Origin of the sequence: Pseudomonas fluorescens NCIMB 11764, from assembly GCF_000293885.2 — a bacterium.
In the GTDB taxonomy this organism is placed as follows: Bacteria; Pseudomonadota; Gammaproteobacteria; order Pseudomonadales; family Pseudomonadaceae; genus Aquipseudomonas; species Aquipseudomonas fluorescens_B.
Window position 1 is genome coordinate 1260001 of record NZ_CP010945.1, and the last position, 115343, is coordinate 1375343.

Consider the following 115343-nt stretch of genomic DNA (forward strand, 5'->3'; position numbering starts at 1 on the left):
TCGCTCAACGGATAAAAGGTACTCCGGGGATAACAGGCTGATACCGCCCAAGAGTTCATATCGACGGCGGTGTTTGGCACCTCGATGTCGGCTCATCACATCCTGGGGCTGAAGCCGGTCCCAAGGGTATGGCTGTTCGCCATTTAAAGTGGTACGCGAGCTGGGTTTAGAACGTCGTGAGACAGTTCGGTCCCTATCTGCCGTGGACGTTTGAGATTTGAGAGGGGCTGCTCCTAGTACGAGAGGACCGGAGTGGACGAACCTCTGGTGTTCCGGTTGTCACGCCAGTGGCATTGCCGGGTAGCTATGTTCGGAATAGATAACCGCTGAAAGCATCTAAGCGGGAAACTAGCCTCAAGATGAGATCTCACTGGGACCTTGAGTCCCCTGAAGGGCCGTCGAAGACTACGACGTTGATAGGTTGGGTGTGTAAGCGCTGTGAGGCGTTGAGCTAACCAATACTAATTGCCCGTGAGGCTTGACCATATAACACCCAAGCAATTTGCTGACCTGAAAAGGCACCAGATTGCGGTGTGTGAAGACGAAACGAACCGAAAGTTCGAGAACAAACACACAAACTATCGCATACCCATTCGCTGGAGCGTGAACCTGTAAAGGCCCACGACCTGGCTACCGAATTTCTTGACGACCATAGAGCATTGGAACCACCTGATCCCATCCCGAACTCAGCAGTGAAACGATGCATCGCCGATGGTAGTGTGGGGTTTCCCCATGTGAGAGTAGGTCATCGTCAAGATTAAATTCCGAAACCCCTATCTGCGTATGCAGGTAGGGGTTTTGTTTTAGTAGAAGTCACCAATTTTGCTGGCACGTTACCGCGTAACGGGCTGGTCACAGAATTTCTTGACGACCATAGAGCATTGGAACCACCTGATCCCATCCCGAACTCAGCAGTGAAACGATGCATCGCCGATGGTAGTGTGGGGTTTCCCCATGTGAGAGTAGGTCATCGTCAAGATTGAATTCCGAAACCCCTGTCTGTTAACGCAGACAGGGGTTTTGTCGTTTCAGGCTTGCTGAAAGCCCGATAGGCCGTCTCAACGAAACCAAAAAGCCAGCCCTTGTTCTCGATCACGTCTATTGGCGTGCTCAAGGTGCTGATCATCGACTTCGAGTACTCGATGTATGAACGCGACAGCCCGGACGCCACAAATGATAATTAGTCGCATTTTTATCAAGGGCTGGGAAGTTTGCAACTGCCGCTCGAACAACCGTCATCACGAAAATGCTACTGAGGCGCTCTAGCACGCCGTTCGGCGGGTATATGACGGAAATGCCGGTCATTTCGTACATACCCCTAAGATTTAACCCGTTTGTGCCGACAGACTGATGAGACATGCGTGCACCAAAGTAGAGCGGCCATAGAAGCCACTTGAGCTGCACATGGAATGTTGCAACCCGGACCGCATCCCCACTTTCTGCATAAGAAGTCCCATGAAATGAATCTCAAGTTCAGCCATAAAATCCTGCTGGCCGCCTCCGGCGTCGTGGTACTGGCCTTTGCGTTGTTCACTTTGTACAACGACTATCTGCAGCGAAATACCATTCGGCAAAACCTCGAGTCCTCTGTTCAACAGGCCGGCGACCTGACCGCCAGCAGCGTGCAGAACTGGATGAGCGGCCGCGTGCTGGTGCTGGAAAATCTCGCACAGAACGTCGCTCATCAAGGCGCCAATGCCGATCTGCCGGGTCTGGTTGATCAGCCGGCCTTCACCTCGAACTTTCAGTTCACATACGTCGGCCAGACCAATGGCGTGTTCACCCAGCGCCCGGACGCGAAGATGCCGGACGGCTACGATCCGCGTCAGCGGCCGTGGTACAAGCAAGCCGTTGTCGCTGACAAAACCATGCTGACTCCGCCTTACATGGCCGCCGTCGGTGGCCTGGTCGTGACCATCGCCATGCCGGTAAAAAAGAACGGCGAACTGCTCGGCGTGGTCGGCGGTGACCTGAGCCTGGAAACCCTGGTGAAGATCATCAACTCGGTGGACTTCGGCGGCGTTGGCCATGCGTTTCTGGTCAGTGCCGACGGGCAGGTGATCGTCAGCCCGGACAAAGACCAGGTCATGAAAAACCTGAAGGACATCTACCCTAATACAAGCCTGCGCATCGAGAAGGGTAATCAGCAAGTCACCCTGAACAACCAGGAACGCATCCTCTCGTTCACCCCGGTCAACGGTTTACCGAATGCGGCGTGGTACATCGGTCTGTCGATCGATAAGGACAAGGCCTACGCACCATTGAGCCAATTCCGAACCTCGGCATTGATCGCGATGTTCATCGCCGTGGCTGTGATCGCAGTGCTGCTGAGCCTGCTGATCAACGTGCTGATGCGTCCGCTGACTACCATGGGCCGCGCGATGCAGGACATCGCCCAAGGCGAAGGCGACCTGACCCGTCGTCTGTCCGTGGAAAGCAAAGATGAATTCGGCGAACTGGGGAGTTCTTTCAACCAGTTCGTGGAGCGGATTCACGCGTCGATTTCCGAAGTGTCGTCGGCCACTCGCCAGGTCCATGATCTGTCGCAACGGGTCATGGCCTCGTCCAACGCCTCGATCGTTGGCTCTGACGAGCAAAGTGCTCGCACCAACAGCGTGGCGGCGGCGATCAACCAATTGGGTGCCGCCACCCAGGAAATCGCTCGCAACGCTGCTGATGCCTCGCAGCACGCCAGCGGCGCGAGCGAGCAGGCGGATGACGGTCGTCTTGTGGTGGAAAAAACCATTCTGGCCATGACCGAGCTGTCGCAGAAAATCAGCCTGTCCTGCACGCAGATCGAAACCCTCAACGCGAGCACCGACAACATCGGGCACATTCTCGATGTGATCAAAGGCATCTCCCAGCAGACCAACTTGCTCGCCCTCAACGCGGCCATTGAAGCGGCTCGCGCTGGTGAAGCCGGGCGTGGTTTTGCGGTGGTGGCGGACGAGGTGCGCAACCTGGCCCATCGCACGCAAGAGTCGGCCGAGGAGATTCACAAGATGATCACGTCGCTGCAGATCGGCTCGCGCGAAGCGGTGACCACCATGAACGCCAGCCAGGTCTCCAGCGAAGAGAGCGTCGAAGTGGCGAACCAGGCGGGCTTGCGCCTGGTCAGCGTGACGAAGCGTATTGGCGAAATTGACGGTATGAACCAATCGGTGGCCGCCGCGACGGAAGAGCAGACGGCGGTGGTGGAGACCCTCAACGTTGACGTCAACCAGATCAATTTGCTGAACCAGCAGAGCGTGGCCAACCTCAATGAAACGTTGAAGGATTGCGATGCGTTGTCGTTGCAGGCGAACCGATTGAAGCAGTTGGTTGATAGCTTCAGGATCTGACCGCGTTATCGTTCAATCGCGGGCAAGCCCGCTCCCACAGGATTTTTGGCGCACACAAAATGTGTGTCCAGCCGCGATACTGTGAGAGCGGGCTTGCCCGCGATTGCGATGGCTCAATTACCACCAAGCTGAAGCTTTAAACAAACAGTTTCAACACATTACTCATCGCATTATCAGCAAATCCCTGCACAAAATCCTTGAACCCCGGCAGTGCCTCATCGCCACCCTCAGCCGGTTCAGCAATGATGGTCCAGGTCGCCCGGGACTTGCCTTCACCGAGCGCTTCAACCGTCATCGCCGCCCACAAATTAGCCACGCCCAGCGTGTTGTAAATCGTGGTCCAGGTCATGCTCTGAGCCTGGTCATCCCGCGAGTTGAGTTGCTCGACCACCAGGTTGCCATCCTTAAAGAATTTCTTGCGCAGGGACGATACGCCTTCGCCGGTCATCTCGATGTGCGACAACGCCGGGATGAAGCGATCGAAGCCGGCAAAATTGCCGACCACTGCCCAGACTTTCAGGGCCTCTGCCGGCACATCCACCGACGACACGACGTGGCAGCCTTGAGGGTTTTTGATCAGGGTATCGGGTTGCAGGGTCTTCATGGTTTTGCTCCGGTTGGGTGAATCAGATGAAGTTGATTTCCTTGAGGTAGTCGCAGCCGCGGCGCAGCAGTGCCGGGGACTTTTCCGGGTAGTGCGCACCCATCTGCCGCACACCGGCCTGGGCGTTGTCGTGGCCGATCATCGAGATGTCGCCGATGTCTTCCTCGAAGCCGTTGAGGTAGAAACCGAGTACACCGAACAGCGCGTTGTCGCTGTCGACCCGGCCCAGTTGCTGCTGCCAGTCGGCCACGCTGACCATGGAAAATTCCCGCCCGGCTTCACGGAAGGAAGCGACGTAATCGTCCCAACTCAAGGGTTCGGGGTTGTGCAGGTTGAACACCGCTTTTTCCGCTGAATAACGACTGGCGTGGAACGCGATGAAACGGGCGAGAAAATCCACCGGCATCAGGTCGAAATTCAACGCGAACTCCGGCACCTGACCAAGCTGGATCGAGCCTTTGAGCATCAGCATCAATCGATTTTTGTGTGGCTGGCAGACACCCGTGAGGCTGTTGAAACTGATGTTGCCGGGGCGATACACATTGACCCGGACCCCACGCTCCCGCGCTCGTTCGAGGATGCGCTCACCGACCCACTTCGACAGGTTGTAGCCGTTCTTGATGTAGATCGGCGGGGTCTGCGCGGCGGGCAGTTCAAGCACCCGACCGTCATCGGAAATCGTGCTCGACGCAGACAATGTCGACACGAAATTGAAGATCTTTTTGCTGCGCCCTTCGCACAAGCGCAGGCACTCGAAAATCGGTTCGACGTTGTCCCGCGCCAGCGACTCGTAATCGAGCACGTGATTGACGTTGGCGGCGTTGTGCACAAGTGCGCCGAACTCGCGATCCAGGTGCTCGTAAACCTCCACGGCGAGCCCGAGTGAGGGCCGTGTGATGTCCGCCGCGTAGACCCGCACCCGGTTCAGATCCAGATGCTCCAGACGGTTCTCGCGCAGTGCATGAGCAAAGCGCTCGGCCGCCGATTGCCCGTCACCATCGCGTACCAGACAAGCCACTTCGCTGGCCCCCCAGGCCAGCAACGCCTCGACGATGTGCACGCCGACAAAACTGTTGGCGCCGGTGACGATCACCTTGTGCACATCGCCCATGCGGCTGACCGGTAACGGCTGTACATCCAGCTCGCGGAACGCATCCGCTATGGCCTGCTCGCTCAGCACTTCTTCGGTGCCGGAGCCGCGCACCAACGTCGCGAGTTTCGTCACGGTGGGCAGTTCGATGAAGCGGTTGATCGAAATGCTGCGCCCGAACTCTTCACGCAGTCGCAATAGCATGCGCGACAACAGGATCGAGTGACCGCCCAGATTGAAGAAGCTTTCGTCAGTGGAAATATCGCTGGCCGGCAGCTCCAGCAGCTCGGCCCAGATCTCCAGCAGCAACGCTTCATCGGCGTTGGCGGGCAAACGGCGCGACGGGTTTTCCGTCATGCTGACGGGCAGTTCCAACAGCGCTTTGCGGTCAACCTTGCCGTTGCTGGCGAACGGCATGCTCGTCAATTCGGTCCAGGCGGTGGGCTGCATGTAGTCCGGCAGAAACCGGGTAGCGTGTGCCTTCAGCGCTTCTCGCGCGGCACCGGTTTGATTTTCCTGAGGCTGGGCGAGGAAGGCGAGGATCCGCCGCTGGCTGTCGATCACCACCGCCACCTGGCGGTACAGCTGACTGTCACGCAGGCAGCGTTCGATCTCTTCCGGCTCGACCCTAAAGCCGCGAATCTTGACCTGATTGTCCCGGCGTCCGCACAGCTCGATGCCTGCACCGGTCCACTTCGCCATGTCGCCGGTGCGATAGGCGCGCAGGCTCTCACCGTTCGGCAAGCTCAGGTTCAGGTAACGTTCGGCGGTCTGTTGCGGGTTGTTCAGGTATCCCAGGCAAACGCCCGGTCCGATGATGTACAACTCGCCGACGGTCTGTTCGGGCACCGGTTGAAAATCCTCGTCGAGAATCAGCACCTGACTGTTGGCGATCGGCGCGCCGAGTGTGCGATTGCTGTCATCGACGCGCAGTTGCCGCGCGGTGATCAGCACCGTGGCTTCGGTTGGGCCATAGAGGTTGTAGAGATTGCCCTGGCGGGTGAGTTGCTCGATGACACAGGGTTCGCAGACATCGCCACCAGTCATCACGTGGTTCAGCACCTGCAATTGATCCAGCGGCAGAATGCTCAGCAAGGCCGGTGGCAAAAACGCATGGCTCAACTGTTGGTGGCGGATCAGTTCGACCAGTTGCAGCGGGTCACGGCGTTGATCGTCGTTGGGTACGATCAGCTCGGCGCCTTGGAGCAACGTCGGGAAAATATCGATCAGCGACGAGTCGAAGCTCAGTGACGAAAACTGCAATACGCGGCTCTGTTCAGTCAGTTGCACATAGTCGGCATACCACGCGGTGAAGTGGGCCAGGTTGGCCTGGCTGAGCAACACGCCCTTGGGATGACCGGTAGTGCCCGAGGTGTAGAGCGCCATGCACGGCGCGTCGAGGTCCGGGCGCTGGCGCATCAACGGTTGATCGACATCCACGTGCTCGATGTCGATTGCGCTGATGTCCAGGCTGGGCATCTCGGAGGCGAGCGGGTGCTGTCCGTCGTGCAGCAACAGCACGGCGCCAGCATTCGACAAAATGTACTGCTGGCGCTGCATCGGGTGGCTCGGTTCCAGCGGCAGGTACACCGCGCCGCTGCCGAGAATCGCCAGAATCCCCGCATACAACGCGCTGCATTTCGGCAGGCAGATGCCCACCACCAACGGCTTGTCGTGCTGTTCGAGCAATGGTTGCAATCGCTGCGCGATGGCACGGCTGTGAGCATGCAGTTGGCGATAGCTGAGGGACGTGCCGGCAATGCTCAGCGCTGGCCGTTCGGCGGAATCGATGAAGCGCTGCTCAAGGCGCTCGATCATCGGCACCTGAGCGCGTTGCAGCACACCGGGGTTAGCGGTTGCGTTGAGGCGGTGGACGAAGGCCAGGTGTTCTAAAAAAAGCAGACTTTCCACCTGCTCGAACTGAACGGGCGTCACCGGTTCGACGAGCAGAAAATAGTCGGCATCCCGGGAGAAACGGCTGACCAGCAATGCGACATGGTCCACCAGTTGCGCCACCGCTCGCAGACGCAACGCCTGGCCATTGCCCGAAGGTTCGTCGGCAATCGGCACGCGGGTGAGCAGCGTCGAACCGTACAGGCACAGCAGGTCCAGCGGCGGTAAACCTGAATCCCCACGAACTCCGACACCCAGGCGCAACGTCAGTCGAGGTACATCGCCCAACGGCTGGAACGACAGGCTGGCATCGTCGATCAGTAAGTCAGCGTTGTCCGACGGCGGCGGGTCGAGGGCCGTCAGCCGCGTCAGTGAATGACCGTGTTGTTCAAGCTCCAGCGCCAGGTCGGTCAGGGCCTGGCTGTGGCCAATGAGCAGAATGTCGAGACGTCTCATGATGTGCTCCTCGTTAAACCAGGTAGTCGCTCAGGGCTTCTTGAACACACGGCGAATCGAGCAGCGAACTGCTGTGGAAAAACCGCACGATGTTGGCGACCAGCGGGTGATGGCGGTTGATCGGGAAGGCCAGCCCCGACACTTCGCTCTTGAGTGCGCGGCGCGTGGCATCGCTGATTTGCAAGGACTCGATCAGGCGCAAGTCGAATGATTTCTGGATGTCGTTGGTCAGGTAATGGCCGATGAACACCGGCAGAAGCTGAGCGATGCACTGACGGTCGTCTTCGCTTGCGGTGTGCCAGTAAATGCGCACCAACCGCGCCCAGAATCCGGAATGACGGCCCTCGTCGAGCAAATGATCGGCCATCAATCCCTTGATCGATTGCTTGACCGTGTTGTCCTTGGCGAATGCCGCCACGTCGCCGGTCACGGTGTTCTCCGCGATGGCTACGCAGATCAATTCCACGGCGCTGCGCAAATGCTCCGGTGCCAGCGCAACAGCCGCCGGAATCGCTCGGCTCAGCTCGATTTCATCCGGCAGCCCGATCGGTGTGATCCCGGTCATGGCGACGGTTTGCTGCATGAAATCCATCGCCACCAGCGCGTGGTAATCCTCGTCCACCACGACGGTCATGGCGTCGTAACGACAGGCGAACGGGAAGGTCACGGCGAAGCGGTTCTTGGCGATGCTGCGCGCGGTTTTGTCGACGATCTCGGTTTCGAAAATCACCACGTCGTTGATGAATTTGTAGAGCGTCTGCACCAGGGCGAAATCCCGTTGTTCGGGGCATTCGCGCAGAAAGGTTTCGCTCAACACCAGCGGTTGACGACTCAGCGGGTAGATCAGCTTTTCGTCGTTCTCCAGCACGCGGCGCGGGCGGGTGCGGATGGTCGCGCGGCTTTCCCAGGCGTCGGCGAAGGATTGGTAGTCGGCGGCGTTCATGCGTTCACCTCCGCCACCGGTTCGCTCATGCTCAGGCGCAGGCCGTCCCACAGGGCGATGCGACTTTCAACGGCCGCCAGAGCGCTGGCGTAGACGTCTTCTTCCCGTTGCGGATCGCCGTTGACCAGCCGCGCGAGGAGTTTTTCCGCCGCCGGGCCGTGGTCCTCGGAATCGACTTCAATGTGCCGCTCCAGGTAGTAACGGAAGGTCGGCGCCTGTTCAAAACCGATACCCCAATCGTCGAGAATGCGCTGGAACATTTGCGGAATAACGCTCTCGCGCCCGTGCAGAAACGCCGCCGCCACGCTGTGGCCGGGCGCATGCAGCGCGGTGTGCAAGGTGTGGCGCACGAATTGTGCAGCGGCCGGGTCGATGTCCACGCTTTGCAGCGCCACGTCGTAACTCACGCCCTCTTGTTGCAGCGCCACGAAGCGTTCGATGGCGACGGTGCTGGCGCCCACTTCACGCATCGCATCCAGGTACAACTCGAAGTGGCTGTAATGACCGTGGGCCGGACGATCATCGGACTCTTCGCCCAGCACAATTTCGTTGATCAGTCGGGCAGCCTGCGGATCTCTTGGCGGCAGCCAGGGCAACTGGATGCAGGTCAGTTCCTGTTGCAGGCGCTTGGTCAGCGACATGAAATCCCACACCGCAAAAACATGGGATTCCATGAAGCGTTGGAGTACCGAAAGCGAATGTATTTCAGAAAAAATCGGATGCGCACTCAGTTCTGCTTTCTTCTGATTAAGACGGTCTTTAGTCGATTTCATGGCGAGCCTATAAGTGATCCGGAATGAAGTGTGAACAGTAATTGACGGCGTTTTTAATGTTCTGATGGCGAGCATGTACCTCAAATGAATTGATCGTTATTAGTTGCAGACAAGTAGTGTGGCTTTGGTGCTGCGGCCAGTGTCCAGTGGTCGCGAAGAAACGCTAATACACGAACAAAGTTCCGGGCAAGTTATTTTTATACTATTTGCAAGTTTAACTTTTTCTGGCGCGACAAGTTCCAATAAGACTTTTGATTAAAGTTTTATTTGGGCGTAGTTGCTCCTTCCGGCTTATGTAAGTCGAAATTGAAGTAAAGAGTGAATGCCTCACTCGAAGCAACTTTCCAAGGGTGATCGTTAGTGTGATTTGAGGGGTGGAAGTTGGCCGGGATGCCGATGCTTCCTTTCCCGTTGCAAGACTCCTTCCGTAGGTTCTTGATGCGGGGACTGCACCGCTGATGCGATGCGTCACCCGTTTATTACTGGTTGGCACGCCAAGAGTGAGCGTAAATCAAGGCAGCCGCTATCGCCGACGCGTCATACGGTCGATGCAATTGTCTGGCTTGGGGTAACGGACACGCAGGTGCGGCCAGCGCAGGCGAGCAGGTTGATCTGCTCGCTCCGATAGCCGGTATGATTTATTTCGAGGTTTTTCTGCTTTGTGCTTCGGGGCTGTTGAGGTAGTTCGTGATGACCTCGACGCCCCGGTTGAGGTGTTGTTCGAGCAGCTTCACCGCGCGTTCGACGTCGCGGTCTTCCACTGCGCGCAACAGCGCACGGTGATCTTCCTGGGACAGTTTGCCCAGGCCCATGGCTTCCAGGTTGAAGCGCAGGAAGCGTTCCTCTTCGTTCAACCCGTCTTCGACCAGTTTCAAGAGCCGGCGATTAGGCGCCTTGCTGTACATCGCCATGTGAAACAGACGGTTGAGCCGGCCAATTTCGGTGTAGTCGTGCTCCGTTTCCAGTTCATCGATGTAGCGGGCCGCCTGTTCAAAGTCTTCATGGGTGAGCAACGGGATCGACAGGCGCAGGGCTTCGGACTCCAGCAGGATCCGCAGCGCATAGGTTTCGACGGCGTCGCCCTGAACCAATGGCGCAACCACCGCACCTTTATGGGCGATCACATTAAGCAGCGCTTGCGCTTCGAGCTGGCGCAAGGCTTCACGGACCGGCATGCGACTGACCCCGAACAGGTCGGCCAGGTCTTGCTGACGAAGGGCTGTGCCGCAAGGAATACGGCCGTCGAGGATGGCGGCGCGCAGGGTTTCTTCGATGACCGAGCGTGCCAGATGAGCGGGAATCGGACCGTTGACCTTGATGCTGCTGAGAGGGTTGGGCTTCTGTGGCACTACTACACACCCTGAATGACTGAAAGAATTTGGATCCAAGAGGACACTAGTGACTGCCTGACAGGTTGTCAAACACACAGACTAAACAGCTCACACCCCAAGTTTAGCCCGCTCCGGTGATCTCACCGTGCCATTGTCTTTTAACCGGCTAACCTTCACCATCAATCGATTCCACCTGCCTACCTGGATGCCTCCCATTGGCGGTACGTTTCGCGATCCCCTGGACGTTGCGCTGGCTATGCTGCGCGTTGCTGCTGGCCGGCGTCATGCCGGGCGGTCTGCATGCCGACTGGGATTTTTCCCTGGTCAGCCGCCGGGCGCAGGCATTGTACGGGCCATTGGGCGCAGGGCAGCAACGCATTGATGCCTGGCAGCATTTGCTGGCCACGCAGAAGCAGATCAGCGAGCTGGAGCAGCTCAACGTGGTCAACCTGTTCTTCAATAAACAGATGCGCTACGAAGAGGACATCGACCTGTGGCACGAGGTCGACTATTGGGAAACCCCGATCGAAGCCTTGTGGAAGGGTGCCGGTGACTGCGAAGACTACGCCATCGCCAAGTATTTCAGCCTGCGCCGCCTTGGCGTGTCCAGCGACAAGCTCCGCATTACCTACGTCAAGGCCGTGAGCCTGAATCGCGCGCACATGGTGCTGACTTACTACGCCAGCCCCGACGCCATGCCGCTGGTGCTCGACAGCCTGATCGATGCGATCAAGCCGGCCAGCCAACGAACCGATCTGCTGCCGGTCTACGCTTTCAATGCCGAAGGGCTGTGGTTGCCCGGTGCCAAGGGCAATAAAAAAGTAGGTGACACCAAACGCTTGTCCCGTTGGCAGGATGTGTTGAAGAAAATGCAGGCGGAAGGTTTTCCGGTCGAGACGATTAACTAGGAGCACGCGCTCAGATGTCTTTGTTCAAACAGCTGTTGATCGCAATCTGTCTGTTCCTGGTAGTCGCCTTCACTGGCAGCTTCATGGTCAGCCTGGAGAGCTCGCGCACCCAGTACGTCAACCAGTTGCGTTCCCACGCACAGGACGCCGCGACGGCGCTGGCGCTGGCGCTGTCGTTGACGCCGAACATCGACGACCCGGCGATGGTCGAGCTGCTGGTCAGCTCGATTTTCGACAGCGGTTATTACGCGAGCATCCGTGTTGTCGATTTGTCCAACGACAAAACCCTGGTCGAGCGCAGCGGGATTCCGGCGGTGACCAACGTGCCGGACTGGTTCGTCAAGCTGATCGGTCTGGAGCCCGCGGGCGGCGATGCGATTGTCAGCCGTGGCTGGGAGCAGGCGGCGCGGGTCGAAGTGGTCAGCCACCCGATGTTCGCGTTGGCCAAACTCTGGCAGAGCGCCTTGGGCAGCCTCGGCTGGCTGCTGCTGTGCGGCGCGGTGAGTGCGGTGCTGGGTGCGTTGCTGTTGCGCCGGCAACTGAAGCCGCTGGATTACATGGTCCAGCAATCCCACGCCATCGCCCGCCGGGAATTCCTCAGCCTGCCCAATCTGCCGCGTACGCCTGAATTGCGTCGCGTGGTGCAGGCCATGAACCAGATGGTCGAGAAGCTCAAGGCGTTGTTTCAGGAACAGGCCGAGCGCAGTGAAAAATTGCGCGAGGAGTCCTATCAGGACACGTTGACCGGGTTGGCTAACCGGCGCTATTTCGAAATGCAATTGAATGCCCAGGTGAGCAATCCGGAAAAGGCCAGTTCAGGCTATTTGTTGTTGCTGCGGGTCAGGGACCTCGCTGGGTTGAATCAGCGTCTCGGTGGCCAACACACGGATGATTTACTGATCGCGGTCAGCGAGCAGCTGTCCCGTGAGTGCGCCAGGTATCCGGAGACACTGAACCTCGTCACGCGGATTCGCGGTGGCGAATTCGCCGTGCTGGCGCCGGGGCTGTTGCACGCCGAAGCGTTGCAACTGGCGCAAAACCTCGACAATGCCCTGGCGAGCCTGCACGCGACCGGCGCCACCGATGTGGCCGCTGTGGCGTACATCGGGCTGGCGCCGTTTATGTATGGCGACTCACCGCAAGCAGTGCTCGGACTGGCGGATCAGGCGTTGGCACAGGCTGAAGGCCAGGGTGATTCGAGGTGGGTCTGCCTGGATCACACGGCTGCGGCGAGCCTTGGCGATGCTCATCATGCCTGGCACCGCTTGCTCGATGAGGCGCTGAATCAGCGGCGGTTCGAACTGTATTTCCAGCCGGTGGTGGCGAGCCAGGACACGACACTGGTGCTGCATTACAAAGTGCTTTCGCGCCTGATTGACGAGCAGGGCCAGGCGATTCCTGCCGGTCGGTTCCTGCCGTGGCTCGAGCGTTTCGGCTGGGCTGCGCGGCTGGATCGCCTGATGCTGGAGCGAGTGCTCGAACAAATGGTTGACCACGAAGCGTCGCTGGCGCTGAACCTGTCTTCGGCGACGCTGAACAATCCGCAGGCGCTGGGCAAAGTCCTGGATATGTTGCGCGCGCACTCCAGTCTGGGTCCGCGGCTGACCCTGGAGATCGGCGAGGAGCAACTGCCGGAGCAAGCGAAGCTGGAAGACCTGACGCGACGCCTGCGAGAAATCGGCTTCTCGTTGAGCCTGCAACATTTTGGTGGCCGTTTCAGCATGATCGGCAACCTGGCCCGGCTAGGGTTGGCGTATCTGAAGATCGACGGTGTTTACATCCGCGCGATTGATCAGGAGAGCGACAAGCGTCTGTTTATCGAGGCGATTCAGCGGGCGGCGCACAGCATTGATCTGCCGTTGATTGCCGAACGGGTGGAGACCGAAGGGGAGTTGTCGGTGATTCGCGAGATGGGGGTTTATGGCGTGCAGGGGCGGTTGTTTGGGGAGCCCAAGCCTTGGGATTAAGGTCCTGAAGTTGCTTTGCCTGAACTGACGCTAACGCGGGCAAGCCTGTGCGATAGCGTCAGTTCAGGCAATGAAGACAGCGAGGGCTAGATCAACCCCGAATCATCCTCATCCACTAGATTACTCAACCCACCCAACTCCTCCCGGGCCTGGGAACGGCCCATGAGCTTGGCCTGTGCAGCGGCCGGCAGGTCGGTGATGCGCATTACGCCCTTATCAGTCAGCACCTGGATCAGGTCGTCCAGTACCCGGATCATGTCCAGGTCGCTCTGCCTCAACTGCTTGAGTTGTTTGATTTGCTGCAGTTGCTTGTGATTGATCGCCACGACTTCGCGGGCGAACCAGGCCTGAAGATCCGGGTGATCGGCGGGCAGGCTTTCGGTGGACTCGGCATAGGCCTCGGCTTCCACGCGCATCAGTTGGCCATCTGCATTGCGTTGCACGTAGAGCATTGAGCGTCCCTCAAGCGTTGAGCGGCTTCATCCTGTCAGCAGCATAGGCGAAATCAGCCATATGGTTATTCGCTAATGGTATTTAAATTCGCGTTCTTATACCTATAAAGTCAGTCCCCTGCGTACCTGCCGACCAATCGGCGCGCCGCACGACACAAACCAACACGGGATCTCCGTGAGTTTCTGATCGAGGCGCGCGCCCTTGAGCGCGCCGTGCGTGGGAGTGATTTATGTCTGTCGTCTCTGCAACTCAAAGCATCGCGCCGCAAATTTTCGACATTCGTCCGTTCAGTGGCGCCGTCGGTGCCGAAATCATCGGCCTCGACTTGTCTCGCCCGGTCAATGATCAGGACTTCGCCCGCATCCACCGCGCGCACCTTGATCATCATGTCGTGGTGTTCCGCGATCAACGCATTACCCCCGAACAGCAAATCGACTTCAGCCGCCGCTTCGGCGTGTTGCAGATCCATGTGCTCAAGCAGTTCCTGCTGGCCGGGCACCCGGAAATCCTCATCGTTTCCAACATCATCGAGAACGGCCAATCCATCGGTCTCGGCGACGCCGGCAAGTTCTGGCACTCCGACCTGTCCTATAAAGAACTGCCCAGCCTGGGCTCGATGCTGCACGCCCAGGAGTTGCCGTCCGAAGGCGGCGACACCTTGTTTTCGGACATGCATAAAGCCTGGGAAAACCTGCCCGACGCACTGCGCAAAGCGGTCGAAGGTCGCTCGGCGGCTCACTCGTACACCGCGCGCTACAGCGAAACCAAATTCGAAGGCAATTGGCGCCCGACGCTGACGCCGGAGCAGCTGGCTCAGGTCGCCGAAGTCGTCCACCCGATCGTACGCACGCATCCGGAAAACGGTCGCAAGGCGTTGTTCGTCAGCGAGGGTTTCACCACCCGCATCGTTGGTTTGCCGGACGACGAGAGCAAGCAACTGCTCGACGAGCTCTACGCCCACAGCGTACTGCCGCACAACATCTACCGCCATCAATGGCAGCCCCACGACCTGGTGTTCTGGGACAACCGCTCGCTGATTCACCTCGCGGCCGGATGCCCGAGTCATCTGCGCCGCAAGTTGTATCGCACCACCATTCAGGGCGACGCGCCTTTCTGATTTGTCGGAGATTGAATCATGTCCAAACGTCTTCCCTTTGCACCGCTGGCTGCGGCCATCGGCCTGGGTTTCAGCCTCATCGCCGGCAGCCTGGTGGCGCCGACCGTGGCCCACGCTGAAGGTGAAATCCGCATTGCCGAGCAGTTCGGCATCGTTTATCTATTGCTCAACGTGGTGCGCGATCAGAACCTGATCGAAAAATACGGCAAGCAGGAAGGCATCGACATCAAGGTCGACTGGACTCAGCTGTCTGGCGGCGCGGCGGTTAACGATGCGTTGCTTTCCGGCTCCATCGACATTGCCGGCGCGGGCGTCGGTCCGCTGCTGACCATCTGGGATCGCACCCACGGCAAGCAGAACGTCAAGGCCGTGGCTTCCCTCGGCAACTTCCCGTACTACCTGGTAAGCAACAATCCCAAGGTCAAAACCATCGCCGACTTCACTGAGCAGGATCGCATCGCGGTGCCGGCGGTGGGCGTGTCGGTGCAGTCGCGCTTCCTGCAATACGCGGCCGCCAAGCAGTGGGGCGACAAGGAATTCAATCGCCTCGACAAGTACACCATCGCTGTTCCGCACCCCGATGCCACGGCGGCGCTGATTGCCGGCGGCACCGAGCTGACCGGGCACTTTTCCAACCCGCCGTTCCAGGATCAGGCGCTGGCCAACCCGAACGTGCATGTGGTGCTGAACACTTATGACCTGCTCGGCCCGAACTCGCCGACAGTGCTGTTCGCCACCGAGAAATTCCGCAACGAGAACCCGAAAACCTACAAGGCGTTCGTTGAGGCGCTGACCGAAGCCGCGCAGTTTGCCCAGAACGATAAAGGCGCCGCCGCCGATACGTACATCCGTGTGACCAAGGCGAAAATCGATCGGGCTGCGCTGCTGAAAATCATCGACAACCCGCAGTTCGAATTCAGCGTCACGCCGAAAAATACGTATCCACTGGCCGAGTTCCTGTACCGCGTCGGCGCGATTAAAAACAAACCGGATTCGTGGAAGGATTACTTCTTCCAGGACGCCAAACCGCTGCAAGGGAGCTGATCGTCATGAATGCCCCTTTGCAAGACCACACGGTCAGCAAACCGAACGCCACAGCCCAGGCGTTGCTGTCGGTCGACAACGTCAGCCTTGAATACCGCACGCCACAGCGTGTGGTTCGAGCGACCCATCAAGTCAATTTTGACATTGATCCGGCGGACCGCTTTGTGCTGCTCGGGCCGTCCGGTTGCGGCAAGTCGACCTTGCTCAAGGCGGTTGCCGGGTTCATCCAGCCCGTTGAAGGCGAGATTCGTCTGCAAGGGCAAACGGTCAACGCGCCGGGGCCGGACCGGATCGTGGTGTTCCAGGAGTTCGATCAACTGCCGCCGTGGAAAACCGTCAAACAGAACGTGATGTTTCCACTGTTGGCGTCAAAAACCCTCAAGCGCAAAGAGGCCGAAGAACGGGCGCTGCATTATCTCGACAAGGTTGGGCTGGCCGCGTTCGCCGATGCGTATCCGCACACCTTGTCCGGCGGCATGAAGGCGCGCGTGGCGATTGCCCGGGCGTTGGCGATGCAGCCGAAAATCCTCCTGATGGACGAACCCTTCGCCGCGCTCGATGCGCTGACCCGCCGCAAGATGCAGGAAGAATTGCTGCTGCTCTGGGAAGAGGTGCGCTTCACCCTGCTGTTCGTCACGCACTCCATCGAAGAAGCACTGGTGGTGGGCAATCGCATCCTGTTGCTGTCGCCGCATCCCGGACGGGTCCGGGCGCAAGTCCACAGCCATCAATACGATTTGCACAGCCTCGGTGGCGTGGATTTTCAGGCGTCGGCGCGACGGATTCATCGGTTGTTGTTCGATGAAGGCCAGTCGCTGGAAACCGCGCGCGAGCTGGATTTTTCCGATATTCGCATCGCTTACTGAGCCATTGAGAGGAGTGCCCGATGAGCCAGTTATCATCTGTGCGTGAAGAATTTGAAACCGTTTTGCAGCCGCTGACCAGTGTACCGCTGGAGCGTGAGTTGCCCCTTGGCCAACGCCTGTGGCAACAAGGCTGGATTCGCAAAAGCCTGATCCTGGTTCTGCTGGCGGTGCTGTGGGAAGTGGTTGCGCGCATCCAGAACAATGACCTGCTGCTGCCGAGTTTTTTGCAAACCGCCAGTGCGTTGTATGACGGCCTGCTGAGCGGCGAATTGCTGGGCAAGGTGTGGATTTCGCTGGTGGTGTTGCTCAAGGGTTACCTGATCGGCATCGTCCTGGCGTTTGCCCTGACCACGCTGGCGGTGTCGACGCAGTTCGGGCGCGATTTGCTGAGCACGCTGACGTCGATGTTCAACCCGCTGCCGGCCATTGCGCTGTTGCCGCTGGCGCTGTTGTGGTTCGGGCTGGGGCAGAACAGCCTGATTTTCGTGCTGGTGCATTCGGTGCTGTGGGCGTTGGCGTTGAACACCTACGCCGGGTTTCTCGGCGTCTCGGAAACCCTGCGCATGGCCGGGCGCAATTACGGTTTGAAGGGCATGCGCTTCGTGCTGTTCATCCTGATACCGGCAGCGTTGCCGTCGATTCTCGCCGGGCTGAAAATCGGCTGGGCGTTCGCCTGGCGCACGCTGATCGCTGCTGAGCTGGTGTTTGGTGCGACCAGTGGCAAGGGTGGTTTGGGTTGGTACATCTTTCAGAATCGTAATGAGCTTTATACCGACAAGGTGTTTGCCGGGTTGGCGGTGGTGATCTTGATTGGGTTGCTGGTAGAGAATCTGGTGTTTGATTCGCTGGAGCGGGTGACGGTGAAGCGGTGGGGGATGCAGCGTTAGGTGCGTCGATCTCACCCATATTTTATTCACGGCTCATCAAGCATTGAACAGCATGACCAGGAAGAACTTCGTATCGAAGAAACCTCGGAGTGAAGTGACTCATTCAAGGAGTCAATGGCGCCACCGGTGATAGAGCCGCACCAGGGAGCCGATCTCCTGGCGGGTCTCTATCGTCGGCCAGCGCTCGAATCATAGTGTTGAACCGGCTCTCTGGATTTCAACACCTTGACGATTTCAGCAACGAAATTAACCACCAACACTCGCTCACCGACCGGCAGGCTCTGAATCAGCTCATTGATGTTCTGGGACTGGCTGTGGGAGTCATGGGCGTTGGTGCGCACCAGATCGCTAAGCGAGCAATCGAGCACTTCCGACATTTGCTGCAGGCGTGTCAGGGTCAGGGAAATCACGCCATTTTCCATGCGGCTGACCGTCTCTTTTTCCACGCCGATAGCTTCGGCAATATGAGCCTGAGTCAGGCCCTTTGCTTTACGGCGGGCTGCGATTGCGGCACCCACGTGATCTGTCACTGTGCGCTCCTTCATGATTTTGACCTCCAGCGTCAATTTTCCGTAGTTATGTGACATTTTGCGCACTTACTACGTTCAAGCGAATGATGTTATACGACGAAGGTATTGATGTATTACGTCATTGTTTGTTTGATTCATATCAAATTGCCCCTATAGGATGTGGTGTAATTTGATGCTGGCTTTTTGGCTGGTGACCGCCCGTACAACTGAGAACTGTCCAAAATGCTGACTCATCTGAAAATCCGAACGGGTATGTTCTGGGTGCTTGCATTGTTCGTCTGTGCATTACTGGTTTCATCGTTGACCAGTTGGCGCAGCGCGCTGAGCAGCGATGAGCAGATCCAAGACCTGCATCAGGTCGGGGTGACCCAGAACAGTCGGGTGCACCTGGCCTACTTGCGTCTATTGCGTTCCCGCGTGGGCATGGCGGGGGCATTCCTTGAAACGCGCACGGGCGATACCGTCAAGGCCCAGGCCAGTCTGCAGCGGGCGACGACCCTGTTTCAGGAAGCCATCGATTACTTCGACACGTTTGCTGCGCAAGAGAAGAGCAGCGGTTCGACCCTTCAGAGCGATGAGTTGCAGCAGGCTTTTGCGGTGTATCGCGATACCCTGGAGGAGCAGATGAAGGCGCTGAGCCAAGGATCGGAAGCGCGTTACATTGAGGTCAATCTCAAGGCGCGGACGGCTAACGACCGGTTTGACATGGCTTTGGTCGGCTTCGAAAAGCAGCTCGATGTGCAAACCGCCGCAATCATGGATCAAGCCCATTCCCGCTACAGCATGGCCCAGGCCCAGGCGGTGATTCTGTTTGTGATCGCCGGGTTGCTGGTGGCCGGTTGCTGGTGGTTTATCGCCAGCCGCGTGCTGCGCCCACTGCGCGAGGCAAGGCAGCATTTCGAGGAAATCGCCTCGGGGGATTTGCGACATCCGATCGATGTGCAGTCGAGCAATGAGATCGGCCAGCTATTTTTGGGGTTGCAGCAGATGCAGATCAGCCAGCGTCAGACCATCGAGCAGATCAGCCATTACGCCCATCAATTGGCCAGTTCTGCCGAGCAATTGAGCCGGGTCACGGTGGAAAGCAATCACGGCCTGAATCAGCAGCACAACGAGCTCGAACAAGCGGTCACCGCCGTCACCGAGATGACGGCGGCAGTCGAAGAAGTCGCGAGAAACGCAGTGTCCACATCAGAGGCCTCCAACGCGACCAATCAATTGGCGGGCCAAAGTCGTCGGCAGGTGCAAACCACGCTCGAGGAGGTGGATGCCATGAGCCGGGAGATCAGCACCAGCTCCGCCTTGGTACAGGATCTGGCCACCCAGACTCGCGACATCGGCAAGGTACTGGAGGTGATTCGCAGTATTTCTGACCAGACCAATTTGCTGGCGCTCAATGCCGCTATTGAAGCTGCGCGAGCCGGTGAAGCGGGGCGCGGGTTTGCAGTAGTCGCAGACGAGGTGCGGACCCTGGCTTATCGCACTCAGGAGTCGACCCGGGAAATCGAACAGATGATTGCCGGAATCCAGAGTGGCACTCACCAGGCCGTCAACGCCATGGACGCCAGTACCTTGAGGGCCAGTAGTTCGTTGCAGGCGACGGAAGCTGCCGGTCAGGCGCTTGAGGCGATCTTTGCCGCAGTGCACGAGATCACCGAACGCAACCTGGTGATCGCCAGCGCCACCGAGGAGCAGGCCAAGGTTGCCCATGAAGTGGATCGCAATCTGTTGAATATTCGTGAATTGTCGACCCATGCAGCTGACGGCGCGCATCAGACGAGTTTGGCCAGCAGCGAATTGTCTCGCCTGGCCTCCGAACTGAGCTCGATGGTGCGGCACTTCAAGACCTGACGCCGGGGAATTCTGGAAGACCGGTTGGCTCGGCAAATCTGACGCAGCATGGAGCCTTGTACGTTAAAGCGTTATCAGTGAGTCATCGGCATGTCGGATGTTCAGGATTTTTCACCCATCTTTACCCAGGCACTCGCGCAATCCATTGATAGCGTTGTGGTCATCGACAGCCAGAATCGTGTCATTTTGTTCAATGATGCCGCAGAGAGCCTATGGGGCAATGACCGCGATCAGGTGCTCGGACAGAACGTCCGCTTGCTGGTGCCGGACATGATCCGGGCTGATCACGACAGTTACATTGACGCCAACAGACGGAGCGGCATCAACAGGATTGTCGGTAGCAGTCGAGACGTATTGATTGAACGGCCGGACGGTGATCACCGCTGGGGAGCCATGTCCATCTCCAGAGTCAACGCTTCAGGGCAGCTGTTCTATGTTGCAGTCGTCAAGGACATAACCCGTCAACACAAGGAGCACGAACGCCTGCAACTGCTGTCGCTGGTGGTCGACACCACGGAAAACGCCATCATCATCACCGACGGTCAATGGAGCATGGTGTACGCCAACGGTGGATTCACCCGGATGTTCGGGTACGACCTCGATCAGGTCCGCGGACGCACGCTCGATAGCGTGATCGCGCCGGATTTTGATCCGCAGACCATTGCCGCCATCAACGGGCAGGTAATGCGTGGCGAGGTCTACCACTCGCAGGCTGTCGGCTACCTGCGCGAGGGGCGCCGGGTTTGGTGCGATGTCACGATTTACCCGGTCTGTGACGAGCACGGTAACCTGGTCAATACCGTCAGCGTGATGATCGACGTCACTCACTCTCGAATGCCGGAGATCCTGCGTCACAAGATGCTTGAGGCGATGGTGCAGGAGGAGTCGATTGAGTCGTTGATGGGCCTGGTATGCAATGAGGTCCAGAGGGTAGCGCCGGAAGTGGTCGCCTCGATTTTGAGCGTCGACGATAGCGGGCGGTTGCGTACCCTGGCGGCTCCCGACCTGCCGGCCAGCTACTGTGCGGCGTTGGATGATGTGGCAATCGGACCGGGCGTCGGCTCTTGTGGCGCAGCTGCGTTCAGCGGCACGGCGGTGATGGTCCGTGACATTGCCAGTCATCCGTTCTGGGTCCGTTTTCGTGAACTGGCGTTGCCCTTGGGCCTCAGGGCCTGTTGGTCGACGCCGATCAAATCCAGCTCGGGCCGGGTGTTGGGTACTTTTGCGTTTTACTATCACGAGCCCCGTGAGCCTTCGTTGCTGCATCAGCAATTGATCAGCGCCAGTATTTACTTGTGTGCATTGGCCCTTGAGCGCGAGGAGTCACGTGCGCATATCCGTCAACTGGCTTTTTATGACGACTTGACCGGTCTGCCCAACCGCAACCTGCTCAACGCCCGCGCGGACCAGGCCATCGCCGAAGCCTCACGCGACGACACGCCGCTCACCGTCCTGTTTATTGACCTGGACCGTTTCAAGCAGGTCAATGACTCGCTGGGGCATCCGGCCGGTGATGAGTTTCTGCGAATGATCGCCCGGCGCCTGGCCAAGTGTCGGCGCAACGTCGACATCGTGAGCAGGTTATCGGGGGATGAGTTTGTCGTGGTGTTGCCCCAGTGCGCACTGGCGCAGGCGCAGGTAGTGATCGAGCATTTGAGATATGAACTGTGCGCGCCCTGCGAGATTGCGGGTGTGACGCTCAAACCTTCGGCAAGCATCGGTGTCAGCCTGTTTCCTGACGATGGCCGTTCCATGGAGACCTTGCTGCATCGCGCCGACATGGCCATGTATCAAGCCAAGACCAGCGGGCGGGGGTGTGTCAGCTTCTTCAGCCAAGGTCTTGATCAGTTGGCGCGCGCACGCTTGAACCTTGAGGCAGCATTGCGTGAAGCCATTGATCAACATCTGTTGCACCTGGTCTATCAGCCGCAAATCAATCTGCAGGGTAATGATCTTTACGGCGTGGAGGCCTTGGCTCGCTGGAGGCATCCACAATTGGGCGATATCTCGCCCGGCTGCTTTATTCCACTCGCCGAGGAGTGCGGCTTGATTGTCGAGCTTGGCCAATGGGCCCTGCGTGAAGCCTGCCGCCAACTGGCCACCTGGCGTCGCGAAGGGCTTGAGGTGCCCGCCATATCCGTCAATCTGTCGCCCACCAATTTCCATAATCGGGGATTGCCCGGGATTCTGACCGGGATCCTCGCCGAGCAGCAACTGACCACTTCCGACCTGACTCTGGAAATTACCGAAAACGTCCTGATGGATAGCAATCCCGACACCCTGACCACGATCAACGAGGTGCACGCCCTGGGGATCCGCCTGGCCATGGATGACTTCGGTACGGGTTATTCGAGCCTCAGCTATCTGCGTCGAATTCCTATCCAGGAACTCAAGCTCGATCGTAGCTTTGTTCATGACCTGGAAGATGACATCACTAGTCAGGCCCTGAGCGAAGCGGTAATCCGTATTGGTGAGAGCCTGAAATTACGCGTGGTGGCCGAAGGTATTGAAACGCTGGGCCAGCAACGCATCCTGCAGGCGCAGGGCTATCACGTCGGCCAGGGCTATCTTATTTCAAGGCCGCTCTCGGCATCGGGGTTGAGGTTTTGGCTTGAGGATCGCTCGTATCGCGAATAAGGGTGGCCTTCGGCGCGCTCATTCAAGCTGCTAGCATTGCGTCTGAATCAATCCAGATCAGCCACGAGTGTTCAGCATGCAACTCCCGGACATGAATCTTCTGGTCGCCCTCGATGCTTTGCTCGACGAAGGCAGCGTGGTGGGTGCCGCGCGGCGGATGAACCTCAGCCCGGCGGCCATGAGCCGCACGCTCACACGCATTCGCGAAGCCATCGGCGATCCGATTCTGGTGCGCGCCGGTCGTGGCCTGGTGCCGACGCCCAAGGCGCTGGCGTTGCGTGAGCAGGTGCGGGATCTGGTTGAGCAGGCCGCGCTGCTGTTCCGATCTGCCGACGACGTGGAGCTGGGCAGCTTGCGTCGACGCTTCAGCATTCGCGCCAACGATTTCTTTGTAGGCGTGTATGGCGGCAAGCTCTTCGACACGATGGAGCGCCAGGCGCCGCATTGCGAACTGCGCTTTGTCCCGGAGGGCGATGGGGATGACGAAGCGTTGCGTGAGGGACGCATCGATTTGAGCGTCAGCAACAACCGGCCGCTAATGCCGGAAGTGAAGGTGCAGACCCTGTTCTCCACGCACTTTGTCGGCCTGGTGCGCGACGATCACCCGTTGTTTGATGAAGAGATCACCGCCGAACGTTATGCCGGGTTTTCTCACATCAGCATGTCTCGTCGCGGCATCGCTCGCGGGCCGATTGATACGGCGCTTAACGCATTGGGCCTGGAGCGACGGGTGGCGGTGATTGCGCCGAGTTTCCATGCCGCGATGTTTGCGTTGCCTGATTCGGATCTGATTCTGCCGGTGCCCAAGGAAGCGCTGCTGAGCGTGCGACGCCTGGGGCTGAAATTGCGTTCGTTTACCCTGCCGATCCCGTTGCCGACCCTCATGCTGACCCAGGCCTGGCACCCGCGCTTCGACAAAGACCCGGCGCATCGCTGGATGCGTGAAACGCTCAAGTCCTGTTGCGACGAGACGTGGCTGGCCGCGCAACCTTGAAGATCGAAAGATCGCAGCCTTCGATCTGACAGTTGCGTGGAGCGCACTTATAACCTGCCAATAAGTTGATTTTCGTCAGCTTCCACGCTTCCTAAAATGCTTCGGTATTCAAATCCCGGAGCTTGCAGTCCATGACTTCCCTGACGGCCCCGGCACCTCTCGCCGCGGCCAGCCACTCCGCCATGACGCCACCGGTCTTCGGCCCGCGGATCATCATCGGTCTGGTGGGCGTGTTGCTGGCGGTGCTGGTGTCGGGCCTCAACGAAATGGTGACCAAGGTCGCCCTCGCCGACATCCGCGGCGCATTGGCCATCGGTTATGACGAAGGTACCTGGCTGGTGGCCAGTTACACCGCGACCTCGGTGGCGGCGATGGCATTTGCACCGTGGTGTGCGGTGACGTTCTCGTTGCGGCGCTTCACCCTCTGTGCGATCAGCGTGTTCACCTTGTTGGGCGTGCTGTGCCCCTTCGCTCCTAACTACGAAAGCCTGCTGGTGATGCGCACTGTGCAAGGCCTGGCAGGCGGTGCATTGCCGCCGATGCTGATGACCGTCGCCCTGCGCTTCTTGCCGGCCAACGTGAAGCTCTACGGCCTGGCCGGTTATGCCCTGACGGCGACGTTCGGCCCCGGGCTCGGCACACCGCTGGCCGGGTTGTGGACCGAGTATGTCGGCTGGCAATGGACCTTCTGGCAAATCATCGCGCCGTGCCTGATCGCCATGGCCGCAGTGGCCTACGGCTTGCCTCAGGATCCGTTGCGCCTGGAACGTTTCAAGCAATTCAACTGGCGCGGGTTGTTATTGGGTTTTCCGGCGATCGGCATGCTGGTCATCGGCATCCTGCAGGGCAACCGGCTGGACTGGTTCGAGTCGAGCCTGATCTGCGGCTTGCTCGGGGGCGGGCTGCTATTGCTGGTGCTGTTCCTGATCAACGAATGGTCGCAGCCGATCCCGTTTTTCAAGATGCAGATGCTCGGCATCCGCAACCTGTCGTTCGCCTTGCTGACCCTGGCCGGCGTGCTGGTGATCTTGCTGGCGGTGATCATCATTCCGTCCAGTTACCTCGCGCAGGTTCAGGGTTATCGCCCGGTGCAGACTGCGCCGATCATGTTGCTGGCGGCCCTGCCACAGTTGCTTGCGCTGCCGTTGGTGGCGGCGCTGTGCAACCTGCGCTGGGTCGATTGCCGCTGGGTACTGGGAATCGGCCTGAGCATGCTGGCGCTGTCGTGCATGGGGGGGGCGCAGCTGACGTCGGTGTGGATTCGCGACGATTTCTACGTCCTGCAACTGCTGCAGATCTTCGGGCAGCCCATGGCGGTGTTGCCATTGTTGATGCTCTCGACCGGCAGCATCAGCCCGATGGAAGGGCCGTTCGCGTCGGCCTGGTTCAACACCGTGAAAGGCCTGTCGGCGGTGATCGCCACGGGAATGATCGACGCGCTGACCACGTCGCGGCTGCACTTTCATTCGACCATGTTGGTGGACCGCCTGGGCAACTCGCCGCTGGCCGACAGCGACAGCGTGGGCCTTGCCCATCGGTTGCATGAACAGGCGGTGGTGCTGACGGCATCGGATCTTTATCTGTGCATGAGCGGCGTCGCCCTGGCGCTGATCCTGCTGATTTTCTGGCTGCCGACGCGGATCTATCCGCCGCGTGCGCCGACTTGAATGCTCCACTGAAACAGAAGGTTTTTATGACGACTCAAGCAACGAAAAAAGTGGCCGTGGGCGTCGCCACCCTGATGGCGGTCGGCGTGCTGGTTTATTTGCTGGCGCCGGGAGTGTTTGGCAAGCGCACGCAACAGAACACCAATGACGCGTTTGTCTCCGCGGACTTCACCCTGGTGGTGCCCCGCGTCGCCGGGTTCATCAAGGAAGTGCTGGTGGAAGACAATCAGCAGGTCAAGGCCGGGCAATTGCTGGCGCTGATCGATGACCGGGATTTACGCGCTGCCGCTCAGGCTGCCGACGCCGAAACGCTGGTGGCGCGGGCGCAACTGCAAAACGCTCGCGCAACCCTTGAGCGCCAGACATCGGTGATCGCCCAGGCGCAAGCCACGGTGGTGTCGGCCAAGGCGGAAATGGCGTTCGCTGAACATGAATTGAACCGCTACAACCACCTCGCCGGCGTTGGCGCGGGTACGGTGCAGAACGCTCAGCAAGCCCGCACGCGTATCGATCAGGCCCGCGCCCGGTTGGCCAATGCGACGGCGGTGTTGGCGGCGGAACGCAAGCAGGTGGACATCCTCACCGCCCAGCGCGATGCGGCCGACGGTGGGTTGAAACGTGCGCAAGCGGCGCTGGAAATGGCCAGCTACGAGCTGTCCTATACGCGTATCGTCGCGCCGCAGGACGGTATGGTCGGCGAGCGCGCCGTGCGGGTCGGGGCTTACGTGACACCGGGGAGCAAGTTGCTGGCGGTGGTGCCGCTGACGCAGGCGTATGTGGTCGCCAATTTTCAGGAGACCCAACTGACCGACGTGCAACCGGGGCAAGCCGTGCAGGTGCGCGTCGACAGCCTTGGCGGTGAAGCGTTGCGCGGTCGCGTCGAGAGCATTGCCCCGGCGACTGGCGTGACTTTCGCTTCGATCAAGCCGGACAACGCGACCGGTAACTTCACTAAGGTTGTGCAGCGGATTCCGGTGAAAATCGTTCTGGATCCGGGGCAAGTGCTGGCCGAACGGCTGCGTGTGGGGATGTCAGTGGAGGCGAGTATTGATACCGCTGACACCGGTGAGCATGAGGTTGCACAGCGATGAACTTCGTCAATCGCACCCCTTTGTGGCGAGGGAGCTTGCTCCCGCTCGAGTGCGCAGCACTCGCCAATTTTGAGTCCGCTTCGCGGCCCAGCGGGAGCAAGCTCCCTCGCCACAAGGTCGGTGTTTGTTCAGTAGCGTTGGTGCTGAGCCTCCTGACCCTGAGTGCCTGCACTGTCGGCCCGGACTTTCAGAAACCGCAGGCACCCCAAATCAGCGAATGGTCCAAACCACAAAAAGCCGCCGCCAGCCAAGCCGTCGCCGACACCATGGACGAACGCTGGTGGGAAGTCTTCCACGACCCGAAACTCTCGGCCCTGACCCAGCGTGCCCTGACGGATAACCTTGACCTGAAACTCGCCAGCAGCCGCCTGCAGCAAAGTCGCGCCGCGCGCCAGGTGGTCACCGCGGATCGCTACCCCAACACCGCCGCCACGGGCAGCTACGGGCGTAAGCGCAACAGCGGCGAAGGTCTGAGCGATCCGTCGGGGAACAATGGCCATTCGGCGTTCAATCTGTGGGATGCCGGCTTTTCGGCGTCCTGGGAACTGGATTTCTGGGGCCGGGTGCGCCGCGAAACCGAAGCGGCGGATGCCACGCTGGACGTCGCGGAAAACGACCGGCGCGGCGTGTTGCTGTCGGTCCTTGCCGAGACTGCCCAGGACTACATTCAGCTACGCGGCGTGCAAAGTACGCGTGCCGTCACGGAAGAGAACCTCGACGTCGCCCGCCACAGCCTGAAGCTGTCGCAGCTGCGCCTGGCCGACGGTGTCGCCACCGACCTCGATGTCGCCGAAGCCGCCGCACAAGTCGCGGCCATCGAATCGCGCCTGCCGGCGCTGGAGCAGCGTCAGTCGCAATTGATCAATGCCCTGAGCCTGTTGATGGGCGAACCGCCCCAGGCGCTGCATGCCGAGTTATCCACAGACGCGCCCGTGCCACAGACCCCGCGCCAGGTCGCCATCGGCCTGCCGTCGCAACTGGCCGAACGTCGCCCGGACATTCGCCAGGCCGAAGCTCGCCTGCATGCCGCCACGGCGAACATTGGGGTGGCCAAGGGGGATTTCTATCCGCGTATCACCCTGTCGGGCAACGTCGGCTCCCAAGCGATGCAATTGAGTGATTTCGGCTCCTGGGGCTCGCGCGCGTTTGGCATAGGCCCGCAATTCAGTCTGCCGCTGTTCGATGGCGGTCGCCTGCGCGGCGTGCTGAACTTGCGCGAAGCCCAGCAACAGGAAGCCGCCATCGCCTACCAGCAAACCGTGCTGCGGGCCTGGCATGAAATCGACGACCAACTGACTGCCTACAACGCCAGCCAACTGCGCCGCGACAGCCTCGCCGAAGCCGTACGCCAAAACCGGATCGCCCTGCGCACCGCGCAACAACAGTACGTGGAAGGGGTGGTGGATTTCGTCAACGTCCTCACCGTGCAAGGCGAATTGCTGGCGACCCAGCAGCAATGGGTCGAGAGTTCGACCGGCGTGTCGCTGGCGATGGTCGGGTTGTACAAGGCGTTGGGTGGAGGGTGGGAGTCGGTGTATCCGGTGGGGGAGATGGCGCAACGCAGGTAAAAACTCCCCTCGCCTTGACGCTCACCCACGCTGTCATAGACTCCGCTCATCCGTCAGGGAGTTACGGTTATGCGACGAGTTCGTGTGTGGGTTATGGGATTGACCTTTTTTACGTGTACCGCTCAGGCGCAAACGCCCGTGCCAGACGATCTGTTATTGGACAACGGCGCAGTTGGCAGTAGCAGTTCGGCTGCCAGCACTGAGGCCCGTGGTGTATTGCGGGCACGGGATCAGGCGATGCTCGCCAGTGAGTTGTCCGGGCGGATTGTCGAGTTGCCGTTCAGTGAGGGTGAGTCCTTCAAGAAGGGCGATACGCTGGCGCGTTTTGATTGTTCGGCCTATCAGGCGCAGCTCAATGCGGCGCAGGCGGCCAGCCGGGGAGCCAGTGAGGAGCTGGCTCACAACAAACAGCTGGCGGCGTTGAATTCGGTCGGGCGTTTCGAAGTGGCGCGGGCCGAGGCCCGGCTCAGCGAGACGCAGGCGCAATCCCAGGTGTATCAGGTTCAGGTCAAACGCTGCAGCGTGGTGGCGCCCTTTGACGGGCAGGTCGTCGAGCGAAAGGTCCAGCGTTATGAAAGCGTCGCCGCCGGTGCGCCGTTGCTGGATGTGGTCGACAACCGCACGCTGGAAATCCATTTGCTGGTGCCGTCGCGCTGGATGGGCAAGCTCAAGCCCGGCCAGACGTTCAGTTTTGTCCCCGACGAAACCGGTAAGCCGCTGGATGCTACGGTCAAACGGCTGGGCGCGCGAATTGACGAAGGCAGCCAGACCTTGCTGTTGGTCGCGACGCTACCCACGGCCTCAGGTCTGTTGGCCGGCATGAGCGGTACGGCGCGTTTCGCGGAGCTCAAGTGAACGCTCCGGTCACTGGCGGTGCAGAGCAGGTATTTGCTCGCTTTCTTGACCTTGAACGCCAGACCCGCGCCGCGCGCAATCCGTCGCAACTGGCCTACAGCCTGGTCAATGACGCTCAGGCGCTGTTCGGTTTTCGCCATGCCGCGTTATTGATTGCCGGCAAGGTGCAGGCGGTGACGGGCGTCAGCGCCGTGGACCCGAATGCGCCGTTCGTGGCGTTCGTCGAGCAGGCGGTGGCGCAGTTGTTCAAGGGCGATGTGCTGAAAAAGGCGCGGGTGATTTCGCCCGATCTGCTCAACGAGTCTATCCAGGCGGACTGGCAAAGCCTGTCTCCCGCTCAGGTGTTCTGGCTGCCGTTGATCGATCATCAAGGTGACGTGTTCGGCGGCCTGTGGCTGGCCCGGGATTTGCCGTGGAACCCACCGGAGCAAGTGCTGCTGTCGCAACTCGGCGACACGTACAGCCATGCCTGGCTGGCGCTGCAGCCACGCAAACCCTGGCGATTGCGCTGGACCCGAAAGCGTCAGGTGGCTCTGCTTGCATTGCTGTTGCTCGGGCTGGCGATCCCGGTGCGCCAATCGGTGCTGGCGCCGGCGGAAGTGGTGCCATTGGGTGGCCGGGTCGTCGCGGCGCCGCTGGACGGGGTGATCGCCGAGTTCCTGGTCAAGCCCAACCAGACGGTGAAAACCGGCGACCTGCTGCTGCGCTTTGAGAGCACCACGCTCAAGGCTCAGGCCGATGTGGCCGAACGCGCCCTGGGCGTTACCGAAGCTGAATTGAAGGCCAATTCCCAGCGCTCGTTTGCCGATGCCGAGTCCAGTTCGAAGATTGACCTGCTGGCCGCGCGCGTCGAGCAAAAACGCGCCGAACGGGACTATGCCCGTGAGCTGCTCAAACGCAGCGAAGTGCGTGCCGAGCGCGACGGCATCGCCGTGTTCGCCGACGCCGAGCGCTGGACCGGTAAACCGGTGCAGACCGGCGAGCGGCTGATGGAAATCGCTGACCCGACCCAGGCCGAACTGCGCATCGAACTGGCCGTTGGCGATGCGATCTCTCTGGAGCCCGGCGCGCAAGTCGCGCTGTTCCTCGACAGCGATCCGTTGCAGCGACATCTGGCGCGGCTCGAGCGCGCGGCGTACGAAGCGCAACCCACGGCCGGCGGGCAGTTGGCATATCGACTCGATGCCAGTTTCGATCAGGCGCCACCGCGTATAGGCCTGCGCGGCACGGCGAAAGTCTTCGGTGATCGTGCGCCGCTGGCGCTCTATCTGCTGCGCAAACCCCTGGCCGGTTTGCGCCAGAGTGTGGGGCTGTAGATGAGCCTGCCAAGCCTGCGTGCGGACTTGCAGCTGACCCCCGCTTCACCGGCGCTGGACGGCTCGCCGCGCTGGACCCTGGCCGACCCGGTACGCGGTCGCTATTTCAAACTGGGCGTGGCGGCGATGCGCTTGCTGCGACATTGGTCCCTGGGCGATCCCGAGCAGGTTCTGCACGCCGCCAATCGCGAGCCGGGCTTGCCTTTGGGCGGCAGCGATCTGGAGCAACTGCTGGGTTTTCTGCGCAGCCATGATCTGATCAGTGCCCTCGACCCGCAGCAGCGTGACAGCTACAGCCTGAAGGCCGCCGCCCAGCGTCAGACGCTGTGGCAGATTCTGTTGCATCAGTACCTGTTTTTCCGGATACCCCTTTGGCGCCCGGATGCGTTTCTCAATCGTGCCTGGCCCTGGCTGGCGCGCTTCGGCCCGCGAGTGCTGCGCTTCGGACTGCCGGCAACGCTGGGCCTCGGGGTGTTTCTGGTGTCTCGGGACTGGCAGCGATTTATCGCGACCTTCCCGCATTTGTTCAGCCTTGGTGGTGCGCTGGCCTTTGGCGTGGCGTTGTTTTTTGCCAAGCTGTGCCACGAATTCGGCCACGCATTCATGGCCAAGCGTGCGGGGTGTCGGGTGCAGAGCATGGGCGTGGCCTTCATGGTGATGCTGCCGATGTTCTACACCGACGTCAGCGATGCGTGGCGGGTCAATGATCGGCGTGCCCGATTGCTGATCGGCGCCGGTGGCGTGCTGGCCGAGCTGCTGCTGGCGAGCATCGCCCTGCTGGCCTGGTCGCTGTTGCCCGACGGGCCGGCGCGCACGGCGGCGTTCATGCTCGCCAGCGCGACCTGGATGACCACGCTGGTGATCAACCTCAACCCGTTCATGCGTTTTGACGGTTACTTTTTGCTCAGTGATTTCTGGGAGGTGGACAACCTGCAGGGGCGTGCCTTTGCCCTGTGTCGCTGGCACCTGCGTGAAACCCTGTTCGGCTATGGCGAACCGGCTCCGGAGCCGTTGTCGCCGAGCCTGCAACGACGTCTGTTGGTGTGGGGCTACGGCTCGTGGCTGTGGCGCGCCGTGCTGTTTTTCGGGATTGCGCTGGCGGTGTATCACTTGTTCTTCAAGCTGCTGGGCATTTTCCTGATGCTGGTCGAGCTGGTGTGGTTCATCTTTCTGCCGATCGTGCGCGAGTGGCGGGAGTGGTGGAGCCGGCGCGATCAAGCCTATGCGCCGCGGGTGTTGTTGAGTGCGTTGGGGCTGCTCGCCTTCGTGCTGTTTCTGGCATTGCCCTGGCGCAGTGCGGTGGAGTTGCCTTCGATGCTCGAGGCAGGGCGGGTCAGTGCGTTGCATGCGCCGGTGGCGGCGCGGGTCAAAGTGGTGAATGTGCACGATGGGCAAAAGGTCGCTCAGGGTGATGTGCTCATCGAACTGGAATCGCCGGACCTGGACTCGCGCCAGGCCATCGTGCGCCGTGAAATCCAGATCCAGCAATTGCAGATGCGCCGGCAGGCGAGTCGTAGCGAGACCGCGGCGGACGCGGGTATTGTCGAGCAGCGCCTGGCTGAAGCGGTGGCCGAATACCGTGGGTTGGCGGCCCAGCGCGAACGTTTGCTGTTGCGCGCGCCCCATGCCGGTAGCGTGCGTGATCTGTTGCCGCAATTGGCCGTCGGCCGCTGGCTGGCGACCAAGGAACCGCTGGCGCGGGTGGTGGAGGAAGGCGTGCGGTTGCGTGGCTATCTGGCCGAGGCCGAGTTGTGGCGTGTTGCGCCGGGTGCTCGCGGGCGGTTCATCGCCGATGACCCGATGCACTCGGCGATCGCTGTGCAACTCATTGAAGTCGACACCAACGGTGCGGCCTATGTCGATCAGGAAGCGCTGACGTCCGACCACCACGGGCCGATTGCCGTGCGCCGGGATCCGCAGCAACGGGCCGAGCCGGTGCAAGGGCAATATGGTGCGCGTATGAGCAGTCTCGATGAGGCGCCAACACCTGTGCAACCGTTGCGCGGCGTGGTGGTGTTGCAAGGGCGCGGCGAATCGGTGCTGGGTGTTGCATGGCGGCGCATGGCCGCGCTGGGTGTCAGGGAAAGCGGTTTCTAGGGAGAGCAGCGATGGCGAATACGGACTCCGTGGCGGTCGAGGGTTTGGTGGTGCGACCGTCGCGCACCAACGATGGGCCTTTTCTACACAGCCTCTATCAGTCGGCACGAGCGGATCTGCAATGGATCGACGGCGAGCGAGAGGTCGTCGAACACGTGGTGTCCCAACAATTCCAGGTACAGGAACAAGGGCTGGAGGAGCACTTTCCCAATGCCATGCACTACGTGATCGAAAAGCTCGGCACGGCCATCGGCGCGTTGACCACCGACTTTGGCCCCAATGAAATTCGCGTGCTGTACCTGGCGTTTCTCCCGCTGGCTCGCGGGCAGGGTTACGGTCGTGCAGTGCTGCAAGGCGTGCAAAAAGCCGCGCAGCAGATTCGCTGCCCGGTGGCCACGGTGGTCTGGGCCAACAATGCCCATGCGCGCCAGCATTACCTGGCGCTGGGGTTTCAGGTTGTTGAGCGTAATCCGGCGGCGGAGCGGTTGGTGTGGTATCCCGTCTAGGCCTGTCGGCCTTTTCAGTTGAATGCGATGCAGAAGTAACCCAAGCCCGGATCGCGGCCCATGGCGGGGACCCGGGAGACAAAAATATCCTCCACTTGGCCCAGTGCCGGTAACTCCAGCGCGCACAATCCATCGACGAACTCCGTGGCTTGCAGGCTGTTGAGCTCGACTCGGAACGGCATGCGCTCGCTGTTTGGCATCCGCGATCGAGGCGTTTCCACCAGGCTTTCGATATGGATCGGCAGCTCACTGCCATCTGGCAGCCGCAGCGTGCGAGTCTTGCCCAGCAGCGTCTGGAAATGTTGGTGTTGAACCTGTTGCAGCATGGCGTCACTCCCAAAAATGAAAGTGACCGGGGGGTGAATCCCCCCGGCCGAACCTCAACCGCGCGAAGGGAAAAGCCCCTCGAGGGCAATGCTGAAGTTGAGCACCAGGAACGGGTTCATCGTGTCCATGGGCAGGCCGTTGCCTGCCGACGAGATTTCCCCGGTGACCGTCGTGGCTACACCCTTGAGGGGTACGGCTGCAGCACCTTGCTGATCGGAGTAGATGCTCGCCGAGCCCGGTCCGCCACCCGAAGCGCCGATGTACGAGTTGGTCGCGGTGGGAGTGGTGACCGGGTTGCTCGCCGGGCTGGCCAGTTGCAGGGTGGTGGTGGCCGTCAGCCCGGAGAGGGCGTGGGTGTGATTGGGCAGGTTGGTGATGGTCGCGGTGACGTTCTCGGTCCCGGAGAATTCGCCGATGACCCGTGGGGTCAGGTTCAGCCCGTTACCCATGCAAACAGGCATTCGGCCTTGCAGGTTGGGCAGCATGAAATTGGTCGAGCCATTGCCGCCGAAGTTGACCCCCAGCAGCGCGAACAGTGCGTTGTATTGCTGGACGGAAAGCGTCTGGCCATTACACAAGGCCCAGCCGCTGGGCGCGTAGTTAAAGGCGAAAGGCTGAATTGTGCCGATGAATACTTCCATAGTTCCTCATCCCTCAGGTTAGTTGTCTGGCGCGCTGCAAGGGTGGCCCGGACATCCAGGCCCATCGTTGCAATCAGCCGACTCCATTCATTTCCCTGGCTGAGTCACGCCAAGCCAGAGCGTAGTTGATGCGCATCACGGCCGAATGTCGTTGGTCGCAAAGCCAGCATCGACGACGTCCGTGCGCCGTCCTACAGTGTTCATCAGGTGTTGTGGTCGGGGGCTCGTTTCAGGGGGAAGCAATGGAGGCGCGCAGAGAAACACCGCTTGGCGGCACCCAGGAGCCGCACGCAGCGCCCGGCGTCTGGGCAATGGTTCAGCGCTGGTTGCGATGGGCGCAGGAGCATTGGCTGTTGCCGATCCTGGCATTGGCGACGCTGGTGCGTTTCTACGACCTGACGGCGGCGGCCATCTGGGGCGACGAAGGGTCCAGCCTGCTGCTGAGCCGGTTTTCACTGACCGATATCTGGGTACACGCGGCGCACGACGTGCATCCACCGCTGTATTTCCTGCTGCTGCATGGCTGGGTCGAGTTGTTCGGCGAAGGCATTTTTTCGATCCGCAGCCTCAGCGCCTTACCTGGCATCGCCACGGTGTGGCTCGGCGTGTGGCTGATGGACTTGCTCGCCACGCGCCGTGCGGCGTTGCTGGCCGGTTTCCTGTTGGCACTGTTGCCCACGGCGGTGCGTTACAGCCAGGAAGTGCGCATGTATTCGTGGCTGGGATTGTGGCTGGTCGGCGCCACGATTGCCTTGGTCTACTGGATAAGAAACCCGCATCGCACGCGATATCTGGTGGCGTATGCGCTGTTGATGACTGCCGCGTTCTACACCCATTACTTCGCGGCCCTGTGCGTGTTGTGCCACTGGTTGTATCTGGGGGTGATCCGCGTACAGCCGGGTTATCGATTGCGGCATATTCAACGCCCCGCTTGGTGGCTGGCTAACGCGGCGATCGTGTTGTTGTACCTGCCGTGGATGCCGAGCCTGATCGATCTGCTCCAGCACATGGATCAGCTCAAGGCCAATGGCGACGTGGGTTGGGAAACACCGGTCACGTTCGGCTCGTTGCCTTCGATGGTCTGGTCGTTCCTGATCCAGGACGATGGAGAAAACCTGCCGACGCTGCTTTTCATCGCACTGCCGCTGGCGTTGCCGGTCATTGCGGGCGTGGGGGTGGCGCGGGACCGCAGTGTCTTTCGTGGCAGTGTCCTACTGGCGATCTACACGGCGTTGCCGTTGTTGCTGGTGTTCGGGGTGTCGTTTATCACACCGGTGTTTATCGAGCGCTACCTGACGGCCTATGCGTTGGGACTGCCGATGATTATCGCGTTGGCGGTTGATCGACTGTATTCAGGTTTTCGGGTTCTGGCCGTGACGGTGTTGGTGCTGTTCGTCGGCGTTGAGCTGATGGGCCTGAAGAACAACGCCACGGTGGACACCCGTGATCAGATCAACGTCATGGTCGATTACGTCAACCAGCACTTCATGACCGGTGACCGGATCGTCACCAGCGATATGCTCTGGTACCTCAGTTACGTCTATTACAATCGCACCGACACCCAGCCGTTGCTGTACACGCCGCCATTGCCCAATGGCGTTTCGAGCCGGCCGAATGCCTATGGTTTCGGCACGTTGGTGACCCGGGACACATACCTCGACAGCCTCGACAGCTTGCCCAAGGGCAGCGGTCGGGTCTGGCTGATCGGCACCGTCGATGCGCCGGACGAGTTCGCGCCGTTGCCCGCTGGCTGGCAGCGTGTTGGCGAAACCCAGGCGGGCGGCGCCAATGCGCGCCTGTTCGTGCGGCAATGAGGCTGTAACGAAAGTTGCAGTTTCCCATCGGCTTAGCTTCGATTTGATATCAAAGCATCGCCGCTCATAAAGCCATTCATGGTCTACGCTCCGTCATACATAAAGGACTTATGATCAGGGGTGAAGGGATTGCACACATTCCATTTTATTTCCGGCTTGCCGCGCTCGGGCTCGACCCTGCTTTCTGCAATCCTTTTGCAAAACCCGCGTTTCCATGCCGGCATGACCAGCCCCGTTGGCGCGCTCTTTTCCGGTGTCCTTGAACAGTGCAGCGCCGGCAGCGAGTTCGGCGCGGTGATCGACACCGATATGCGCCGCCGTCTGCTTCGCGGCCTGTTCGATTCCTATTACGCCGACAAGGCTGACAAACCGGTGGTGTTCGACACCAACCGCTTGTGGAGTTCGCGCCTGCCGGCGATCAGTGATTTGTTCCCTCAAGCGAGGGTGATTGCCTGTGTGCGCAATGTCGCCTGGGTCATGGACAGCATCGAACGTCTGTATCGCGCCAACCCATTCGAAAACACCAAGCTGTTTGGCGATGCGGTCGAACGCAATACGGTCTACAGCCGCTGCGAAACCCTGGCCCAGCGCAATCGCCTGGTCGGTTTTGCCTGGGCTGCGCTCAAGGAAGCCTATTACGGCGAGCACGCCGACTCGCTGCTGATCGTCGATTACGACCTGCTGACCCAGGCGCCTGACCGGGTGATGCGGCTGGTCTACGACTTCATTGGCGAACCCTGGTTCGAGCACGATTTCGACAACCTGGCGTATGACGCGCCGGAGTTCGATCAAGCCTTGGGTGTGTCGGGCCTGCACAAGGTCAAACCCAAAGTCGAGTTGCAGTCACGGCGCACGATCCTGCCGCCGGATTTGTTCAAGCAGTACGCCGAACTGTCCTTCTGGCTCGACGGCTCAGCCAGCGCCGCCAATGTCATTCGTATGAAAGCCGATGCCGCGATCAGTTGATCGCGGCGTTTTCGTTTACGCAGCAAAAACGTTCGAGTCCGGGTGAGCAACATGTGGTGGAGCAACGGCAAGTCGCGGGTAACCCAAGGCGCACGAGCGCTGGCCTCGCCAATGATCATGTCCCTGGAGCCGCGCATGCTGTTCGACGGCGCGGTCGCAGCCACCGTGGCCGATACCGCCCAGGCTGACAGCCACACAACGGCTGACGCGGCGAAACCACCGGTCGCCGAGAAACCGGTCGCCAGTCAGGACACCCACGACCAGGCCGACGCCACCTCCGCGGTGGCGCCCGTTGCCGTGCCGGGACAGAGCGTGGTGTTCGTCGATTCCCGGGTCAAGGATGCTGACAGCCTGCTCAAAGGCGTCGCCCCCGGCACCCAGGTGGTTCAACTCGACGCCACCAGGGACGGCTTGCAGCAGATTGCCGACTATCTGGACACCCATCAGGGCATCAGCTCGGTGCAGATCATCGCCCACGGCAATGCGGGCGATTTGTGGCTGGGCAACAGTTACCTGTCGGCCGACAACGTCGCGGCCCGCAGTGCGGTGCTGGCGGAAATCGGCAAGGACATGAACGTCGGTGGCGACATCATGATCTACGGCTGCTACACCGCCGAAGGCGAACGGGGTTTGAGTTTCGTCGACTCCCTGGCGCAACTGACCGGTCGTGATGTGGCGGCGTCCAGCAACCGCACCGGCGTGGGCGGCGACTGGGATCTGGAGATCGCCACCGGCACTATCGAAAGCGCCAACGTGCTGTCGACAATGGCCATGACCGACTATCAGTGGGGCCTGGCCACCTGGACGGCCACTAACAATGGCAACACGGGCGTCGGCTCGTTGCGTGCCGCGATCGCTTCGGCGCAGAACGGCGATACCGTCACCTTCAATGGCAGCATGACGGTGCAACTGACCTCCGAACTGCTGATCAACAAAAACATCACCGTTGATGGCGACTTGAACAATGACGGTGCGGCGGATGTGATTCTCGATGGCCAGTACCGGACCCGGGTCATCGAAGTGACGTCTGGCAGTACCGTGACGCTCGATGGTCTGGTGATCACTCGTGGTCTGGTAACGGGCAACGGTGGCAATGGTGGCTATGGTGCCACGGGCGCGATGGCCGGGGGGATTTTCAACGCCGGGATCCTGACCCTGAAAAACGTGACCGTGACCTCCAACGCCGCTTCCGGTGGCGGCGGTGGCGGCGGGGTGACGGGGGCGTTTTACGGCGGTGGCGGTGGCGGTGGTGGCGGTCTGGGTGGCCAGGGCGGCGGGCATGGCGGTTCGGCCGGGCCAGGCACCGGCACATTGGGCGGCCAGGCGGGCAGCGGTGGCGCTGGCGGTTACGGCGGCGGTTATGACGCGACCCACATGGGCGGCCGCGGCGGTACCAGCACGGGCGGGGCTGGCGGGGTGGGCGTTTCCTATTACAGCAACGGCGGTAACGGTGCGACGGCCACCAATGGCACGATTTCCATTGGCGGCGGTGGCGGCGGCGCCGGTTGGGACAAGGTCGGTGGTGCGGGCGGTAACGCGGTGGGTGGGATCTATAACGCCAGCAGCGGCGCCATCACCATCGTCGGCACGTCGACCATCAGCAACAACATCGGCGCCGGTGGGGGCGGTGGCGGTGGCGGTGGTCAAGGCAGCAATGCCAGTAATGGCGGCATCGGTGGCCGAGGCGTCGGCGCGATCTGGAACAAGGGCACTTTGCTGATCACCGCCGCCAACTTCGCGGCCCTGGCCGGTAATGCCGCCGGCAGTGGTGCCGGTGGCACTGCGCAGGGCGGTGGGACAACAGGCACCTCGCCGACCTCCGTGGCGACCATCTACAACGATGGCGGCATACTCAACACTGCGTATGCGCCGCCGCCGACCGCAACCATTGTGGTCGCCGATACCACGTTGAGCATCGGTGAAACGAGCCTGGTGACGATCACCTTCTCCGAAGCAGTGACCGGTTTCACCAATGCCGACCTGACCCTCACCAACGGCACCTTGAGTGCGGTCAGCAGCAGCGACGGCGGTATCACCTGGACGGCAACGTTCACGCCGACCGCCAGTATTTCGGACACGACCAACGTCATCACCCTCGACAACACCGGGGTAATCAACGGTCTGGGCACTGCAGGCGTCGGGACCACCAGCTCCAATAACTACGTCGTCGACACGGCGCGGCCAACCGCCAGCATCGTATTCACCGACACGGCCCTCAAGGTTGGCGAAACGTCGTTGGTGACCATCACCTTCAACGAAGCGGTCACCGGTCTCACCAACGCCGACCTGACGATTGCCAACGGCACGCTGAGTGCGGTGAGCAGCAGCGATGGCGGCATCACCTGGACGGGGACCTTCACCCCGGCGGCCAGCATGACTGACGCGACTAACCTGATCACCCTGGACAACACCGGGGTCAGCGACCTGGCAGGCAACGCCGGTAGCGGCACGACCGATTCCAGCAACTACGCCATCGATACGGTGCGGCCAACCGCGACCGTCGTGGTGACGGACACGGCACTGAAAATTGGCGAAACCTCGCTGGTGACGATCACCTTCAGCGAAGCGGTCAGCGGTTTCACCAACGCCGACCTGACCCTCTCCAACGGTACGCTGACCTCGGTCAGCAGCAGTGACGGCGGCATCACCTGGACTGCCACATTCACCCCGAACGCGAGCATCAACGACACGACCAACCTGATCACCCTGAACAACACCGGGGTCAGCGACCTGGCGGGCAACGCCGGGAGCGGCACGACCGATTCCAATAACTATGTCATCGATACACTCCGGCCGACCGCGACCATCGTGGTGGCGGACAACGCGCTGAAAATCGGTGAGACCTCGCTGGTGACCATCACCTTCGCCGAGGCGGTGAGCGGTTTCACCAACGCGGACCTGACCATTGCCAACGGTACGCTGACCGCAGTGAGCAGCAGCGACGGCGGCATCACCTGGACGGCGACTTTCACGCCAACTGCCAGCATCACTGACACGACCAATCTGATCACCCTGAACAATACGGGTGTCAGCGACCTGTCGGGTAACGCCGGCAGCGGCACGACCGACTCCAACAACTACGCCATCGATACTGTGCGGCCAACAGCAACCATCGTGGTCGCGGACACGGCGCTGAGAATCGGCGAAACGTCGCTGGTGACCATCACCTTCAGTGAAGCGGTGAGCGGTTTCACCAACGCCGACCTGACCCTCGCCAACGGTACGCTGACGGCGGTGAGCAGCAGCGACGGCGGCCTCACCTGGACCGCAACGTTTACCCCGAGCGCCAGTATCAACGACACCACCAATCTGATTACCCTGAATAACACGGGAGTCAGTGATCTGTCGGGTAACGCCGGCAGCGGCACCACCGATTCCAACAACTACGCCATTGATACCGTACGCCCGACCGCCACGATTGTGCTGGCGGATACGGCGCTGACCGCAGGCGAAACGTCGCTGGTGACCATCACCTTTTCCGAAGCAGTGACCGGTTTCACCAACGCCGACCTGAGCATCGCCAACGGCACGTTGACGGCGGTCAGCAGCAGCGATGGCGGGATTACCTGGACCGCCACGTTTACCCCGACAGCAGGCATCATCAGCGCGACCAATGTCATCAGCCTGGCGAACACCGGCGTGGCCGACCTTTCGGGTAACACCGGCAGCGGGATCAGCTCCTCGGGCAACTATGCCATCGACACCGCTCCACCGACCGCGACGATCGTGCTGGCCGACAATGCCCTGAGAATCGGTGAAACGTCACTGGTGACGATTACCTTCAACCAGGCCGTGACCGGTTTCACCAACGCCGACCTGAGCATTGCCAACGGCACGTTGACGGCGGTGAGCAGCAGCGACGGCGGTATCACCTGGACCGCCACGTTCACCCCGACCGCCAGCATTACCGACACGACCAATCTGATTGTCCTGGACAACAGCGGCGTGCAGTCCGCCGCCACCGGCAACGTGGGGAGCGGCACTACCGATTCCAACAACTACGCGATTGACACCGTGCGCCCGACGGCAACCGTCGTGGTCGCGGACACGGCGCTGAGAATCGGCGAAACCTCGCTGGTCACCATCACTTTCAGCGAGGCGGTCAGCGGTTTCACCAACGCGGACCTGACGATTGCCAACGGCACGTTGACGGCGGTGAGCAGCAGCGACGGCGGCCTCACCTGGACGGCGACGTTTACGCCGAGCGCCAGCATCAACGACACCACCAACCTGATCACCCTGGCCAACACCGGCATCAGCGACCTCTCGGGTAACGCCGGCAGCGGCACCACCGATTCCAACAACTACGCCATCGACACGCTTCGACCCACCGCGACCATCGTCCTGGCAGACCCGACCCTGAGTGCTGGCGAAACCTCACTGGTCACCATCACCTTCAGCGAAGCGGTCAGCGGTTTCACCAATGCCGACCTGAGCATCGCCAACGGCACGTTGACCTCGGTCAGCAGCAGTGACGGCGGCATTACCTGGACGGCGACGTTCACGCCAACGGCGGGTGTGAACGATGGAACCAACGTCATCACCCTGGCCAATACCGGCGTGGCCGACCTTTCCGGCAACACGGGCAGCGGCACCACCAACTCCGGCAACTACACGATCGATACCGTGGCGCCGACGGCTACCATTGTCGTTGCCGACAACGCACTGAAAATTGGCGAAACGTCCCTGGTCACCATCACGTTCTCCGAGGCGGTCACCGGTTTCAGCAACGCCGACCTGAGCATCGCCAATGGCACGTTGAGTTCCGTCAGCAGCAGTGATGGCGGCATCACCTGGACGGCAACGTTTACCCCGACCAGCGCCATCACCGACACCAGCAACGTCATTACGCTGGACAACAGCGGTGTGCAAAACGGCTCGGGCAACGCGGGTAGCGGCACCACCGATTCCAACAACTACGCCATCGACACCGTGCGGCCAACGGCAACCATCGTCGTCGCGGATTCGGCGCTGGCGGTGGGTCAAACATCGGTGGTGACCATCACCTTCAGCGAGGCGGTGACAGGATTTACCATTGCCGACCTGACGGTGAGCAACGGCACCCTGAGCAATCTCAGTACCAGCGATAACATCACCTATACCGCCACGCTGACGCCAACGGCGAGCATCACCGATACCACCAACCTGATCACCCTGGACAACACCGGAGTGATCGATGGGGCCGGCAATACGGGCAGCGGTACCACCGATTCCAACAACTACGCCATCGACAGCCAGCGCCCGACCGCTACGATCGTCGTCGCCGACAGCACCCTCAGTGCGGGCGAAACCTCGTTGGTGACCATCACCTTCAGTGAGGCGGTGAGCGGTTTCGACAACAGTGACCTGAGCATCCCCAACGGCACGTTGAGTGCGGTGAGCAGCAGCGATGGCGGTATCACCTGGACCGCTACCTTCACACCGACGGTCGGCATCAAGGACACCAGCAACCTCATCACTCTGAACAATACCGGGGTGGCCGACATTGCCGGCAATACGGGCAGCGGGAGCACCAACTCGGCGAACTTTACGATCGATACGGTGCTGCCGACCGCCACTCTCGTGGTCGCCGACACGGCGCTGAAAGCGGGTGAAACGTCACTGGTGACGATCACCTTCAGCGAAGCGGTGAGCGGCTTCTCCAACGCCGACCTGACGATTGCGAATGGCACGCTCAGCAACGTGTCGTCGACCGATGGCGGTATCACCTGGACGGCGACGTTCACCCCGACGGCGAGCATCACCGACACCAGTAACCTGATCACACTGGACAACAGCGGCGTGCAAAACGCTTCGGGCAACGCCGGCAGTGGTACCACCGACTCCAACAATTTCGCCATCGACACCGCGCTGCCCAGCGCCACGATCGTGGTTGCCGACAATCGCCTGGGCATCGGCGACACCACCACGGTGACCATCACCTTCAGCGAAGCGGTGAGCGGTTTCGACCTGTCGGACATCAGCGTGGCCAACGGCGTGCTGTCGAACCTGATCAGCAGCGACGGCGGCATCACCTGGACGGCGACCCTGACACCGACCGCCGGCATGAACGACGCGACCAACCTGATCGTGCTCGACACCGGTACCGTGCAGGACGCCGCCGGCAACGTCGGTGCGAGCATCGCCATTTCCAACAACTATGCGCTGGACGCGTCCCGGCCGACGGTGAGCATTGCGGTCGCCAACCCGAACATGGGGGCTGGCCAGAGCACGGTGGTGACCTTCACCTTCAGCGAAGCGGTGAGTAATTTCGACCTGTCGGACTTGAGCGTGACCAATGGCGATTTGACCAACCTGAGCAGCAGCGACGGTGGCAAGACATGGACCGCCACCTTCACGCCCGCTGCCAATGTCAGCGACCCGAGCAACTTCATCGCCCTCGACACCAGCAACGTCACCGATCTGGCCGGTAACGCAGGTGACAGCGTGTCGGTCTCCAACAATTACGCGATAGGCATCGTGTCGGTGACCGCGGATCCGCAACTCATCAGCAGCGACCCGGTGACCGTGGCCGATCAACCCAACGTGCCGCTGCAACCCATCGTGTTCACCCCACCCACCGGGGATCTCGGTTCACCGCTGACCTTTGCACCGCTGTTCGAAGACCGGGTTATCGGCAACGGCATCCGGCCGCTGGGCGACATTTTCATGAACAACGGCGCGCTGGCGCAGAGCTTTATCGCCCAAGTGTTCAGCAGCAGCGAAAGCGGCGGCGACGGTGCAGGCCACGGCTTCCTCGGTTTCGGCGGCGGCGATGGCGGGGTGTTCAGCACCAGCACGTTGTCGAGCCTGTTCAATCAGGACGTTGGCAATGAGCGGGATTCGCTGAACTCATTCGGCAGTCATTCGATCAAGGCCAGTGATGTTTCCCAGGGCCTGCGCGGCGTGTTTGGCGCGCCCAGTCTCGTCCAGCAGTTGCAACAGCTCAAAGACACCGAGCAGCGGCAGGTCAACGACCTGGCCACTGCTTTGAAACAGGCCGGTATCAGCGAAATGCAGGCCTGACACAACAATTAAAACGGGCGACACCCAGGGGCAGTCAAGGATGAAGAGAAGTCAGAAGTTGTTCGTCGCGAGCCTGCTCGCGCTGGCAGTCAGTGGATGTGCAGTCAAAAGTGAACCGATCGAACGCAGCGTCAGCGAGCAACGCGCCAAGAGCGATCTGCAAAGCATGTACAAGGGCCAGGAACCCCTCAGCGGTCCGCTGACCCTGCATCAGGCCATGGCCCGCGCGGTGAAATACAACCTTGAAGGCCGGCTGAAGATCATGGAAGAGGCCCTGGCCAAGCGCCAACTCGACCTGGCCAGCTTCGACATGTTGCCGCGCATGGCGCTGGACGCCGGGTACGTCGGCCGCAACAACGTCAACGCTTCCAGCAGCCAGAGCGTACGGACCGGCACTCAGTCGCTGGAGCCATCGACTTCACAGGACCGCGACCGTGAAGTCGCCGACCTGACCATGGTCTGGAACGTGCTGGATTTTGGCGTCAGCTACATCAGCGCCAAGCAACAGGGCGACCAGCGACTGATCGTTCAGGAGCGTCGGCGCAAAGTCATCAACACCATCGTTCAGGACGTGCGCTCGGCGTATTGGCGGGCCATGGCTGCCGAACGGTTGCTCAAGCAGATCGACAGCCTCATGGCTCGGGTCGAGACCGCTCGCGGCAACAGCCAGAGCATGAGTGAGCAGCGCATCGGCGATCCGATCCAGGCGTTGGGTTATCAACGCTCGTTGATCGAAGCCACCCGCCAGTTAGAAGAACAGCGCCGCGCGCTGTCGCTGGCGAAAACCGAACTGGCGACCCTGATCAACCTGCCGCTGGGCACCGATCTGACGCTGGCGACTCAGGACGACTACGTCATCCCCGAATTGAAAGTGGACCTCGCCAGTCTGGAACAGGAAGCCCTGACCAGCCGTCCGGAACTGCGTGAGCAGGATTACCAAAGCCGCATCAGCGCTGCCGAAACCCGTAAAGCCATGTTGCGCCTGCTGCCGGGCCTGGAGTTCTCCGCTGGCGGGCATTACGACAGCAACTCGTTCCTGGTGGAGCAGGGTTGGGCTGACTATGGCGTGAAGGTCACGTGGAACCTGTTCAGCGTGATTTCGGCGCCGGCGGCAATCAACGTCGCCAAGGCCGGTGAAGAAGTGGCCACGGCGCGTCGTCAGGCGATGTCGATTGCGGTGCTGGCGCAGCTCTACGTGGCCAACGCCAACTACCGCGAGGCACTGCGGCAGTTCAAGACCAATCAGCAACTGTCGGACATTGACGGGCAGATTGTCGGCCAGTTGCGCAATCGCTATAAGGCGGCAGGGCTGGGCGAACTGGACTTGATTCAGGGCGAATTGAACACCTTGCAGGCCGATCTGCGCCGCGACTTGTCGTACGCCGATCTGCGCAACGCCTACGGGCAGATTTTTGCCAGCGCGGGGCTCGATCCGCTGCCCGATCAAGTGCAGTCCACTGAAGTCCAATCCATCGCCACCGCATTGGCCAATCGCGAAGCGGCGTGGGCGGCGGGCAACATCACAGTGCCGGTGGCTCATGCCCAGGCTCAATAACCTTCAGGCGCCGACAGCGAGCATCAGCCGTGCACAACGGGAGGCCCGAAACGGCCATCGCGGCACGGCGATTCTGTTGACCGGTTTGCCGGCGGCAGGCAAGTCGACGCTGGCCCAGGCGCTGCACGCACAGTTGTTCGAGCGCGGCGTGCAGAGTGTTGTGCTTGACGGCGATGGGCTGCGGGTCGGGCTCAACCGCGATCTGGGTTTTGCTGACAGCGACCGCCTGGAGAACATCCGCCGGGCCAGTGAACTGGCGGCGTTGTTGGTGGAAAACGGGCAGGTGGTGATTCTGGCGATGATTGCGCCGTTACTGGAGTTGCGTGAACTGTTTGCCACGCGTTTAGGCGAGGATTATCGCGAAGTCTGGTGCAGCGCTTCCCTGGCGGTATGCGAGCAGCGCGATCCCAAAGGTCATTACGCCCGGGCCCGTCGCGGTGACCTGCCAGGATTTACCGGGGTTTCTGCACCTTATGAACCTCCGCCGGCTGCCGGGCTGGTTCTCGACACCGGAGCGCAGTCGGTCGAGGCCTGTCTCGACCGTTTGCTGACCTGGCTCGGAGAATGTGCGGTCTTACCCAGAGCGTGAGCCGGGTGTTTTCGTGGCGAGAGAGCTTGCTCCCGCTGGGCTGCGAAGCGGCCTGCTACGCAGTCCAACGGGAGCAAGCTCCCTCGCCACAGTCTTCACTGCCTCAAGGCTTTTGCGATAGATCTGCCATGCCCTTGAGCAATTCGATCGGCAGTGGAAAGACGATGGTCGAGCTCTTGTCCCCGGCAATCGAACTCAGGGTCTGCATGTAGCGCAGTTGCATGGCGCCCGGCTGGCGGCCGAGCATTTCGGCGGCCTGCATGAGCTTTTCCGAAGCCTGCAGTTCACCTTCGGCGTGGATGACCTTGGCCCGGCGCTCCCGCTCGGCTTCAGCCTGTTTGGCGATGGCGCGGACCATCGATTCGTTGAGGTCCACGTGCTTGATCTCGACGTTGGCGACCTTGATGCCCCAGGCGTCGGTCTGGGCATCGAGCACTTGCTGGATATCGATGTTCAGCCGTTCGCGCTCGGCCAGCAGCTCATCGAGTTCGTGTTTGCCGAGCACCGCGCGCAAGGTGGTCTGGGCCAGCTGACTGGTGGCCATGAGGAAATCTTCGACCTGGATAATTGCCTTCTGCGGATCGAGCACGCGGAAGTACAGCACCGCGTTGACCTTGACCGAGACGTTGTCGCGGGTGATCACGTCTTGCGACGGCACATCGAGCACCACGGTACGCAAATCGACGCGAACCATTTGCTGCACCACGGGAATCAGCAGGATCAGGCCGGGACCTTTGACTTGCCAGAAACGGCCGAGCTGGAACACCACCCCGCGCTCGTATTCGCGCAGGATGCGAAAGGTCGATCCCGCCAGCGCAATGACCAACAGCAGCAGCGCGGCAAAACCCAGTTGCAGGCCCATGGCTATTCTCCACCCGGCGCCGCGTCAGCCGCGGCCACTTGCAGCAGTAATCCCTTGCGCGCCACCACCCGGACCCGCTGCCCGGTTTCCAGTGGCGTGGCGCTGAGGACTTGCCACTGTTCTCCTTGCAGGTGCACCCAGCCGTTGCAGGCATTGCCGGGTTGTAACGACATGATCGGCGCCACGCTGCCCACGAGCCCGGCATCGCCACTGACGGTTTGGCGCGGTCGGGTTTTGAGGGCGCGGATCACCAGGAATATCAGCAACAACGCGCTGATCAGGCCCAGGCCGATCATCAACGGGACAGGCACCTCGGTGTTGCTCAGGATCACCGCGCCGATGACGAACATCACAATCCCGCCCAACCCGATCACGCCATAATTGGGCAAGGCCGCTTCGGCGATCAGAAAGGCGATGCCCAACACAATCAGCCAAATCCCGATGGGGTTGGGGATCAGCACGAGGGTGTCCGCCGCGAACGCCGATCCGCTCAAGGCCAACAGCAACGCCACTGCACAGCTACGCGTGTTCACTTGACCCTCCTTGTAGGAGCGAGCCTGCTCGCGATGAACCTGAGAGCGCCTCGCCCATCCATTGAGTCCGCGTTCCCGTTAACGCCCATCGCTAAATACAGTTTAGTCGAGCCGTTGGTTGTACGAATTTTGATCAGTTGTCGACGATGTTCCAGTGGGCAGATTTCCCGCCGGAATGCGTCGGCAGGCCTAGACTTTCAGTACAGAGCAACGTGTTAACCCATCGTCCGTCACAGACTGTTCGCGGACACCGAGGTGCATCATGCGTATGGCAAGAACCGTGCAGAGAAGCCTGGAAAAGGCTCAATGCGAATATGACATTGTCACCCACCCACACTCGGCCAGCAGCCTGGAGACCGCGCGGGTCTCGGGCATTCCAGCCGAAAGGATGGCCAAGTCGGTGATCCTCGACGATCACCACGGTCATTACCTGATGGCCGTACTCCCCGCCAGCCGTCACCTGGACCTGAGCAAAGTACGCAGTAGTGGCGAATGGCAGGTCTCCCGGGAAAGCAACCTGCCGCACCTGTTCGATGATTGCGAACGTGGCGCGGTGCCAGCCCTCGGCGAGGCCTACGGGCTGGATGTGGTCATTGACCCACTGCTGACCCGGCAGAAAGACATTTATCTGGAAGCCGGCAACCACATCAACCTGCTGCACATGAACATGCCGGAGTTTCTGAAAATGGTGCCGCATGCCGAAGTGCGGGAGTTGAGTTATTGAGTCATGTGTCGTCAGTGACGCCGCCATCGCGAGCAGGCTCGCTCCCACAGTTGACCGCGTGTCCCTGTGGGAGCGAGCCTGCTCGCGATTGACCGCTTGGCGGTCACCCAATCATCAGCCATTCCCAGGAGCCCGACATGGAATCCCCAACCCACAGCCTCCCCTCACTGTTCAAACAGCTCGGCCTCCCGGATGACGCCGAAAGCATCGATAAATTCATCGCTACCCACTCACCACTCAAGCCGGAATTGCACCTGGCGGACGCCTTTTTCTGGACCAAGAGCCAAGCGCAGTTTTTGCGCGACGAGATTCTCGATGACGCGGATTGGGCGGAGGTGGTGGATCAGTTGAATGTGCTGCTGAGGAAGGGGCGAGGGGGGTAAAGAACATCGGAAAACTGGCTTTTCCAGGATGCGATGAGGGGTGGGCAGGCAGGAGGTTTAGCGATCCCTGCTGATTTTTACGGTGTCTTGACCGCCAAATTGTTTCAAAACTTGACCAACTTTCCCCCCAAATGCCATATTGATAGTTAGCAAACTAACAGTGTGTCTATTCGCCCGTGTCAAAAAATCTCGACGTTCTTCAGATGAGCATCAGCAGTTCCATGGTGGTGGCCGCCCGGCACTGGCGGAAGATCTGCCAGACCACCTTGGTCAACTATGGAATCTCCGAAGCCTGCGCCGTTCCGTTGTTGATGATCGGGCGTCTGGGCGAGGGTGTGCGGCAGGTGACGGTGGCACAGGCGGCCGGGATGGAGAGCCCGTCCCTGGTACGTCTGCTCGATCAGCTGTGTCATGCCGGCTACGTTCGTCGAACCGAAGATGAGCATGATCGTCGCGCCAAATGCCTGAGCCTGACCGACACCGGCCGCGAGCTGGTCCAGGCGGTTGAAATCGAGCTGGTGCGCTTGCGCAATGAAGTGCTGGAAGGGATCGCCCCGAGTGATCTGGAAGCGGCGTTGCGGGTATTGAAAGCGTTCGAAGCCGCCAACGCTCCATCGGTGGTGAACCCTTGAGCGGATTTTTTACCGGCGTTCCCCCGGCCCGGGACTGGTTCTACGGCGTGCGCACCTTCGCGGCGTCGATGATCGCGTTGTACATCGCCATGCTCATGCAAATGCCGCGTCCGTACTGGGCGATGGCCACGGTGTATATCGTTTCCAGCCCCTTCGTCGGCCCGACCAGCTCCAAGGCGCTGTATCGCGCGGTCGGTACGTTTCTGGGCGCGGCGGCGGCGGTTTTTTTTGTGCCGATGTTTGTTCAGAGCCCCTATGTGCTGGTGCTGGTCATCGCGCTGTGGACCGGGATTCTGCTGTTCCTGTCGCTGCACCTGCGCACAGCCAACAGCTACGCGTTGATGCTCGCCGGTTACACGCTGCCGTTGATCGCCTTGCCCGTGGTCGATAACCCGCTGGCGGTGTGGGACGTGGCCGAGGCGCGGACTGAGGAGATTTTCCTCGGCATCGCCGTCGCGGCGGTGGTCGGTGCGATGTTCTGGCCACGGCGGCTGGCGCCGGTGTTCAACGATTCGGTGAGCAAATGGTTCGCCGATGCCTCGACCTACAGCCTGCGCTTCCTTAGCCGCAACGTGCAGCCCGAAGAAGTCAGCGCGTTGCGCGCATCAATGGTCGCAACCTTCAACACCCTGGAATTGATGATCGGCCAGTTGCCCCACGAGGGCGCGCGCCCGCAAACCGTGCGCAACACCAAGGAACTGCGCGGGCGAATGATTCATTTGTTGCCGGTGATCGACGCCCTCGACGATGCGCTCTACGCCCTCGAGCGGCGCACGCCGGAGCTGGTGGACAAATTCTCGCCGTTGCTGGCCGCCACCACGGCATGGCTTGGCCACAAAGACGCCGACCTCAACCGCTGGCAAGCGCTGAAAGATCAACTCGAAGCGCTGCAACCGTCCGCCGAAGCGCTGGATGATCGCAAGCAACTGCTGTTCTCCAACGCCTTGTATCGTCTGGGCGAATGGATCGATTTGTGGCAAGACTGCCGCAGCCTGCAATACGCGATTCAGTGCGAAAGCCAGGACAGCTGGCGCGCGGTGTATCGGCACTGGCGCCTCGGTCGGCTGTCGCCATTTCTCGACCGTGGGCTGATGCTCTACTCGGCGGCGTCCACGGTCACCGCGATCATCGTCGCCTCGGTGCTGTGGATTCTGCTCGGCTGGACCGACGGCGGCAGCGCGGTGATTCTGGCGGCGGTAGCGTGCAGTTTCTTCGCCTCGATGGACGACCCGGCGCCGCAGATTTACCGGTTCTTCTTCTGGACCGCGATGTCGGTGCTGTTCGCCAGTCTTTACCTGTTTCTGGTGCTGCCCAACCTGCATGATTTTCCGATGCTGGTGCTGGCGTTCGCCGTGCCGTTCATCTGCATCGGCACCCTGACGGTCAAGCCCCAGTTTTACCTGGGCATGCTGCTGACGCTGGTCAACACCTCGTCCTTCATCAGTATCCAGGGTGCTTACGACGCGGATTTCCTCAGCTTCGCCAACTCCAACCTGGCGGGCCCGGTCGGCTTGCTGTTCGCCTTTGTCTGGACCCTGATTGCGCGGCCGTTCGGCGCGGAACTGGCGGCCAAGCGCCTGACCCGTTTCAGCTGGCGCGACATTGTCAGCCTCACCGAACCCGCCTCGCTGGCCGAACATCGGCAGTTGGGTGTGCAGATCCTCGATCGCCTGATGCAGCATTTGCCGCGACTGGCCATGACCGGCCAGGACACTGGCATCGCGCTGCGGGAAGTGCGCGTGGCGCTGAACCTGCTCGACCTGCTCGCCTACACACCGCGTGTGCTCGGCGTGCCGCAGGTGCTGCTGCATCAAGTGGTGGCCGAAGTCGGCGAGTATTTCAAAGCCTGCCTCAAGGCTGGCGAGCGTTTGCCGGCGCCCGGTGCGTTGTTGATGACCATGGACCGCACGCGCCGAGCCCTCAACCGCGAGTGCGATGAAGGCGCCCGTCTGCACCTGCTGCACGCATTGAGCGGCTTGCGTCTGGCACTGCTTCCCGGCGTTGAATTCGTCGGCGCCGGCGACCTCGAAGAACCGCTTCCCCATGGCATCGATGGAGCGCCTTTATGATCGGTGACCTGGATATCAGCGGGGTGTTCCTGCCCACGCTGCTGGTGCTGATGGGCATTACGTATGTGATTTACCTGCTGGTGCACGGGTTGCTGACGCGCCTGCACTTTTACCGTCTGGTCTGGCACCGGGCATTGTTCAACGTGGCTCTCTACGCTTTGCTACTCGGCGCCGTGGACTCACTCAGTCGATACCTGATGACATGAAAAAACCTTTTTTGACCCTCGGCCGTGTGGTCCTGACCCTGTTGATCGTGACCTTCGCCGTCGTCGTGGTCTGGCGCATGGTGATGTATTACATGTTCGCCCCGTGGACCCGCGACGGGCATATCCGCGCCGACATCGTGCAGATCGCCCCGGACGTGTCCGGCCTGATCCAGCACGTCGAGGTGCGCGACAACCAATTGGTGAAACGCGGCCAGGTGCTGTTCAGCATCGATCAGGACCGTTTCAAGCTCGCACTGCGCCAAGCCAGGGCGGCGGTCGCCGACCGTCAGGAAACCCTGGCGCAAGCGCAGCGAGAAGCCAAGCGTAACCGCGGCCTCGGCAACCTGGTGCCGGGCGAGCAGCTGGAAGAGAGCCAATCGCGGGTGGCCCGCGCCGAAGTGGCATTGATGGAAGCGCAGGTGACGGTAGACAGTGCCCAGCTCAACCTCGACCGCTCGACCATCCGCAGCCCGGTCGATGGCTACGTCAACGACCGGGCGCCGCGTGCGCAGGAATTCGTCACTGCCGGGCGCCCGGTGTTGTCGGTGGTGGACAGCAATTCGTTCCATATCGACGGCTATTTCGAAGAAACCAAACTGGATGGCATCCATGTCGGTCAGTCGGTCGATATCCGGGTGATCGGCGACCGCGCTCGCCTGCGCGGCCACGTGGAAAGCATCGTCGCCGGCATCGAAGACCGCGACCGCAGCAGCGGCAGCAACCTGTTGCCTAACGTCAATCCTGCGTTCAGCTGGGTGCGACTCGCGCAGCGGATTCCGGTGCGGATCGCTTTCGACGAGGTGCCGGCAGATTTCCGCATGATTGCCGGGCGCACCGCGACGGTGTCGATCATTGATGACCAGCAGCGGGAGCCGGGCAAATGAGCAGGGCCTCGGGTTTGGCGGTTGCCGGATTAGGTTTGTTGCTGTCGGCGTGTCAGGTGGTCGGGCCGGATTATCACCTGCCTGACGAAGCCGCGGTACACCGTGAAGACCTGCAGGGCAACCTGGCGGTGAACGGCAAAAATGTCGTCTCGGCGCCGGTGCCCGGCGATTGGTGGCGCCTTTATCAGGACCCGCGTCTGGACCAGTTGGTGCAGCAGGCCATGGCGTCCAACACCGATTTGCGCGTGGCCGCCGCGAACCTTTCCCGCGCCCGCGCTCAGGTCGACGAAGCCCAGGCCGCAGGTGGCTGGAGTGGCGGCGTGAAGCTCGGCGCCCAGCGCTTGCAGGAGTCCGGCGAAGCCTTCCTGCTGCCGGAAAAAGTGCCGGTGGCCAATGTCGGCGACATCGGCCTTACCACCTCGTACCAATTCGACCTGTTCGGCACCTTGCAGCGCGGGATCGAGGCGGCCAAGGCCAATGCCGATGCGACGCAAGCGGCGGCGGATACGGCGCGAATCACCTTGGTGGCCGACGTTGTCCGGGCGTACACCCAAGTGTGCGCGGCCAACGAAGAACGGGAAATCGCCCAGCATTCCCTCGACCTGCAAGCCCAGGGCACCACGCTGATCCAGCGTTTGCGCGATGCCGGGCGTGGCGATGAAACCCAGGTCACCCGCTCGCAAACCCAATTCAAATCCCTGCGTGCCGACATGCCGCGTTATGAAGCGGCGCGTCAGGCGGGCTTGTTCCGTTTGTCGATGTTGCTGGCCAAACCGGTCGACCAATTGCCCGCCGGCACCGCAACGTGCGCCGAATTGCCGAAAATCGCGCAATTGTTGCCGGTCGGTGACGGCGCCACGTTGCTCAAACGCCGCCCCGATGTGCGTCAGGCCGAGCGCCGACTGGCCGCGGCGACCGCAGGTATCGGCGTTGCCACCGGCGAGTTGTACCCGGACATCAGCATCGGCGCTACCGTCGGCACGGTCGGTATTCTGGAGAATCTCGGCAAACCGGCGACCAACCGCTGGGGTTTCGGCCCGTTGCTGACCTGGACCGTGCCGTCCAATGGCTCCCGGGCGCGAGTCCGCGAGGCCGAAGCGGCGACCCAAGGCGCGCTGGCGCACTTCGATGGCGTGGTGCTCAACGCCATTCGTGAGACCCAGACCGGTCTGGCCCAATACTCCGCGCTGCTGCAACGCCGCGATGCCCTGGCGGATGCCGAGCAGTCCGCGCAACTGGCGGCGGATCAGACGCACCGCTTCTTCCAGGCGGGTCGTGAATCGTTCCTGGCAGACCTGCAAGCGACCCGAACCTACACCGATGTGCGGGCGCAACTGGCTTCCGCCAACACGCAAGTTGCCATGAGCCAGATCGATTTGTTCCTGGCGCTGGGCGGTGGCTGGGAAAGCGGACGAACGCAAGCGACGAACACCAGCAAACCCTGAGGCCGTTGCTATGCTTTGACTTGATGAGATCGTGCGTCGAACTCATCAATCAAGGCTCGCGTTGGTCATGGGGACTCTAATAATGAAAAACCCTTATGCTCCCGGCTTCTGGTGCGCTATTGCGGCATTGGTGTTGCTGTCGGCCACCTATTTCTATGGCGTCATGCTGGCTCACCAGATCGACAAGGCGCTGGTGTTCCTCGACAGCGCAGCTGCGCTGATCGCCGTGATGGCCATCGTGGTGGTGGCCTGGGCTTCGCTCCAGGGCCAGCGCATCAAAAAAAGACAACTGGAACAAGGCAAGACGCTGGTGCTGATCTGGGACACCAAGGTCGCTTTGCGTCGGGTCGAAACGGTATTCGACCGGTATTTCTGGGGCAGTTACTGGCAACCGGGGCGCACGTTCCAGGAAGTCATGGGCGAACTCACCGGCACGCCGCTGGAAAAAAGCCTCGAAACGCTGAAGAAGCAATGTCTTGAGCTGGACAAGCAAATCGCCGAAGACGACTGGCACTGGCTGAACAACGCCCGAGAGCTCTCCGACGTTGCCGCCGCCATGGCCCGCGAGCGCTATCAGCTGGATTTCTGCGACCCACGCGCGGACGTGACGGGCGGGACGGTGATCAATCGGGATTTCGAGGTGCTGGTTTATACGTGGACCGCACGGCTGAAAAGTTTTGATCATCAGCTGGATGAGATGGAAGTGCAGTATTCCTGAATTGATGTCGCCTTATCGGACGCCATCGCGAGCAGGCCCGCTCCCACAGGGTTCACTGCAATTCCTGTGGGAGCGGGCCTGCCCGCGATAGCGATGTCATGTGCACCGAAACTCTCAACCCCTTCGCACAGTCCATAGACACTCTTTAACCTTTAAACATTGGGCCACGCGGTGTGCCTGATGCTAATCTCCATCGCGCTTTAAACGCAGTCGTGACCATAGCCCGTCAAGGGCTCAGGGAAGACGACCACACCTCAGACAACGGACATTGAACGGGTCATTCATGAATAAATCAGCAGGCGTGCTTCTTGGAATTGTCGTGGCCATCGGTGCAATCAGCGCCGGCGGTGCCTGGTTCACCGGCACCAAACTCGAAGGGGTACTGAACACCTCGATCGCCGACGCCAACAAGGAACTGCAAGCCGCGCTGGTCGGTTCCAATGGCACCGCGTCGCTGGAACTGGTGTCGCTTGAGCGCCACGTGTTCAGCAGCACCGCGCACTACCGCCTCAAAGGCCAAGGCGAAATGTTCGGCGAGGCACCGGTCGAATTGCTCTTTGTCGATCACATCGAACACGGTCCGCTGCCGCTTTCGCGCCTGATGTCACTGAAGTTGTTGCCGGTCCTGGCCACCAGTCACTACGAACTGGAAAAGACGCCAATCACCGAGAAGTGGTTCGCCGCCGCCAAGGACAAATCGCCGCTCACCGGCGTGGTCAACATCGGCTATGACAACTCCACCAACGGCACCCTCCAATTGCTGCCGCTGGATGTCGCGCTGGACGACAAGTCCCACCTGAAATTCTCCGGCCTGAACCTCGATGTCTCGGCCAACGCCCAGGCGCAGAAAGTCAAAGCCAACGGCTACATGGACAACTTCACACTGACCACCGTGGCTGAAGACCAGACACCGGTAAAAGTCGAATTGAGCGGCCTGACCCTGGCCAGCAACCTGGTGAAAAGTACCTATGGCTACTACACCGGCGAGAACACCCTCGAGCTGACCGACAGCAAAACCACGTTCGGCGCGCAGCAGTCGGTGTTGGGCATCAAGAAATTCGAAATGAAGAACCAGACCGAGGAGTCGGGCACCAGCGCTTCCGGGCGTGCCGATTACAAGATCGGCGAAGTGTCCCTGAACGGCAAATCGGTGGGTTCGGCGCAGATGGCCATGAGCCTGAAGAACCTCGACATCCCGGCGACAATGTCGTTGATGCAGATTTACCAGACCAAACTGCAGCCCTATGAAAAAGCCGCCGCCGAAGCGGCCGCGGCTGGCGAACCGGCACCCGAGCTGGTCTTGACCCCGGCCGAAGAAGCCCAGGTCAAAACCGGTCTGGAGAAACTGCTGGCGGCCGGTCCTCAAGTCGCCCTGGAGAACCTGTCGTTCACCACCGCCAACGGTGAAAGTCGCGCCAACCTGCTGCTCGACCTGACCAAACCACAATCCATGGACCTGCCGCCGGATCAACTGACCCAACAGCTGATCGCCCTGCTGGACGTCAATATTCAAGTGTCCAAACCGATGCTGGTTGATTTGCTCAGCGTCCAAGGGCAAATCGACGGTCAGACCGACGCCAAGGTCATCGCTGATCAGGCCACGGCCACGGCCGACATGTTCGGCGCCATGGCGGTCGGCACGCAGTTCGCCAAACTGGACGGCACCAACATCGTCACCAAGCTGCACTACGCCAACAAACAAGTGGAATTCAACGGCCAGAAAATGACCGTCGAAGAGTTTGTCGGCTTTGTCATGAGCAAGCTCGGTGGTGCTGGCGTCGTCCAGTAAAACCACAAACCCTGTAGGAGCTGCCGAAGGCTGCGATCTTTTGATCTTCAAAGGCAACAGATCGCGGCCTGCGGCAGCGCCTGCACATGTTCAGATCAATCGCGAATCAGCCGCCACGCCTCGTCAACAGGCAGCGGCTGTTTCATCCGCTCGGCCAGCATCGCCATCGCCCGCTCTTCATCGCAGGCGATGGCGGCGGTCACCACACCGTTCTTGCCGAACAGGCCGATAAACGGTGGGTGGTACGGATCGCCCTTGAACTCGACCTCGTCCCACGTTTCGGCGTGACCGAGGTAGTCGTAGTTCTTGCCGAAGTGCCAGGTCCAGAAGTACGGCACATCCAGGTAATGTTCGTCACCGCCCAGCATATTTGCCGCCGCGATCCGTGCGTGCTGTTGTGCCAGGCGCCAATGCTCGATTCGTTGCGGCTGGCCGTTGAGCGGGAAGGTCGCGATATCACCGGCCGCCCACACCCCTTCGACCACGCGCATACCGCCATCGACCTTAAGGGAATGATCTTTTTCCTTGGGCAGATCCTTGAACGGTCCCGTTGCCGGGCTGACGCCAATACCGACCAATACCAAATCCGCCGGCAAACGCTGACCGTTTTTCAGTTTCACCGCTTCAACCTTGTCTGTGCCCTCAATCTGCGCGGCTTCGCTGTCGGTGTGAAACACCACGCCATGGGCCACATGGCGGGCAAGAATGGCTTTGCCGACCGTTGCGCCGAACTGTTTGGCGAAGGGCACCTCGTGACGGGCCAGCACGGTGACGTCCAGGCCGTATTCGCGTAGCGCCGACGCGGACTCCATCGCGATAAAGCTGTCACCGATAATCACGGCCCGTTGGCCTGGCTGGGCCGCGGCCAGAATTTTTTGTGCCTGGTCTTTCGAGCGCAGCAAAAACACCTGCGGCAGGGCGGCGCCCGGTAAATCCAGAGATTTGGGTGTGCCGCCCGTGGCGATCAGCGCAGCGTCATAGGTCAATGTCTGGCCATCCTTGAGCTGCACGGTTCGGGCCTTGGCATCCAGGCTCGCCACTTCACCGTTTATGCGATCAATGCGCTGCTCGCGATAAAAGTGTTCATCACGCAGCGGCGGGACTTCCTCTGGCGGCATCTCCCCGGCGATCACGAATTTACTCAACACGGTACGGTCGTAACCGGCCTCGGGTTCGCGGTCGATCAGCAGCACGCGGCCACCGAAACCCTTTTCGCGCAACGCCGCTGCACCCGCCGTGCCTGCGGCGCCGGCGCCGATAATCACAAACGTACGTTCATCATCGGCGGGCGGGGTGTGAGCATCCGGAAGCGGGTTTTCGTCGACCCAGACTTCGTCATCATGCAACTCCAGGGGATAGCGCTTGAGGCTGTCCAGCGACGGTGGTTCACACAACGCGCCGTCCTCGATCCGGTACGCTGCCTTGTGCCATGGGCAAATCAGGCGCCCGTGACACAGCGCCCCTTCGGCCAGCGGCGCCCCGGCGTGGGGGCATTCGCCCTGATAGGCGCGCAATTCATCGCCACTGCGCAGCAAGACGATTTTGGTGTCCCCAATCCGGACTTCCAGGCCTCGGTTATCGGGAACATCGGCAAAACGGGCAACGCGGTGCAGTGCCATGATCGTTCTCCAGGCAGGCGTGTCACTTAAGAGTCTGGCGCCTATCCCGTGGTTCAGCCAATTCCCACTGCCACCGCACGAACGGTTTGGCTATAGTTTGCACGCCGACCACGGCCCCACCCCGCACAAGGTGCTCCGGTATGACCCGATTGACCTCTCTGAACCCTTGGCTGGCGGCCGTTGCCGTCGCCCTTTGCGTGCAGTTTCCGGCGCAGGCCCAGGAACGCTTCACCGTCAGCATTCCCGGCGTTTCGGACAATCGCCTGTTCACCTCGGCGGCGGCCAGCGATGCGGCCGGGTGCGGCGGCAAGAACCAGTCCCCGGCCCTGAGCTGGACTGCGCCCCCGACGGGCACGCTGAGCTACGCCATCGTCATGCACGACCCGGACGGTCAGAAAGGCCTGGGTGTCGATCACTGGATTCACTACGGCATCAAACCCTCGACCCGTCAGATTGCACCCGGTGTCGGCGCCAAATCCGCCCTCGAAGGCGTGAGTGGCAGCAACAGCAAAGGCACCACCGGCTACATCGGCCCTTGCCCGCCGGTCGGCGACAGCTCCCACCACTACATCATCCAGCTCTACGCGCTCGACCTTGCGCCGGACGCCTTGCCCGCTGGCCTGACCCGCGCGCAGTTGCTGGAAAAAATCAAAGGCCATGTGCTGAAAAACAGCAGCGTGGTGCGGCGTTATCACCGCTGAAGATTTTTTCAGCGGGTTTAACCCGAACCGACCGGGCTGTCCGTCTCAGAGGATGAATGGATCAATTTCCTCCTGAGGTCAGCCCCCATGTCCCTCCCTCTGCATGTCCTCCGCCCGGCCGCCCAGGGTTTCACCGCCGGGTTGCTGCTGGCCGTTGCCGGTTGCGGTGTTTCGTCCAAGCCTGAATCCGCTGCGGTTCCGGTTTCGCCTCCGGAGCAAAGTACGTTGGTGCGCAATGAGGCGGTCATGGCCGATGCGACCATGACCAAACGCAGCCTGCGTCCGGCCCCCATGGCGGGGTTTGCGCCTGAATCTTCGCCGCCGGGTTATCAGGATGAGCAGCGTGAGCACTATCAAGCGCTGGCGGATAACCCGATTCACAGCGTCGCCGAAGCGCCGGTCTCCACCTTCAGCGCCGACGTCGACACGGGCGCCTACGCCAACGTTCGCCGCCTGCTCAATCAAGGTCGCCTGCCACCCGAAGGCGCGGTGCGGCTGGAGGAGCTGGTCAACTACTTCCCCTACGATTACGCCTTGCCCACCGACGGATCGCCGTTCGGCGTGACCACTGAGCTGGCGCCGTCTCCGTGGAACCCGCACACCCGCTTGCTGCGCATCGGCATCAAGGCGTCGGACCGTGCGGTGGCGGAACTGGCCCCGGCGAACCTGGTGTTTCTGGTGGACGTGTCCGGTTCGATGGATCGGCGCGAGGGCTTGCCGCTGGTCAAGAGCACCCTGAAATTGCTGGTCGATCAGTTGCGCGAGCAGGATCGGGTGTCGCTGGTGGTTTACGCCGGCGATTCGCGTGTAGTGCTCGAGCCTACTTCTGGACGGGAAAAAGCGAAAATTCGTACAGCCATTGATCAATTGACTGCGGGCGGTTCCACCGCCGGGGCGTCGGGCATCGAGCTCGCCTATCAAATGGCGCAGCAAGCGTTCATCCCCAAAGGCATCAACCGCATCCTGCTGGCCACCGACGGCGATTTCAATGTCGGCATCAGCGACTTCGACAGCCTCAAGCAAATGGCTGTGGACAAACGCAAGACTGGCGTTTCCCTGACCACCCTGGGTTTTGGTGTGGATAACTACAATGAACACCTGATGGAACAACTGGCCGACGCCGGCGACGGCAACTACGCCTACATCGACAACCTGCGCGAGGCACGCAAAGTGCTGGTGGATCAGCTCGGCTCGACCCTCGCGGTGGTGGCGAAAAACGTGAAGCTGCAAGTGGAGTTCAACCCGGCGCAGGTCAGCGAGTACCGGTTGTTGGGCTATGAGAATCGCGCGCTGAAGCGTGAGGATTTCAGCAACGACAAGGTTGATGCCGGTGAAATCGGCGCAGGGCACACGGTCACGGCGTTGTACGAAATTGTGCCGAAGGGCGAGAAGGGCTGGTTGGAGCCGTTGCGGTATGGCAAGTCCGAGTCGGTTGTTTCGGGGAGTGCCGGGGAACTGGCGATGCTGCGTGTGCGTTATCAGTTGCCCGAAGGTGGGAATAGTCGCTTGATCGAGCGGCCGATTGCGGGGGGGACGGAAGGCAAGGCCAGTGACGACCTGCGATTTGCGGCGGCCGTGGCAGCGTTTTCCCAGCAGCTCAAGGACGGCCGTTACACCGGTGATTTCAGCCTGAAGGACACCGAAGCCTTGGCTCGCGGGGCGCGAGGCGAAGACCGATTCGGTCTGCGCGCAGAGTTCGTTCAACTGGTGGAACTGGCGCAGAGCCTGCGAACCACCACAGCTTCCAACAGTGAGCCGCTTAAAGGAGGCTACAACTGACATGTCTGCTCCCGAATCGAGCGACGAATCACTGCTGGCCCGCTATCGCTCGGGCGACGGGCTTGCGTTCGAGATTCTGTACGCCCGTCACCGGCAAGGCCTTTATCGATTCCTCCTCGGCCTCAGCGGCAAGCCCGAACTGGCCGAAGAGGTTTACCAGGAAACTTGGCTAAGCCTGATCCGCAGCACCAGTCAGCCACAAGGTCGGGCGAATTTTCGTACATGGCTTTACCAGATCGCCCGCAATCGCCTGATCGATCACTGGCGCAAACACGGAATCCACAACCCCTTGCACGACAGCTATGACGAACAGACCCACGCCCTGGCCGATGACACCGCCGATCCCGAACAACTGCTGAGCCTGAGCCGCGATACCCAGCGCCTCGAGGTCGCCCTGCACACCTTGCCCACCGACCAGCGCGAAGTGTTCCTGCTGCGCGCCCATGGCGATCTCGACCTGCCGCAGATCGCCACCCTCACCGAAACACCGCTGGAGACCGTCAAAAGCCGCTTGCGCTACGCCCAGCAAAAACTGCGTCGGCTGCTGGCCGAGGAGGTACTGACATGACTGACGCCCGCAAACCACCGGAAGACGAAGTGCTTCAACATTTCCGCGAGCATTCGACCGGCGCACCACCGGCCCATCTTGATGCCTTTATCCTGTCCGCCGCACAGCGTGAAGTCCCTGCGCCGAAACCGAACCGGTGGCAACGCTGGGTTCAGGCGTGCCAGAAACCCCGTTGGCAGGTCGCATTTGCCAGCCTTGTCGGTGTCGCGCTGATGCTGGCGCTGGTGCAGCGAACTCCAGAACAGCCCGCGAGTTATGACTTCGCACCTAAAGCGTCCGCACCGGTCGCCAAAAAAGAGGCCGCACAGGCACCGTCGTCGGTTGCGCGCTCGCTGGCGACCCCAGCGCCAGCCGCACCGATGGCCGGTTTCGCCGCCCCTGCGCAGAGCGAATCGATCAACGCCGAAGTGGCCGATGAAGCAAAAGTCAGCAAACGCGCCGCCGCCCCGGTGAAAAGCCTGGATGAGCAATTGCTTGAAGTCCTGCGCCTACAAAGTGCCGGTCAGACACTCGCGGCGGATGAATTGTTGGCGACATTGCACAAGCGCTTTCCCCAGGAAAATCTCGCGGCACGACTCAAGGAATTGAAGAAAAACTGAGGGGAGCGATGCTCCGCGATTTGGCATCAACACCCGAAAGCGCGCACTATCGGCCTATAGCCGATGCGTTGGAGGATGCCGTGGCAAAAAAAATCGACCGCATCGCCCAAATGCTCAGCTGCCCTGAAAAGGGCGAGGAACTGCGGCGAGCAGTGACGGAGAGTCGTAAGGAGTTTCTTCTGGCGAAGCAGGCAGAGGCAGCGCCTGAGGAAGACGTTCTTGATGAGGAAGAGATTGAGGACGACGAGGATGATGAGTACGACGAGTTTGATTGGACGACTGAGTAAAAGCGGCACTTAGGAAAGCACTGCTCTTTCAAATTGCAGATCCGTACAAATCAGGATCCGCAATTTGAATGGTGGGTTGCCGCTATCCTTTGGTTTTACCCTTCCGCGAAGGTTCGTCTCGCGTCAGCACTTTCACAGCATCATCTACCAATGCCTTACTCAGCGCCGTTAGATAATGTGCCGCCCAGGCATGGCGATCGCTTTCTTTGTCATAGGCCGCATCTCTGGTCAGTGCCTTGGCAAGGAAAAGAAAGTCAGAAGCCATGCCTAGCGCGTCGCCGAGAGGCACATCGCGAGTGACGTGGAAGACTGCCTTATCCAGGCAATAGATGGCAGGCGTTAAGCCGATGGTTTTCAGTTCTGATGGGTCGGTCGTTTGCCACCTCCATTGATGGAGGTGCGGGGGAATTGCGATTCGAAATCGCGTTGGGTGGTAAGTCGAATTTCATACGGATTGATTCTGCGCATTTTTTACTTCCTTGATTTTAGAAGTTGCCGCGCATTCGATACCAAGCGAATGGGTGGCAACTGTGCGCAGGTTGGTAAACCGGGGAATCAAGGAAACCGGCACGTCCGAAGACGTCCCACGCACAGCCGCCATAGCACAAGATCACAGACGAAAAAAAACGCCTGCAAACGTGTTTGGGGCGCTGTTGCGCCTTTATTCCATCGGGTTACCAAGCCCGGCCGCCGAATTGGCAGCGACGGCGGAAGGGTGTCGTGCGGACTTATCTCCTGCAACCTTGAAATTCGTAACGAAGTGCTGGGAAAAACGTCAGCAACAATTTTAGCGAGCCACCCAAGAAACTGCCCAGAAACTGGACGAATTCGGCTCAATCCACCGAACCGAACTGTCAAGTTTTCCTTGATAGTTGCTTCCGCGTTCATGTGGTTGCGCCTGCTTATCGGTAGTTGACGAGAAGTCCTCAATCCTTATAATCGCCCACAACACGGCCCCTGTCGGTTGATGCGCTCCGGCGCTGAGACTGCTCAGGGGTTTTTTATTGCCTGGCTTTTGCCGCCTACCAGTCGCGTTTCTGCCAGTCTTGGTCAATTCCCATGCCGTCAAGGTTGAGATCCAGATGGGTCAGATTGGGGAAGTCATTTAGCAGCAGTGCCTTCAAGCGTTTTCCCCAGCTCGATGATGGATTGATGACCTTCATCAGGTGTTGAGTGATGCAAAAAAGCATAAACGGACGAGCTCGACGGTGTGCGTCATCATGGAACGCGGACAATGTCGGCGCTTGGTCTATCGGTGGCAGCTTCGGTTGATCGACGATGTTTCGGTTCCACAGACGACTGTGATGGGCGCACACATTGCGTAGATAGTTCAGGCTTCGAAGCCAACTGGCGAAGACCCTGCCATTGCTGATGCCGTACTCTTGCGAGATATCATCTTGATCCGCCTCAGTCATACCGGCAAAAAGCATCGAAAGCGTGCCGAAATCCCAAACCTCGCACGCCACCCAGACCGCTAACGGAAGGCCATATTTTTCCTTATTGTGGCGAATAAAGTCTTCGTTCGAGCGATTGATCAACGCAGCGTGCTTGCCAAGCCAGACATGATGTTTAGTCAGACCAGTTTTGCCGTCCAGCTGTTTAGAAAAGCTTTCGTGGAACAGCTCGGACCTTAGGTAAGCAAACTTTTCGTGTTTGCCAAGCCCGTGGGAAATGTCCACCCGTAACGCAATTTCTATGCGCTCCAAAGCATCCAGAATCAATAGCCGCAGTTTCTTATCGAAAACGTAAAGGTCGACCGAATTCTGGAATGTAGTCCCAGGCTTGAAATCATCGAGTGGAAAGCGAGTCGGTTTTGTTTTGGATGGTTGTTTGCTGCCTTGCTGATTGATTGGGCAGCAGAGCTCGGTGCGCTCGCGAAAGGCAAACCAATAACCACTGAGGCGGTAGTATCCGATGCGCTCCAGATACTCCATTGCTTTGGGTTTATCAGTCACTACCATCCCGCGAGCCATCAGCAATTCAAGCTGCTCTTGATAGCTCTGCCACGGTTTTGGATAGCCTTGCGTCATCGGCACACCACCTTGGCTACTGATGGCAGCCTCGTTTTGTTGGTTAAAATTTGGGGTTGAAACCTGAATCAAAAGACGAATTTATAGCGGCAAGTACGTCAGCTTCAGCGGTACCAGTCGTTTGGTTTCCGAATCCGTCTGGGCATAGTGCTCAATCAATGTTCGTACGAGGTTGTCCAACGTCCATAGCGTCAGCGGCACACTGGCTCGCTCGGCTTCGTAGTAAGCATCTTTGCTGAAACCGCCGGTACTGACATACAGCCCGCGATCATCTTTGTGCCGTCCGCCCAGAAAACTGCAGATTTCCTGGCGGCCCATTTTCTCTTTGCGATGCTTGACCTCAACGATGATTCGCGGGTTCTCAAAGCCAAACCCGTCGGGTGACGCGATGATGTCTTTTCCACGATCAGGGCCAGCCGGGGAGACCTGGGTTTTGTAGCCCATGGCCCGCAAGATTCCTGCGACCAAGTGCTGCATATCATCCCAGGGCAAAGCGTTGATCAGGTCCTTAATGCGTTCGAGAGCCAAACTTTCCATGCCTGCCAGAGGATCGCTGTCGGGATACTCTTCTTCAACTGGTGGTAACGCGGGCGGCTTGTCCCCGGCCGCCATCGCTTTCAGCTCCTGAAGGGCAAAATCAGGTACAACAAATACAGTAAGCGTTGAGCCGAGACTGTTCTTGCTGGCAGTACTCAGGCTATCGCGGTCGACTTCCTGAGCCTGCCATTGCACCGGACGGGTCAACGACATTCCCAGATCGGCCAGATCAGGATTGTGTTTGAAGTCGCCAGTGATTTTGCCCACTAAATAGGTGCGGTTGGCGGGCGAGTAGGTCACCACCCAGTCACCAGGCTGCATTTCATTGATGAAGCGCCATACTTGCGAGGCGCCTGAAATAGCGGTGCCGGGTTTGATGTTGGGCTCAATGTCTTGGTAGAGGCGAGTGACTTCTTTGCGCGTCATACCAGGTTTGGCTAATGGCGCGAGTTGTGACCATCCAATTGCGGCGACGCCACGCTCACGAAAATCATCGTATAGCCGGCCAGATTCGCCACGGATCATCCACATTTTCGCCATATCACTTCCTTAGACATCGATCGCGCCGGTATGTACGCGGTTTGGGGTTGATCGCCATATTGAACGCATTGAGACAAACGCAGGATAAGGTAGGTGTTTCATGCCCCAACAGCAATTGACGAATTCTGGACACAAAAAAGCCCCAGACCCTAAGGCCTGAGGCTTTCTCGTTTCTATCTATGGTGCACCAGGCGGGATTCGAACCCACGACCCCTGCCTTCGGAGGGCAGTACTCTATCCAGCTGAGCTACTGGTGCAAGCGGGCGCCATGATACTCATATGCACTGCAGGCGTCCATGCCGCTGAATCGACAGCGCTTTTGCGAAGCGTAACCTGCGTTTGCTACGTTGATCAGAAAAAATGGGCAAATGCGGCGTTTTCGTTCTTTTTTTCGAACAGGCTATTGTCCTTTAACCCCTTTGATCCTAGGATTCGTTTGAGATTTCAAACGCTCTTGTCTGGGTGCTGAACCGCACGAGTTCATTCCGTGCGCTATTTATGTGCTTCAGCCCGGTGAATGATTTCCCTGACGGCAGCCTTTTGAGGCGCCTTTCTACAATCATAATTTGCTCCGCGCCTGTCGCGGTGCTGTTAAGGAAAGCCGACATGCAGCTTAAAGACACCCAGTTGTTCCGCCAGCAAGCCTTTATCGATGGCGCTTGGGTCGATGCGGACAATGGTCAGACGATCAAGGTCAACAACCCGGCAACGGGCGAAATTCTGGGCACCGTGCCGAAAATGGGCGCTGCCGAAACCCGCCGAGCGATCGAAGCCGCTGACAAGGCGCTGCCGGCCTGGCGTGCACTGACCGCCAAGGACCGTGCGAACAAGCTGCGTCGCTGGTTCGAACTGATCATCGAGAACCAGGATGACCTGGCTCGCCTGATGACCATGGAACAGGGCAAGCCATTGGCCGAAGCCAAGGGCGAAATCGTTTACGCCGCTTCCTTTATCGAGTGGTTCGCTGAAGAAGCCAAACGCATCTACGGTGACGTGATTCCGGGCCACCAGCCAGACAAGCGCCTGATCGTGATCAAGCAGCCAATCGGCGTGACCGCTGCAATCACCCCGTGGAACTTCCCGGCCGCGATGATCACCCGTAAAGCCGGTCCGGCCCTGGCCGCCGGTTGCACCATGGTGCTCAAGCCTGCTTCGCAAACCCCGTTTTCCGCATTCGCCCTGGCTGAACTGGCCCAGCGTGCCGGCATTCCTGCTGGCGTGTTCAGCGTTGTTTCCGGTAGCGCCGGTGACATCGGCAGCGAGCTGACCAGCAACCCGATCGTGCGTAAATTGTCGTTCACTGGCTCGACCGAAATCGGTCGTCAGCTGATGGCCGAATGCGCCAAGGACATCAAGAAAGTGTCCCTGGAACTGGGCGGCAACGCGCCGTTCATCGTGTTCGACGATGCGGATCTGGATAAGGCCGTCGAAGGCGCGATCATTTCCAAATACCGCAACAACGGTCAGACCTGCGTCTGCGCCAACCGTCTGTACATCCAGGATTCGGTCTACGACGCGTTCGCCGAGAAGCTGAAAGTGGCCGTGTCCAAGCTCAAGATCGGCAACGGTCTGGAAGAAGGCACCACCACCGGTCCGCTGATCGACGAAAAAGCCGTGGCCAAGGTTCAAGAGCACATTGCTGACGCCGTTTCCAAAGGCGCAACCGTGTTGTCCGGCGGCAAGAGCATGGAAGGCAACTTCTTCGAGCCGACCATCCTGACCAACGTGCCGAAGAACGCAGCCGTGGCCAAGGAAGAAACCTTCGGTCCATTGGCGCCGCTGTTCCGCTTCAAAGACGAAGCCGAAGTGATCGCGATGTCGAACGATACCGAGTTCGGTCTGGCCTCGTACTTCTACGCTCGCGACCTGGGCCGTGTGTTCCGTGTGGCGGAAGCCCTGGAATACGGTATGGTCGGCGTCAACACCGGGTTGATCTCCAACGAAGTCGCGCCGTTCGGCGGCATCAAGGCGTCGGGCCTAGGCCGTGAAGGCTCCAAGTACGGCATCGAAGATTACCTGGAAATCAAATACCTCTGCCTGGGCATCTAAGCTCGTAACAGACAGGCCACGGCAAGGCATTGCTTCAAACGCAAAGGGCACGAGAGCGCTGTTCCTTTGCGTGTTTCAAACGGGATTTTCTCTGTGGCCGGGAACGTTGTGGCAGTCGATCATCGCATGCTGTCGCCGTTGCACCCCGCCGCATTTTCCTTGAACCACACCGCCCGATGAGCGGTGAATGAGGACTTTATGAGCAAGACTAACGCTTCTTTGATGAAACGCCGCGAAGCCGCTGTACCGCGCGGTGTTGGCCAGATTCACCCGATCTTCGCCGACCACGCGAAGAACGCCACCGTGACCGACGTTGAAGGTCGCGAGTTCATCGACTTCGCCGGCGGTATCGCCGTGCTGAACACCGGTCACCTGCACCCGAAAGTCATCGCGGCCGTGACTGCACAGCTGAACAAGCTCACTCACACTTGCTTCCAGGTCCTGGCCTACGAGCCGTACGTGGAACTGTGCGAAAAAATCAACGCCAAGGTGCCAGGTGATTTCGCCAAGAAAACCCTGCTGGTCACCACCGGTTCCGAAGCCGTGGAAAACGCCGTGAAAATCGCCCGTGCCGCTACTGGCCGTGCCGGCGTGATCGCGTTCACCGGCGCTTACCACGGTCGCACCATGATGACCCTGGGCCTGACCGGTAAAGTCGTGCCTTACTCGGCCGGCATGGGCCTGATGCCAGGCGGCATCTTCCGCGCGCTGTACCCGAACGAACTGCACGGTGTGAGCATCGACGATTCGATCGCCAGCATCGAACGCATCTTCAAGAACGACGCCGAGCCGCGTGACATCGCTGCCATCATCATCGAGCCGGTTCAGGGCGAAGGCGGTTTCTACGTCGCGCCTAAAGAGTTCATGAAGCGCCTGCGCGCTCTGTGCGACCAGCACGGTATTCTGTTGATCGCTGACGAAGTGCAGACCGGCGCTGGCCGTACCGGCACTTTCTTCGCCATGGAACAGATGGGCGTCGCTGCCGACCTGACCACCTTCGCCAAATCCATCGCAGGCGGCTTCCCGCTGGCCGGTGTGTGCGGCAAGGCCGAATACATGGACGCCATCGCTCCAGGCGGCCTGGGCGGCACCTACGCCGGTAGCCCGATCGCTTGCGCCGCGGCCCTGGCCGTGATGGAAGTGTTCGAGGAAGAACACCTGCTGGACCGCTGCAAGGCTGTCGGCGAGCGTCTGGTCACTGGCCTCAAGGCCATCCAGGCCAAGTACCCGGTGATCGGCGAAGTCCGTGCCCTGGGTGCGATGATCGCGGTCGAGCTGTTCGTTGATGGCGACAGCCACAAGCCGAACGCTCCAGCGGTAGCCGCCGTTGTGGCCAAGGCTCGCGAAAAGGGCCTGATCCTGCTGTCTTGCGGCACCTACGGCAACGTTCTGCGCGTCCTGGTACCGCTGACTGCGCCGGACGAGCAACTGGACAAAGGTCTGGCAATCATCGAAGAGTGCTTCTCGGAGCTCTGATCGATTGGTGAGCTGATCGACAAAAAACCCGCTTCGGCGGGTTTTTTTGTCTGTATTACACACTGCGCTGTTTGGAATGCCCCGCATTGACTAAGGTACAAGCATTGAGAGGGAGCTTGTTGCATGACGGCCGTTGATTTGCCCGCTATACCCCGAGTGTTGATTGCCGAGGCCGATCCCTGGTCGCGGGATCTGCTCAAGCAAGTGCTGCTGAATGTGCGCTGTGATGCGCGCCTGGATCTGTGCGCCGATGGCCACGACGCGCTGACGCGACTGGCGGAAAACGTTTACGACCTGGTGATTGTCGACTGGGAACTGCCCGGCGTGGATGGCTTGAATGTCTTGCGCAGCGTTCGTCAACGCAAACGCAATCCGCCGCTGCCTTTCATCCTGATGAGCAACCGTAATGATGGTGCCAGCGTGCGCGAAGCCTTGCCGTATGCGCCCACCGCGTACCTGGCCAAACCGTTGAACATGGAGAGCCTGACCCAGCGTCTGCAAGGTTTGCTGCTCAATGCTGGAGAAGAAGTGTTCTGCGATGTACCGGCTTTGGCGCCGGGCATGACGTTATCGGTGTTTCTCGAGCGTCGACGTGAGCAGGCCGACGGCGCGCCGCTGATGACGGATGTACAGCTGGCGGTCGAACGCAGCCTCAACCCCAGTGGCCTCGATCTGATGCGGCTGGAAGATGAAATCCGTACCGATCCGCAGATTACCGCCGTCCTGATCGCCGCCGCCAACAGCGCCGCCCAGCATCATGGCGTCGCCGTACAAACCCTGTCCCAGGCGTTGCAGCGACTGGGCACCGGGCAGAGCATGAACCTGATTCTGGGGTTGGCGCTCAAGCGCAGTGCACGGCTTAGCGATCCGTTGTTGGCGGACTATGCCGAGCGTTATTGGGAACTGTCGCTGCACACCGCCGAATACGCCCGAACACTGGCGCGTTTGCTGGACCTGGATCAGGACCGGTGCTATTGCGCCGGGATGTTGCATCGCCTGGGTGATCTGGCGCTGCTTCGCTGTCTGCAGGAATGGAAGCAGGCCGGCGGTGAGCTGGATGAATGGGAGGAGGTGGGTGATGCCATCGCCGAATTCGGCGCGGCTTACGGTTCCGCGCTGCGGACCCGCTGGCGCTTGCCTCTGGAACTGCGAGAGCTGATTGCGGCGGTGTACCAGCTCGGTGGCGGGGTTTATTCCCGCGAGGCGCTGGTGATGAACATGGCGGCGCAGATGGCACGTCTGGGCGAGCATGAGGGCATTGAGGTGCTGGCCAAGAGCCGGACGGCGCGGTTGCTGAAGATCGGGTTGCCGGAATTGATGCGGCTGCGCAAAAAATAAGCCGATCGCTTGTAGAAGCGGGCTTGTGTGGCGAGGGAGCAAGCTCCCTCGCCACACAAGCCCGCTCCACAGGGGGATTGGTGTTAGGGCTGTCAGCCAGAGATGATCCGGTTCTTGCCCTGGCGCTTCGCTTCATACATCGCCGCGTCCGCCCGGGCAAACAGGCTCTCGATGCTTTCATCCTCGGCGGTCAGGCTGGTCAAGCCCTGGCTGACGGTGATGCCGAACGTCTGCTGATCATGGCTGAAGGTCAATCGCTGAATCTCCCGTTGCAGACGCTCGGCCACTTGCATGGCCATGTCTGGCGCGCAGCCGGGAAACACCGCGGCAAATTCCTCACCGCCGATTCGTCCGAACACATCACCGCGACGCAACGCCTCGCGACCGGTCTCGGCAATGTGTTGCAGTACGTTGTCGCCTTCCGGGTGGCCGTAGGTGTCGTTGATCACCTTGAAGTCATCGATGTCCAGCAGCAGAAACGCCAGCGGTGCGCCCTGTTGGCGAGCCAGTTCGAATTCGCGGTGGGCACAGTCGAAGAAATGCCGGCGATTGCTGCTCTTGGTCAAAACGTCGGTAGTGGCCAGGCGATGCAGCTCGCTTTCCATCTGTTTCTTGTCGGTGATGTCTTCGGCAATGCCGACGATGATCACTGGCTGGCCCGGTTCGGCCTGACGGTTGATGAAGCACTTGTCACTGAGCCAGCGCACTTGGCCATCGGCGGCGATGATGCGGTACTCGCGGTCTTCGACAGCGCCTTTTTCCAGCACTTCGGCGAGGCTGCGCTCGGCGTACTCCAGATCGTCGGGGTAGATGCTGTCGCGCCACTGGTTGGAGTCGGACAGTAACAGACCTGCGGAACGACCGAAGATCCGCTCATAGGCAGGGCTGACGTAGAGCACCTGGCGGGTTTCCCAGTTGAATGCCCAAAGCACCGCGTTCACGCTTACCAGCAGGGAACTGAATAGCTGTTCGCGTTCGCTCAGGCGTGCGACTTCGCCTTGGGCGTGCATCAGCGCCATCAGGGTTTGTGCGGCCTCGGGCCACTGGGGTAGGGATGAGTCTTGGAGGTTCTTGGTGACCATCGACACAAATCTCAAAGGGCGTGCCGCGTATTGGACAGCGGTCGCAACAAAGCCCGCAGTAGTGGCGAAGTGTCTTTGAGATAGGGGATTTGGAGCTTAGTTCCCGCCCTGGGTGGCGAGGGGGCCTGCTCCCGCCGGGCGGTATTGGCGACGCGTTTTTTTGGTTAAAACGCGTCGTCAGGTTTTGCGTCTGCTGCGCAGCCGAGCGGGAGCAAGCTCCCTCGCCACAGAAAGCCCCTCAGCAGGGTCAGACAGCGGCAGGGCGCAGGGAGTAGGTTTTCAACTGATCGGCAAAGTCGCGCAGGGATTGAATCCCGCTGGCTTCGGCTTCGTGTACCCAATCCTTGATGGCGGCCAGCATGTCGTGACCATTTGAGCTGGTCTTGACCCAGATCTGCTGCAAGGCCAGTCGTTTCTCGTAAATTACCTTCAGCGCCTGGCTGTGCTCGAGCATGGTCTGGATGCGTACGTGGTGCTTGTCATCGAGCAGGCTGGTTTCCCGGGAGAGCAGGCGTTTGGCCCGATGGAACTGGTGACGGACCGAGTGATCGACCTTTTCCAGTTCCTGTTTGACCAGCGGTGCGATCACCAGTTTGCGGTACTGGGCCATGATCTGGAAGCGGTTGTTGAGGATGGCCATGGCGGTGTCCATGTCCAGGCTGCCTTTGCCTTCGACCCGGTGGGCAATCGGTGCAACCCGCTGAACCTTGGCCAGACGCAGGAAGCTGAAGACCTGGATCCACGCCCAGCCGAGGTCGAACTCCCACTTCTTCACCGACAGTTTTGCCGAGTTAGGGTAGGTGTGATGGTTGTTATGCAGTTCTTCGCCACCGATCAGGATGCCCCAGGGCACCAGGTTGGTCGCCGCATCGCGGCATTCGAAGTTGCGGTAGCCGATGGCATGGCCCAGGCCATTGACCACGCCAGCGGCCCAGATTGGGATCCACATCATCTGGATGGCCCAGATGGTGATACCGATGGTGCCGAACAGCAGCAGGTCGATGACGCCCATGATTGCAACGCCCAGCAGCGGGAAACGGCTGTAGAGGTTGCGTTCGATCCAGTCTTCGGGGCAGTTCTTGCCGTAGATGCGCAGGGTCTCGGGGTTTTCCGCTTCGGCGCGGTACAGCTCGGCACCTTTGCGCAGAACGGTGGACAAGCCCTTGATGACCGGGCTGTGCGGGTCATCGACGGTTTCGCATTTGGCGTGATGCTTGCGGTGGATGGCGGTCCACTCGCGGGTGTTCTGCGCCGTGGTCAGCCACAGCCAGAAGCGGAAGAAATGTTTCAGGCCAGCATTGAGCTCAAGGGAGCGATGGGCTGAATAACGATGCAGATAGACCGTGACGCCGATAATCGTGACGTGGGTCATCAGCAGGGTGACTGCCACCAGTGACCAGGGCGACAAGCCGAGAAAACCTTCGTACCACATAGGCTATAGGGCCCTCGAAAAAGAAAAAAACAGCCGTTGCATTATCACTAAGCCCACAGATAAAACCAGTCGCCCTTTCAGATAAGAGTGGCCGGATGTTTCTTTAACCTATAATTCGAATCCTTTTTGTAGGGACATGGACGGCCGAATGTCTGCCACCTATCGCGACGCTTTGCGTGCAGCGCTGCTTTACCTGTTGCTATCCGTAGTCTGGCTGCAGTTCAGTGGTTATTTATTGAACAGCTTCTTCGATAGCTCCAACGAGCTACTGCGGTGGCAACTGATCAACGGTTACGCTTGGGTCTTACTCAGCACCGGGTTGATTTTTATCGCTCGAGCGCGATTGCTCCGTTGCCTGGGCTTCGGCGCCACCTTGCGTGAGCGCCATGAAGATCGTGAGCGTTTGCGTCAGGCCGCCGCCGTATTCGATTGCACCCGCGAAGGCGTGCTGGTCACCAATAGCAAGGGGGTGATCGTCCACGTAAACCGGGCGTTCATGGAAATCACCGGTTATTCGGATGAAGAAGTCCTGGGCCACCAACCCAGCCTGTTCAAGTCAGGCCGTCACCCGGCGGCTTTCTACCAGGCGATGTTCGCGACACTGAACAGTTGCGGTGAATGGAGCGGTGAAATCTGGAACCGCCGCAAGAGCGGCGAAATCTACCCGCAATGGCAGACGATCCGCCTGATTCACGACGACCAGGGCCAGCTCAGTCATTACGTCGCCGTGTTTTCCGATATCAGCGCGATCAAGAACTCCGAACATGAACTCAAGCATCTGGCTCATCACGACCCGTTGACGGACTTGCCTAACCGGATGCTGTTCACTGACCGTACCGAGCAGGCACTGACGTCGGCGCAACTGCACAAGCGTGGCTGTGCGTTGCTGATGATTGATCTGGATCATTTCAAGATGATCAACGACAGCCTTGGACACACGGTCGGCGACCAGTTGCTCAAGGCCGTGGCCGAGCGATTGCAGGCCTTGCTTGGCCCGGAGATCACGTTGGCGCGACTGGGGGGGGATGAGTTCGCAGTGCTCGCCGAAAGCTGTCCGCAGTTGATGCAGGCCGCTGCGCTGGCGCAGCGGATCATCGATGGTCTCAAAGAGCCGTTCCTGATTGGCGAGCATCAACTGTTCATCAATACCAGCATCGGTATCAGCCTGTTCCCCGGCGATGCCTTGAGCGCTGAACAGCTATTGCGTAACGCCGACTCGGCGCTGTTCAAGGCCAAAAGCGCCGGTCGCGATGGCTACGCCCTTTATACCGAGGAGCTGACAGCCCATGCCCAGAATAGGGTCGAGACTGCTGTAGAGCTGCGCCAGGCGCTGGAACGGCAGGAGTTGCGCGTTTATTACCAGCCGGTTCACGACTTCAGGACCCGCCGCCTGGTTGGCGTCGAGGCGCTGGTGCGCTGGGAGCATCCGAAGCGCGGACTGGTGTCGCCGGCTGAATTCATTCCCATCGCCGAACGCACCGGGTTGATCGCAGAAATCGATACCTGGGTGATGCGCCAGGCTTGTCAGCAAATGTGCTTGTGGCAGCAGGCAGGTGTGGCGTTGTCGTTTGTCGCAGTGAACGTCTCGTCTCGATTGTTCGCTCGTCGTGAGCTCTTCCAGCAAGTGGCGAAGGTGCTGCACGAAACCGGGCTGGATCCGGCGTATCTGGAACTGGAAGTCACTGAGAGCGCGGTGATGGAAGACCCGGAAGTGGCGCTGGAGCAGATGCATCGACTGCGCGAGCTGGGTGTGCGGCTGGCCATCGATGATTTCGGTACAGGCTATTCGTCGCTGCTGCGGCTCAAGCGTCTGCCGGTGCAGAAGCTCAAGATCGATCAGGGTTTTGTCGCCGGTTTGCCGTGGGATGAGGATGACGTGGCGATCGTGCGAGTGATCATCGCGCTGGCGCAAAGCATGGGGATGCAGGTGCATGCCGAAGGCATCGAGCAGGTCGAGCAGGCGAGTTTCCTTCTTGAACAGAGTTGCGATCTGGGGCAAGGCTACTGGTTTGGACGGCCGGTGCCGGCCGAGCAGTTGGACTGGATGCACTCACCAATTATCAGCTAAGTACGCGGCCTGCTTTTTGTGGCGAGGGGACTCGTCCCCGTTGGGTCGCGCAGCGGCCCATTTTTTTGCGTCTGCTGCGCAGCCGAACGGGGACAAGTCCCCTCGCCACAAGGATTTTGCCGGGTTCGAAAAATCGTAGTTCTGCACAAACCCTCGCACTGACGGTTTGTTTTTCTGGTTATATAAACATTCTTAAATAGTCTTTTTAAGAATATCTGCACCTATCTACTATTGGTCTCACGCCGCAAGCAGTGCCGGACATTGCCAGGCGACCTCTCAGTCGAAGGAGCAGCACCATGAGCGCATCCCTGCGTAGCGTTGACGGTCAAGACGAAGCCACCATCTTGCGCGAGATCCAGAGCGCCCTGCGCGATCTGCGGTTCGGCGCCGTGGAAATCACCGTACACAACGCTCAGGTGGTCCAGATCGAACGCAAGGAAAAATTTCGTTTGCAGAACCCGAGCAACAAACCGAGCTGAACAACCGGCAACCCGATTCCCGCAACCATAAAAAAGCCAACACACCCCGAATTCCAGGAGCTTTCACCATGTCGTCGATTCGTCATTTCGCTTTGGCCGCCCTGGCCAGTGCCCTTTTTGCGGGTTCCGCGGTTGCCAAGGATTACGAGCTGCTCAATGTGTCTTACGACCCGACGCGTGAGCTGTATCAGGATTACAACGCAGAGTTCGTGAAGTTCTGGCAGAAGGATCACGCCGGTGACACTGTGAAAATCCAGCAGTCCCACGGTGGTTCGGGCAAGCAGGGCCGTGCGGTGATCGACGGCCTGCGCGCCGACGTGGTAACCCTGGCCCTGGCCGGTGACATCGATGAAATCGCCAAGCTCGGCAAGACCCTGCCGGCGGACTGGCAGAAGCGTTTGCCGGAAGCGAGCACGCCGTACACCTCGACCATCGTGTTCCTGGTGCGCAAGGGCAACCCTAAAGGCATCAAGGACTGGGGCGACCTGGTCAAGAACGACGTGTCGGTCATCACCCCGAACCCGAAAACCTCCGGCGGCGCTCGCTGGAATTTCCTCGCGGCCTGGGCCTATGGTCTGAAAGCCAGCGGCGGCGACGAGGCCAAAGCCAAGGAATACGTACAAACCCTGTTCAAGCACGTGCCAGTGCTGGACACCGGTGCTCGCGGTTCGACCATCACCTTCGTCAACAACGGTCAGGGTGACGTGTTGCTGGCCTGGGAAAACGAAGCCTTCCTGGCCCTGAAAGAAGACGGTGGCGCCGACAAGTTCGACATCGTCGTGCCTTCGCTGTCGATCCTTGCCGAGCCGCCAGTCGCCGTCGTCGACAAGAATGCCGAGAAGAAAGGCAACGAACAGATCGCCGAAGCGTACCTCAAGCACCTGTACAGCCCGGCCGGTCAGGAAATCGCGGCGAAAAACTTCTATCGTCCACGTGACAAGGATGTCGCCGCGAAGTACGCCCAGCAGTTCCCGAAACTGGAGCTGGTGACCATCGACAAGGACTTCGGCGGCTGGAAAACCGCGCAGCCGAAATTCTTCAATGACGGTGGCGTGTTCGACCAGATCTACCAGGCGCAGTAATCTGCTGTAGGTCATAAACGAGCCCCGATTTGACCGTCGGGGTTTTGCGCGTTCTCAACCAAGGACTTTTATGTCGCGTCGTATCTCCCCCGTCATACCCGGCTTCGGGCTGACGCTGGGCTACACCTTGGTGTACCTCAGCCTGATTGTGCTCATTCCACTGGCGGCGATGTTCGTGCATGCCGCCCAACTCACCTGGGATCAGTTCTGGGCAATCATCTCGGCGCCCCGCGTGTGGGCGGCGTTGAAGCTGAGCTTCGGCACCGCGCTCTTTGCCGCGATCATCAACGGCATCATCGGCACGCTGCTGGCCTGGGTGCTGGTGCGCTACACCTTCCCCGGTCGCAAGATCATCGATGCGATGATCGATCTGCCCTTCGCATTGCCCACGGCCGTGGCCGGTATCGCGCTGACCGCGTTGTACGCCCCGACCGGGCTGGTGGGTCAGTTCGCGGCGGACCTTGGCTTCAAGATCGCGTATACCCCCCTCGGCATCACGCTGGCGCTGACTTTTGTAACCCTTCCATTCGTAGTACGTACGGTACAGCCAGTACTGGCCGATATCCCCCGTGAAGTGGAAGAGGCGGCGGCGTGCCTTGGTGCAAAACCGTTGCAGGTTTTCCGTCATATCCTGGTGCCCGCGCTGCTGCCCGCCTGGTTGACCGGTTTCGCATTGGCCTTTGCCCGCGGGGTCGGCGAGTACGGCTCGGTGATATTCATCGCCGGCAACATGCCGATGAAAACCGAGATCCTGCCGCTGCTGATCATGGTCAAGCTCGACCAGTACGATTACACCGGCGCTACCTCCATTGGTGTACTGATGCTGGTGGTTTCCTTCGTCCTGTTGCTGCTGATCAACTTGCTGCAACGCCGCATCGAAACCCCATAAGGAGGCGCGAACCATGTCCCAATCGTCTATTGCGGCCGCCTCTTCGGCCAACGCTGCCCGCCGTGGCAGTGCCACGTCGCGGCGAATCCTGATCGGCCTGTGCTGGCTGGTCTTCATCCTGTTTTTGGTGTTGCCGCTGTTTATCGTCGTGTCCCAAGGGCTGAAGAACGGCCTGGGCGCGTTCTTCACCGCGATCTTCGAACCGGATGCCTTGTCCGCATTGAAGCTCACGGTGATCGCCGTGCTGATTTCGGTGCCGCTGAACCTGGTGTTCGGTGTCAGCGCCGCGTGGTGCGTGAGCAAGTACTCGTTCCGTGGCAAGAGCATGCTGGTGACCCTGATCGACTTGCCGTTCTCGGTGTCGCCGGTCATCGCCGGTCTGGTCTACGTGCTGATGTTCGGCGCGCAGGGTTTTTTCGGCCCGTGGCTGCAGGATCACGACATTCAGATCGTCTTCGCCTTGCCGGGCATCGTGCTGGCGACGATTTTCGTCACCGTGCCCTTCGTGGCCCGCGAGCTGATCCCGCTGATGCAGGAACAAGGCACTCAGGAAGAAGAGGCCGCGCGCCTTCTCGGCGCCAATGGCTGGCAGATGTTCTGGCACGTCACCGTTCCCAATATCAAATGGGGCCTGATCTACGGCGTGGTGCTGTGCACGGCGCGGGCGATGGGTGAATTCGGGGCGGTGTCGGTGGTTTCCGGGCACATTCGCGGGGTGACCAACACCTTGCCGCTGCACGTCGAGATCCTCTACAACGAATACAACCACGTGGCCGCGTTCGCCGTGGCGAGCCTGTTGCTGATCCTGGCGCTCTTCATCCTGCTGGCCAAGCAGTGGAGCGAAAACCGTATTAACCGTCTGCGCGCCAGCGCCGCGGAGGAATAATTCATGTCGATCGAAGTGCGTAACGTCAGCAAGAATTTCAATGCGTTCAAGGCGCTCAATGACATCAGCCTGGACATTCAAAGCGGCGAACTCGTGGCGCTGCTTGGCCCGTCGGGTTGCGGCAAGACCACGCTGCTGCGGATCATCGCCGGTCTGGAAACCCCGGATCAGGGCAGCATCGTGTTCCACGGTGAGGACGTTTCCGGCCACGATGTGCGTGATCGCAACGTCGGTTTCGTGTTCCAGCACTACGCGTTGTTCCGCCACATGACGGTGTTCGACAACGTCGCGTTCGGCCTGCGCATGAAACCGAAAAACCAGCGTCCGACGGAAAGCCAGATCGCGGTGAAAGTCCATGAGTTGCTGAACATGGTGCAACTGGATTGGCTGTCGGATCGCTACCCGGAACAACTCTCCGGTGGTCAACGTCAGCGTATCGCGCTGGCTCGTGCCTTGGCGGTAGAGCCGAAAGTCCTGCTGCTCGACGAACCCTTCGGCGCACTCGACGCCAAGGTGCGTAAAGAACTGCGCCGCTGGCTCGCGCGCTTGCACGAGGACATCAACCTGACCTCGGTGTTCGTGACCCACGACCAGGAAGAAGCGATGGAAGTCGCCGACCGCATCGTGGTGATGAACAAAGGCGTGATCGAGCAGATCGGCTCACCGGGCGACGTCTACGAGAACCCGGCCAGCGATTTCGTTTATCACTTCCTCGGTGATTCCAACCGTCTGCATCTGGGCGAAGACAACCACGTGCTGTTCCGTCCGCACGAAGTTTCGCTGTCGCGGCATGAGCTGGATGATCACCACGCTGCCGAGGTGCGCGATATCCGTCCGCTGGGCGCGACGACCCGGGTGACGTTGAAGGTTGAAGGCCAGAGCGAACTGATCGAAGCGGAAGTGGTGAAGGATCACGACAGCCTGATCGGCTTGGCGAAGGGCGAAACCTTGTTCTTCAAACCGAAGGTCTGGCAGAAAGTCGCCAACATCTAAAGCAAAAGCTTCGCGAGCAAGCCCGCTCCACATTTAGTTGATGTCGTACACATAATTTGTGCTCGACGCAGACTTAATGTGGGCTTGCTCGCGAAAGCGATCTACGCAGCAGCGCGATTCGGATTTATCCGCACACCCCCAACCCGCGCCTCGATCTGCTCTTTCAGATCCCGTCGCATCCCCAACAAAAACGCCAGCTCAACCACCACAAACAACGGCCCGACAATCAGCCCCGTCACATCATCGACAAACGCCGGTTTGCGTCCTTCGTAATGATGCCCGACAAACTGAATCGCCCAACCGATCACGAACATCCCGACACCGCTCGCCAGCCACACCAGCGTGCTTTGCTGTGCCAGCACCTGACCTGCCCAAATGCATAGACTGAGCAACACCGTCATCAACGCGCCAAGACGCACTTCCAGGCGCAGGTAGAACCAGGCCGACGCCAGCGCCACCAACACCGCCGGTGAAAGCCAGCCTCCGGCCCATTGTGGACGGGAGAGCAACACCGCCACGGCCACGACAATCAGCGGAATACCGATAAAGTGGCTGGCGATATTGCGCGGGTCACGGTGGTAAGCGGCGTATTGACTGAGATGGTCAACGAGGCTTTTCATTGTTATTCCTCCTGTAGGGTGATTGATCATGCCCCGGGTTCACCTCTCGCTCTGTCAGCCAGGCGACAATCTCCAGGAGTTTTGATGGACATGCAGGTTTGGCGTTCGCGCCTGATGACGGGGCAATGGTTCAGCCATTTACCTGCTCCCTTACAGGATAGTCTGCTGGCTGCGGCCAAGGTGCGGCGCCTGTCATCGGGGCAGCGGCTGTTCCAGCGCGGTGATCCGCCGTGTGGCCTGTACGCCGTGCTCGAAGGTGCGGTGCGCATCGGCGCGGTGAGCGAGCAAGGTAAGGAGGCACTGCTGAGCCTGGTGGAGTCGCCGCACTGGTTCGGTGAAATCTGTCTGTTCGACGGTCAGCCGCGCACCCACGATGCGTTTGGTCTGGGTCAGTGCATCCTGTTGCACATCCCGCAAACGGCGCTGCTGGCCATGCTGGATGAGCAACCGGTGTACTGGCGGCAACTGGCATTGCTGATGAGCCAGAAACTGCGCCTGACCTTCATCAACCTCGAACAGCTGAGCCTGATGCCGGCGCCTGCACGGTTGGCGCATCGTTTGCTGATGATCGCCAAGGGCTACGGCGAAATCGACCCGCCACGACGGGTGTTGCAACTGCCGCAGGAACAACTGGCTTCAATGTTGTCGCTGTCACGCCAGACCACCAATCAGCTCCTCAAGGAGTTACAAGGCCAGGGGATTCTGAATTTGAAGTACGGCGAGATCGAAATTCTGGATGCCGAGCGGTTGCGGGCGTTGGCGATTTTTTGAAACACGGCGTTATTGGTGGGCTTTGTCCGCGAACGCGCCTAGCCTGTGACGACGACAATCGAGGTGTGCCATGCGTGTGCTGTTAGTGGAAGACGAACCGGAGACCGCCAAACTCCTGGCCAACGGCCTGAGCGAGGCGAGTTACTCGGTGGATGTGGCGCTCAACGGCATGGAAGGCCGCCGCTTCATCGAGTCCGGCGAATACACGTTGATCATCCTCGACGTCATGTTGCCGGGGCTCAACGGCTGGCAGTTGCTGCAACAGATCCGCAAGCTCGGTGAGACGCCGGTGCTGTTCCTCACCACCAAGGATGGCATCGAGGATCGCTTGCGCGGGTTGGAGCTGCATGAGGACGATTATTTGCTCAAGCCGTTTACGGTGAGCGAACTGGTGGCGCGGGTGCGCAAGTTGTTAAGGCGGGATCGGGGGCGTTAGGGATTACTGCGGTGTCTGGACCTGTCACCGCAACCCATCCCGAAACTGCCCCGGCGTCATCCCCGTCCAGCGCTTGAACGCGCGGCTGAAGCTGCTGGTATCGGCAAACCCCAATAAATAACTGATCTCGCTCAACGAGCATTGCGGGTCGCGCAGGTGCAGCAGCGCGAGGTTTTCGCGGCTCTCATTGAGCAGCGTATCGAACCGGCAACCCTCATCCGCGAGATGCCGTTGCAGGCTGCGCAAACTCAGGTGCAGGGCCTGGGCGATGTGCTCGGCACTGGGCTCGCCTTCCGGCAATTGCTCTTCAATGGCGTCGCGAACCTTGCGTTCCCAGGTCAGGGGTTTGAGTTGCGCCAGCGTGCGTTTGAGCACGGTTTCATTGTGTTCCGCCAGTTCCGGATTGGCGTCGTCCAGGTGACTGTCGAAATCCACCAGGGAAAACTCCAGCCGGTCTTCGCTGGCCGAAAAGTACACTGGAGCGCGAAAGACCTTGTGCCATTGATGCGCGTCGGCCGGTTCCGGGCGGCGCAGGTACACCGCCAGCGGCGCGTAGTCGCGACCGAGTCGGTTGCGGCAGGTACGCACGTAAATGGCGGCGAAGGCGTCGATGGCTTCGAACGCCGGCGCCGGGTTGCCTGGCGGGATTTTCAGGCGAAAGCGATAGCGATCTTCGGTGCGGCTCAATTCAAGCTCTAACGCATCGCTGACCACTTGGTGATAACGCACGATGCGCTCGAACACTTCCCGCAAACTGCCGCTGGCCACCAAGGCATAACCGAGCGCGTGAAACGTGGTCGGGCTGACGAACCGCGAGACGCGCAAGCCGATCGCCGGGTCGCCACTGACCTGCACGGCGATTTCCCACAGGCGCGTGGTGCCGGACAACGGGTAACGGGCGTTCGGGTCGTCCATCAATTGCGGGTCGAGCCCCGCCTGGTGACACAGGGCGGTGCTGTCGAGGCCCAGCGCATCGAGTTGCTTGCGCAGGGCGCGGGTCCAGCTGGCGAGGGAGGTCGGTTCAGTCATGCTGATTGGCGCTTCCGGTCAACAGGTTGGCGTCCACGGCTACCGCGTTGTGAGGGTTCACAAGGCAGGATGCGAACATCAATAACCAGAGGATGGAAGCATGGAAGGTACTTCTGCAAGTCCCCAGCGACTGAATGCCGCCCAGCGATCTGCGCATATTCGCGAAGTGGTGCTGGCCAGAGGGGTTGAACTGCGTAGGCGCTACCCGGTTCTCAACCATCAGGACGCCTTGGGCGCGGGCATCCTGGCCTTCGCCATGGCCGGAATGATCGGCTCTGCGACGCTCTATCTCACCGGGCATATGGCCTGGTGGGTGTGCCTGTTGCTTAATGCGTTCTTTGCCTCATTGACCCATGAGCTGGAACACGACCTGATTCATAGCATGTACTTTCGCAAACAGCGCGTGCCGCACAACCTGATGATGGGCCTGGTCTGGCTGGCGCGGCCAAGCACGATCAACCCGTGGATTCGTCGGCACCTGCACCTCAACCATCACAAGGTCTCCGGCACGGAAACCGACATGGAAGAACGGGCGATCACCAACGGCGAGCCCTGGGGTTTTGCGCGGCTGTTGATGGTCGGCGATAACGTGATGTCGGCGTTCATCCGCATGCTGCGGGCCAAGACGTGGGAACACAAGTTCAGCATCATCAAGCGCGCCTTGAAGGTCTATGCGCCACTCGCGCTGGTGCATTGGGGCGCGTGGTACGTGTTTCTTGGTTTTCACGCCGCCAACGGCATCGCACACCTGTTAGGGGTACCGATCGAATGGTCAGCGACCACGCTCTCGGTGATGCAGGTGATCGACATCGCGGCGGTGGTGATCATCGGCCCGAACGTGTTGCGCACGTTTTGCCTGCACTTCGTCAGCTCGAACATGCATTACTACGGCGATGTGGAGCCGGGCAATGTGCTTCAGCAAACCCAGGTACTCAACCCGTGGTGGATGTGGCCGTTGCAGGCGTTCTGCTTCAACTTTGGCAGCAGCCATGGAATCCATCATTTTGTGGTGAAGGAGCCGTTTTACATCCGCCAGATGACCGTGCCCGTGGCGCATCAAGTGATGCGCGAGATGGGGGTGCGCTTCAATGATTTCGGGACGTTTGGGCGGGCAAACCGTTTTATTCGCAAGGAAGCCGTCGAACCGCAGGAAGTGCGTGCGGCTCGGGCTTGATCGATGCATCCGGAAACTCAAACGCTGGTCATCAAATTGACCCAAAGAGGCGCTAAGTTGTGGTCTGGAGAATGGTTGGCATATGCGATTAAGGTCTAATAAAGTAATTAAATATTCCTTTATTAGATAAACTTTTCTGCCAATCATCTCGCTACAGATTTTGAGTTTCCGGGGCCGTCTCCTTGGCAGGGTGCGGCCCCTTTTTTATGCCTGAGGAAAACCACAAACCCCTTGTGGGAGCTAACCTGGCTAGCGAATACGGCGGATGACTGACAGTCCGCTTTCGCTAGCAGGCTAGCTGCCACAGGAAAGCGCGACATATTCGATAAAGATCTTAATAAATAGCTTCTTATTCCTTAACGAATATAACTCTCCTCCCTATACTCGACCGGGAACAGACACGCAGCAGGAGAGTTCCCCATGCGCAACGAATCAATTCGCTACCTGATTGTGCCGGGCTGGCAAGGATCGCCAGAAGATCATTGGCAAAGCCACTGGCAGAACAGCCTGCCGAACAGCGCGCGGGTGGAGCAGGCCGATTGGCTGACCCCGCGTCGTGAAGACTGGGTCGCGGCGCTGGCCGAGGCGATTGCCGCCGACAGCACGCCGGTGATCCTGATTGCCCATAGCCTGGGATGCATAACGGTCGCGCATTGGGCGGCTACTGCACCGCTGCATTTTCTGCGTCAGGTGCGCGGCGCCTTGCTGGTCGCGCCGGCGGACGTCGAGCGTCCGGCCTGCGCACCGGCGCTGCGTAATTTTGCCCCGATTCCGACCGACCTTTTGCCGTTTCCGAGCCAGGTTGTCAGCTCCGACAACGACAGTGCTGTCAGTGCACCGCGTGCTCTGGAGCTGGCCCGTAACTGGGGCGCCGAGGCGGGGATTCTGTCGGGTGCCGGGCACATCAACGTGAAGTCCGGTCACCAGCGTTGGGAGCAGGGTTTTGCGTATCTGTATCGCCTGCAAAACCGCATGGAACACCACGCCCTGCGCCGCGCTTAGCCTTTCCTTTTTTTAAAACGGCCCCGCCTCCCAGCGGTTCTGGCCGGGAGCCTGCCATGAGTTTTGAAGCCTTCGGTCAGCCGCTGCTGACCTTTCCCGACGCAGAAAAAAGTCCACTGAGCATCCGCGCCAAGGCGCTGGTGTTCGTTGATCCACGCTCGCGTCAATTGCGCGAGGAGCTGGAGCAACTGGCGCCGCGTTCGATTTCGGTATTGATCCGTGGTGAAACCGGTAGCGGTAAAGAGCTGTTGGCGCGGCACATCCATCGCGCCAGTGAGCGCGGTGGGCTATTCGTCTCGGTCAATTGCGGCGCGATCAGCCCGACCTACGCCGACGCCGAATTGTTCGGCTATGCGGCCGGCAGCTACAGCGGGTCGGCGAGCAGTCGCGCCGGCTGGTTCGGTTCGGCCAATGGCGGCACGTTGTATCTGGACGAGATCGGCGACCTGCCGTTGCCGATCCAGATCAAGTTGCTTGCCGCATTGGAAAACCACGAAGTCACCCGCGTTGGTGCACCTCAACCGAGCCCGGTGGACGTACGTCTCGTAGCTGCGACCAGCATCGATCTGGCGCAAGCCGTGGCTGCCGGTAAATTCCATGAGCGGCTTTATCACTACCTCAGTGAAGGTCAACTCGAACTGCCGGCCTTGCGCGAACGGGTGGGCGATATCCTGTCGCTGTCAGAATATTTCCTCGGCATTTATAGCCAGCGACTCGATTTGCCGGTGCCGCTGATCAGCGAAGCGGCTCAACAGTTGTTAGAGGCGCATAGCTGGCCGGGCAATACACGGGAGTTGGAAAACGTCATTCACTTTGCGTTGCTGGTGAGTACCGGTGACGAGATTTTGCCGGAGCATTTGAATCTGCCTGGGGTGCCTGCGCCGTTGACGCAGATCGAGCAGCAACTCGAACTCATCCTCAGCAAAGGCAATGCCAGCGAGAAAACCGCTTTGAAACAACTCCTGAAAGACGCCGCGCTTCTGTAGGCGCTGGCGTAGCGTGCGATCTTTTGACCCTGGCAATGCCGAATCAAGATCAAAAGATCGCAGCCTTCGGCAGCTCCTGCACTGTATGAGCAAAATGGAATATGAAAGTGAATAAAAGATATTGTTCGGGAATAAAAAATCCCGGTATTGTCCGCCTCACGCCAGCGATAGCACTTCACTGGCACTCGTACTAAACAAGCCGTCGTCGATGACGACCGTGATTTTCGATAAGGACACTGCATGAAAAAGGTTCTGTTGTTCACCGCACTGGCGGCTGCCCTGACCGCGGGCCTGGCCCAGGCTGGTGAGAAACTGGTGGTCGCGGCGACCCCGGTCCCACACGCCGAGATTCTGGAACTGATCAAGCCAACCCTCGCCAAAGAAGGCGTGGACCTGGAAATCAAAGTGTTCACCGACTACGTTCAACCGAACGTGCAAGTTGACCAGAAGCGTCTGGACGCCAACTACTTCCAGACCCTGCCATACCTGAAAAACTTCAACGAAGGCAAAGGCACCAACCTGGTGACTGTGATCGGCGTTCACGTTGAACCGTTCGGTGGCTACTCGAAGAAGTACAAAAAACTGGCTGATCTGCCAAACGGCGCGACCATCGCGCTGCCGAACGAAGGCAGCAACAGCGGCCGTGCCCTGCTCCTGCTGCAGAAGGCTGGCCTGATCGAGTTGAAAGACCCGAAAAACGCCTTGGCTACCCCGAAAGACATCGCCAAGAACCCGCACAACTTCAAGTTCAAGGAACTGGAGTCGGCCATGCTGCCGCGCGTTCTGGACCAGGTTGACCTGGACCTGATCAACACCAACTATGCGCTGGAAGCCGGTCTGAACCCGGCCAAAGACGCGCTGGTGATCGAAGGTGCCGATTCGCCTTACGTGAACTTCCTGGTGGCTCGTCCGGACAACAAGGACAGCGTTGCCATCCAGAAACTGGCCAAGGCATTGACCAGCCCTGAAGTGAAGGCGTTCATCGAGAAGAAGTACAGCGGCGCGGTACTGCCGGCGTTCTGATTCGACGCAGCATCGAACCCCTTCAGGGTTTCAAACGCCGACGGCTGATACTAGCGTCGGCGTTTTTTATTGGGTGTGAGATATACCCGTGGCGAGGGAGCTTGCTCCCGCGGGGTTGCGAAGCGACCCCAATAGCTGGCGGCAGGTACACCGCGTTGGTTGGTTTTGCGACTGCTGCGCAGTCGAGCGGGAGCAAGCTCCCTCGCCACAAAATCAGGAGCTATCAGAGCTATCAGAGCTATCAGAGCTATCAGAGCTATCAGAGCTATCAGAGCTATCAGAGCTATCAGAGCATCAGAGCTATCAGAGCATCAGAGCTATCAGAGCATCAGAGCATCAGAGCATCAGAGCATCAGAGCAATCAGAGCAATCAGAGCAATCAGAGCTGCCAGGGCGCTCAGGCCACCCTGGCCTTCAACGCCCTGCGCAACGCCATCAGCAACTTCACGATGTCCTGCGGATCCAGTCGCTGCGGTACTTTTACGTCAGCCATGTTCTCTTCCTTGTGATGGTTCGGCCGGGAGTCTGGCCAAAAGCTGTGCGTCCTTGGAAGGCTATTTCGAAAAAAAGATCCTTCCTACAGCGAAAAGGAAAATAGTCGTCTTCCTGCGCCGCAGCAAATCCGCAGGATCGTTTTTTGCGTGATATCAATATGCTTTAACGGTATTCAAAATCTTCTTTTTATACCTTTAAAGTGGTCAATTGCCGCGCCGCCTAATCCGGCCAATACCACGCCGGTTCATCCAGCATCCGTTGCCCGACAATCCCGGTCTGCCCGAGGTTTTTCTCCAGCACGATGCAGTTGCATTCCGGGTCTTCCTGCAACGCCGAGATGAGCCGCCGCGCATGGGACACCACCCACACCTGACACTGCTCCGATGCCCGGATAATCAAGCGCGCCAACGCCGGCAACAGGTCCGGATGCAGGCTGGTTTCCGGCTCGTTCAACACCATCAACGTCGGCGGGCGCGGCGTCAGCAGCGCCGCCACCAACAGCAAATACCGCAAGGTCCCATCGGACAACTCTGCCGCCGATAAGGGGCGCAACAACCCTTCCTGATAAAACTCGATGGCGAACCGGCCGCCGGCCAGCGGCTCGATATGCAGCCGTGCACCGGGAAACGCATCGCTGATCGCGTTGCTCAACGCGTCGGGGTCGCCAATTTCGATAATGGTCTGCAACGCCGCCGCCAGATCCCTGCCGTCGTGGTGCAGCACCGGGGTTCGGGTGCCCAGTTGCGGTTGACGCACCGGTGCGTCGGCGTCGCTGCGAAAGTGATCGTAGAAGCGCCAGCGGCGGATGAACTCACGCATCTCCAGAACCTCGGGCGAGGTACGCAGGCTGCCGACCTGATCGAACAGGCTGTCGAAAGCCGGCGTGTGCTGTGCCAGCACGTCCCAGGTGCGGTTGGCTCGCGTACGGATCATCGGCCCGTCGCGATCCACCAGCAGGCTCGCTGGGCGATAGAACGCCCCGGCCCACAGGCATTCGCGCTTGATCTGCGGATCGAGGCTGAACCGCGACGGAATGGGTGAACTGTGCCCGGGTAACATGAAATGACCGTTGGATTCGGGTAGCCCGAGGCTGATCGAGTAACCGAAATCCTCGCCGGCAAACCCCAGGCGCAGGCGTTTGACGCCGTGACGCACGGTCGCCTCGATCGGCACTTCACCGTTACGCATGCGCCGGGTGATGTTTTCCGGTCCGGCCCAGAACGTCGAATCCAGCCCACCCTCGCGGGCCAACGCATTGACCACGCCGCCCTGGGCGGTTTCCGCCAGTAGGCGCAACGCGCGGTAGAGGTTGGACTTACCGCTGCCGTTCGGCCCGGTGATCAGGTTCAAACGACCCAGCGGGATCACCAGTTTATTGATCGAGCGGTAATTGGCCACCGCGAGGGTTTTGAGCATGGGAAGCTTCCTGATTGCTAAGCGTGCAGCAAACCTGTGCACCTGTTGAACCCTGTTCTAAGCTCACAGTCGTATCGCCATTGGCACGTTCGTACAACGCAAAGGAGTCTGCATGGCTGGTCCCGGATTGAAAAGAGTGGTTGGCCTGAGCCTCCTTGTCCTGTTGAGTGCCTGCGGCGAAAAACCCCAGGTTGAAAAGGACCGTCCGCGGGTTTTTGTGCAGGCCGTCAAACCGGCTGATTACGCCGTATCCGTGACCCTGACCGGCGATGTTCAAGCGCGCGTCCAGACCGAACTGTCATTCCGCGTCGGCGGCAAGATCATTCAGCGTATGGTCGATGTCGGTGACCGGGTGTCGGCCAAACAAGTGCTCGCCAGACTCGACCCGAAAGACCTGCAAACCAACGTCGACTCGGCCCAGGCGCAGGTCGTCGCCGAACAGGCACGAGTCAAACAGACCGCCGCCGCCTTCGTTCGCCAGCAAAAACTCCTGCCCAAGGGCTACACCAGTCAAAGCGAGTACGACTCGGCACAGGCCGCATTGCGCAGCAGTCAAAGCGCGCTGACGGCCGCCCAGGCGCAATTGGCCAATGCCCGTGAACAACTGGGCTATACCGCGCTGATCGCCGACGCGCCGGGGATAGTTACCGCCCGCCAGGCCGAAGTCGGCCAGGTGGTGCAGGCCACGATGCCGATTTTCAGCCTCGCCCGGGACGGTGAGCGTGATGCGGTGTTCAACGTCTACGAATCGCTGCTGGCAGAGGCTCCCGAAGATAAAACGATCGTGGTCAGCCTGCTCGACAACCCGGCCATCAAGACCACGGGCACGGTTCGGGAAATCACTCCGGCCGTTTCCGCGCAGACCGGCACGGTGCAGGTCAAAGTCACCCTTGATGGTTTGCCGGAAGGCATGCAGCTCGGCTCTGTCGTCAGCGCCACGGCGAAGACGCCGGGCAAGTCGGCGGTTGAGCTGCCGTGGTCGGCCCTGACCAAAAACCTCAGCGACCCGGCCGTGTGGCTGGTGGATGACGAAGGCCGGGCGCAGTTGCATACGGTCACGGTCGGTCGTTACCTGACCGGCAAAGTCATCATCAACGATGGCTTGAAGGGCGGCGAAAAAGTCGTCATCGCTGGCGGCCAGTTGTTGCACCCCGGCGTGAAAGTGGAAATTGCTGAAAACACCTATAAAGACCTGGCCGGAGGGGCTCAGCCGTGAAGCGCCTGTTGCTGGTGTTCGCCGGTGTGATGCTGGTGGCCTGTTCGGAACAAGAGCCGCCGCCGGAGCCGGTGCGACCGGTGCTGTCGATCAAAGTGCTGGCGCTGGACGAGGAAAATCTCGGCCGCTTCGCCGGCAGCATCCAGGCCCGTTACGAAACCAATGTCGGATTCCGCGTGCCGGGGCGGATCGCCAGCCGTAACGTCGATGTTGGCGCCGAGGTCGAGAAGGGCGCCTTGCTCGCCACGCTCGATCCCACGGATCAGCAAAACCAGCTGCGCTCGGCCGAGGGCGATCTGGCCAAGGTTCAAGCGCAGCTGATCAACGCCCAGGCCAACGCCCGTCGCCAGCAGGAGCTGTTCGATCGCGGGGTCGGTGCGCAGGCGCAACTGGACATCGCCCAGACGGATCTGAAAACCACTCAGGCCTCCCTCGATCAAGCGAAGGCGGCAGTCAATCAGGCCAGGGATCAACTCGGTTACGTCGAACTGCGCACTGACCACAAAGCCATCGTCACCGCGTGGAACGCCGAAGCCGGCCAAGTGGTGACCGCCGGCCAGCAAGTGGTGACCCTGGCGCAGCCGGACATCAAGGAAGCGGTGATCGACTTGCCCGACACGCTGGTCGATCAGTTGCCGGCGGACGTGGTGTTTCAAGTTGCCGTGCAACTGGACCCGAGCATCACCACCACCGCCACCGTTCGCGAAATCGAACCCCAGGCCCAAAGCGCCACCCGCACCCGTCGCGCCCGCCTGACCCTGACCGATACGCCACCGGGTTTTCGCCTGGGCACGGCGATCAGCGTGACCCTCAGCTCGGCCATCAAACCGCGTATCGAACTGCCCCTGACCGCGCTGCAAGAAGTCGATGGCAAATCGCGAATCTGGGTCATCGACCCACAGACCCAAACCGTTTCCCCGCGTGACATCAACCTGATCAGCCGTACCGATTCCATGATGGTCCTGGCCAACGGCGTGAAATCCGGCGAGCGCGTTGTCAGTGCCGGTGTGAACAGCCTGAAACCGGGGCAGGAAGTGAAAATCGACGAGGACGGCCCACAATGAAAGGGAGCTTCAACTTATCCGAATGGGCCCTCAAGCATCAGTCGTTTGTCTGGTATCTGATGTTCATCGCGCTGCTGATGGGCGTGTTCTCGTACTTGAACCTCGGCCGCGAAGAAGACCCCTCGTTCACCATCAAGACCATGGTGATCCAGACCCGCTGGCCGGGTGCGACCCAGGAAGAAACCCTCAAGCAAGTCACTGACCGCATCGAGAAAAAACTCGAAGAGCTCGATTCCCTCGACTACGTGAAAAGTTACACCCGCCCCGGTGAATCGACGGTCTTCGTCAACCTGCGTGACACCACCAGCGCCAAGGACATCCCGGAAATCTGGTACCAGGTGCGCAAGAAAATCAACGACATTCGCGGCGACTTCCCCAAAGGCCTGCAAGGGCCGGGGTTCAATGACGAATTCGGGGATGTGTTCGGTTCGGTGTACGCCTTCACCGCCGACGGTTTGTCGATGCGCCAGTTACGCGACTACGTCGAGCAGGTCCGCGCCGAGATCCGTGAGGTGCCGGGCCTGGGCAAGGTCGAGATGGTGGGTGAGCAGGACGAAGTGCTGTACCTGAACTTCTCCACCCGCAAACTGGCGGCGTTGGGCATTGATCAGCGTCAGGTCGTGCAGAGCCTGCAATCGCAAAACGCCGTGACGCCGGCCGGGGTGATCGAGGCCGGGCCGGAGCGTATTTCCGTGCGCACCACAGGGCAATTCGTTTCCGAGAAAGATCTGGAAAACGTCAATCTGCGGCTCAATGATCGCTTCTATCGTCTGGCCGACATTGCCGATATCAGCCGGGGTTATGTCGACCCGGCGACGCCGGAGTTTCGCTTCAACGGTCACCCGGGCATCGGCCTGGCCATCGCCATGAAGAAGGGCGGCAACATCCAGGATTTCGGCAAGGCGCTGCACCAGCGCATGACCGACCTGACCGCTGACTTGCCGGTGGGCGTCGGTGTGTACAACGTTTCCGACCAGGCGGCCGTGGTCGAAAAGGCCGTCGGGGGCTTTACCAGCGCGCTGTTTGAAGCGGTGGTGATTGTGCTGGTGGTCAGCTTTGTAAGCCTCGGCGTGCGCGCCGGGCTGGTGGTGGCGTGCTCGATTCCGCTGGTGCTGGCGATGGTCTTCGTCTTCATGGAATACAGCGGCATCACCATGCAGCGTATTTCCCTCGGCGCCTTGATCATCGCCCTTGGCCTGCTGGTGGACGACGCGATGATCACGGTCGAGATGATGGTCACCCGCCTGGAGATGGGCGAAACCAAAGAGCAGGCGGCCACCTTCGCCTACACCTCGACCGCGTTCCCGATGCTCACTGGTACGCTGGTAACGGTGGCCGGTTTTGTACCGATCGGCCTGAACGCCAGTTCGGCGGGCGAGTACACCTTCACGCTGTTTGCGGTGATCGCCGTGGCCATGCTGGTGTCCTGGGTTGTCGCGGTGCTGTTCGCGCCGGTGATCGGCGTGCACATCCTCAGTGCCAACGTGAAACCTCACAACGCCGAGCCCGGCCGCATCGGCCGTGCCTTCAATTACGGCATGCTCTGGTCCATGCGCAATCGCTGGTGGGCCATCGGCATCACCATTGCCTTGTTCGTGGCGTCGGTGTTTTCCATGCAGTTCGTGCAAAACCAGTTCTTCCCGTCTTCCGACCGCCCGGAAATCCTCGTCGACCTGAACCTGCCGCAAAACGCTTCGATTGCCGAAACCCGCAAAGCCGTAGACAAGCTCGAAGCGACACTCAAGGACGACCCGGACATCGTCCGCTGGAGCACCTACATCGGCGAAGGCGCGATCCGTTTCTACCTGCCGCTCGACCAGCAATTGCAAAACCCGTACTACGCGCAATTGGTCATCGTCAGCAAGGGCCTGGAATCGCGAGAAGCCCTGAGCCAGCGTTTGCGCGAGCGCTTGCGCAAGGACTTCGTCGGCATCGGCAGCTACGTCCAGGCGCTGGAAATGGGCCCGCCTGTCGGGCGACCGATCCAGTACCGGGTCAGCGGCAAGGACATCGACCAGGTGCGCAAACACGCCATCGCCCTGGCCACCGAGCTGGACAAGAACTCGCACATCGGCGAGATCATTTACGACTGGAACGAGCCCGGAAAAGTCCTGCGTATCGACATTGCCCAGGACAAGGCGCGGCAACTGGGGCTGTCGTCGGAAGACGTGGCCAACCTGATGAACAGTATCGTGGTCGGTGCGCCGGTGACGCAGGTCGATGACGATATCTACCTGATCAACGTCGTTGGCCGCGCGGTGGACGCGGAGCGCGGTACACCGGAAACCTTGCAGAACCTGCAGATTGTCACGTCGAGCGGCAACTCGATTCCGCTGCTGGCCTTCGCCACCGTGCGCTATGAAATGGAGCAGCCGCTGGTGTGGCGTCGCGACCGCAAGCCAACCATTACCATCAAGGCAGCGGTGCGCGACGAGATTCAGCCGACCGATCTGGTGAAACAACTCAAACCTGACATCGACAAGTTCGCCGCATCGTTGCCGGTGGGCTACAAGGTCGCTACGGGCGGCACCGTCGAGGAAAGCGGCAAGGCCCAAGGGCCGATTGCCAAGGTCGTGCCGTTGATGCTGTTCCTGATGGCGACCTTCCTGATGATCCAGTTGCACAGCGTACAGAAGCTGTTCCTGGTCGCCAGCGTCGCGCCGCTCGGTTTGATCGGCGTGGTGCTGGCGCTGATCCCCACGGGCACGCCGATGGGGTTCGTGGCGATCCTCGGGATTCTGGCGCTGATCGGCATCATTATCCGCAACTCGGTGATTCTGGTGACGCAGATCGACGCCTTGGAGAAAGAGGGGTTGTCGCCGTGGGACGCGGTGGCGCAAGCCACGGAACACCGGCGCCGACCGATTCTGCTGACGGCCGCGGCGGCGAGCCTGGGGATGATCCCGATTGCCCGGGAAGTGTTCTGGGGGCCGATGGCGTACGCGATGATCGGCGGCATCATCATCGCGACGTTGTTGACGCTGCTGTTTTTGCCGGCGCTGTATGTGGCCTGGTACAAGATTCGCGAGCCGAAGAAAGAGGCAGCGTGATCAAAAGCAAAAAGATCGCAGACTAATCCGCGCGACGCCAGACACTCGCCAACCAAGGCTGCTGCTCCCGCGGCAGCCCCGCCGGCCGGTAGTAATGCTCCAGCTCCACAAACCCCGCCGCGTTCAGCAATTCCTGCCATGCCTGAAGATCGTGATAAGCCCCATACCGCGGCCCATTCCAGCCTTCCTGATTTTCACCCCGCGGATTGGAACTGAACAACACACCGCCCGGTTTCAAAGCGGCATGCAATTGCTTTAACACCCGAGGCAATTCCTGAAGCGGAATGTGAAACAGCACCGCATTGGCGAAGATCCCGTCAAAGCGCCCGGCCGGCAAATCAAGCTTCAGAAAATCCTGCTGCCAGACCTCGCAACCACTGTCCTCGCGCGCCATCTGCGCAAACTTGTCCGAGCCGTCGAGGCCGACCGCCGTGTGGCCCATACGCGTGAACGTCTGCAAATCACGACCCGGCCCGCAGCCAAAGTCGAGAATGTCGAATGGCGCATCGCCCTGAATATGCCGCAACAGCGCATCGATGTTCTGGCTGACGTCATGGTCACGCGTGCCTTCGCGAAAACCTTCGGCCACCGAGTTGTAATGACCCAGGGTGGTGGAAGTGATCTGCTCGAGGTCGGCGGGAGTCTGTTTCATGGTCGGGCTACGCAGGCAATTGGGATTTGCCGAATATACGCCATCAGGTCTGTGGCTGCTGTGCAGCCCACGACCTGTTACTTCTTACAGTATCGGTCGGACCAAAAAGAGCTCAGTCTACCTCGACCCGAGCGAAGGACCGGCGAGACTGTGAACGCTCACCTACACACACCGAAGCTGTCGGTGATTGATCCGCGAGCCTTGGCGATCCGCAGCGTGGACTATTGTCGCCATCCGGACGAGGTCGTTATTGAACCTCGCATCACCCGGCAGATCTTCGATGAGGCCGGGCGGCTGGTTGCGTCATGGGATCCACGGCTTTGGGGCACGGCGTCGAAGCCGAACCTGACCAACCTCTACGGCTTGAGTCGCCAGTCGTTGCTGACGGACAGCGTTGATGCCGGCTGGCAGTTGAGTCTGTTTAATCGCACCGATTCGCTGCATGCATTTTGGGATGGCCGGGGCTGTCAGCGTGAATGCGAATATGACGATCAGCAGCGTCCTGTCGCGGTCACGGAGCAGGGCGCAGCCGCATTGGCTCGCGTGGTCGACCGGTTCACCTACGGTGGCTGCGACGCAACGTTTGCCGAGCGTAACCAGTGCAACCGGCTGATCCATCGTGACAACCCGGCTGGCTCTCAAAACCTCGATGATTATGGTGTGGCCGGCGCTGTGCTGGCTGAATGCATACGTTTCCTCAACGATCTTGATACACCCGACTGGCCCCTCGAAATAGATGCCCGCGACGCGTGGCTGGAGACGCAATCGTTCGTGACGCAACACACCTTCCTGCCCACGGGCGAGATTGAGCGCCAGACCGATGCCATGGGCAATACCCGAACCTTTGGCTACGACGTGGCCGGCAGGTTGAGTGAAACCTGGCTGCTGCTGGCCGGGGATGGCAAACAACCGCAGTGCGTGGTCAGCGACATCCGCTACAACCCCTACGACCAGATCGAAAGCGAAATCGCTGGCAACGGTGTGAAAACGCAAGCTGAGTACGGCGCAGATGACGGTCGGCTGGTCAGGCTGGTGGCGGCGGTCGGCAATCAAAGGCCACTGCAAGACTTGAACTACATCTATGACCCGGCAGGCAATATCGTCGAGCTGGAGGACAAAGCCCAATCCGTTACCTGGTTCAACAATCAGCGCATCGAACCGATCAACCATTACCGCTATGACAGCCTGTCTCAACTGATCGAAGCCAAGGGCTGGGAAGTCGCGAACCCCAGCCACGGACCGACGCTGCCGGACTTGCTGCCCACACCGCTGGACCCGAATCAGCGGCGCAATTACACCCAGCGTTTCGAATACGACGCGGCGGGCAATCTGATCACCCGTCACCACAGCGGTGCGCCGGGTTTCTCGATGTTCACCTCAGCCCGCAGCAATCGAAGCCTGGCGCAGCGGGATGAGGGGGCGCTGCCGGGGGAATCCGACATCGATTCAGGCTTCGATGCCTGCGGCAATCAGCTTGAGCTTCAACGCGGCCAAGCCATGACCTGGGATGTTCGCAATCAGCTAAACCGGGTGACTTTGGTCAAACGCCAGGATGAACCCGACGATTACGAAGGTTATGCCTACGACCGCCCCGGCCATCGGTTGCGCAAAGTGCACGTCAGCCAGGCCAATCGCCGAACCCTGCGCACAGAAGTCCGTTACCTTCCCAGCCTCGAAATCCACCGACAGGCCGATGGTGAAGTGCACCACGTCATCAACGCCGAAGCGGGACGTTGCAGTGTTCGAGCCTTGCATTGGCCCGAAGGCACCCATGTCGATCAACTGCGTTACAGCCTCTGCGACCACTTGGGTTCCAGCACGCTGGAGTTGGATCATGAAGCAGGCGTGCTGACTCAGGAACACTATTACCCCTTTGGTGGCACCGCCTGCTGGGCGGGGGAAAGTGCTTTGGTGGCGAAGTACAAAACGATTCGCTATTCCGGCAAAGAGCGGGATGCGACGGGGCTCTATTATTACGGGTATAGGTATTACGCACCGTGGTTGCAGCGCTGGATATGTCCGGACCCTGCAGGCGACATGGACGGGCTCAATCGCTATGCGATGGTGAGGAACAACCCGGTTAATTTCTACGATTGGCAAGGCACGTTATCGATTCCAGCCGATATTTTTATCGCCGATATCGTCAACCCAATGAATAAAAGCATTGGAACGGGATGGTTCGAGGAGTTGAGATGGAATCAAGAGAAAAACACGTTCATGAGTACCGGTCCGGTTTATGGCCGAGATATGAAGGCGATCGAGGGTGGAAATTCCGAGTGGTACCCATCATCGTTCGGAAATGCCATTGCTGCATTTCGTGATCAGGACGGCAAGCTTCGTCTGTTTGCCAATATGTATCAGCAGCACATGGGCATCCAGCCCGGTATGGGCCTTCCGGAGTTCGCCGGACTATTGAAAGTGGATGAGCAAGACCCTTCAAAACTCGTCATCAACAATCATTCCGGGCACTACAAACCCGAATCGTCCATTGACGTGACGGCGATGATTCTTGAGATTGCTCCGCAGCAACAGTCCGTGAGGTATGCCCCGATTCCAGAAAGCTCGTCGTTTGATTCAGCACTTCGAATCCATTCCATTGACTCTCCCGAAATGTATGAGCGCCTGGTGAACACGTACAAGCGAGATTTCAATGGCTTGATCACGTACCTGAAAGAACAAGGTGTCTGGGAAGCAGCCAAAACGAATTGGGAGGAAAGAGAAGACCTGAACATCATTTTCAAGATGGAGACTAAAGGGATGACTGCCCAGCAGATCCGCTATGAAGAGTCTACGTTGAGGAATGCCAAGCCATTGGCTGATCCCGTGCGACCGTCCATTGGCACCCGCCGAGTCACACGTCCACTCGCTCAGGAGAAGATCAAAAAAACTTCATTTTTCCGATCTCTTGGTCACCGTTTTGTAAAGCTGTATGAGAAGTGACATCGAGTCCTTGATTGCTTGAACGGGACGGGGGCAGCGCGCTCATACGCCATACGTGGTGCCGAAGATCAACCGTGTAAACGGAATCAACGGCACCATCAAAATCGAGCGGATCAGGTTCAAAAAACACGCCAAACGGTGAGGTTTTCTGTTACTTCTTACAGTATCGGCCCGGCCAAAAATGGCTCAGTCTTTCCTCGACCCGAGCGAAGGACCGTCGAGACCGTGAACGCTCACCAACACACACCGAAACTGTCGGTCATGGACCCGCGAGCCTTGGCGATCCGCAGCGTGGGCTATTGCCGGCGCCCGGACGAGACCATCATTGAGTCACGCATCACCCGGCAGGTTTTCGATGCGGCGGGGCGCTTGGTTGTCTCGTGTGATCCACGGCTCTGGGGCACAGCGCCGAAACCGAACCTGTCGACAGTCTATGGCTTGAGCGATCAGCCCCTGATGACGGACAGTGTTGATGCCGGTTGGCAGTTGAATCTGTTGAATCACACCAGCTCGCTGTTTTCGTTCTGGGACGCCAGAGGCAGTCAGCGTTGCATCGACTATGACGATCAGCAGCGCCCGATAGCCGTTACCGAACAGGCCGCCGAAGCACCATCGCGCGTGGTTGAGCGACTGACCTACGGCGGCGCTGCCCCAGCATTCGCTGTGCATAACCAATGCGCAAAGCTGATCCGCCATGACAATCCGGCCAGCACCCGATTCGTCACCGACTACGGTTTGGCCGGTGCGGAACTGAGTGAAAACCAATGGTTCCTGATCGACCTTGAAACACCCAACTGGCCAAGTGAATTCGAGGCCCGGGACGCGTTGCTGGAGGAGCAGTCGTTCGTCACTCGGCACGTTTTCTATCCCACGGGCGAGATTGAGCGCCAGACCGATGCCATGGGCAATACCCGAACCTTTGGCTGCGACGTGGCCGGCAGGTTGAGTGAAACCTGGCTGCTGCTGGCCAGGGATGGCAAACAACCGCAGCGCGTGGTCAGCGACATCCGCTACAACCCCTACGACCAGATCGAAAGCGAAATCGCTGGCAACGGTGTGAAAACGCAAGCTGAGTACGGCGCAGATGACGGTCGGCTGATCAGGCTGGTGGCGGCGGTCGGCAATCAAAGGCCACTGCAAGACTTGAACTACATCTATGACCCGGCAGGCAATATCGTCGAGCTGGAGGACAAAGCCCAATCCGTTACCTGGTTCAACAATCAGCGCATCGAACCGATCAACCGTTACCGCTATGACAGCCTGTCTCAACTGATCGAAGCCAAGGGCTGGGAAGTCGCCAACCCCAGCCACGGACCGACGCTGCCGGACTTGCTGCCCACACCGCTGGACCCGAATCAGCGGCGCAATTACACCCAGCGTTTCGAATACGACGCGGCGGGCAATCTGATCACCCGTCACCACAGCGGTGCGCCGGGTTTCTCGATGTTCACCTCAGCCCGCAGCAATCGAAGCCTGGCGCAGCGGGATGAGGGTTCGCTGCCGGGGGAATCCGACATCGATTCAGGCTTCGATGCCTGCGGCAATCAGCTTGAGCTTCAACGCGGCCAAGCCATGACCTGGGATGTTCGCAATCAGCTAAACCGGGTGACCTTGGTCAAACGCCAGGATGAACCCGACGATTACGAAGGTTATGCCTACGACCGCCCCGGCCATCGGTTGCGCAAAGTGCACGTCAGCCAGGCCAATCGCCGAACCCTGCGCACAGAAGTCCGTTACCTTCCCAGCCTCGAAATCCACCGACAGGCCGATGGTGAAGTGCACCACGTCATCAGTGCCGAAGCGGGACGTTGCAGTGTTCGCGCCTTGCATTGGCCCGAAGGCACCCATGTCAATCAACTGCGTTACAGCCTTTGCGATCACTTGGGTTCCAGCACGCTGGAGTTGGATCATGAAGTAGGCGTGCTGACTCAGGAACACTATTACCCCTTTGGTGGCACCGCCTGCTGGGCGGGGGAAAGTGCTTTGGTGGCGAAGTACAAAACGATTCGCTATTCCGGCAAAGAGCGGGATGCGACGGGGCTTTGTTACTACGGATTTCGGTATAGCGCACCATGGTTGCAACGGTGGATATCCCCGGATCCGGCGGGCTCTATAAACGGCCTTAATCTTTTTTTATTTGTTTCGAATCACCCAGTCAATCTCGAAGATGTGGATGGCCGTTTTTATGAGGGGGAGGGGGATAAAATTGAACGGAGTCTGTCATTTGGTGCAAAGATTGTCGCGCGTGGACTAGACCAGTTTTCAGCAGAGCAAAGAGATATTGTCAGATCGGAATTGCTCAAGCGGGAGCGTATATTTTCTGATGCTCAACGTGCACTGCTCTCAGATTTCTCCGGAGTTGGAGACATTATGCAGAGTCACTTTGGTCCCGCGTACGGCGTCGTTGCGAACAAAGTTCTGGACTCCTGGAGTCGGGGGGAAGCCCTAGTGAGAGAGTACCAAGGGAGCCGAGGAAATTATAAGTTTATAGGGTTTGAAACCGATAATAAAAACTTTTACGGAGAGGTGGATGTCAGTGATGTCCATGGAAGAATAGCGGTTAGCATTGATATGATTAATACCGGGAAGCTAAATGTGTTTTTTGGTCATGAAGTACTCCATCTAACGGGTGTGAATAACATTGCAGCGGTTGGGCCCGGTGCACTGGATGGTTTTTATTTAAGCTCAAGTGCTGATTGGACTGTGGGTCGTAGTGTTACTCAGTACATTTTTCAGGAGAGTCGAGTGTCTGAAATTATTATGCAGGGGGGAATGAGTCTGGACTATCTGAACTCATTTACAGATGTTCATAGCGATTTTATTAGTGTTGTTGAAAAATATGACGGAAGAGTTGGGTCTGGAATGGATATCCATACCGCGATATCAACTTTTAATGCTGATATATACTTGCGCGCCGAAATGGCAGCCGTGAACGCGGATAGCCTTGTATTTGCTGCGGACGCTTTGAGTCAGTCGTATCTGAATCGGCATGCTTAAGGGGGAGTGGTATGTCGATTGGAGCGGGTTACCCGCTCCATTTCAACCTAGTAAGTGTTCACATCTGCCTAGCGTTTATTCAATCCCCGCGCCAACCGATCCCCACCCAACTGAATCACCGCCACCAACACCACCAGCAACACAATCACCGTCAACATGATCTGGCTATCAAACCGCTGATACCCATACCGATAAGCAATGTCCCCCAACCCGCCGGCACCAATCGCACCAGCCATGGCCGAGGAGTTGATCATCGTCACCAACGTAATGGTGAAACCGCCCACGATCCCCGGCAGCGCCTCGGGCAGCAACACATGCCAAACGATATGCCAACGCCGGCACCCCATCGCTTGCGCCGCTTCGATCAAGCCGAAATCCACCTCGCGCAAACTGACTTCCGCGATACGCGCAAAGAACGGCGTGGCCGCAATCGTCAGCGGTACTACAGCGGCCCAGACACCGTAAGTGGTGCCAACGATCAACCGCGTGAACGGGATCAACGCCACCATCAAAATCAAGAACGGAATCGAGCGAAACAGGTTCACGAACGCACCCAACGCGCGGTTCAGTGCCGGTGCTTCGTAGATCCCGCCTTTGGAGCTGGTCACCAGGATCACCGCCAGTGGAATACCCGCCAGCAGCGCGATCAGTGACGACACGCCCACCATCAAAAACGTGTCGATGAAACCCTGCAGCAAGCGATCAAACCACATAACCCAGCACCTCCACCTGTTGTGCCCAATGACCGGCGCGCTGGCGCAGTTCTTCGGCGCCGAGGGACGAGCCGGTCACCGCCAGCAACAATTGCCCCAGTGCATGGCCCTGAATCCGTTCGACGCCGCCTTGCAGCAAGCGCACGCGGCCACCGAGTGCGGCGAACAGTGCCGCCAGATCCGGCTCGTCCGTGGCGCTGCCGGTGAATTGCAAACGCAGGACCACGGCGGCATCCGAAGATTGAGGCTGTGCCTGCAAACGACTCTGCAGCTCTTCTGGCAACGCGTGTTGCAACGGTGCGAGCAAGGTTTTGCTGACCTCATGCTGCGGGTTGCCGAAGACTTCCCAGACCGGGCCTTGCTCGACGATTCGCCCGTGTTCCAGCACGACGACGCGGTCGCAGATATCGCGGATCACCGCCATTTCGTGAGTGATCAGCACGATGGTCAGCCCCAGTCGCTGATTGATCTCGCGCAGCAGGCCGAGGATCGATTGTGTCGTCTCCGGGTCCAGTGCCGACGTGGCTTCGTCGCACAGCAGAATCGCCGGGTCGTGCACCAGGGCGCGAGCAATGCCGACGCGCTGCTTCTGCCCACCGGAAAGCTGTGCCGGGTAGGCTGTGTGTTTCTCTTGCAGGCCGACCAGTTCCAGCAGTTCGCGGACTTTCCGCTCGCGTTTTTCCTTAGGCACGCCGGCGACTTTGAGCGGCAATTCGACGTTCTGCCAAACGGTCTTGGCCGACATCAGGTTGAAGTGCTGGAAGATCATGCCGATGCGCCGACGCAGCGTGACCAGGCGGTCTTCATCGAACTCGCCGATGTCCACCTGATCGATCAGCACGCGCCCCGTGCTCGGTTGTTCTAGGCGGTTGATGGTGCGGATCAGCGACGACTTGCCGGCGCCGCTGCGGCCGATGATGCCGAACACTTCACCGCGCTGGATCGCCAGGTCAATGCCCTGAAGTGCGGCCACCGGACCTTGCTGGCCGTTGTAGGTTTTGCCCAGGCCGATGAAGCGCACGTGAGCACGGTTCAGGTCTGGGTGCAGTTCAGTCTGTTCGGCGTTCTGAGGCTCTGGAATTTCCAGTCGCCGTTGGATAGCGGCCGTCATGTTCAGCTTTCCCAACCGGCTTGGTAGAGCTTGCCGTGAGCCTTGTCGAGGGCGGCGCGAACGGCGGGCGAATGCTGGTAGATGTCGACGAATTTGATCAGGCGCGGGTCGGTTTTGCTTTTTGGCTGGATCACGAACTGGATCACGTATTCCTTGTGATCGAGGCCGTCGAACAGCAGCGCGGAACCGGCGTCGAAGGTTTTCGCCAGGCGAACGTACGCCGGGTAGCCCTGAACCAGATCGGCATCATCGTAGGCGCGTACCAGTTGCACGGCTTCGACCTGAAGGATTTTGATTTTCTTCGGGTTGGCGATGATGTCTTCTTCGGTGGCCTTGTAGCCGACACCCGGTTTGAGCGTGATCAGCCCGGCCTTGGCCAGCAGTTGCAGGCCGCGACCGCTGTTGATCGGGTCGTTGGCGATGGCCACGCTGGCGCCTTCCGGCAGCTCGTCGAAGCTTTTGTATTTCTTCGAGTAGAGGCCGACGTTGTTGATGATGCCCGGCGCGAACGGCACCAGGTCAAAACCGGAGGCGGCCCTGGCATTTTCCAGGAACGGGACGTGCTGGAAGTAGTTCACGTCGATGTCGCCGGCGGCGAGGCTGACGTTGGGCGCGATCCAGTCGGTGAACTCGACGAGTTCGACTTTCAGGCCTTGTTTGTTGGCTTCCTCGACGGCGGCCTCCAGGGGGATGGCGAACGCGGCGGTGGTGCCGACTTTCAGCGGCGCGTCGGCGCCGAAGGTGATGGAGCTGAAAAGGCCGAGGGCCAAGGCCAGTGCTTTGACTGGGTGAGAGAGGTAGTGCTTGGTCATGATGGTTATTCCAGTCAATTAACAATGTGTGAACGCATTGGTGGCGAGGGAGCTTGCTCCCGCTGGGCTGCGGAGCAGCCCCAAAGCCATTCGATGAGGTGCGTCAGGTAAAAACAGTCTGCGGGTTTTGCGACTGCTGCGCAGTCGAGCGGGAGCAAGCTCCCTCGCCACAGGGGATCAGTGTCGGTAGTGAGAGCCGGTGTGTTGCTCAGGCAAATGCGCTTCGCCGTGAAACAGCTTTTCCCGCAAGCTGCCCTCGTCATAAGCCGTCTTGTACGACCCACGCCGCTGCAACTCCGGAATCACCTGTTCAATGAAGTCCACATAGCTTTCCGGCGTGACAATCCGCGTCAGGTTGAAGCCATCCAGCCCGGTTTCGGCGATCCACGATTCCAGTTCATCGGCCACTTGCTCCGGCGAGCCCACCACGGTGATGTAGCGGCCACCGAGGGCGTGTTGCTCGAGCAACTTGCGTCGCGTCCAGTCGTTGTTTTGCAGATTCTTGGTGGCCGACTGAATCGCGTTGCTCTTCACGTACTGGATCGGTTCGTCGAGTTCGTACTCGGAAAAATCGATCCCGGTCGACGCCGAGAAATGCGCCACGCCGGCCTCGGCGCTGGCGTAGCTCAAGTACTCGGCATGCTTGGCCCAGGCCAGCTCTTCGGTGGCGCCGACGATCACGTTCAGCCCCATGAACACCTTGATGTCTTCGGGATTACGCCCGGCCTCGACGGCGCTGGCGCGGACCTTGTCCACCTGGACCCTGGTCGATGGTTTGTTCTGCCCGCTGATGAATACGCACTCCGCGTGGCGCCCGGCGAACAGCAAGCCGCGATCCGAACTGCCGGCCTGGAACAGCACCGGCGTACGCTGCGGCGACGGTTCGCAGAGGTGATAACCCTCGACCTGATAGAACTCGCCCTTGTGTTCGATCCTGTGCACTTTGTCCGGCTGCGCGTAGATCCGCTGCTTGGGATCGTTGAGTACCGCGCCGTTTTCCCAACTGCCTTCCCAGAGTTTGTAGAGCACCTCGAGGTATTCATCAGCCTGGTCGTAACGACGGTCGTGTTCCACCTGCTCGCTCAAGCCCATGGCTTTGGCGGCGCTGTCGAGATAACCGGTGACGATGTTCCAGCCGACCCGACCGCGACTCAGGTGATCGAGCGTCGACATGCGCCGGGCGAACAGATAGGGCGGTTCGTACGTCAGATTGGCGGTCAGGCCGAAACCGAGGTTTCTGGTGACGGCGGCCATCGCCGAGACCAGCAGCAATGGGTCGTTGACTGGCAGCTGGATCGACTCTTTCAGCGGCACGTCCGCCGAGTTCTGGTAGACGTCGTACACGCCGACGATGTCGGCGATGAACAAACCGTCGAACAGTCCACGCTCCAGCAATTGCGCCAGTTCGGTCCAGTATTCGATGGTTTTGTATTGGGTGGAGGTGTCCCGTGGATGCGTCCACAAACCATGGTTGATGTGCCCGATGCAGTTCATGTTGAACGCGTTGAGCAGGATCTTCTTTTTCGCGTCGGCCATCAGATGGTCCCCCGCAGCGGCGGGTTTTCATCGTTGAGGTAATAGTTGCCCACGGCGTGATACTTCCAGCGCACCGGGTCGTGCAGCGTATGCACCCGAGCGTTGCGCCAGTGGCGATCCAGGCCGTGTTCGATCAGGGTCGCCTGGCTGCCGGCCAGCTCAAACAGTGTGCTGCCGGCGGCGAGGGAAATTTCGGTGCTGATGGCACGGGCTTCGGCGACGGCAATCGATGCCGCAGCGACAGTCTCGGCGTTGGTCTCGGCCTGGGCCTTGTCGAGGAATTCGCCGGAACGCTCCAGCAGCGCTTCTGCTGCGTGCAAGCGGATGCTCAGATGGCCGAAGCTCTTGATGGTCAGCGGGTCATCGGTGGCTTTTTCATGCGTGGCGTCGATCCATGGCCGGGTTTTGGTTCGCACGAAATGCAGTGCGTCTTCATAGGCTGCACGGGCGATGCCGGTGTCGATGGCGGCGTGAAGAATCTGCGCCAACGGGCCGACGGTCGTCGGGCGTTCGAAAGCGCTTTGAAACGCGATGACGTCTTCGGCGGCGACGTAGACGTCTTCGAACACCACCGAACCGCTGCCGGTGGTGCGCTGGCCGAAACCGCTCCAGTCATCGATGACGGTCAGTCCTTTGCTGTCGCGCGGGACGAATGCCAGTTGCTGCACGCCGTTTTCATCCACCACTGACGTCGGGATGCGTTGTGCGTAGATCGCACCCGTGGCGTAGAACTTGCGGCCGTTGATGCGATAGCCGTCACCGTCTCGAGTCAGGCTGGTGACGCGGTCGTGGGCGGTCTTGGTGCCGAGTTCGGCGAGCGCGTTGCCGAAGCGCTGACCAGCGAGCACTTCTGCGTAGAGGCGTTTTTTCTGCTCTTCGCTGCCATTCACTCGCAGCACTTCGAGGGCATAAAAATGGTTCTGCGGAATTTGTCCGAGGGAGCCGTCAGCCTGGGCGATCAGGGCAATCACCTTGGCCAGCGTGACGTTCGAAACGCCAGCGCCGCCGTACGCCTTCGGCACGCTGATGCCCCATAGGCCCGAGCGGGAAAACACTTCCAGTTCAGGGTGCGGCAAACGGCGCTCGCGGTCGCGCAGGGCGCTGTCGCGTCTGAAATCTTCAGCCAGATCAGTGGCGACGATCAGGGCTTGCTCATCGCCGGTGATGACCGCGACGTGGTGAGAAAGAGTCATAGGTTTCTCCAGATATCGGGTCGTCAGATCCAGGAATGGCGAGCCGGCAGCGTGCCGTTGAGGTGGTACGCGCCGACCGCGTGATATTTCCAGCGCACCGGGTCGTGCAGCGTGTGCACGCGGGCGTTGCGCCAGTGGCGGTCAAGGTTGAATTCGGCGAGGGTGGCGCGGCTGCCGGCCAGTTCGAAAAGTTTTTCGCTGGCCAGCAGCGAGATTTCGGTGGTCAGCACCTTGGCTTCGGCCACGGCAATCGAAGCCCGCGCAGCGGAGTCGGCGGTGAGCGGCACGGCGTTGACTTGATCAAGCACTTGCCCGGCCTTGCGCAGCAGCGCTTCGGCGGCGTGCAGTTCGATTTTCAGTTTGCCAATATCAGCAATCACGTACAGGTCGTCGCTGGCGCGTTCGACCTTGGCGTCGATCCACGGCCGCGCGCGGTTTTTCACAAACTCGATGGCGTCGTCGATGGCGCCGCGGGCGATGCCGGCGTCGATGGCCGCTTGAATCAATTGCGAGACGGCACCCTGGATATTCGGCTTGTCATTGATCTTCCAGTTATCCACAACAAGCTCGGCGTCGACCCGCACGTTGTTGAGCAAAATGGTGCCGCTGGCGGTGGTGCGCTGGCCGAAACCGGACCAGTCATCGACGATGCGCAGACCCGGAGTGCCGCGACGGACAAAAGCCAGCACTTGCTTGCCGTCGTCGTTCAGCGCCTTGACCGCGACCCAGTGGGCAAACAGGGCGCCAGTGGAATAAAACTTCTGTCCGCTGATGACAAAACCATCACCGTCGGCAGTGATCCGTGCCTTGAGTTCAAGGGTGTTTTTGGTCCCGCGTTCCGGCCCGGCATTGCCGATGCGCCAGCCTTCGAGCACGCTTTTGAACAGCTGCTTTTTCTGCGCTTCGGTGGCGCTGCCGAGCACCAGGTTGAGAATGCCGAACTGGTTCTGCGGGATCTGTCCCAATGCCGGGTCGGCCGCGGAAATGATCGCGAACACCTCGGCCAGTGTGACGAATGAAACCTGCGGGCCACCGTACTCGCGCGGGATGGCAATGCTGCCCAGGCCGCTGCGGGTGAACTGTTCGATTTCCGACCATGGCAACCTGCGCTGCTGATCACGTTTGGCCGCTTGCAAGCGGGCGACGTGCGCCAGCTCATGGGCGGCCTTGATGGCTTGCGCGTCGTTGCGCAAAACCTGCGCGGGCAACAACAGGGGGGCGATATCCAGATCACTCTGGAGGGTTGCTTCTGCCAGACTGGACATCAGTGCCGCTCCTTGGCTGCACGCAATGCCCTGGCGATCTGCACTGGGGTGATTGTGTTCCGGACCATACCTACCTCACATCTCATGGAACGCTGCGATGAGTGCAGCGAAGTAAAAACAAGAATGTCCGGTAGTCCGGTGCATATACCCTAAGCGCGTATAAAAAATAAATAAACTAACTTTTAGGAATATGAATAGAAGTGTGTCGTGAGCAACTGTACGCAGGGCAACACTTTGTTTTTGTAGCAACACACCGCCCGAGATCAGTCTGTAGGAGCGAACGGTGCGGTCTGGCTTGCTCGCGAAGAACGATGACTGGGTGCGTCAAAGGCTGACGCCTTCGCGAGCAAGCTTCGCTCCTACAGTGAACGCACAACGTTCAGTGTTTTCGGGGCTCTGCAGCCATGAGCGGTTCCTTTGGCCGGACCTTTAAATAGGGATTCGCACATCCGATTTTCAGCGTGCGCGCCGGTGCCCATCGGGAATTGTTACCCACGCGGTCGAGGATGCAGTAAGTCACTTCCAGCCGCAGGTCTTCGCCGGCTTCGAGAATGATCGCGGGCGGCACCCAGACTTGAATCGGCTCACCCACGTCGCTCGCCTTGAGGCGTGGCAGGTCCATGCGCACATCGCCCCAGCGCACGGTGATTTCATCGTCGGCGGCCATGTTCAGGTACGGCTCTATGGTCAAGGGAACGCCGCGCTTGATCTGGTTCGGGTTGACGCCCTGACGACGGATGGTTTCAGGAATGCCCACCGGCGCCAGGCGCTGGTTTTCGTCACCACACAGCGCAGATGGCTGGCCGCCGGGGCAGTCGAGCTTGACCTGTACACGGGTTGCCGGTGACAGCGCAGGCCCCTGGCCGACCTGCATGAGCCGATAGTGAAGGCGTGAGGAGCCATTGGCGATGAAGCTTTCCGGCACTCGCAGACTGATCGCTTTCCCGACGTCCTGGGTATTCAGCACTCTGGAGGCCACGTAGCAGTTATCCCAGAACAGCTCGATCAAGTCGCCTTCATCCATGCCGGAGTAAGGCGCGACGTCGATCAGCAGATGAGCTGCCGAGCTGATGTTGATGCCGCTCTTGTGTGATTGCGCCACGATCGGCGCCGCAAGTTCGGGTTTGTTCGAAGTGTTTTTCATGGGTTTCTCCTTGAAGTCTTGCAGCGAAGTCCGTTTCTGAAAGAGCTGAAGTGCCGAGTAATAAACGGATCATTACTTGGTATGAAAACAATGATTGAACCGTCAGTGATTACATCGGCTGGCGACTAGATAAGAGTGCGCATGAATAACTGTCAATAGAATGAGTTAGTTGAGTAATGAATCTGACGTTATTCAGAAGTCTCCTACACTTTGAGGTTAAGAAGCCGCAGCGTGCTGTCGAACATGACCACTGAATCAGCGGTGTTTGCGCGCCGAATATGCAGATCCCGTGCACACTGAGGGCGAAGCGTCTCGAGAGATTTTAGGCGAGGTTTATCGGTAGCAGGACATAGATATGTACCGCACACGATATTAAAGGAAAGATAAATAATTCGAGTTTTCGTAAGGAAGATTATGACCGTGCAATGGTACTTCCATCCGTGGAAGTTAACACTTTGTCATCGCAGCTCAGTTGTGAGAATTGTTCAGAAACTTGCTGAGAAACTGCTTTGTACGTTCTTCTTTAGGATTGGCAAACAGCGCCTTGGCTTCGCCTTGCTCGACGATCACCCCCTTGTCGAAAAACACCACGCGGTTGGCCACGTCTCGGGCAAAACCCATTTCGTGAGTAACGATGACCATGGTGCGATTCTCTTCAGCCAGGCTGCGAATGGTCGCCAGCACTTCACCCACCAACTCCGGATCGAGCGCTGAGGTGGGTTCATCGAACAGGATCACTTCCGGCTCCATCGCGAGCGCGCGGGCAATCGCCACACGCTGTTGCTGCCCACCGGAGAGTCGTCGCGGGTAAGCATCTTCCTTGCCCGCGAGGCCAACCCTGGCCAACAGCTTTTTACCCAGGGCGACGGCTTCGGCGTGAGGGATCTTCTTCACGATGATCGGGCCTTCGATGACGTTTTCCAGGGCGGTTCGATGGGGAAACAGGTTGAAGTTCTGGAACACGAAGCCGACGTGCTGACGCAGGCGTCGCACCAGGTTCTGCTGCTGGTTCAGCGGGCGGCTGCCATCGATTTCGATGTCGCCGACCTTGATCCGGCCGCTGGTGGGTTCTTCCAGGAAGTTCAAGCAACGCAGGAACGTGGTTTTCCCCGAGCCACTTGGCCCGATGATCGCGACGACCTCGCCTTCCTTCACCTCCAGATCGATGCCGTTGAGCACGACTTGACCCTTGAACTGCTTTGTCAGTTTTTCCACGACAATCATGGGGTCAGGACTCCTGGTCGTGCCGATTGACCCGCTCTTCCAACTTGTTCTGCAGGTGCGAAAGCACCGTGGCCAGAATCCAGTAGATCAGCGCGGCGGCAAGATACATGGTGAAAATTTCGAAGGTCCGGGCGGTAATCAGCTGCGCCTGGCGGAACAGTTCCGGCACCTGGATGGTGGCGGCCAGTGCGGTGTCCTTGACCAGCGAGATGAAGCTGTTGCCCAGCGGTGGCAGGGCCGTGCGCATCGCCTGCGGCAGGATGGCCCGGCGCAGGGTTTGCGCACGGGTCATGCCGATACTCGCGGCGGCTTCCCACTGGCCACGCTCGATAGAACTGATCGCCGAACGCAGGATTTCGCAGGCGTAGGCGGCCATGTTCAGCGAGAAGCCGATCAGGGCCGCCGGCAGTGGATCAAGTTCGATACCCAATTGCGGCAAGCCGTAATAGATCACGAACAGTTGCACCAGCAACGGCGTGCCGCGAAAGAACGACACGTAGATGCGGGCGATCCAGCTCACCAGTTTGAAGCGCGACAGACGCATCAACGCCAGGCCGAAACCCATCATCAGACCGAAGAACATTCCGCCCAGACTGAGGATTACCGTGTAGTACGCACCCTTCAGCAGGAAGGGCGCGGAGTCCAGCGCAAGTTGGAAAGCTTCTTCCATTATTGAGTGACGTCAGCGCTGAAGTATTTTTCCGAAAGCTTTTTCAGCGTACCGTCGGCACGCAGCTTGTCGATGGCCTTGTTCACCGCTGCCAGCAACTCAGGTTCGCCTTTGCGCAGGGCGACACCGGCTTCCTGACGGGAGAACGCTTCGCCGGCGGCGGAGGTGTCCTTGGCTTTCTTGGCGTATTCCAGTGCAGCGAGACGGTCGATCAGGATGGCGTCGATACGGCCGACGCGCAGGTCCTGGAATTTGGTCGGATCATCTTCATAAGTGCGGATGTCTGCCTTGGGCACATTCTCTTTCACCCACTGCTCGTAGTTGGTGCCCAGGCCGACGCCCACTTTCTTGCCGGCCAGATCGGCGGCGGTCTTGATGGTGTCTTTGTTCTTGGTCAGGGTCAGCGCCTGAATCCCGGAAACGGTGTACGGCTCGGAGAAGTCATACTTCTTCTTGCGCTCTTCGGAGATGGTCACCTGGTTGATCACCGCGTCCAGACGCTTGGATTCCAGCGCCGCGAGGATGCCGTCCCATTTGGTCGGTTGCAGTTTGACCTTCACGCCCAGCTCTTTGGCCAGGGCTTCGGAGAACTCGACTTCGAAGCCGGCCAGTTTGCCGTCGGCATCGACGAAACTGAACGGTGGGTAAGTACCTTCCAGACCGACGTTGATCACGCCCGCGTCCTTGATTTTTTGCAGCTGCTCACCGGCAACCGCTTGCCCCAGCAGACCGGCGCTCAGCGCCAGGCCCAGCGAACCCACCAGCAGATTTCGACGTAGTGCGGAAAAATTCATGACAAGCCCCTGTGTTTTCTTATGAAGACGCTTTTAGGAATGTTGGCAAAATCGGGATTTGGACGACTGCAATATCCTGCCCTAAAGAAGCGTATGCGTCTCGCTGCAAATTCGCCTGCGGCGTGACTATATGACGACGCTTTTAGATAGGAAAATAATAAATATTCTGTTTGTTATTCTTTTGTTGCATATACGGTCAGTTCGATCCCCTGTGGCGAGGGAGCTTGCTCCCGCTCGGCATCGAAGCAGTCGAAAAACCCGATCACCGCGATTCGAATGAAACACCGCAGCGCAAATTTTGGGGGCGCTCCGCGCCCCAGCGGGAGCAAGCGCCCTCGCCACAAACGCTCTTCAGCCCGTTAGTGAATCCTTGTAGGCAAACAACGCCGGCGCCCCGCCGGTGTGCAGGAAGATGATCGGCCCTTGATCAAAACGCTGACGACCAATCCCGTCGAGCAAACCGGCCATGGCCTTGCCGGTATACACCGGGTCCAGCAGCAAACCTTCCTGGCTCGCCACCAGCTTCACCGCGGACAGCGTCCCGGCATTCGGCTCGCCATAGCGCGGAGCAAAATATTCGTCCCACAGCTCGACCTTGAAACTGTCCGGCAAGCTCACGCCCAACAGCGCCGCGGTACGCTCGGCCAGTCCCTGGACCTTGGGCCGCTGATCTTCATCGCTACGGGATACCGTCACGCCAATCACTGGCAAATCCGGCAATACTTCGCTCAACGCGAGTGCCAGGCCGCTGTGGGTTCCGGCGCTGCCCGAGGCCAATACCACCGCCGCGAAATTCAGGCCGGTGTCCTTGATCTGCTCGGCCAGTTCCAGCCCGGCGCGCACATAACCCAAAGCGCCCAACGCGTTCGAGCCACCGATCGGCACCAGATACGGTTTTTTGCCGTTGCTGCGCAGGCGTGCGGCCAAGGCCTCCAGTTGCTCGTCAGCGTTGTCGAGGTTTTCCACCAACTCAACCTTGGTATCGAACAGGTCGAGCAACAGCCGATTGCCGTTGCCGACATAGTCGGTGTCGTCGGTGCCCAGAGGATTCTCCAGCAGTGCTACGCATCCCAGGCCCAGTTTCGCTGCGAGAGCCGCTGTCTGGCGCACGTGGTTGGATTGCAACGCACCTGCCGTGATCAGCGTGTCCGCACCCTGGGCCAGCGCATCGGCGGCCAGGTATTCGAGTTTGCGCAGCTTGTTGCCGCCCATCGCCAGCGGCGTCAGGTCGTCGCGTTTGACGTAGACGTCGCGGCCGAGCCAGGCCGACAGGCGTTCGAGTTTTTCCAGAGGGGTCGGGTGGCCGAGCAGATCGAGGCGGTCAAAGCGGGCGAGCTGTTGTTTGATCATGGGTCCGTACTGGCGGTGATAGATGTCAGGACTATAGGCACGCCTATATGCAGGGGCAACCGGCAAGATTACTTATAGCCAAAAGTGCTGAGCACAGCACAATCGGTTCTTAATTCGGCTTCCAGACCTTGCCGTAAAGTAATCGCCGTCAGCGCGGCCAGACACTCCGGCCGCCCGTGTGGAGTTTTTACCGTGAGCGAGCGTTCCAGCCATTGGCAATTGCAGACCATCGTCAGCCAGTTGCGCACGGCGCGCGACCAGTGGCGTGCGCAAAACGGCCGTGCCAGCGGCGAGCAGGGCGGTCGCGAGTTGCCCTCCCGAGCGGCCATGGCGGAGATTCTTGAAGCGCTGTGCGGGGCGCTGTTCCCGATGCGCCTCGGGCCGGTGGACTTGCGTGAAGAGAGTGAAGACTTCTATGTCGGCCACACGCTGGACGTTGCGCTGAACGCGTTGCTGGGTCAGGCGCGGCTTGAATTGCGTTACGCCGCCCGCCACAGCGCCTCGGCCGACACTGAAGTCGAAGCCAAAACGATCCAGATCATCCAGGACTTCGCCCTGGCGCTGCCGGGGCTGCGCAGCTTGCTGGACACTGACGTGCTGGCGGCCTATCACGGTGACCCGGCGGCTCGCAGCGTCGATGAAGTGTTGCTGTGCTATCCGGGGATTCTGGCGGTGATTCACCATCGCCTCGCGCATCACTTGTACCGCGCCGGACTGCCGCTGCTGGCGCGGATCAGCGCAGAAATCGCTCACTCGGCGACCGGTATCGATATCCACCCGGGCGCGCAAATCGGCCGCAGCTTCTTCATCGATCACGGGACGGGTGTGGTGATCGGCGAGACCGCCATCATTGGCGAGCGCGTGCGGATTTATCAGGCGGTGACCCTGGGCGCCAAACGCTTCCCGGCGGATGAAGACGGCCAGTTGCAGAAGGGCCATCCGCGGCATCCGATTGTCGAGGATGATGTGGTGATCTACGCCGGTGCGACGATTCTGGGGCGGATCACCATCGGCAAGGGCTCGACCATCGGCGGCAACGTCTGGCTGACGCGCAGTGTGCCGGCGGGGTGCAACCTGACGCAGGCGAATCTGCAGCATGATGATGGGGCGCAGAAGTAAGTCTCGACATCTCCAGTGGTCTTGCTGACGCCTTCGCGGGCAAGCCACGCTCCCACAGGTCTTGTGTCGAACCCGGATTTTGCGAACGCCACAAAACCTGTGGGCTTGCCCGCGATTGGTTTCAAGCCGAACCGAGATAATGGCATTTCACTGATTTCCCACTGAACGAATCCCCCAAACCCCACGTCATACCCATCCTTGAGCTAGCGTACACAACAGGTTTTGTGGCGAGGGAACTTGCTCCCGCTCGGTTGCGAAGCAGCCGCATTCCTGGCGAAAACCGGGGTGCCGCTTCGCGACACAGGGGGAGCAAGCTCCCTCGCCACACCGTACCGCCGAGCCTTGCGATTAGTCCTTAGCACCCTATTCATGTTTAACTTGAACGCTCATTCAAGTTAAACCGCCGGTTTGCTGCCCGCTCACAACAGGAGGCTTGCCCTTGCCGAGTCCGTTATTGATTGCCCGGTTTCACCCCCTTGAGGCGCACCTTTCATGAGTGCACCGTCTACCCCCGCCAGCGGCCAGGTCCGCATGAATCCGCCGGTGTTTTACTTCGCCGCGACCTTCATTCTGCTCTTCGGCCTCGTCGTCATCGCCATGCCTGAACAGGCCGGCGCCTGGCTTCTGCAAGCGCAAAACTGGGCGGCCAACACGGTCGGCTGGTACTACATGCTCGCGATGACCCTGTATCTGGTCTTCGTGGTGGTCACCGCCTTGTCCGGCTACGGCAAGATCAAGCTCGGTGCCGACCACGACGAGCCCGAATTCAGTTACCTGTCCTGGGCCGGCATGCTGTTCGCCGCCGGGATCAGCATCACGCTGTTTTTCTTTTGCGTGTCCGAACCGCTGACCCATTTGTCGCAACCGCCCCAAGGCGAGGCCGGCACCGCGGACGCGGCGCGCCAGGCGATGCAGATTCTGTTTCTGCACTGGGGCCTGCACGGCTGGGGCGTGTTTGCCTTCGTCGGCATGGCGCTGGCCTATTTCGCCTACCGCCACAACCTGCCGCTGGCCTTGCGTTCGGCGCTGTATCCGCTGATCGGCAAACGCATCAACGGTCCGATCGGTTACGCGGTGGATGGCTTCGGCATCATCGCCACGGTGTTCGGCCTTGGTGCCGACATGGGCTTCGGGGTGTTGCACCTCAACTCGGGGCTCGACTACCTGTTCGGCGTCGCCCACACCCAGTGGGTTCAGGTCGGCCTGATCACGCTGATGATGGGCGCTGCGATCATCGTCGCGGTGTCCGGCGTCGATAAAGGCGTGCGGGTGATGTCCGACATCAACATGCTGCTGGCCTGTGCGCTGCTGCTGTTCGTGTTGTTCGCCGGCCCGACGCAGCACTTGCTCAACACCCTGATCCAGAACATCGGTGACTACCTCGGCGCGTTGCCGATGAAGAGTTTTGACCTCTACGCCTACGACAAACCCAGCGACTGGCTGGGTGGCTGGACGGTGTTCTACTGGGCCTGGTGGATCGCGTGGTCGCCGTTCGTGGGCCTGTTCATCGCACGGATTTCCCGTGGCCGGACCATCCGCGAATTCGTCTTCGGGGTGCTGTTGATCCCGCTTGGTTTCACCCTCGCGTGGATGTCGATTTTCGGTAACAGCGCCATCGACCAAGTGCTCAACCACGGCATGAGCGCGCTCGGCATGTCGGCCATCGACAACCCGTCGATGACCCTCTACCTGCTGCTGGAAACCTACCCATGGAGCAAAACCGTGATTGCGGTCACGGTGTTCATCAGCTTCGTGTTCTTCGTCACCTCGGCCGATTCCGGCACCGTGGTGCTGTCGACGCTCTCCGCCAAGGGTGGCAACCCGGATGAAGACGGGCCGAAATGGCTGCGGGTGTTCTGGGGCGCGATGACCGCGCTGGTGACCAGTGCGCTGCTGTTCTCCGGCAGCATCGACGCGCTGAAGTCGGCGGTGGTGCTGACGTCGTTGCCGTTCTCGCTGATCTTGCTGCTGATGATGTGGGGTCTGCACAAGGCGTTTTATCTCGAGTCACAGAAGCAGATCGCCCAATTGCATTCCCTGGCGCCGGTGTCCGGTTCCCGGCGTGGCGGATGGCGTCAGCGTTTGAGCCAGGCGGTGCATTTCCCGTCGCGCGATGAGGTCTATCGCTTCCTCGACACGACGGTGCGCCCGGCGATTGAAGAAGTGACGGCGGTGTTCGTCGAGAAGGGCTTGAACGTGGTCACTCAGCCTGATCCGGCGAACGACAGCGTCAGCCTGGAAATCGGTCACGGCGAGCAGCATCCGTTCATCTATCAGGTGCAGATGCGTGGCTACTTCACGCCGTCCTTCGCCCGTGGCGGCATGGGTTCCAAGGAACTCAACAATCGTCGTTATTATCGGGCCGAAGTGCATTTGAGCGAGGGCAGTCAGGACTACGATCTGGTGGGCTACACCAAGGAGCAGGTCATCAACGACATCCTCGATCAGTACGAGCGGCACATGCAGTTTTTGCATTTGGTGCGTTGAGGTCAGGTCTCGCTGCTCATCACCATGAACAGCACCAGCGCTGCCACCGGCACACCAAACACGACACTGCCGACCACCAGTTCCGTCGTCACGGGCTGGCCGGCAGTGACCACGCCGATGGCGCCGTTGATCATTGTCAGGGCCAGCCACAGGACGATGAAGCTGTAGGTCAGGGTCTGCCGACCGAAGCCGATTTTCTCGCCGATGAACAGCATCAGCGCGAGGAGGACCAGGCCGAAGAAGATGATGATGGTGGTGTGCATGATGTGTTCCTCCTGTCAGGTGGGTGTCGCCTGTGCAGCCGCCCTCGGTCTCCCTGCTCAGTTTTGAGCATAGGCGTCAGTGCGCTCTCCGTGCTTAAACCAACCCGCCATTGACCCGCAGGATTTGCCCGTTGACCCAAGCCGCATCCGGCCCGACGAGGAAGGACACAACGCGGGAGATGTCTTCCGGCTGAGCCAGGCGTTCCAGCGGCGGCATCCTGGCGAAGGTTTGAATGTGTTCTTCGCTCTTGCCGTGCAGGAACAGATCGGTCGCCACCGGGCCCGGGGCGACGGCATTGACGGTGATGTGGCGACCGCGCATTTCCTTGGCGAACACCTGAGTCAGGGATTCCACCGCCGCTTTGCTGGCGATGTACACGGCGTAGCCCGGCAGGTTCATGCCGACGGTACTGCTGGAAAAATTGACGAT

General features: G+C 59.9%; 92 protein-coding genes, 1 tRNA gene, 3 rRNA genes and 1 pseudogene (2 of these 97 only partly in view). 61 read left to right on the plus strand and 36 right to left on the minus strand.

All coding sequences use genetic code 11. The annotated features are described in order from the left end of the window. From B723_RS05815 to B723_RS05830, 4 genes are all read left to right on the plus strand, one after another. A 23S ribosomal RNA gene (locus B723_RS05815) occupies positions 1–486 on the plus strand (it extends 2406 nt beyond the left edge of the window). Between the two features lie 155 nt (positions 487–641). Further along, positions 642–757 (plus strand): 5S ribosomal RNA (gene rrf, locus B723_RS05820). Positions 758–863: 106 nt separating this feature from the next. Further along, a 5S ribosomal RNA gene (gene rrf, locus B723_RS05825) occupies positions 864–979 on the plus strand. 481 nt (positions 980–1460) lie between these two features. Next, entirely contained in the window at positions 1461–3341 is a 1881-nt protein-coding gene (locus B723_RS05830; protein ID WP_017335811.1) for a methyl-accepting chemotaxis protein, read from the plus strand. Positions 3342–3477: 136 nt separating this feature from the next. Here the strand turns inward: B723_RS05830 and B723_RS05835 are convergent, their stop codons facing one another. From B723_RS05835 to B723_RS05855, 5 genes are all read right to left on the minus strand, one after another. Then, the gene (locus B723_RS05835; protein WP_017335812.1) at positions 3478–3945 is read right to left on the minus strand and encodes an SRPBCC family protein; all 468 of its coding nucleotides are present in this window, start codon (positions 3943–3945) and stop codon (positions 3478–3480) included. A 22-nt stretch (positions 3946–3967) separates the two neighbouring features. After that, positions 3968–7384 (minus strand): non-ribosomal peptide synthetase, encoded by a 3417-nt coding sequence (locus B723_RS05840; RefSeq protein WP_017335813.1) that lies wholly within the window; start codon positions 7382–7384, stop codon positions 3968–3970. A 13-nt stretch (positions 7385–7397) separates the two neighbouring features. Next, on the minus strand, positions 7398–8327 hold the full coding sequence (locus B723_RS05845) for a diiron oxygenase (protein ID WP_017335814.1): 930 nt from the start codon (positions 8325–8327) through the stop codon (positions 7398–7400). Next, positions 8324–9100: a DUF3050 domain-containing protein gene (locus B723_RS05850; RefSeq protein WP_017335815.1), complete on the minus strand. Its 777-nt coding sequence runs from the start codon at positions 9098–9100 to the stop codon at positions 8324–8326. The genes B723_RS05845 and B723_RS05850 overlap by 4 nt, the downstream gene beginning before the upstream one ends. A gap of 638 nt (positions 9101–9738) precedes the next feature. After that, positions 9739–10449 (minus strand): GntR family transcriptional regulator, encoded by a 711-nt coding sequence (locus B723_RS05855; protein WP_017335816.1) that lies wholly within the window; start codon positions 10447–10449, stop codon positions 9739–9741. 197 nt (positions 10450–10646) lie between these two features. On the opposite strand from B723_RS05855, the gene lapG reads away from it, so the two are divergent. Further along, the gene (gene lapG / locus B723_RS05860; protein ID WP_017335817.1) at positions 10647–11339 is read left to right on the plus strand and encodes a cysteine protease LapG; all 693 of its coding nucleotides are present in this window, start codon (positions 10647–10649) and stop codon (positions 11337–11339) included. 14 nt (positions 11340–11353) lie between these two features. Continuing rightward, a complete protein-coding gene (gene lapD / locus B723_RS05865; RefSeq protein ID WP_017335818.1) occupies positions 11354–13306 on the plus strand; it encodes a cyclic di-GMP receptor LapD in 1953 nt (650 codons plus the stop codon). 86 nt (positions 13307–13392) lie between these two features. On the opposite strand, the gene B723_RS05870 is transcribed toward lapD, so the two are convergent. After that, positions 13393–13758 (minus strand): hypothetical protein, encoded by a 366-nt coding sequence (locus tag B723_RS05870; protein WP_017335819.1) that lies wholly within the window; start codon positions 13756–13758, stop codon positions 13393–13395. Between the two features lie 230 nt (positions 13759–13988). Here B723_RS05870 and B723_RS05875 point away from each other — a divergent pair, with 230 nt between their 5' ends. From B723_RS05875 to B723_RS05890, 4 genes are read left to right on the plus strand one after another with little or no spacing between them, the layout of a single operon-like run. Next, positions 13989–14876, plus strand: a complete 888-nt coding sequence (locus B723_RS05875) for a TauD/TfdA dioxygenase family protein (RefSeq protein ID WP_017335820.1) — start codon at positions 13989–13991, stop codon at positions 14874–14876. Between the two features lie 18 nt (positions 14877–14894). After that, complete coding sequence (locus B723_RS05880; protein ID WP_017335821.1) at positions 14895–15920, plus strand: ABC transporter substrate-binding protein; 1026 nt, start codon at positions 14895–14897, stop codon at positions 15918–15920. 5 nt (positions 15921–15925) lie between these two features. After that, the gene (locus tag B723_RS05885; RefSeq protein WP_017335822.1) at positions 15926–16786 is read left to right on the plus strand and encodes an ABC transporter ATP-binding protein; all 861 of its coding nucleotides are present in this window, start codon (positions 15926–15928) and stop codon (positions 16784–16786) included. A gap of 20 nt (positions 16787–16806) precedes the next feature. Beyond that, a complete protein-coding gene (locus B723_RS05890) occupies positions 16807–17673 on the plus strand; it encodes an ABC transporter permease (RefSeq protein WP_017335823.1) in 867 nt (288 codons plus the stop codon). A 167-nt stretch (positions 17674–17840) separates the two neighbouring features. On the opposite strand, the gene B723_RS05895 is transcribed toward B723_RS05890, so the two are convergent. Then, a complete protein-coding gene (locus B723_RS05895) occupies positions 17841–18203 on the minus strand; it encodes a helix-turn-helix domain-containing protein (protein WP_238588308.1) in 363 nt (120 codons plus the stop codon). Positions 18204–18425: 222 nt separating this feature from the next. Here B723_RS05895 and B723_RS05900 point away from each other — a divergent pair, with 222 nt between their 5' ends. From B723_RS05900 to B723_RS05945, 10 genes are all read left to right on the plus strand, one after another. After that, positions 18426–20054, plus strand: a complete 1629-nt coding sequence (locus tag B723_RS05900; RefSeq protein ID WP_017335825.1) for a methyl-accepting chemotaxis protein — start codon at positions 18426–18428, stop codon at positions 20052–20054. A 90-nt stretch (positions 20055–20144) separates the two neighbouring features. Beyond that, entirely contained in the window at positions 20145–22691 is a 2547-nt protein-coding gene (locus tag B723_RS05905) for an EAL domain-containing protein (RefSeq protein WP_017335826.1), read from the plus strand. Positions 22692–22767: 76 nt separating this feature from the next. Next, positions 22768–23685, plus strand: coding sequence for a LysR family transcriptional regulator (locus tag B723_RS05910; protein ID WP_017335827.1), 918 nt, complete (start codon positions 22768–22770; stop codon positions 23683–23685). A 131-nt stretch (positions 23686–23816) separates the two neighbouring features. Beyond that, positions 23817–25352 carry an MFS transporter gene (locus B723_RS05915; RefSeq protein ID WP_017335828.1) on the plus strand — a complete coding sequence of 512 codons (1536 nt, stop codon included), beginning with the start codon at positions 23817–23819 and terminating at the stop codon, positions 25350–25352. 26 nt (positions 25353–25378) lie between these two features. After that, a complete protein-coding gene (locus tag B723_RS05920) occupies positions 25379–26443 on the plus strand; it encodes an HlyD family secretion protein (protein ID WP_017335829.1) in 1065 nt (354 codons plus the stop codon). Next, complete coding sequence (locus B723_RS05925) at positions 26440–28011, plus strand: efflux transporter outer membrane subunit (protein ID WP_052909680.1); 1572 nt, start codon at positions 26440–26442, stop codon at positions 28009–28011. The genes B723_RS05920 and B723_RS05925 overlap by 4 nt, the downstream gene beginning before the upstream one ends. A 69-nt stretch (positions 28012–28080) precedes the next feature. Next, positions 28081–28866, plus strand: a complete 786-nt coding sequence (locus B723_RS05930; RefSeq protein WP_031318206.1) for an efflux RND transporter periplasmic adaptor subunit — start codon at positions 28081–28083, stop codon at positions 28864–28866. Then, entirely contained in the window at positions 28863–30182 is a 1320-nt protein-coding gene (locus tag B723_RS05935) for an efflux RND transporter periplasmic adaptor subunit (RefSeq protein WP_017335832.1), read from the plus strand. The genes B723_RS05930 and B723_RS05935 overlap by 4 nt, the downstream gene beginning before the upstream one ends. After that, positions 30183–32279, plus strand: coding sequence for a biotin/lipoyl-binding protein (locus tag B723_RS05940; RefSeq protein ID WP_017335833.1), 2097 nt, complete (start codon positions 30183–30185; stop codon positions 32277–32279). A gap of 11 nt (positions 32280–32290) precedes the next feature. Then, the gene (locus B723_RS05945; RefSeq protein ID WP_017335834.1) at positions 32291–32785 is read left to right on the plus strand and encodes a GNAT family N-acetyltransferase; all 495 of its coding nucleotides are present in this window, start codon (positions 32291–32293) and stop codon (positions 32783–32785) included. Between the two features lie 14 nt (positions 32786–32799). Here B723_RS05945 and B723_RS05950 read toward each other — a convergent pair whose 3' ends face one another. After that, positions 32800–33111, minus strand: a complete 312-nt coding sequence (locus tag B723_RS05950; protein ID WP_017335835.1) for a DUF6916 family protein — start codon at positions 33109–33111, stop codon at positions 32800–32802. Positions 33112–33165: 54 nt separating this feature from the next. Then, positions 33166–33753, minus strand: a complete 588-nt coding sequence (locus B723_RS05955) for a phage tail protein (protein ID WP_017335836.1) — start codon at positions 33751–33753, stop codon at positions 33166–33168. A gap of 242 nt (positions 33754–33995) precedes the next feature. On the opposite strand from B723_RS05955, the gene B723_RS05960 reads away from it, so the two are divergent. From B723_RS05960 to cysC, 5 genes are all read left to right on the plus strand, one after another. Then, positions 33996–35567, plus strand: a complete 1572-nt coding sequence (locus B723_RS05960; RefSeq protein WP_017335837.1) for a glycosyltransferase family 39 protein — start codon at positions 33996–33998, stop codon at positions 35565–35567. Between the two features lie 120 nt (positions 35568–35687). Further along, complete coding sequence (locus B723_RS05965; protein WP_017335838.1) at positions 35688–36533, plus strand: sulfotransferase family protein; 846 nt, start codon at positions 35688–35690, stop codon at positions 36531–36533. A 51-nt stretch (positions 36534–36584) separates the two neighbouring features. Then, positions 36585–43538 carry an Ig-like domain-containing protein gene (locus B723_RS05970; protein WP_031318209.1) on the plus strand — a complete coding sequence of 2318 codons (6954 nt, stop codon included), beginning with the start codon at positions 36585–36587 and terminating at the stop codon, positions 43536–43538. A 40-nt stretch (positions 43539–43578) separates the two neighbouring features. Next, positions 43579–45093 carry a TolC family protein gene (locus B723_RS05975; protein WP_017335840.1) on the plus strand — a complete coding sequence of 505 codons (1515 nt, stop codon included), beginning with the start codon at positions 43579–43581 and terminating at the stop codon, positions 45091–45093. Then, complete coding sequence (gene cysC / locus B723_RS05980; protein WP_017335841.1) at positions 45077–45682, plus strand: adenylyl-sulfate kinase; 606 nt, start codon at positions 45077–45079, stop codon at positions 45680–45682. Before B723_RS05975 ends, cysC begins: the two co-directional genes overlap by 17 nt. Positions 45683–45785: 103 nt before the next feature. On the opposite strand, the gene B723_RS05985 is transcribed toward cysC, so the two are convergent. Beyond that, positions 45786–46544, minus strand: coding sequence for a slipin family protein (locus tag B723_RS05985; protein ID WP_017335842.1), 759 nt, complete (start codon positions 46542–46544; stop codon positions 45786–45788). Positions 46545–46546: 2 nt separating this feature from the next. Continuing rightward, the gene (locus B723_RS05990) at positions 46547–47077 is read right to left on the minus strand and encodes an NfeD family protein (protein ID WP_017335843.1); all 531 of its coding nucleotides are present in this window, start codon (positions 47075–47077) and stop codon (positions 46547–46549) included. Positions 47078–47339: 262 nt separating this feature from the next. On the opposite strand from B723_RS05990, the gene B723_RS05995 reads away from it, so the two are divergent. The 9 genes from B723_RS05995 to B723_RS06035 all read left to right on the plus strand — a co-directional run bounded on the left by B723_RS05995 (position 47340) and on the right by B723_RS06035 (position 55927). Next, a complete protein-coding gene (locus B723_RS05995; RefSeq protein WP_017335844.1) occupies positions 47340–47801 on the plus strand; it encodes an aminoacyl-tRNA deacylase in 462 nt (153 codons plus the stop codon). A gap of 137 nt (positions 47802–47938) precedes the next feature. Beyond that, entirely contained in the window at positions 47939–48184 is a 246-nt protein-coding gene (locus B723_RS06000; protein ID WP_017335845.1) for a DUF2789 domain-containing protein, read from the plus strand. Between the two features lie 203 nt (positions 48185–48387). Continuing rightward, positions 48388–48816 carry a MarR family winged helix-turn-helix transcriptional regulator gene (locus B723_RS06005; protein ID WP_017335846.1) on the plus strand — a complete coding sequence of 143 codons (429 nt, stop codon included), beginning with the start codon at positions 48388–48390 and terminating at the stop codon, positions 48814–48816. Further along, entirely contained in the window at positions 48813–50885 is a 2073-nt protein-coding gene (locus B723_RS06010) for an FUSC family protein (RefSeq protein WP_017335847.1), read from the plus strand. Before B723_RS06005 ends, B723_RS06010 begins: the two co-directional genes overlap by 4 nt. After that, on the plus strand, positions 50882–51091 hold the full coding sequence (locus B723_RS06015; protein ID WP_008034684.1) for a DUF1656 domain-containing protein: 210 nt from the start codon (positions 50882–50884) through the stop codon (positions 51089–51091). The genes B723_RS06010 and B723_RS06015 overlap by 4 nt, the downstream gene beginning before the upstream one ends. Then, positions 51088–51975 (plus strand): efflux RND transporter periplasmic adaptor subunit, encoded by an 888-nt coding sequence (locus B723_RS06020; protein ID WP_017335848.1) that lies wholly within the window; start codon positions 51088–51090, stop codon positions 51973–51975. The genes B723_RS06015 and B723_RS06020 overlap by 4 nt, the downstream gene beginning before the upstream one ends. Beyond that, a complete protein-coding gene (locus B723_RS06025) occupies positions 51972–53420 on the plus strand; it encodes an efflux transporter outer membrane subunit (RefSeq protein WP_017335849.1) in 1449 nt (482 codons plus the stop codon). Before B723_RS06020 ends, B723_RS06025 begins: the two co-directional genes overlap by 4 nt. 82 nt (positions 53421–53502) lie before the next feature. Then, positions 53503–54138 (plus strand): hypothetical protein, encoded by a 636-nt coding sequence (locus B723_RS06030; RefSeq protein ID WP_017335850.1) that lies wholly within the window; start codon positions 53503–53505, stop codon positions 54136–54138. Positions 54139–54421: 283 nt separating this feature from the next. Then, positions 54422–55927 (plus strand): YdgA family protein, encoded by a 1506-nt coding sequence (locus tag B723_RS06035; RefSeq protein ID WP_017335851.1) that lies wholly within the window; start codon positions 54422–54424, stop codon positions 55925–55927. Positions 55928–56022: 95 nt separating this feature from the next. On the opposite strand, the gene B723_RS06040 is transcribed toward B723_RS06035, so the two are convergent. Beyond that, positions 56023–57546 carry an apoptosis inducing factor family protein gene (locus B723_RS06040; protein ID WP_017335852.1) on the minus strand — a complete coding sequence of 508 codons (1524 nt, stop codon included), beginning with the start codon at positions 57544–57546 and terminating at the stop codon, positions 56023–56025. Positions 57547–57686: 140 nt separating this feature from the next. Between B723_RS06040 and B723_RS06045 the strand changes: the two genes are divergently transcribed. The 5 genes from B723_RS06045 (at position 57687) to B723_RS06065 (ending at position 61480) form a co-directional block, all read left to right on the plus strand. Next, positions 57687–58247 carry a YbhB/YbcL family Raf kinase inhibitor-like protein gene (locus tag B723_RS06045; RefSeq protein ID WP_017335853.1) on the plus strand — a complete coding sequence of 187 codons (561 nt, stop codon included), beginning with the start codon at positions 57687–57689 and terminating at the stop codon, positions 58245–58247. An 87-nt stretch (positions 58248–58334) separates the two neighbouring features. Next, entirely contained in the window at positions 58335–60026 is a 1692-nt protein-coding gene (locus B723_RS06050; RefSeq protein WP_017335854.1) for a vWA domain-containing protein, read from the plus strand. Position 60027: 1 nt separating this feature from the next. Next, on the plus strand, positions 60028–60594 hold the full coding sequence (locus B723_RS06055) for an RNA polymerase sigma factor (protein ID WP_017335855.1): 567 nt from the start codon (positions 60028–60030) through the stop codon (positions 60592–60594). Further along, positions 60591–61193, plus strand: a complete 603-nt coding sequence (locus B723_RS06060; RefSeq protein WP_017335856.1) for a hypothetical protein — start codon at positions 60591–60593, stop codon at positions 61191–61193. Before B723_RS06055 ends, B723_RS06060 begins: the two co-directional genes overlap by 4 nt. Before the next feature lie 20 nt (positions 61194–61213). After that, positions 61214–61480, plus strand: a complete 267-nt coding sequence (locus B723_RS06065) for a hypothetical protein (protein ID WP_033037465.1) — start codon at positions 61214–61216, stop codon at positions 61478–61480. Between the two features lie 82 nt (positions 61481–61562). Here B723_RS06065 and B723_RS31990 read toward each other — a convergent pair whose 3' ends face one another. From B723_RS31990 to B723_RS06080, 4 genes are all read right to left on the minus strand, one after another. Beyond that, entirely contained in the window at positions 61563–61889 is a 327-nt protein-coding gene (locus B723_RS31990) for a DUF3077 domain-containing protein (protein WP_080995101.1), read from the minus strand. A gap of 613 nt (positions 61890–62502) precedes the next feature. After that, positions 62503–63510 carry an Abi family protein gene (locus B723_RS06070; protein ID WP_017335860.1) on the minus strand — a complete coding sequence of 336 codons (1008 nt, stop codon included), beginning with the start codon at positions 63508–63510 and terminating at the stop codon, positions 62503–62505. Between the two features lie 81 nt (positions 63511–63591). Next, positions 63592–64587: a restriction endonuclease gene (locus B723_RS06075; protein WP_017335861.1), complete on the minus strand. Its 996-nt coding sequence runs from the start codon at positions 64585–64587 to the stop codon at positions 63592–63594. A gap of 180 nt (positions 64588–64767) precedes the next feature. Beyond that, a tRNA-Arg gene (locus B723_RS06080) sits at positions 64768–64844 on the minus strand. Positions 64845–65193: 349 nt separating this feature from the next. On the opposite strand from B723_RS06080, the gene gabD reads away from it, so the two are divergent. The 3 genes from gabD to B723_RS06095 all read left to right on the plus strand — a co-directional run bounded on the left by gabD (position 65194) and on the right by B723_RS06095 (position 69450). Further along, entirely contained in the window at positions 65194–66636 is a 1443-nt protein-coding gene (gene gabD, locus B723_RS06085) for an NADP-dependent succinate-semialdehyde dehydrogenase (RefSeq protein ID WP_017335862.1), read from the plus strand. Between the two features lie 198 nt (positions 66637–66834). Continuing rightward, on the plus strand, positions 66835–68112 hold the full coding sequence (gabT, locus tag B723_RS06090) for a 4-aminobutyrate--2-oxoglutarate transaminase (protein WP_017335863.1): 1278 nt from the start codon (positions 66835–66837) through the stop codon (positions 68110–68112). Positions 68113–68235: 123 nt separating this feature from the next. Next, on the plus strand, positions 68236–69450 hold the full coding sequence (locus B723_RS06095; RefSeq protein WP_017335864.1) for a response regulator: 1215 nt from the start codon (positions 68236–68238) through the stop codon (positions 69448–69450). Positions 69451–69542: 92 nt separating this feature from the next. Here B723_RS06095 and B723_RS06100 read toward each other — a convergent pair whose 3' ends face one another. Continuing rightward, the gene (locus tag B723_RS06100; RefSeq protein ID WP_017335865.1) at positions 69543–70532 is read right to left on the minus strand and encodes a GGDEF domain-containing protein; all 990 of its coding nucleotides are present in this window, start codon (positions 70530–70532) and stop codon (positions 69543–69545) included. Between the two features lie 247 nt (positions 70533–70779). Continuing rightward, the gene (gene desA, locus B723_RS06105; RefSeq protein ID WP_017335866.1) at positions 70780–71964 is read right to left on the minus strand and encodes a delta-9 fatty acid desaturase DesA; all 1185 of its coding nucleotides are present in this window, start codon (positions 71962–71964) and stop codon (positions 70780–70782) included. A 148-nt stretch (positions 71965–72112) separates the two neighbouring features. Here desA and dibA point away from each other — a divergent pair, with 148 nt between their 5' ends. The 6 genes from dibA (at position 72113) to B723_RS06135 (ending at position 78361) form a co-directional block, all read left to right on the plus strand. Continuing rightward, positions 72113–74032 (plus strand): phosphodiesterase DibA, encoded by a 1920-nt coding sequence (gene dibA, locus B723_RS06110; RefSeq protein ID WP_017335867.1) that lies wholly within the window; start codon positions 72113–72115, stop codon positions 74030–74032. A 296-nt stretch (positions 74033–74328) separates the two neighbouring features. Further along, entirely contained in the window at positions 74329–74511 is a 183-nt protein-coding gene (gene oscA, locus B723_RS06115) for a sulfur starvation response protein OscA (RefSeq protein WP_007945260.1), read from the plus strand. A 68-nt stretch (positions 74512–74579) separates the two neighbouring features. After that, entirely contained in the window at positions 74580–75593 is a 1014-nt protein-coding gene (locus tag B723_RS06120; protein WP_017335868.1) for a sulfate ABC transporter substrate-binding protein, read from the plus strand. Positions 75594–75663: 70 nt separating this feature from the next. Further along, a complete protein-coding gene (gene cysT, locus B723_RS06125; RefSeq protein ID WP_017335869.1) occupies positions 75664–76482 on the plus strand; it encodes a sulfate ABC transporter permease subunit CysT in 819 nt (272 codons plus the stop codon). A gap of 13 nt (positions 76483–76495) precedes the next feature. Then, the gene (gene cysW / locus B723_RS06130; protein ID WP_017335870.1) at positions 76496–77368 is read left to right on the plus strand and encodes a sulfate ABC transporter permease subunit CysW; all 873 of its coding nucleotides are present in this window, start codon (positions 76496–76498) and stop codon (positions 77366–77368) included. Positions 77369–77371: 3 nt separating this feature from the next. Next, positions 77372–78361, plus strand: a complete 990-nt coding sequence (locus B723_RS06135; RefSeq protein ID WP_017335871.1) for a sulfate/molybdate ABC transporter ATP-binding protein — start codon at positions 77372–77374, stop codon at positions 78359–78361. A gap of 101 nt (positions 78362–78462) precedes the next feature. On the opposite strand, the gene B723_RS06140 is transcribed toward B723_RS06135, so the two are convergent. Continuing rightward, the gene (locus tag B723_RS06140; RefSeq protein WP_017335872.1) at positions 78463–78981 is read right to left on the minus strand and encodes a DUF962 domain-containing protein; all 519 of its coding nucleotides are present in this window, start codon (positions 78979–78981) and stop codon (positions 78463–78465) included. An 84-nt stretch (positions 78982–79065) separates the two neighbouring features. Here B723_RS06140 and B723_RS06145 point away from each other — a divergent pair, with 84 nt between their 5' ends. Next, positions 79066–79752, plus strand: coding sequence for a Crp/Fnr family transcriptional regulator (locus tag B723_RS06145; protein WP_017335873.1), 687 nt, complete (start codon positions 79066–79068; stop codon positions 79750–79752). Positions 79753–79822: 70 nt separating this feature from the next. Next, positions 79823–80188 carry a response regulator gene (locus B723_RS06150; protein WP_017335874.1) on the plus strand — a complete coding sequence of 122 codons (366 nt, stop codon included), beginning with the start codon at positions 79823–79825 and terminating at the stop codon, positions 80186–80188. 24 nt (positions 80189–80212) lie between these two features. On the opposite strand, the gene B723_RS06155 is transcribed toward B723_RS06150, so the two are convergent. Beyond that, positions 80213–81217 (minus strand): AraC family transcriptional regulator, encoded by a 1005-nt coding sequence (locus B723_RS06155; RefSeq protein WP_017335875.1) that lies wholly within the window; start codon positions 81215–81217, stop codon positions 80213–80215. 100 nt (positions 81218–81317) lie between these two features. Here B723_RS06155 and B723_RS06160 point away from each other — a divergent pair, with 100 nt between their 5' ends. The 4 genes from B723_RS06160 (at position 81318) to B723_RS06175 (ending at position 85402) form a co-directional block, all read left to right on the plus strand. After that, positions 81318–82391 carry a fatty acid desaturase gene (locus B723_RS06160; protein WP_017335876.1) on the plus strand — a complete coding sequence of 358 codons (1074 nt, stop codon included), beginning with the start codon at positions 81318–81320 and terminating at the stop codon, positions 82389–82391. 420 nt (positions 82392–82811) lie between these two features. Beyond that, on the plus strand, positions 82812–83393 hold the full coding sequence (locus tag B723_RS06165; protein ID WP_017335877.1) for an alpha/beta hydrolase: 582 nt from the start codon (positions 82812–82814) through the stop codon (positions 83391–83393). Positions 83394–83449: 56 nt separating this feature from the next. Further along, complete coding sequence (locus B723_RS06170; RefSeq protein WP_017335878.1) at positions 83450–84379, plus strand: sigma 54-interacting transcriptional regulator; 930 nt, start codon at positions 83450–83452, stop codon at positions 84377–84379. 240 nt (positions 84380–84619) lie between these two features. Continuing rightward, entirely contained in the window at positions 84620–85402 is a 783-nt protein-coding gene (locus tag B723_RS06175) for a MetQ/NlpA family ABC transporter substrate-binding protein (protein ID WP_017335879.1), read from the plus strand. A gap of 714 nt (positions 85403–86116) precedes the next feature. Here B723_RS06175 and B723_RS06180 read toward each other — a convergent pair. Beyond that, on the minus strand, positions 86117–87313 hold the full coding sequence (locus tag B723_RS06180) for an AAA family ATPase (protein WP_017335881.1): 1197 nt from the start codon (positions 87311–87313) through the stop codon (positions 86117–86119). Between the two features lie 112 nt (positions 87314–87425). Between B723_RS06180 and B723_RS06185 the strand changes: the two genes are divergently transcribed. Genes B723_RS06185 through B723_RS06195 form a run of 3 tightly spaced genes read left to right on the plus strand, consistent with a single transcriptional unit; the run spans position 87426 to position 92643 of the window. After that, the gene (locus B723_RS06185; protein ID WP_017335882.1) at positions 87426–88529 is read left to right on the plus strand and encodes an efflux RND transporter periplasmic adaptor subunit; all 1104 of its coding nucleotides are present in this window, start codon (positions 87426–87428) and stop codon (positions 88527–88529) included. Continuing rightward, entirely contained in the window at positions 88526–89593 is a 1068-nt protein-coding gene (locus B723_RS06190; protein ID WP_017335883.1) for an efflux RND transporter periplasmic adaptor subunit, read from the plus strand. The genes B723_RS06185 and B723_RS06190 overlap by 4 nt, the downstream gene beginning before the upstream one ends. Next, on the plus strand, positions 89590–92643 hold the full coding sequence (locus B723_RS06195; protein ID WP_017335884.1) for an efflux RND transporter permease subunit: 3054 nt from the start codon (positions 89590–89592) through the stop codon (positions 92641–92643). Before B723_RS06190 ends, B723_RS06195 begins: the two co-directional genes overlap by 4 nt. A gap of 22 nt (positions 92644–92665) precedes the next feature. On the opposite strand, the gene B723_RS06200 is transcribed toward B723_RS06195, so the two are convergent. After that, a complete protein-coding gene (locus B723_RS06200) occupies positions 92666–93295 on the minus strand; it encodes a class I SAM-dependent methyltransferase (RefSeq protein WP_017335885.1) in 630 nt (209 codons plus the stop codon). A gap of 183 nt (positions 93296–93478) precedes the next feature. Here B723_RS06200 and B723_RS06205 point away from each other — a divergent pair, with 183 nt between their 5' ends. Next, positions 93479–96235: an RHS repeat domain-containing protein gene (locus tag B723_RS06205; protein WP_238588309.1), complete on the plus strand. Its 2757-nt coding sequence runs from the start codon at positions 93479–93481 to the stop codon at positions 96233–96235. Positions 96236–96280: 45 nt separating this feature from the next. Here the strand turns inward: B723_RS06205 and B723_RS32845 are convergent. Beyond that, positions 96281–96370, minus strand: a pseudogene (locus tag B723_RS32845) (ABC transporter permease); the annotation flags it as partial. Positions 96371–96460: 90 nt separating this feature from the next. On the opposite strand from B723_RS32845, the gene B723_RS06210 reads away from it, so the two are divergent. Next, entirely contained in the window at positions 96461–99232 is a 2772-nt protein-coding gene (locus B723_RS06210) for an RHS repeat domain-containing protein (RefSeq protein WP_080995103.1), read from the plus strand. A gap of 68 nt (positions 99233–99300) precedes the next feature. On the opposite strand, the gene B723_RS06215 is transcribed toward B723_RS06210, so the two are convergent. From B723_RS06215 to B723_RS06265, 11 genes are all read right to left on the minus strand, one after another. Beyond that, the gene (locus B723_RS06215) at positions 99301–99945 is read right to left on the minus strand and encodes a methionine ABC transporter permease (protein ID WP_017335887.1); all 645 of its coding nucleotides are present in this window, start codon (positions 99943–99945) and stop codon (positions 99301–99303) included. Next, on the minus strand, positions 99935–101056 hold the full coding sequence (locus B723_RS06220; protein ID WP_017335888.1) for a methionine ABC transporter ATP-binding protein: 1122 nt from the start codon (positions 101054–101056) through the stop codon (positions 99935–99937). Before B723_RS06220 ends, B723_RS06215 begins: the two co-directional genes overlap by 11 nt. A 2-nt stretch (positions 101057–101058) precedes the next feature. Beyond that, on the minus strand, positions 101059–101868 hold the full coding sequence (locus B723_RS06225; protein ID WP_017335889.1) for a MetQ/NlpA family ABC transporter substrate-binding protein: 810 nt from the start codon (positions 101866–101868) through the stop codon (positions 101059–101061). A 177-nt stretch (positions 101869–102045) separates the two neighbouring features. Then, positions 102046–103404: an LLM class flavin-dependent oxidoreductase gene (locus B723_RS06230; protein ID WP_017335890.1), complete on the minus strand. Its 1359-nt coding sequence runs from the start codon at positions 103402–103404 to the stop codon at positions 102046–102048. Then, on the minus strand, positions 103404–104597 hold the full coding sequence (locus B723_RS06235; protein WP_017335891.1) for an SfnB family sulfur acquisition oxidoreductase: 1194 nt from the start codon (positions 104595–104597) through the stop codon (positions 103404–103406). The genes B723_RS06230 and B723_RS06235 overlap by 1 nt, the downstream gene beginning before the upstream one ends. A 23-nt stretch (positions 104598–104620) precedes the next feature. After that, positions 104621–105862: an SfnB family sulfur acquisition oxidoreductase gene (locus B723_RS06240; protein ID WP_017335892.1), complete on the minus strand. Its 1242-nt coding sequence runs from the start codon at positions 105860–105862 to the stop codon at positions 104621–104623. A 379-nt stretch (positions 105863–106241) separates the two neighbouring features. Beyond that, positions 106242–107006: a hypothetical protein gene (locus tag B723_RS06245; protein WP_017335893.1), complete on the minus strand. Its 765-nt coding sequence runs from the start codon at positions 107004–107006 to the stop codon at positions 106242–106244. A 468-nt stretch (positions 107007–107474) separates the two neighbouring features. Then, positions 107475–108230 carry an L-cystine ABC transporter ATP-binding protein TcyN gene (gene tcyN, locus B723_RS06250; RefSeq protein ID WP_017335894.1) on the minus strand — a complete coding sequence of 252 codons (756 nt, stop codon included), beginning with the start codon at positions 108228–108230 and terminating at the stop codon, positions 107475–107477. 4 nt (positions 108231–108234) lie between these two features. Then, a complete protein-coding gene (tcyL, locus tag B723_RS06255) occupies positions 108235–108900 on the minus strand; it encodes a cystine ABC transporter permease (RefSeq protein ID WP_017335895.1) in 666 nt (221 codons plus the stop codon). After that, positions 108900–109694, minus strand: coding sequence for a cystine ABC transporter substrate-binding protein (gene tcyJ, locus B723_RS06260; protein ID WP_017335896.1), 795 nt, complete (start codon positions 109692–109694; stop codon positions 108900–108902). Before tcyJ ends, tcyL begins: the two co-directional genes overlap by 1 nt. Before the next feature lie 351 nt (positions 109695–110045). Beyond that, entirely contained in the window at positions 110046–111044 is a 999-nt protein-coding gene (locus B723_RS06265; RefSeq protein ID WP_017335897.1) for a D-cysteine desulfhydrase, read from the minus strand. Between the two features lie 192 nt (positions 111045–111236). On the opposite strand from B723_RS06265, the gene epsC reads away from it, so the two are divergent. Both epsC and betT read left to right on the plus strand, forming a co-directional pair. Further along, on the plus strand, positions 111237–112163 hold the full coding sequence (gene epsC, locus B723_RS06270) for a serine O-acetyltransferase EpsC (RefSeq protein WP_017335898.1): 927 nt from the start codon (positions 111237–111239) through the stop codon (positions 112161–112163). Positions 112164–112694: 531 nt separating this feature from the next. Beyond that, the gene (gene betT, locus B723_RS06275) at positions 112695–114650 is read left to right on the plus strand and encodes a choline transporter BetT (RefSeq protein ID WP_193393013.1); all 1956 of its coding nucleotides are present in this window, start codon (positions 112695–112697) and stop codon (positions 114648–114650) included. 2 nt (positions 114651–114652) lie between these two features. Here betT and B723_RS06280 read toward each other — a convergent pair whose 3' ends face one another. Both B723_RS06280 and B723_RS06285 read right to left on the minus strand, forming a co-directional pair. After that, positions 114653–114913 (minus strand): hypothetical protein, encoded by a 261-nt coding sequence (locus B723_RS06280; protein WP_017335900.1) that lies wholly within the window; start codon positions 114911–114913, stop codon positions 114653–114655. 94 nt (positions 114914–115007) lie between these two features. Further along, positions 115008–115343 carry the final stretch of an SDR family oxidoreductase gene (locus B723_RS06285; protein WP_017335901.1) on the minus strand. Its footprint extends 405 nt past the window's final position, so 336 of the gene's 741 nt are visible here — the last part of the coding sequence; its start codon lies off the right edge, out of view; its stop codon occupies positions 115008–115010.

Bases quoted from the DNA above. Each gene is read 5' to 3' on its own strand.
- B723_RS05830 (WP_017335811.1), top strand. From the start codon at position 1,461: ATGAATCTCAAGTTCAGCCATAAAATCCTGCTGGCCGCCTCCGGCGTC.
- B723_RS05835 (WP_017335812.1), bottom strand. From the start codon at position 3,945: ATGAAGACCCTGCAACCCGATACCCTGATCAAAAACCCTCAAGGCTGC.
- B723_RS05840 (WP_017335813.1), bottom strand. From the start codon at position 7,384: ATGAGACGTCTCGACATTCTGCTCATTGGCCACAGCCAGGCCCTGACC.
- B723_RS05845 (WP_017335814.1), bottom strand. From the start codon at position 8,327: ATGAACGCCGCCGACTACCAATCCTTCGCCGACGCCTGGGAAAGCCGC.
- B723_RS05850 (WP_017335815.1), bottom strand. From the start codon at position 9,100: ATGAAATCGACTAAAGACCGTCTTAATCAGAAGAAAGCAGAACTGAGT.
- lapD (WP_017335818.1), top strand. From the start codon at position 11,354: ATGTCTTTGTTCAAACAGCTGTTGATCGCAATCTGTCTGTTCCTGGTA.
- B723_RS05870 (WP_017335819.1), bottom strand. From the start codon at position 13,758: ATGCTCTACGTGCAACGCAATGCAGATGGCCAACTGATGCGCGTGGAA.
- B723_RS05875 (WP_017335820.1), top strand. From the start codon at position 13,989: ATGTCTGTCGTCTCTGCAACTCAAAGCATCGCGCCGCAAATTTTCGAC.
- B723_RS05880 (WP_017335821.1), top strand. From the start codon at position 14,895: ATGTCCAAACGTCTTCCCTTTGCACCGCTGGCTGCGGCCATCGGCCTG.
- B723_RS05885 (WP_017335822.1), top strand. From the start codon at position 15,926: ATGAATGCCCCTTTGCAAGACCACACGGTCAGCAAACCGAACGCCACA.
- B723_RS05890 (WP_017335823.1), top strand. From the start codon at position 16,807: ATGAGCCAGTTATCATCTGTGCGTGAAGAATTTGAAACCGTTTTGCAG.
- B723_RS05900 (WP_017335825.1), top strand. From the start codon at position 18,426: ATGCTGACTCATCTGAAAATCCGAACGGGTATGTTCTGGGTGCTTGCA.
- B723_RS05905 (WP_017335826.1), top strand. From the start codon at position 20,145: ATGTCGGATGTTCAGGATTTTTCACCCATCTTTACCCAGGCACTCGCG.
- B723_RS05910 (WP_017335827.1), top strand. From the start codon at position 22,768: ATGCAACTCCCGGACATGAATCTTCTGGTCGCCCTCGATGCTTTGCTC.
- B723_RS05915 (WP_017335828.1), top strand. From the start codon at position 23,817: ATGACTTCCCTGACGGCCCCGGCACCTCTCGCCGCGGCCAGCCACTCC.
- B723_RS05920 (WP_017335829.1), top strand. From the start codon at position 25,379: ATGACGACTCAAGCAACGAAAAAAGTGGCCGTGGGCGTCGCCACCCTG.
- B723_RS05925 (WP_052909680.1), top strand. From the start codon at position 26,440: ATGAACTTCGTCAATCGCACCCCTTTGTGGCGAGGGAGCTTGCTCCCG.
- B723_RS05930 (WP_031318206.1), top strand. From the start codon at position 28,081: ATGCGACGAGTTCGTGTGTGGGTTATGGGATTGACCTTTTTTACGTGT.
- B723_RS05940 (WP_017335833.1), top strand. From the start codon at position 30,183: ATGAGCCTGCCAAGCCTGCGTGCGGACTTGCAGCTGACCCCCGCTTCA.
- B723_RS05945 (WP_017335834.1), top strand. From the start codon at position 32,291: ATGGCGAATACGGACTCCGTGGCGGTCGAGGGTTTGGTGGTGCGACCG.
- B723_RS05950 (WP_017335835.1), bottom strand. From the start codon at position 33,111: ATGCTGCAACAGGTTCAACACCAACATTTCCAGACGCTGCTGGGCAAG.
- B723_RS05955 (WP_017335836.1), bottom strand. From the start codon at position 33,753: ATGGAAGTATTCATCGGCACAATTCAGCCTTTCGCCTTTAACTACGCG.
- B723_RS05960 (WP_017335837.1), top strand. From the start codon at position 33,996: ATGGAGGCGCGCAGAGAAACACCGCTTGGCGGCACCCAGGAGCCGCAC.
- B723_RS05970 (WP_031318209.1), top strand. From the start codon at position 36,585: ATGTGGTGGAGCAACGGCAAGTCGCGGGTAACCCAAGGCGCACGAGCG.
- B723_RS05975 (WP_017335840.1), top strand. From the start codon at position 43,579: ATGAAGAGAAGTCAGAAGTTGTTCGTCGCGAGCCTGCTCGCGCTGGCA.
- cysC (WP_017335841.1), top strand. From the start codon at position 45,077: ATGCCCAGGCTCAATAACCTTCAGGCGCCGACAGCGAGCATCAGCCGT.
- B723_RS05985 (WP_017335842.1), bottom strand. From the start codon at position 46,544: ATGGGCCTGCAACTGGGTTTTGCCGCGCTGCTGCTGTTGGTCATTGCG.
- B723_RS05995 (WP_017335844.1), top strand. From the start codon at position 47,340: ATGCGTATGGCAAGAACCGTGCAGAGAAGCCTGGAAAAGGCTCAATGC.
- B723_RS06000 (WP_017335845.1), top strand. From the start codon at position 47,939: ATGGAATCCCCAACCCACAGCCTCCCCTCACTGTTCAAACAGCTCGGC.
- B723_RS06005 (WP_017335846.1), top strand. From the start codon at position 48,388: ATGAGCATCAGCAGTTCCATGGTGGTGGCCGCCCGGCACTGGCGGAAG.
- B723_RS06015 (WP_008034684.1), top strand. From the start codon at position 50,882: ATGATCGGTGACCTGGATATCAGCGGGGTGTTCCTGCCCACGCTGCTG.
- B723_RS06020 (WP_017335848.1), top strand. From the start codon at position 51,088: ATGAAAAAACCTTTTTTGACCCTCGGCCGTGTGGTCCTGACCCTGTTG.
- B723_RS06025 (WP_017335849.1), top strand. From the start codon at position 51,972: ATGAGCAGGGCCTCGGGTTTGGCGGTTGCCGGATTAGGTTTGTTGCTG.
- B723_RS06030 (WP_017335850.1), top strand. From the start codon at position 53,503: ATGAAAAACCCTTATGCTCCCGGCTTCTGGTGCGCTATTGCGGCATTG.
- B723_RS06035 (WP_017335851.1), top strand. From the start codon at position 54,422: ATGAATAAATCAGCAGGCGTGCTTCTTGGAATTGTCGTGGCCATCGGT.
- B723_RS06040 (WP_017335852.1), bottom strand. From the start codon at position 57,546: ATGGCACTGCACCGCGTTGCCCGTTTTGCCGATGTTCCCGATAACCGA.
- B723_RS06045 (WP_017335853.1), top strand. From the start codon at position 57,687: ATGACCCGATTGACCTCTCTGAACCCTTGGCTGGCGGCCGTTGCCGTC.
- B723_RS06050 (WP_017335854.1), top strand. From the start codon at position 58,335: ATGTCCCTCCCTCTGCATGTCCTCCGCCCGGCCGCCCAGGGTTTCACC.
- B723_RS06055 (WP_017335855.1), top strand. From the start codon at position 60,028: ATGTCTGCTCCCGAATCGAGCGACGAATCACTGCTGGCCCGCTATCGC.
- B723_RS06060 (WP_017335856.1), top strand. From the start codon at position 60,591: ATGACTGACGCCCGCAAACCACCGGAAGACGAAGTGCTTCAACATTTC.
- B723_RS06070 (WP_017335860.1), bottom strand. From the start codon at position 63,510: ATGACGCAAGGCTATCCAAAACCGTGGCAGAGCTATCAAGAGCAGCTT.
- B723_RS06075 (WP_017335861.1), bottom strand. From the start codon at position 64,587: ATGGCGAAAATGTGGATGATCCGTGGCGAATCTGGCCGGCTATACGAT.
- gabD (WP_017335862.1), top strand. From the start codon at position 65,194: ATGCAGCTTAAAGACACCCAGTTGTTCCGCCAGCAAGCCTTTATCGAT.
- gabT (WP_017335863.1), top strand. From the start codon at position 66,835: ATGAGCAAGACTAACGCTTCTTTGATGAAACGCCGCGAAGCCGCTGTA.
- B723_RS06095 (WP_017335864.1), top strand. From the start codon at position 68,236: ATGACGGCCGTTGATTTGCCCGCTATACCCCGAGTGTTGATTGCCGAG.
- B723_RS06100 (WP_017335865.1), bottom strand. From the start codon at position 70,532: ATGGTCACCAAGAACCTCCAAGACTCATCCCTACCCCAGTGGCCCGAG.
- desA (WP_017335866.1), bottom strand. From the start codon at position 71,964: ATGTGGTACGAAGGTTTTCTCGGCTTGTCGCCCTGGTCACTGGTGGCA.
- dibA (WP_017335867.1), top strand. From the start codon at position 72,113: ATGTCTGCCACCTATCGCGACGCTTTGCGTGCAGCGCTGCTTTACCTG.
- oscA (WP_007945260.1), top strand. From the start codon at position 74,329: ATGAGCGCATCCCTGCGTAGCGTTGACGGTCAAGACGAAGCCACCATC.
- B723_RS06120 (WP_017335868.1), top strand. From the start codon at position 74,580: ATGTCGTCGATTCGTCATTTCGCTTTGGCCGCCCTGGCCAGTGCCCTT.
- cysT (WP_017335869.1), top strand. From the start codon at position 75,664: ATGTCGCGTCGTATCTCCCCCGTCATACCCGGCTTCGGGCTGACGCTG.
- cysW (WP_017335870.1), top strand. From the start codon at position 76,496: ATGTCCCAATCGTCTATTGCGGCCGCCTCTTCGGCCAACGCTGCCCGC.
- B723_RS06135 (WP_017335871.1), top strand. From the start codon at position 77,372: ATGTCGATCGAAGTGCGTAACGTCAGCAAGAATTTCAATGCGTTCAAG.
- B723_RS06140 (WP_017335872.1), bottom strand. From the start codon at position 78,981: ATGAAAAGCCTCGTTGACCATCTCAGTCAATACGCCGCTTACCACCGT.
- B723_RS06145 (WP_017335873.1), top strand. From the start codon at position 79,066: ATGGACATGCAGGTTTGGCGTTCGCGCCTGATGACGGGGCAATGGTTC.
- B723_RS06150 (WP_017335874.1), top strand. From the start codon at position 79,823: ATGCGTGTGCTGTTAGTGGAAGACGAACCGGAGACCGCCAAACTCCTG.
- B723_RS06155 (WP_017335875.1), bottom strand. From the start codon at position 81,217: ATGACTGAACCGACCTCCCTCGCCAGCTGGACCCGCGCCCTGCGCAAG.
- B723_RS06160 (WP_017335876.1), top strand. From the start codon at position 81,318: ATGGAAGGTACTTCTGCAAGTCCCCAGCGACTGAATGCCGCCCAGCGA.
- B723_RS06165 (WP_017335877.1), top strand. From the start codon at position 82,812: ATGCGCAACGAATCAATTCGCTACCTGATTGTGCCGGGCTGGCAAGGA.
- B723_RS06170 (WP_017335878.1), top strand. From the start codon at position 83,450: ATGAGTTTTGAAGCCTTCGGTCAGCCGCTGCTGACCTTTCCCGACGCA.
- B723_RS06175 (WP_017335879.1), top strand. From the start codon at position 84,620: ATGAAAAAGGTTCTGTTGTTCACCGCACTGGCGGCTGCCCTGACCGCG.
- B723_RS06180 (WP_017335881.1), bottom strand. From the start codon at position 87,313: ATGCTCAAAACCCTCGCGGTGGCCAATTACCGCTCGATCAATAAACTG.
- B723_RS06185 (WP_017335882.1), top strand. From the start codon at position 87,426: ATGGCTGGTCCCGGATTGAAAAGAGTGGTTGGCCTGAGCCTCCTTGTC.
- B723_RS06195 (WP_017335884.1), top strand. From the start codon at position 89,590: ATGAAAGGGAGCTTCAACTTATCCGAATGGGCCCTCAAGCATCAGTCG.
- B723_RS06200 (WP_017335885.1), bottom strand. From the start codon at position 93,295: ATGAAACAGACTCCCGCCGACCTCGAGCAGATCACTTCCACCACCCTG.
- B723_RS06215 (WP_017335887.1), bottom strand. From the start codon at position 99,945: ATGTGGTTTGATCGCTTGCTGCAGGGTTTCATCGACACGTTTTTGATG.
- B723_RS06220 (WP_017335888.1), bottom strand. From the start codon at position 101,056: ATGACGGCCGCTATCCAACGGCGACTGGAAATTCCAGAGCCTCAGAAC.
- B723_RS06225 (WP_017335889.1), bottom strand. From the start codon at position 101,868: ATGACCAAGCACTACCTCTCTCACCCAGTCAAAGCACTGGCCTTGGCC.
- B723_RS06230 (WP_017335890.1), bottom strand. From the start codon at position 103,404: ATGGCCGACGCGAAAAAGAAGATCCTGCTCAACGCGTTCAACATGAAC.
- B723_RS06235 (WP_017335891.1), bottom strand. From the start codon at position 104,597: ATGACTCTTTCTCACCACGTCGCGGTCATCACCGGCGATGAGCAAGCC.
- B723_RS06240 (WP_017335892.1), bottom strand. From the start codon at position 105,862: ATGTCCAGTCTGGCAGAAGCAACCCTCCAGAGTGATCTGGATATCGCC.
- B723_RS06245 (WP_017335893.1), bottom strand. From the start codon at position 107,006: ATGAAAAACACTTCGAACAAACCCGAACTTGCGGCGCCGATCGTGGCG.
- tcyN (WP_017335894.1), bottom strand. From the start codon at position 108,230: ATGATTGTCGTGGAAAAACTGACAAAGCAGTTCAAGGGTCAAGTCGTG.
- tcyL (WP_017335895.1), bottom strand. From the start codon at position 108,900: ATGGAAGAAGCTTTCCAACTTGCGCTGGACTCCGCGCCCTTCCTGCTG.
- tcyJ (WP_017335896.1), bottom strand. From the start codon at position 109,694: ATGAATTTTTCCGCACTACGTCGAAATCTGCTGGTGGGTTCGCTGGGC.
- B723_RS06265 (WP_017335897.1), bottom strand. From the start codon at position 111,044: ATGATCAAACAACAGCTCGCCCGCTTTGACCGCCTCGATCTGCTCGGC.
- betT (WP_193393013.1), top strand. From the start codon at position 112,695: ATGAATCCGCCGGTGTTTTACTTCGCCGCGACCTTCATTCTGCTCTTC.
- B723_RS06280 (WP_017335900.1), bottom strand. From the start codon at position 114,913: ATGCACACCACCATCATCATCTTCTTCGGCCTGGTCCTCCTCGCGCTG.